The sequence below is a fragment of the Lysobacter gummosus genome (genome assembly GCF_001442805.1).
In the GTDB taxonomy this organism is placed as follows: Bacteria; Pseudomonadota; Gammaproteobacteria; order Xanthomonadales; family Xanthomonadaceae; genus Lysobacter; species Lysobacter gummosus.
This window is the reverse complement of the sequence record NZ_CP011131.1, coordinates 4,988,533-5,102,199: the sequence shown is the minus strand read 5'-3', so window position 1 is coordinate 5,102,199 and position 113,667 is coordinate 4,988,533. Positions and strand designations below refer to the sequence as shown.

96 protein-coding genes and 3 pseudogenes (2 of these 99 cut by a window edge) are annotated in these 113,667 nt (G+C 67.7%); 63 read left to right on the top strand and 36 right to left on the bottom strand.

What is annotated here, in order from left to right; all coding sequences use genetic code 11:
* From LG3211_RS20695 to LG3211_RS20655, 9 genes are all read left to right on the top strand, one after another.
* A protein-coding gene (locus LG3211_RS20695; protein WP_057944476.1) for a 4-hydroxyproline epimerase crosses the window boundary here: on the top strand, positions 1–862 show its 3' portion. 77 nt of this gene lie to the left of the window's left edge; only the last 862 of its 939 coding nucleotides appear in the window; its start codon lies beyond the left edge, outside the window; it ends in the stop codon at positions 860–862.
* Positions 863–879: 17 nt separating this feature from the next.
* On the top strand, positions 880–1,980 hold the full coding sequence (locus LG3211_RS20690; protein ID WP_057944475.1) for an NAD(P)/FAD-dependent oxidoreductase: 1,101 nt from the start codon (positions 880–882) through the stop codon (positions 1,978–1,980).
* The gene (locus LG3211_RS20685) at positions 1,977–2,225 is read left to right on the top strand and encodes a 2Fe-2S iron-sulfur cluster-binding protein (RefSeq protein WP_057944474.1); all 249 of its coding nucleotides are present in this window, start codon (positions 1,977–1,979) and stop codon (positions 2,223–2,225) included. Before LG3211_RS20690 ends, LG3211_RS20685 begins: the two co-directional genes overlap by 4 nt.
* On the top strand, positions 2,218–3,552 hold the full coding sequence (locus LG3211_RS20680; RefSeq protein WP_057944473.1) for an FAD-dependent oxidoreductase: 1,335 nt from the start codon (positions 2,218–2,220) through the stop codon (positions 3,550–3,552). Before LG3211_RS20685 ends, LG3211_RS20680 begins: the two co-directional genes overlap by 8 nt.
* Positions 3,553–3,629: 77 nt before the next feature.
* Positions 3,630–4,535 (top strand): dihydrodipicolinate synthase family protein, encoded by a 906-nt coding sequence (locus tag LG3211_RS20675; protein ID WP_057944472.1) that lies wholly within the window; start codon positions 3,630–3,632, stop codon positions 4,533–4,535.
* A gap of 1 nt (position 4,536) precedes the next feature.
* The gene (locus LG3211_RS20670) at positions 4,537–6,126 is read left to right on the top strand and encodes an aldehyde dehydrogenase family protein (RefSeq protein WP_057944471.1); all 1,590 of its coding nucleotides are present in this window, start codon (positions 4,537–4,539) and stop codon (positions 6,124–6,126) included.
* The gene (locus tag LG3211_RS20665) at positions 6,123–7,337 is read left to right on the top strand and encodes a M24 family metallopeptidase (protein ID WP_057944470.1); all 1,215 of its coding nucleotides are present in this window, start codon (positions 6,123–6,125) and stop codon (positions 7,335–7,337) included. Before LG3211_RS20670 ends, LG3211_RS20665 begins: the two co-directional genes overlap by 4 nt.
* A gap of 451 nt (positions 7,338–7,788) precedes the next feature.
* Entirely contained in the window at positions 7,789–8,970 is a 1,182-nt protein-coding gene (locus LG3211_RS20660) for an alpha/beta hydrolase family protein (protein WP_057944469.1), read from the top strand.
* Positions 8,971–9,130: 160 nt separating this feature from the next.
* Positions 9,131–10,963 (top strand): DUF885 domain-containing protein, encoded by a 1,833-nt coding sequence (locus LG3211_RS20655; RefSeq protein WP_057944468.1) that lies wholly within the window; start codon positions 9,131–9,133, stop codon positions 10,961–10,963.
* Between the two features lie 187 nt (positions 10,964–11,150).
* Here LG3211_RS20655 and LG3211_RS20650 read toward each other — a convergent pair whose 3' ends face one another.
* The 4 genes from LG3211_RS20650 to LG3211_RS20635 form a co-directional block, all read right to left on the bottom strand.
* Positions 11,151–11,894 (bottom strand): L,D-transpeptidase family protein, encoded by a 744-nt coding sequence (locus LG3211_RS20650; protein ID WP_083512935.1) that lies wholly within the window; start codon positions 11,892–11,894, stop codon positions 11,151–11,153.
* A gap of 248 nt (positions 11,895–12,142) precedes the next feature.
* The gene (locus tag LG3211_RS20645; protein ID WP_057944467.1) at positions 12,143–12,991 is read right to left on the bottom strand and encodes a MurR/RpiR family transcriptional regulator; all 849 of its coding nucleotides are present in this window, start codon (positions 12,989–12,991) and stop codon (positions 12,143–12,145) included.
* A 68-nt stretch (positions 12,992–13,059) separates the two neighbouring features.
* Positions 13,060–14,157 (bottom strand): dipeptide epimerase, encoded by a 1,098-nt coding sequence (locus tag LG3211_RS20640; protein ID WP_057944466.1) that lies wholly within the window; start codon positions 14,155–14,157, stop codon positions 13,060–13,062.
* A 160-nt stretch (positions 14,158–14,317) separates the two neighbouring features.
* Positions 14,318–15,592: a C40 family peptidase gene (locus tag LG3211_RS20635; protein ID WP_237049785.1), complete on the bottom strand. Its 1,275-nt coding sequence runs from the start codon at positions 15,590–15,592 to the stop codon at positions 14,318–14,320.
* A gap of 420 nt (positions 15,593–16,012) precedes the next feature.
* Between LG3211_RS20635 and LG3211_RS20630 the strand changes: the two genes are divergently transcribed.
* The 8 genes from LG3211_RS20630 to LG3211_RS20595 all read left to right on the top strand — a co-directional run bounded on the left by LG3211_RS20630 (position 16,013) and on the right by LG3211_RS20595 (position 26,736).
* The gene (locus LG3211_RS20630; RefSeq protein WP_237049784.1) at positions 16,013–17,566 is read left to right on the top strand and encodes a transglutaminase-like domain-containing protein; all 1,554 of its coding nucleotides are present in this window, start codon (positions 16,013–16,015) and stop codon (positions 17,564–17,566) included.
* 45 nt (positions 17,567–17,611) lie between these two features.
* Positions 17,612–20,584, top strand: a complete 2,973-nt coding sequence (locus LG3211_RS20625; RefSeq protein ID WP_057944464.1) for a TonB-dependent receptor — start codon at positions 17,612–17,614, stop codon at positions 20,582–20,584.
* 78 nt (positions 20,585–20,662) lie between these two features.
* Positions 20,663–22,249, top strand: coding sequence for a serine hydrolase domain-containing protein (locus LG3211_RS20620; RefSeq protein WP_083512713.1), 1,587 nt, complete (start codon positions 20,663–20,665; stop codon positions 22,247–22,249).
* Positions 22,188–22,985 carry a M15 family metallopeptidase gene (locus LG3211_RS20615; protein WP_083512712.1) on the top strand — a complete coding sequence of 266 codons (798 nt, stop codon included), beginning with the start codon at positions 22,188–22,190 and terminating at the stop codon, positions 22,983–22,985. The genes LG3211_RS20620 and LG3211_RS20615 overlap by 62 nt, the downstream gene beginning before the upstream one ends.
* A gap of 89 nt (positions 22,986–23,074) precedes the next feature.
* Positions 23,075–24,166 carry a serine hydrolase domain-containing protein gene (locus LG3211_RS20610; RefSeq protein WP_057944463.1) on the top strand — a complete coding sequence of 364 codons (1,092 nt, stop codon included), beginning with the start codon at positions 23,075–23,077 and terminating at the stop codon, positions 24,164–24,166.
* A gap of 578 nt (positions 24,167–24,744) precedes the next feature.
* On the top strand, positions 24,745–25,218 hold the full coding sequence (locus tag LG3211_RS20605) for a MarR family winged helix-turn-helix transcriptional regulator (protein WP_057944462.1): 474 nt from the start codon (positions 24,745–24,747) through the stop codon (positions 25,216–25,218).
* A 152-nt stretch (positions 25,219–25,370) separates the two neighbouring features.
* Positions 25,371–25,796: an organic hydroperoxide resistance protein gene (locus tag LG3211_RS20600; protein ID WP_057944461.1), complete on the top strand. Its 426-nt coding sequence runs from the start codon at positions 25,371–25,373 to the stop codon at positions 25,794–25,796.
* 472 nt (positions 25,797–26,268) lie between these two features.
* Positions 26,269–26,736, top strand: coding sequence for a hypothetical protein (locus LG3211_RS20595; protein WP_057944460.1), 468 nt, complete (start codon positions 26,269–26,271; stop codon positions 26,734–26,736).
* A 261-nt stretch (positions 26,737–26,997) separates the two neighbouring features.
* Here LG3211_RS20595 and LG3211_RS20590 read toward each other — a convergent pair whose 3' ends face one another.
* Entirely contained in the window at positions 26,998–28,374 is a 1,377-nt protein-coding gene (locus LG3211_RS20590) for a PepSY-associated TM helix domain-containing protein (RefSeq protein WP_057944459.1), read from the bottom strand.
* Positions 28,374–30,548 (bottom strand): TonB-dependent receptor, encoded by a 2,175-nt coding sequence (locus LG3211_RS20585; protein WP_057944458.1) that lies wholly within the window; start codon positions 30,546–30,548, stop codon positions 28,374–28,376. The genes LG3211_RS20590 and LG3211_RS20585 overlap by 1 nt, the downstream gene beginning before the upstream one ends.
* A gap of 269 nt (positions 30,549–30,817) precedes the next feature.
* On the opposite strand from LG3211_RS20585, the gene LG3211_RS20580 reads away from it, so the two are divergent.
* Both LG3211_RS20580 and LG3211_RS20575 read left to right on the top strand, forming a co-directional pair.
* The gene (locus tag LG3211_RS20580; protein WP_057944457.1) at positions 30,818–31,216 is read left to right on the top strand and encodes a DUF3224 domain-containing protein; all 399 of its coding nucleotides are present in this window, start codon (positions 30,818–30,820) and stop codon (positions 31,214–31,216) included.
* A 466-nt stretch (positions 31,217–31,682) separates the two neighbouring features.
* A complete protein-coding gene (locus LG3211_RS20575; RefSeq protein WP_057944456.1) occupies positions 31,683–32,747 on the top strand; it encodes a lipid A deacylase LpxR family protein in 1,065 nt (354 codons plus the stop codon).
* Here the strand turns inward: LG3211_RS20575 and LG3211_RS27560 are convergent.
* From LG3211_RS27560 to LG3211_RS20555, 6 genes are all read right to left on the bottom strand, one after another.
* Entirely contained in the window at positions 32,672–32,836 is a 165-nt protein-coding gene (locus LG3211_RS27560; RefSeq protein WP_222837530.1) for a DUF6053 domain-containing protein, read from the bottom strand. The genes LG3211_RS20575 and LG3211_RS27560 overlap by 76 nt on opposite strands.
* 84 nt (positions 32,837–32,920) lie before the next feature.
* Positions 32,921–34,042 (bottom strand): MvdC/MvdD family ATP grasp protein, encoded by a 1,122-nt coding sequence (locus tag LG3211_RS20570; protein WP_057944455.1) that lies wholly within the window; start codon positions 34,040–34,042, stop codon positions 32,921–32,923.
* Between the two features lie 146 nt (positions 34,043–34,188).
* The gene (locus LG3211_RS26560) at positions 34,189–34,359 is read right to left on the bottom strand and encodes a hypothetical protein (RefSeq protein ID WP_187313060.1); all 171 of its coding nucleotides are present in this window, start codon (positions 34,357–34,359) and stop codon (positions 34,189–34,191) included.
* Between the two features lie 80 nt (positions 34,360–34,439).
* Positions 34,440–36,593 carry a peptidase domain-containing ABC transporter gene (locus LG3211_RS20565; protein ID WP_083512711.1) on the bottom strand — a complete coding sequence of 718 codons (2,154 nt, stop codon included), beginning with the start codon at positions 36,591–36,593 and terminating at the stop codon, positions 34,440–34,442.
* A complete protein-coding gene (locus LG3211_RS20560) occupies positions 36,590–37,855 on the bottom strand; it encodes an HlyD family secretion protein (protein WP_057944454.1) in 1,266 nt (421 codons plus the stop codon). Before LG3211_RS20560 ends, LG3211_RS20565 begins: the two co-directional genes overlap by 4 nt.
* Positions 37,856–38,122: 267 nt before the next feature.
* Positions 38,123–39,328 carry a DUF418 domain-containing protein gene (locus tag LG3211_RS20555; RefSeq protein WP_057944453.1) on the bottom strand — a complete coding sequence of 402 codons (1,206 nt, stop codon included), beginning with the start codon at positions 39,326–39,328 and terminating at the stop codon, positions 38,123–38,125.
* A 132-nt stretch (positions 39,329–39,460) separates the two neighbouring features.
* Here LG3211_RS20555 and LG3211_RS20550 point away from each other — a divergent pair, with 132 nt between their 5' ends.
* The 4 genes from LG3211_RS20550 (at position 39,461) to LG3211_RS20535 (ending at position 46,160) form a co-directional block, all read left to right on the top strand.
* Positions 39,461–40,972: a sensor histidine kinase gene (locus tag LG3211_RS20550; RefSeq protein WP_057944452.1), complete on the top strand. Its 1,512-nt coding sequence runs from the start codon at positions 39,461–39,463 to the stop codon at positions 40,970–40,972.
* Positions 40,969–41,628 (top strand): response regulator, encoded by a 660-nt coding sequence (locus LG3211_RS20545; RefSeq protein ID WP_057944451.1) that lies wholly within the window; start codon positions 40,969–40,971, stop codon positions 41,626–41,628. The genes LG3211_RS20550 and LG3211_RS20545 overlap by 4 nt, the downstream gene beginning before the upstream one ends.
* Before the next feature lie 369 nt (positions 41,629–41,997).
* On the top strand, positions 41,998–45,153 hold the full coding sequence (locus LG3211_RS20540) for an autotransporter domain-containing protein (RefSeq protein WP_057944450.1): 3,156 nt from the start codon (positions 41,998–42,000) through the stop codon (positions 45,151–45,153).
* 377 nt (positions 45,154–45,530) lie between these two features.
* Positions 45,531–46,160 carry a LysE family translocator gene (locus LG3211_RS20535; protein WP_057945641.1) on the top strand — a complete coding sequence of 210 codons (630 nt, stop codon included), beginning with the start codon at positions 45,531–45,533 and terminating at the stop codon, positions 46,158–46,160.
* A gap of 19 nt (positions 46,161–46,179) precedes the next feature.
* Here the strand turns inward: LG3211_RS20535 and LG3211_RS20530 are convergent, their stop codons facing one another.
* Entirely contained in the window at positions 46,180–46,464 is a 285-nt protein-coding gene (locus LG3211_RS20530) for a DUF4031 domain-containing protein (RefSeq protein ID WP_057944449.1), read from the bottom strand.
* A gap of 155 nt (positions 46,465–46,619) precedes the next feature.
* Between LG3211_RS20530 and gloA2 the strand changes: the two genes are divergently transcribed.
* On the top strand, positions 46,620–47,009 hold the full coding sequence (gene gloA2, locus LG3211_RS20525) for an SMU1112c/YaeR family gloxylase I-like metalloprotein (protein WP_057944448.1): 390 nt from the start codon (positions 46,620–46,622) through the stop codon (positions 47,007–47,009).
* Between the two features lie 4 nt (positions 47,010–47,013).
* On the opposite strand, the gene LG3211_RS20520 is transcribed toward gloA2, so the two are convergent.
* Positions 47,014–48,015, bottom strand: a complete 1,002-nt coding sequence (locus tag LG3211_RS20520) for a rhodanese-like domain-containing protein (RefSeq protein ID WP_083512709.1) — start codon at positions 48,013–48,015, stop codon at positions 47,014–47,016.
* Positions 48,016–48,350: 335 nt separating this feature from the next.
* On the opposite strand from LG3211_RS20520, the gene LG3211_RS20515 reads away from it, so the two are divergent.
* A complete protein-coding gene (locus tag LG3211_RS20515; RefSeq protein WP_057944447.1) occupies positions 48,351–49,160 on the top strand; it encodes a class I SAM-dependent methyltransferase in 810 nt (269 codons plus the stop codon).
* 160 nt (positions 49,161–49,320) lie between these two features.
* Here the strand turns inward: LG3211_RS20515 and LG3211_RS20510 are convergent, their stop codons facing one another.
* Positions 49,321–49,767, bottom strand: coding sequence for a carboxymuconolactone decarboxylase family protein (locus LG3211_RS20510; RefSeq protein ID WP_057944446.1), 447 nt, complete (start codon positions 49,765–49,767; stop codon positions 49,321–49,323).
* 102 nt (positions 49,768–49,869) lie between these two features.
* Between LG3211_RS20510 and LG3211_RS20505 the strand changes: the two genes are divergently transcribed.
* Positions 49,870–50,802, top strand: a complete 933-nt coding sequence (locus LG3211_RS20505) for a LysR family transcriptional regulator (RefSeq protein WP_057944445.1) — start codon at positions 49,870–49,872, stop codon at positions 50,800–50,802.
* 300 nt (positions 50,803–51,102) lie between these two features.
* A complete protein-coding gene (locus tag LG3211_RS20500) occupies positions 51,103–51,318 on the top strand; it encodes a hypothetical protein (RefSeq protein WP_057944444.1) in 216 nt (71 codons plus the stop codon).
* 480 nt (positions 51,319–51,798) lie between these two features.
* Here LG3211_RS20500 and LG3211_RS20495 read toward each other — a convergent pair whose 3' ends face one another.
* Both LG3211_RS20495 and LG3211_RS20490 read right to left on the bottom strand, forming a co-directional pair.
* A complete protein-coding gene (locus LG3211_RS20495) occupies positions 51,799–52,404 on the bottom strand; it encodes a nucleotidyltransferase family protein (RefSeq protein ID WP_057944443.1) in 606 nt (201 codons plus the stop codon).
* A 3-nt stretch (positions 52,405–52,407) separates the two neighbouring features.
* On the bottom strand, positions 52,408–53,424 hold the full coding sequence (locus tag LG3211_RS20490; protein WP_237049783.1) for an XdhC family protein: 1,017 nt from the start codon (positions 53,422–53,424) through the stop codon (positions 52,408–52,410).
* Positions 53,425–53,772: 348 nt separating this feature from the next.
* Between LG3211_RS20490 and LG3211_RS20485 the strand changes: the two genes are divergently transcribed.
* From LG3211_RS20485 to LG3211_RS20475, 3 genes are all read left to right on the top strand, one after another.
* A complete protein-coding gene (locus tag LG3211_RS20485; protein WP_083512706.1) occupies positions 53,773–54,303 on the top strand; it encodes a (2Fe-2S)-binding protein in 531 nt (176 codons plus the stop codon).
* Between the two features lie 70 nt (positions 54,304–54,373).
* The gene (locus LG3211_RS20480) at positions 54,374–56,560 is read left to right on the top strand and encodes a xanthine dehydrogenase family protein molybdopterin-binding subunit (RefSeq protein WP_425479921.1); all 2,187 of its coding nucleotides are present in this window, start codon (positions 54,374–54,376) and stop codon (positions 56,558–56,560) included.
* Between the two features lie 10 nt (positions 56,561–56,570).
* Positions 56,571–57,158, top strand: coding sequence for a hypothetical protein (locus LG3211_RS20475; protein WP_148649043.1), 588 nt, complete (start codon positions 56,571–56,573; stop codon positions 57,156–57,158).
* 356 nt (positions 57,159–57,514) lie between these two features.
* Here LG3211_RS20475 and LG3211_RS20470 read toward each other — a convergent pair.
* From LG3211_RS20470 to LG3211_RS20450, 5 genes and pseudogenes are all read right to left on the bottom strand, one after another.
* Positions 57,515–58,414, bottom strand: a pseudogene (locus LG3211_RS20470) (cation diffusion facilitator family transporter); the annotation flags it as partial.
* 117 nt (positions 58,415–58,531) lie between these two features.
* Positions 58,532–61,750 carry an efflux RND transporter permease subunit gene (locus LG3211_RS20465; protein ID WP_057945638.1) on the bottom strand — a complete coding sequence of 1,073 codons (3,219 nt, stop codon included), beginning with the start codon at positions 61,748–61,750 and terminating at the stop codon, positions 58,532–58,534.
* Positions 61,751–61,790: 40 nt separating this feature from the next.
* Complete coding sequence (locus tag LG3211_RS20460) at positions 61,791–62,771, bottom strand: efflux RND transporter periplasmic adaptor subunit (protein ID WP_083512704.1); 981 nt, start codon at positions 62,769–62,771, stop codon at positions 61,791–61,793.
* Positions 62,768–64,108 carry a TolC family protein gene (locus tag LG3211_RS20455; RefSeq protein WP_083512703.1) on the bottom strand — a complete coding sequence of 447 codons (1,341 nt, stop codon included), beginning with the start codon at positions 64,106–64,108 and terminating at the stop codon, positions 62,768–62,770. Before LG3211_RS20455 ends, LG3211_RS20460 begins: the two co-directional genes overlap by 4 nt.
* 106 nt (positions 64,109–64,214) lie before the next feature.
* Complete coding sequence (locus LG3211_RS20450; protein ID WP_057944441.1) at positions 64,215–64,580, bottom strand: hypothetical protein; 366 nt, start codon at positions 64,578–64,580, stop codon at positions 64,215–64,217.
* Between the two features lie 264 nt (positions 64,581–64,844).
* Here LG3211_RS20450 and LG3211_RS26555 point away from each other — a divergent pair, with 264 nt between their 5' ends.
* The 5 genes from LG3211_RS26555 (at position 64,845) to hemC (ending at position 69,839) form a co-directional block, all read left to right on the top strand.
* Entirely contained in the window at positions 64,845–65,906 is a 1,062-nt protein-coding gene (locus tag LG3211_RS26555; protein ID WP_057944440.1) for an energy transducer TonB, read from the top strand.
* 100 nt (positions 65,907–66,006) lie between these two features.
* A complete protein-coding gene (locus LG3211_RS20440; protein ID WP_057944439.1) occupies positions 66,007–66,699 on the top strand; it encodes an alpha/beta hydrolase in 693 nt (230 codons plus the stop codon).
* Positions 66,700–66,860: 161 nt separating this feature from the next.
* On the top strand, positions 66,861–67,847 hold the full coding sequence (locus LG3211_RS20435) for a sensor histidine kinase (protein ID WP_235115228.1): 987 nt from the start codon (positions 66,861–66,863) through the stop codon (positions 67,845–67,847).
* A 17-nt stretch (positions 67,848–67,864) separates the two neighbouring features.
* Positions 67,865–68,599 carry a LytR/AlgR family response regulator transcription factor gene (locus LG3211_RS20430; protein ID WP_057944438.1) on the top strand — a complete coding sequence of 245 codons (735 nt, stop codon included), beginning with the start codon at positions 67,865–67,867 and terminating at the stop codon, positions 68,597–68,599.
* A 298-nt stretch (positions 68,600–68,897) separates the two neighbouring features.
* The gene (gene hemC / locus LG3211_RS20425; protein ID WP_057944437.1) at positions 68,898–69,839 is read left to right on the top strand and encodes a hydroxymethylbilane synthase; all 942 of its coding nucleotides are present in this window, start codon (positions 68,898–68,900) and stop codon (positions 69,837–69,839) included.
* Here the strand turns inward: hemC and LG3211_RS27550 are convergent.
* The 6 genes and pseudogenes from LG3211_RS27550 to LG3211_RS20400 all read right to left on the bottom strand — a co-directional run.
* A pseudogene (locus tag LG3211_RS27550) lies at positions 69,840–69,956 on the bottom strand (hypothetical protein); the annotation flags it as partial.
* 75 nt (positions 69,957–70,031) lie between these two features.
* On the bottom strand, positions 70,032–70,706 hold the full coding sequence (locus tag LG3211_RS20420) for a DUF481 domain-containing protein (RefSeq protein ID WP_057944436.1): 675 nt from the start codon (positions 70,704–70,706) through the stop codon (positions 70,032–70,034).
* Between the two features lie 217 nt (positions 70,707–70,923).
* Entirely contained in the window at positions 70,924–71,856 is a 933-nt protein-coding gene (locus LG3211_RS20415) for a dimethyl sulfoxide reductase anchor subunit family protein (protein WP_057944435.1), read from the bottom strand.
* A gap of 81 nt (positions 71,857–71,937) precedes the next feature.
* Positions 71,938–72,786, bottom strand: coding sequence for a 4Fe-4S dicluster domain-containing protein (locus tag LG3211_RS20410; RefSeq protein ID WP_057944434.1), 849 nt, complete (start codon positions 72,784–72,786; stop codon positions 71,938–71,940).
* A complete protein-coding gene (locus tag LG3211_RS20405; RefSeq protein WP_057944433.1) occupies positions 72,783–72,980 on the bottom strand; it encodes a hypothetical protein in 198 nt (65 codons plus the stop codon). The genes LG3211_RS20410 and LG3211_RS20405 overlap by 4 nt, the downstream gene beginning before the upstream one ends.
* A gap of 61 nt (positions 72,981–73,041) precedes the next feature.
* Positions 73,042–75,942 (bottom strand): molybdopterin oxidoreductase family protein, encoded by a 2,901-nt coding sequence (locus LG3211_RS20400; protein ID WP_057944432.1) that lies wholly within the window; start codon positions 75,940–75,942, stop codon positions 73,042–73,044.
* 109 nt (positions 75,943–76,051) lie between these two features.
* On the opposite strand from LG3211_RS20400, the gene LG3211_RS20395 reads away from it, so the two are divergent.
* A complete protein-coding gene (locus LG3211_RS20395; RefSeq protein ID WP_057944431.1) occupies positions 76,052–76,255 on the top strand; it encodes a hypothetical protein in 204 nt (67 codons plus the stop codon).
* 54 nt (positions 76,256–76,309) lie between these two features.
* On the opposite strand, the gene LG3211_RS20390 is transcribed toward LG3211_RS20395, so the two are convergent.
* Positions 76,310–76,894 carry a hypothetical protein gene (locus LG3211_RS20390; RefSeq protein ID WP_148649042.1) on the bottom strand — a complete coding sequence of 195 codons (585 nt, stop codon included), beginning with the start codon at positions 76,892–76,894 and terminating at the stop codon, positions 76,310–76,312.
* A gap of 89 nt (positions 76,895–76,983) precedes the next feature.
* On the opposite strand from LG3211_RS20390, the gene LG3211_RS20385 reads away from it, so the two are divergent.
* The 14 genes from LG3211_RS20385 (at position 76,984) to LG3211_RS20320 (ending at position 93,267) form a co-directional block, all read left to right on the top strand.
* A complete protein-coding gene (locus LG3211_RS20385; RefSeq protein WP_057944429.1) occupies positions 76,984–77,952 on the top strand; it encodes a helix-turn-helix transcriptional regulator in 969 nt (322 codons plus the stop codon).
* On the top strand, positions 77,952–78,890 hold the full coding sequence (locus LG3211_RS20380) for a patatin-like phospholipase family protein (RefSeq protein WP_057944428.1): 939 nt from the start codon (positions 77,952–77,954) through the stop codon (positions 78,888–78,890). The genes LG3211_RS20385 and LG3211_RS20380 overlap by 1 nt, the downstream gene beginning before the upstream one ends.
* 1,341 nt (positions 78,891–80,231) lie before the next feature.
* Positions 80,232–80,579: a hypothetical protein gene (locus LG3211_RS20375; RefSeq protein ID WP_425479920.1), complete on the top strand. Its 348-nt coding sequence runs from the start codon at positions 80,232–80,234 to the stop codon at positions 80,577–80,579.
* Between the two features lie 212 nt (positions 80,580–80,791).
* Positions 80,792–82,909: a prolyl oligopeptidase family serine peptidase gene (locus LG3211_RS20370; protein WP_057944427.1), complete on the top strand. Its 2,118-nt coding sequence runs from the start codon at positions 80,792–80,794 to the stop codon at positions 82,907–82,909.
* Positions 82,910–83,027: 118 nt separating this feature from the next.
* Positions 83,028–85,178 (top strand): S9 family peptidase, encoded by a 2,151-nt coding sequence (locus LG3211_RS20365; protein ID WP_057944426.1) that lies wholly within the window; start codon positions 83,028–83,030, stop codon positions 85,176–85,178.
* 318 nt (positions 85,179–85,496) lie between these two features.
* The gene (locus LG3211_RS20360; RefSeq protein WP_057944425.1) at positions 85,497–85,964 is read left to right on the top strand and encodes a YbaN family protein; all 468 of its coding nucleotides are present in this window, start codon (positions 85,497–85,499) and stop codon (positions 85,962–85,964) included.
* A 91-nt stretch (positions 85,965–86,055) separates the two neighbouring features.
* On the top strand, positions 86,056–86,427 hold the full coding sequence (lptM, locus tag LG3211_RS20355) for an LPS translocon maturation chaperone LptM (RefSeq protein WP_057944424.1): 372 nt from the start codon (positions 86,056–86,058) through the stop codon (positions 86,425–86,427).
* On the top strand, positions 86,420–87,280 hold the full coding sequence (gene dapF / locus LG3211_RS20350) for a diaminopimelate epimerase (protein WP_057944423.1): 861 nt from the start codon (positions 86,420–86,422) through the stop codon (positions 87,278–87,280). Before lptM ends, dapF begins: the two co-directional genes overlap by 8 nt.
* Complete coding sequence (locus tag LG3211_RS20345) at positions 87,268–87,960, top strand: DUF484 family protein (RefSeq protein ID WP_057944422.1); 693 nt, start codon at positions 87,268–87,270, stop codon at positions 87,958–87,960. The genes dapF and LG3211_RS20345 overlap by 13 nt, the downstream gene beginning before the upstream one ends.
* A gap of 86 nt (positions 87,961–88,046) precedes the next feature.
* Positions 88,047–88,931 carry a tyrosine recombinase XerC gene (gene xerC / locus LG3211_RS20340; RefSeq protein WP_057944421.1) on the top strand — a complete coding sequence of 295 codons (885 nt, stop codon included), beginning with the start codon at positions 88,047–88,049 and terminating at the stop codon, positions 88,929–88,931.
* A 140-nt stretch (positions 88,932–89,071) separates the two neighbouring features.
* The gene (hslV, locus tag LG3211_RS20335; RefSeq protein ID WP_057944420.1) at positions 89,072–89,623 is read left to right on the top strand and encodes an ATP-dependent protease subunit HslV; all 552 of its coding nucleotides are present in this window, start codon (positions 89,072–89,074) and stop codon (positions 89,621–89,623) included.
* Positions 89,624–89,733: 110 nt separating this feature from the next.
* Positions 89,734–91,107 carry an ATP-dependent protease ATPase subunit HslU gene (hslU, locus tag LG3211_RS20330; protein ID WP_235113616.1) on the top strand — a complete coding sequence of 458 codons (1,374 nt, stop codon included), beginning with the start codon at positions 89,734–89,736 and terminating at the stop codon, positions 91,105–91,107.
* A gap of 344 nt (positions 91,108–91,451) precedes the next feature.
* Complete coding sequence (locus LG3211_RS20325; RefSeq protein ID WP_057944419.1) at positions 91,452–92,786, top strand: DoxX-like family protein; 1,335 nt, start codon at positions 91,452–91,454, stop codon at positions 92,784–92,786.
* A 22-nt stretch (positions 92,787–92,808) separates the two neighbouring features.
* Positions 92,809–93,267 carry a DUF2269 family protein gene (locus LG3211_RS20320; RefSeq protein ID WP_237049782.1) on the top strand — a complete coding sequence of 153 codons (459 nt, stop codon included), beginning with the start codon at positions 92,809–92,811 and terminating at the stop codon, positions 93,265–93,267.
* A 118-nt stretch (positions 93,268–93,385) separates the two neighbouring features.
* On the opposite strand, the gene LG3211_RS20315 is transcribed toward LG3211_RS20320, so the two are convergent.
* The 3 genes from LG3211_RS20315 to LG3211_RS20305 all read right to left on the bottom strand — a co-directional run bounded on the left by LG3211_RS20315 (position 93,386) and on the right by LG3211_RS20305 (position 95,062).
* Complete coding sequence (locus tag LG3211_RS20315; protein ID WP_222837529.1) at positions 93,386–93,832, bottom strand: GNAT family N-acetyltransferase; 447 nt, start codon at positions 93,830–93,832, stop codon at positions 93,386–93,388.
* Positions 93,833–93,981: 149 nt separating this feature from the next.
* Positions 93,982–94,437 carry a nucleoside deaminase gene (locus LG3211_RS20310; protein ID WP_057944416.1) on the bottom strand — a complete coding sequence of 152 codons (456 nt, stop codon included), beginning with the start codon at positions 94,435–94,437 and terminating at the stop codon, positions 93,982–93,984.
* A 148-nt stretch (positions 94,438–94,585) separates the two neighbouring features.
* Positions 94,586–95,062, bottom strand: a complete 477-nt coding sequence (locus tag LG3211_RS20305; protein ID WP_057944415.1) for a GNAT family N-acetyltransferase — start codon at positions 95,060–95,062, stop codon at positions 94,586–94,588.
* A gap of 230 nt (positions 95,063–95,292) precedes the next feature.
* On the opposite strand from LG3211_RS20305, the gene ubiE reads away from it, so the two are divergent.
* Positions 95,293–96,057 (top strand): bifunctional demethylmenaquinone methyltransferase/2-methoxy-6-polyprenyl-1,4-benzoquinol methylase UbiE, encoded by a 765-nt coding sequence (ubiE, locus tag LG3211_RS20300; RefSeq protein ID WP_057944414.1) that lies wholly within the window; start codon positions 95,293–95,295, stop codon positions 96,055–96,057.
* Positions 96,058–96,335: 278 nt separating this feature from the next.
* Here ubiE and LG3211_RS20295 read toward each other — a convergent pair whose 3' ends face one another.
* Positions 96,336–97,079 carry an SDR family NAD(P)-dependent oxidoreductase gene (locus LG3211_RS20295; RefSeq protein ID WP_057944413.1) on the bottom strand — a complete coding sequence of 248 codons (744 nt, stop codon included), beginning with the start codon at positions 97,077–97,079 and terminating at the stop codon, positions 96,336–96,338.
* Positions 97,080–97,418: 339 nt separating this feature from the next.
* Between LG3211_RS20295 and LG3211_RS20290 the strand changes: the two genes are divergently transcribed.
* From LG3211_RS20290 to LG3211_RS20275, 4 genes are all read left to right on the top strand, one after another.
* On the top strand, positions 97,419–99,383 hold the full coding sequence (locus LG3211_RS20290) for a M1 family metallopeptidase (protein ID WP_057944412.1): 1,965 nt from the start codon (positions 97,419–97,421) through the stop codon (positions 99,381–99,383).
* 24 nt (positions 99,384–99,407) lie between these two features.
* Positions 99,408–100,385 (top strand): alpha/beta fold hydrolase, encoded by a 978-nt coding sequence (locus tag LG3211_RS20285; RefSeq protein WP_057944411.1) that lies wholly within the window; start codon positions 99,408–99,410, stop codon positions 100,383–100,385.
* Complete coding sequence (locus LG3211_RS20280; protein ID WP_057944410.1) at positions 100,382–101,113, top strand: hypothetical protein; 732 nt, start codon at positions 100,382–100,384, stop codon at positions 101,111–101,113. The genes LG3211_RS20285 and LG3211_RS20280 overlap by 4 nt, the downstream gene beginning before the upstream one ends.
* Positions 101,114–101,224: 111 nt before the next feature.
* A complete protein-coding gene (locus tag LG3211_RS20275) occupies positions 101,225–101,959 on the top strand; it encodes a glycoside hydrolase family 25 protein (RefSeq protein WP_057945633.1) in 735 nt (244 codons plus the stop codon).
* Positions 101,960–102,486: 527 nt separating this feature from the next.
* On the opposite strand, the gene LG3211_RS20270 is transcribed toward LG3211_RS20275, so the two are convergent.
* The gene (locus LG3211_RS20270; RefSeq protein ID WP_057944409.1) at positions 102,487–103,419 is read right to left on the bottom strand and encodes a carbohydrate kinase family protein; all 933 of its coding nucleotides are present in this window, start codon (positions 103,417–103,419) and stop codon (positions 102,487–102,489) included.
* Between the two features lie 451 nt (positions 103,420–103,870).
* On the opposite strand from LG3211_RS20270, the gene LG3211_RS20265 reads away from it, so the two are divergent.
* The 5 genes and pseudogenes from LG3211_RS20265 to rodA all read left to right on the top strand — a co-directional run bounded on the left by LG3211_RS20265 (position 103,871) and on the right by rodA (position 110,105).
* Positions 103,871–104,917, top strand: a complete 1,047-nt coding sequence (locus LG3211_RS20265) for a rod shape-determining protein (protein WP_057944408.1) — start codon at positions 103,871–103,873, stop codon at positions 104,915–104,917.
* A 170-nt stretch (positions 104,918–105,087) separates the two neighbouring features.
* Positions 105,088–106,257, top strand: a complete 1,170-nt coding sequence (gene mreC, locus LG3211_RS20260; RefSeq protein ID WP_057944407.1) for a rod shape-determining protein MreC — start codon at positions 105,088–105,090, stop codon at positions 106,255–106,257.
* Entirely contained in the window at positions 106,254–106,739 is a 486-nt protein-coding gene (gene mreD / locus LG3211_RS20255) for a rod shape-determining protein MreD (RefSeq protein WP_057944406.1), read from the top strand. Before mreC ends, mreD begins: the two co-directional genes overlap by 4 nt.
* A gap of 22 nt (positions 106,740–106,761) precedes the next feature.
* Positions 106,762–108,753 (top strand): annotated as a pseudogene (mrdA, locus tag LG3211_RS20250) (penicillin-binding protein 2); the annotation flags it as partial.
* A gap of 236 nt (positions 108,754–108,989) precedes the next feature.
* Positions 108,990–110,105, top strand: a complete 1,116-nt coding sequence (gene rodA / locus LG3211_RS20245) for a rod shape-determining protein RodA (protein ID WP_057944404.1) — start codon at positions 108,990–108,992, stop codon at positions 110,103–110,105.
* Between the two features lie 75 nt (positions 110,106–110,180).
* On the opposite strand, the gene LG3211_RS25970 is transcribed toward rodA, so the two are convergent.
* Entirely contained in the window at positions 110,181–110,621 is a 441-nt protein-coding gene (locus tag LG3211_RS25970; protein WP_148649041.1) for a hypothetical protein, read from the bottom strand.
* A 201-nt stretch (positions 110,622–110,822) separates the two neighbouring features.
* Between LG3211_RS25970 and LG3211_RS25965 the strand changes: the two genes are divergently transcribed.
* Positions 110,823–111,215, top strand: coding sequence for a hypothetical protein (locus tag LG3211_RS25965; protein WP_148649040.1), 393 nt, complete (start codon positions 110,823–110,825; stop codon positions 111,213–111,215).
* 186 nt (positions 111,216–111,401) lie between these two features.
* Positions 111,402–112,178 carry a DNA/RNA non-specific endonuclease gene (locus LG3211_RS20230; protein ID WP_237049781.1) on the top strand — a complete coding sequence of 259 codons (777 nt, stop codon included), beginning with the start codon at positions 111,402–111,404 and terminating at the stop codon, positions 112,176–112,178.
* A gap of 173 nt (positions 112,179–112,351) precedes the next feature.
* Here LG3211_RS20230 and LG3211_RS20225 read toward each other — a convergent pair whose 3' ends face one another.
* Positions 112,352–113,311 (bottom strand): MBL fold metallo-hydrolase, encoded by a 960-nt coding sequence (locus tag LG3211_RS20225; protein WP_057944401.1) that lies wholly within the window; start codon positions 113,309–113,311, stop codon positions 112,352–112,354.
* Positions 113,312–113,459: 148 nt separating this feature from the next.
* Here LG3211_RS20225 and LG3211_RS20220 point away from each other — a divergent pair, with 148 nt between their 5' ends.
* A protein-coding gene (locus LG3211_RS20220; RefSeq protein WP_148649039.1) for a hypothetical protein crosses the window boundary here: on the top strand, positions 113,460–113,667 show its 5' end (the start). Its footprint extends 560 nt past the window's final position; 208 of the gene's 768 nt are visible here — the first part of the coding sequence; the start codon lies at positions 113,460–113,462; the stop codon falls past the right edge of the window.

The window sequence follows — 113,667 nt, the reverse complement described above, 5'->3', positions numbered from 1 at the left end:
GGGCGCCGGCACCCTGGCCGAACAGCGCGACCGCTTCCGTGCCGAATTCGACCATTGGCGCAGCGCCATCGCCTGCGAGCCGCGCGGCTCGGACACGGTGGTCGGCGCGCTGCTGCTGCCGCCGCGATCGGCCGACGCCTGCGCCGGGGTGATCTTCTTCAACAACGTCGGCTACCTGGGCATGTGCGGCCACGGCACGATCGGGCTGGTGCGGACCTTGCAGCATCTGGGCCGGATCGGTCCCGGCCTGCATCGCATCGATACCCCGGTCGGCACCGTCGGCGCGCATCTGCACGAAGACGGCCGCGTGTCGATCGACAACGTCGAGAGCTGGCGCCATGCCGCGCAGGTGCGCATCCAGGTGCCGGGCTTTGGCGAGGTCCGCGGCGATGTCGCCTGGGGCGGCAACTGGTTCTTCATCGCCAAGACCGATCGCGAGATATCCCTGGCCCGTCAGCGCGAACTGACCGCGCATGCCGAAGCCATCCGCCATGCGCTGGAAGCGGCCGGCATCACCGGCGCCGACGGAGCGCAGATCGATCACATCGAACTGGAAACCAGCGCTGCAGCGGCCGACAACCACGGCCGCAACTTCGTGCTGTGTCCGGGGCTGGCCTACGACCGTTCGCCCTGCGGCACCGGCACCAGCGCGAAACTCGCCTGCCTGGCCGCCGACGGCAAGCTCGCGCCGGGCGCGCCGTGGCGGCAGGAAAGCGTGCTGGGCAGCGTGTTCGAAGGCTCCTACGTCCACGGCGAGCGCGGCGTGCTGCCCACCATCACCGGCAGCGCGCACATCACCGCTCAGGCGCGGCTGTTGATCGACGAACGCGATCCCTTCGCCTGGGGCATCGCGGCGCGCTGAGCGCGCGCGGCGTCTGCATGACCAGTTACGACCTCATCGTCATCGGCGCCGGCATCGTCGGCGCGGCCTGCGCCGAGTGCGCGGTGCGCGAAGGCCTGCGCGTGGCGGTGATCGAACCCGGCCCGGTCGGCGGCGGCGCGACCGCCGCGGCGATGGGCCATCTGGTGGCGATGGACGACGATCCGGCCGAACTGGCGTTGTCGAATTACTCGCTGCGCCTGTGGCAGCGCTTCGCCGATCTGCCGCAGGCCGAATTCAGCCGTTGCGGCACCTTGTGGGTGGCGCGCGAGCCGCGCGAACTCGACGGCGTCGCGGCCAAGGTCGCGCGCCTGGCCGCGGTCGGCGTGCGTGCGCAGCGCATCGAGGCCGACGAGCTGTATCGCCTGGAACCCGAACTCGTGCCCGGCCTGTGCGGCGGCATGCGGGTGCCGGACGAAGCGGTGGTGTATCCGCCGCGGGTCGCCACGCATCTGCTCGAACTGGCGCGCGGCGGCGGCGCCCATTGCTATCTCGGCCGCCGCGTCGTCGCCTTGACCGCGAACGGCGCGCGCCTGGACGACGGCAGCGAACTCAGCGGCCCGGTGCTGCTCGCCACCGGCTGCGCTCTGCCGCAGTTGCTGCCGCAGTTGCCGATGCGCGCGCGCAAAGGCCATCTGGTCATCACCGAACGCTATCCCGGGCGCGTGCGTCATCAACTGCTGGAGCTGGGTTACGCCGACAGCGCTCATGGCGATGCCGACAGCAGCGTTGCCTTCAACGTGCAGCCGCGGCCGACCGGGCAGATCCTGATCGGCTCATCGCGCGAGTTCGGTGTGGAAGACCGCGCGGTGTCGATGCCGATGCTGCAGCGCATGCTCGAACGCGCCTTCGCCTTTCTGCCGATGCTGCGCGAGCTGCAAGCCTTGCGGGTGTGGACCGGCTTTCGTCCGACCACCGCCGACGGACGGCCCTACATCGGCGCGGCGGCCGTGCGCGCCGACACCTGGGTCGCCGCCGGTCACGAAGGCCTGGGCGTGACCACCGCGCTGGCGACGGCGCAGGTGCTGATCGACCAGATCCTGCGGCGCGCTCCGGCGATCGATCCGGCGCCGTTCCTGCCCGAACGGGTATTGCGATGAAATCCGTGCCGGTGCGCTTGCTCATCGACGGCGTCGCGGTGGAAGTCCCCGCCGGCGCCAACGTCGCCGCGGCGGTGGCGCTGGCGTCGCTGCGCTTCCGGCGTTCGCGCGAAGGCGAGCCGCGCGCGCCGCTGTGCGGGATGGGCGTGTGTTTCGAATGCCGGGTCAGCATCGACGGCGTCGCCCACCAGCGCGCGTGCATGACGCCCGCCCGCGAAGGCATGCAGGTGCACTGCGATGACTGAGGTCTGCGATGTGCTGGTGATCGGCGCCGGCCCGGCCGGACTGGCGGCGGCGCGCGCGGCCGCTACGCACGGCGTGGACGTGGTGCTGGTGGATATGCAGGCGCGGGCCGGCGGCCAGGTCTGGCGCCAGGACGTGCGCAGGCCCGAAGCCTCGCCGGCGCGGAAGAAATTCCAGGCGCTGCAGGCGCGCGCCAACCTGCGCTGGCTCGGCCAGGCGCAAGTGGTCGCCGCATCCCCTGGACAGGTACTGATCGAAGAAGCCGGACTGGCGCGCGAGTTGAGTTATCGCGCCCTGGTGCTGGCGACCGGTGCGCGCGAACTGCTGTTGCCGTTTCCCGGCTGGACCTTGCCCGGCGTGACCGGCGCGGGCGGATTGCAGGCGCTGGTCAAGCAAGGCTGGCCGATCGCCGGCCAGCGCGTGTTGATCGCCGGCAGCGGGCCGTTGCTGCTGGCCGCGGCGGCGACCGCGCGCGCTCACGGCGCGAAAGTGGTCGGCATCCACGAGCAGGCGCCGGCCGCCGAACTGACGCGGTTCGCGGCGCGGCTGTGGCGCTGGCCGGACAAACTCGCGCAGGCCGCGGCGCTGCGCGCGCGGCTGGCCGGCGTGCCGTATCGCGGCGCCAGCTGGGTCTGCGCCGCGCACGGCGACGGTCGCGTGCGCGAAGTCGAACTGGAAACGCCGCGCGGCCGCCGTCGCATCGCCGTCGATCATCTGGCGGTCGGCTACGGGCTGGTGCCCAACACCGAACTGGCCGCGCAGCTGGGCTGCGCGCTCGATACCGGCAGTGCGCATGCGCGCGTGCGCGTCGATGACGATCTGGCCACCAGCGTCGCCGGCATCTACGCCGCCGGCGAAGCCTGCGGCATCGGCGGCGTGGATGCGGCGCGGATCGAAGGCGAAATGGCCGGCCACGCGGCGGCCGGCGCGCTCGACGCCGCACGCGCCTTGCGCGCGCGCCGCGAACATGCGCGCGCCTTCGCCGATCTGCTGCCGCGTCATTTCGCGCTGCGCGCGCAAGTGCGCCAGGCGGCGACGGCGCAGACCGTGATCTGCCGCTGCGAAGACGTGCGCCTGGGCCAGCTCGACGAACACGCCGACTGGCGCGCGGCCAAGCTCGCCACCCGCTGCGGCATGGGCAGTTGCCAGGGCCGCATCTGCGGCGCGGCGCTGACCGAGTTGCGCGGCTTCGCACCCAGTGCGGCAACGATTGCATCGACCCCGGCAGCGCCCGCGCACGGCGCGCGACCGCCGGTTTTCCCAACCCGGCTGGCCAGTCTGGCCGGGCTTTCTTATCCGGCGCAGGACGCGACGGCGCCACCGCGCTGAGCGCGGCCTTCCAATCCGAATCACACAGCTCCAATCCTCATCGCAACGCCCCAACACCGAACCCAAGGATCTGTCCCATGAGCAATGCTTCATTCTGGCGCGGCGTCGTTCCCGCCATCACCACGCCGTTCCACGCCGACGGATCGATCGATCACGAGTTCCTGGCCCGCCACGCCAACACCCTGATCGACGCCGGCTGCATCGGCATCGTCCCGCTCGGCTCGCTCGGCGAAGCGGCGACGCTGAGCTTCGAGGACAAGCTGGCGATCCTGCGCACGCTGGTCGCCGCGCTGAAAGGCCGCGCGCCGGTGATTCCGGGCATCGCCGCGCTGTCCACCGCCGAAGCGGTGCGTCTGGCCCAGGAAGCGGAAAAGATCGGCTGCGCCGGCCTGATGGTGCTGCCGCCGTACGTGTATTCCACCGACTGGCGCGAGATGAAGGCGCACGTGAGCGCGGTGATCGCCGCGACGTCGCTGCCGTGCATGCTCTACAACAACCCGGTGGCGTACAAGACCGACTTCGTGCCGGAACAGATCGCCGAACTCGCCGGCGAGCACGCCAATCTGCAGGCGGTCAAGGAATCCTCCGCCGACGTGCGCCGCTTCGCCGCGATCCGCGCCTTGCTCGGCGAGCGCCTGGACCTGCTGGTCGGCATGGACGACGCCATCGTCGAAGGCGTCGCGATGGGCGCCACCGGCTGGATCGCCGGACTGGTCAACGCCTATCCGGCCGAGTCGGTGCGTTTGTTCGAACTCGCCCGCGACGGCGGCGCGCCGGCCGCGGCCGAGCTGTACGCGTGGTTCCTGCCGCTGCTGCGCCTGGACACCGTGCCCAAGTTCGTGCAGCTGATCAAGCTGGTGCAGGCGCAGGTAGACCTGGGCAGCGAGCACGTGCGCGCGCCGCGCCTGACCTTGCAGGGCGGCGAGCGCGAAGCGGCGCTGGCGGTGATCGAACGCGCCAACGCGCAGCGTCCGGGCCGCTGACATGGGCGCGCGCGAACCGGTATTGATCGAAGGCCGCTGGCAGGCCTCGCGCGACTCGGGCGGCGAATTCCGCGCCTTCGATCCGACCCGCGCGGTCGCGTTCGGCCCGGCGTTTCCGATCAGCGGCGCGCGCGATGTCGAGGCCGCGCTGGCATCGGCCAGCGCGGCCGCCGATCAGTTGGCGGCGTGCGAACCCGAGCGCATCGCGGATTTCTTCGATGCCTATGCATTGGGCATCGAGCACGACGCGCCGGACCTGGTCGCGTTGGCGCATCTGGAAACCGCGCTCGCTATCGAGCCGCGATTGGCCAAGGTGGAGCTGCCGCGCACCACCGGCCAGTTGCGTCAGGCCGCGCGCGCGGTGCGCGAGCGCTCGTGGACGCAGCCGGTCATCGACACCGCCGCCGGCCTGCGTTCGCATCTGGCGCCGTTGCACAAACCGGTGCTGATCTTCGGACCGAACAATTTCCCGTTCGCCTTCAATGCGGTGGCCGGCAGCGACTTCGCCTCGGCGATCGCTGCGCGCAATCCGGTGATCGCCAAGGTCCATCCCTCGCATCCGGCGACCAGTCAGCGTCTGGCCGAACTGGCGCATCGCGCGCTAGTCGAAGCCGGTCTGCCGGCGACGGCGCTGCAGGTGCTGTATCACCTCGATCCCGCGCTCGGCCTGAGTCTGGCCGGCGATGCGCGGCTGGGCGCGCTGGCGTTCACCGGCAGCCGCAACGCCGGTCTGGCGCTGAAAGCGGCCGCCGATGCGGCGGGGGTGCCGGCGTATCTGGAACTGTCGAGCATCAACCCGGTGTTCATGCTCGACGGCGCCTTGCGCGAGCGCGGCGCGGCGCTCGCGCAGGAGTTCTTCGCCTCGTGCACGATGGGCGCCGGCCAGTTCTGCACCAACCCCGGCGTGGTAGTGGTGCCGCGCAGCGCGCACGGCGATGCCTTCGTCGAAGCGGCGGCGGCCTTGTTCGCGCAGGCGGGAGAGGGCGTGTTGTTCTCGCAAGGCGGACGCGATCACTATCAGGCCGCATCGGCGCGCTGGCGCGAAGCCGGCGCGACACTGATCGGCGGTGGCGAGGCGGCCAGCGGCGAAGGCTATCGGGTGCGGCCGACGCTGTGGTCGGTCGATGCGGAGCAGTTCATCGCCGACGCGCGCTTGCGCGGCGAAGTGTTCGGGCCGGCCAGCCTGATCGTGCGCACGCGCGACGACTACCACGACACGATCGCGATCGCGCGCGCGCTGGAAGGCAATCTGACCGCGACGATCTACGCCGCGGCCGACGACGCCTATGTGCAAGGCGCGCTGGCCGCGCAACTGCGACCGCGGGTCGGCCGCCTGATCGGCAACCGCATGCCGACCGGCGTGGCGGTGAGCGCGGCGATGAACCACGGCGGGCCGTACCCGAGCACCGGCCATCCGGGTTTCACTTCGGTCGGCCTGCCGGCGGCGATTCGCCGTTTCGCCGCGTTGCATTGTTACGATCAGATCGAAGAAAGTTTGCTGCCGGCGGAACTGCGCGACCGCAATCCCGGCGGAATCGCGCGTTGCATCGACGGGCGTTGGACGACAGACGATATCGGAGCGAAACCATGAACTATTCCACCCGCCAGATCGGCGGCTTGAGCCTGGAACAGGCGCGCGCGCAACTGGCGCCGTGGCACGAGCGTGCCGCCGCGATCGACGCGGCCGAGTACCAGCGCCGGATCGAACGCGCGCGCGAATGCATGCGCGCGGCCGGACGCGACGCGCTGCTGATCACCGCCGGCACGTCGCTGCGCTATTTCACCGGCGTGCCGTGGCGCGCGAGCGAGCGCCTGGTGGCGATGCTGCTGACCCTGGACGGCGACCCGGCGCTGATCTGCCCGGCGTTCGAGGCCGGTTCGCTGTCGCATGTAGTGAACATTCCCAGCCAAACGCGGCTGTGGGAGGAACACGAAGATCCCTGCGCATTGGTGATCGACACCCTGCGCGCGCGCGGCGCCAGCCGGCTGGCGCTGGACCCGGACGCGGCGTTCGCGATCTTCACCGGCCTGCGCGCGGCCGCGCCGGCGCTGGACCTGAGCGACGCCAGTGCGATCGTCGATGGCTGCCGCGCGCGCAAATCGGCGGCGGAGCTGGCGTTGATGAAGCAGGCCATGGCGATGACCTTGCACGTGCATCGTCTGGCCGCCGGGCTGGCCGAGGAGGGCGTCACCACCGGTGTGTTGCGCCGCTTCATCGATGAAGCCCATCGCGCGCTCGGCGCCGACAACGGCTCGACCTTTTGCATCGTCCAGTTCGGCGAGGCCACCGCGTATCCGCACGGCATTCCCGGCGAGCAGACGCTGCGCGAAGGCGAACTGGTGTTGGTCGACACCGGTTGCTCGGTGCAGGGCTATCAGTCCGACATCACCCGCACCTACATCTGCGGCCGCGCCAGCGACGCGCAGACGCGCATCTGGGACCTGGAACTGGCGGCGCAGAAAGCCGCGTTCGACGCGGTGCGTCCGGGCGTCAGCGGCGAAGCGGTCGATAGTGCCGCGCGCGAGGTGCTCGAACGCGGCGGGCTGGGGCCGGACTATCTGCTGCCCGGCTTGCCGCATCGCACCGGTCATGGCTGCGGCATGAGCGTGCACGAAGCGCCGTATCTGGTGCGCGGAAACCAGCTCGGATTGGACAGCGGCAATTGCTGCTCGAACGAGCCGATGATCGTGGTGCCGCAGCAGTTCGGCGTGCGCCTGGAGGATCATTTCTACGTCACCGACGGCGGCGCGGCGTGGTTCACGCCGCCGTCGGTGGCGATCGACCGGCCGTTCGCGGATTGAGTGCGTTGCGGTTGCGGTACTGACGCAACCTCGTAGGTAGAGAAAGCAGTGAAATCTGTTGTGGGAGGGGCTTCAGCCCCGATGCTTTTGTCTCAGATCGCGATGTCGGATCGAAAAACATCGGGGCTGAAGCTCCCTCCCACAACAAACCTGGCAACATCGGCTGTGATCCGGCGTCGCCTCGAAGCATCAGTTTGTGCATATGCGCGACCGATCAAGGTTTGCGTCGCGCATTCGTGTCGTTCGGCACGTGCCGGCGCCGTTGCCGCCTTGCCAGCATGACCACTCCGCCGCGCGGCCGGATGCCGCGCGCTCTCAGGAGGTTGGCATGATCGGATTCAGATCGTTACCCCGCCGTTGCGCAGATTTCAACGCAATACCGCTTGCCGCTACGGTCCGCGCAAGAGCGCGGCGGTTCGGGTTCGCCGTCCTGTGCCTGCTGTTGTCGGCCATGTTCGCCGGCATCGCATCGGCCGCGCCGCCGAAGTCCTTCGCGTTGCCGCCGACCACCGGGCCGTATCGCGTCGGGACGGTCGAGCTGCATCTGGTCGATCGCTCGCGCACCGATCCCTTCGTCGGCGGCAAGCGCGAATGGATGGTCACGGTGAGCTATCCGATCGCGCCGAACGCGCATGGCCCGCGTGCGCCGTGGATGGAACCGGCGTTGGCGGCGACCATGGACAGCTTCGCCGTGGAGCTGCTCGGGTTCGCGCCGGGCGTGGTGGACTGGGCCGGCGCGCAGCGACCGGCGACGCGGGGCGCCGCGCTCAAGCCGACGCCGGGCGGCTGGCCGGTGGTGCTGTTTTCGCCGGGCCTGCAGTATTTCCGCGAGATCTACAGCAGCAGCGTCGATGATCTGGCCAGCCACGGCTATGTGGTCGCGTCGATGACGCACACACACGAAGCCTTCTTCGCCGCCTTTCCCGGCGGCCGCATCGCCCCGGGCGTGAATCTGGTCGAGACCGTGGAATCGACGCAGATGTGGCTCGACACCCGCATCGCCGATGCGCGCTTCACCCTCGATGCGTTGAGCCAGATGAATTACGGCCGCAATCCCGATGCCGAGCAGCGGCCGTTGCCGCCGGGCTGGCGCGGCGGCCTGGATCTGTCGCGCGTGGGTTTCTATGGCCATTCCTACGGCGGCACCACCGCCGCCGAGACGATGTTCTTCGATCGCCGCTTCGACGCCGGCATGGATTTCGACGGACGCCTGTCGACCACCTACGGCCCGCCGCAGGATCTGCCCTACGGTCCGATCAAGGCCGCGCGCTATGGCCTGGACAAGCCGTTCGTGTTGATGGGCGCCGGCGGCCATTCGCATGTGCCGGTAGAAGGCCAGGACCGCTCGTGGATCGAGTTCTGGAGCAACCAGCGCGGCTGGAAGCGCGAGCTGCAGCTGCGGCTCGGCGCGCATTTCAGCTTCAGCGACTACCCGCCGATCCTGTCGCAACTGGGCGATGCGTTGCCGCCCGGTCTGTTGGAGGCGGCCAACGGCACGGTGCCGCCGGCCGAGTCGGTGGCGGGTACGCGCGCGTATGTGCGGGCGTTTTTCGATCTGCACCTCAAGCATCGGCCCACGCGCGCGTTCGACCGGCCGCATCCGGCCTATCCGAACTTCCAGCCGGTTCCCTGATCCGGCTTGGGCGCCTTTGCCGCGCCGCCGCGCGGCAAAGGCGGTTTGCGGCAAAGAACCGACCCGCGCGAAGCAGGCGGCAGACACTTCAGGCACATGGCCCGGCCCGGGGTTTGCCGCATGATGGCCGGCACCGTCCGCGACCCATCCGAGCCTTGCGATGATTTCGAACCGTTCCCTGTCCGTGCGCGCGCCCCTGGCCGCGCTGACCGCCGCGCTGTCGATCGGCCTGAGCCTGGCGCCGGCGTTCGCCGCCGAACCGGCCGCTGCCGCCATCAGTGCCAGCGCCGCGACCAACGCGACCGGCGAGCGCTTCAAGGCGCTGTACACCCGCGAATGGAAATGGCGCCAGGCGCAGTTCGCCGGCGGCGACGACGAAGACGTGCAGGGCCAGCCGGCCGCGCATCTGCCGCGGGTCGATCCGGCCAGCCAGGCCGCGCGCGAACGTTACTGGGCGCAGGTGATGACCGAGCTTGAGGCGATCGACAAGTCGCAGCTCAGCGGCGAAGACCCGGTCAACTACGAAGTCTTCCGCCAGCAGATCCAGAGCCTGCTGGCCAATCAGCGCGTGCGCCAGTGGGAAATGCCGTTCAACAGCGACAGCGCGTTCTGGACCAACCTGGGTTTCACCGCGCGCCGGCCGATCCGCGATGTCGTCGGCTATCAGCGCTATCTCGGCCAGCTGCGCGATATTCCGCGTTACTTCGACGAGCAGATCGGCAACATGCGCGCCGGCCTCAAGCGCGGTTTCAGCGTGCCGCGGGTGACGCTGACCGGGCGCGATGTGTCGATCAAGGAAGTGGCCGAGGCCAAGCTCGAAGACAATCTGCTGTACACGCCGTTCAAGCAGATGCCGGCGAACATTCCCGCCGCCGAGCAGGCGCGTCTGCGCGCCGAGGCGGCCAAGGCCATCGACGAATCGGTGCTGCCGGCGTATCGCAAGCTGCTGGCGTTCATGCAGAACGAATACATGAAGCAGGCGCGCACCACGCTGGCGGCCGAATCCATGCCCGGCGGCCAAGCGCTGTACCAGGCGAAGATCCGCGAGTTCACCACGCTGGACCTGACCCCTGCGCAGATCCATCAGATCGGCGTGGAGGAAGTGGCCAAGATCCGCGCGCAGATGGACGAGACCATCGTCAAGACCGGATTCAAGGGCAGCTTCCCCGAATTCCTGCATTACCTGCGCACCGATCCGAAGTTCTATCCCAAGACCGCGGACGAATTGATGATGCGCGCGTCGTGGCTGGCCAAGCGCGTGGACGGCGAGATCGGCAACTACATCGGCCTGCTGCCGCGCCAGCGTTTCGCGATCCGTCCGGTGCCGCCGGATCTGGCGCCGTTCTACACCGCCGGCCGCGGCGGGCGCGATGTGTATCTGCTCAACACCTATGATCTGCCTTCGCGTCCGTTGTTCAATCTGCCGGCGCTGACCTTGCACGAATCTTCGCCCGGCCATTCGCTGCAGGGTTCGCTCGCGGCCGAGCAGGAAGGGCTGCCGGATTTCCGTCGCTACACCTATATCTCGGCGTACGGCGAGGGTTGGGCCTTGTACTCGGAGAAGCTCGGCATCGAGATGGGGATGTACGACACGCCCTACGACTACTTCGGTTATCTGACTTATCAGATGTGGCGCGCGAGCCGGTTGGTGGTGGATACCGGTATCCACCACCTGGGCTGGACGCGCGAGCAGGCGCAGGCGTTCTTGCACGACAACACGGCGTTGAGCGATCACGAGATCGAAACCGAAGTCGATCGCTACATCGGCTGGCCGGGGCAGGCGTTGTCGTATTACCTGGGCGAGATGAGCATCGTGCGTTCGCGCGCGAAGGCCGAGCAGGCGCTGGGAGAGGATTTCGACATCCGCGCATTCCACGACGCGATCCTGGCGCTGGGCTCGGTGCCGCTGCCGGTGCTGGAGCAGCGGGTGGATCGGTTTATCGAGGAGAGTCGGGGTAAGGCGGCGGAGAAGAAGGCTAAGGCTAAGTCTTAGTGGGTTGCTTGGGCGGGTGAAGCAAAAGCGAATCCCCCCTGCCCCCCCCTTTTTCAAAGGGGGGAACCCATTCGGGTGGTTCGTGGAGGGTGGACGGTTGGGTCGCTTCGGATCGGTCAGCTTGCCGTCCCCGCTCATGCCTTTGCCGTTCCCCCCTTTGAAAAGGGGGGCAGGGGGGGATTTGCTTTTAGCGAGCACTCTCAGGCGCAGGCAACCCCCACTCGCGCCAAACCCGCGCGTACTGCGCCCGCGGCAACAGCACGAACACCGGCCGCGCCTGCGGCCGCAGCCACGCCAGCAGCTCGGCCATCGCAGCATCGTCCATCGCCGTGCAGCCCGCGGTGGTTTCCCCGGGCGCCTTCCACAGATGGGCGAAGATGCAACTGCCGGCGCCAGCGAGGCGGCCCGGATTGTGTTCGATCACGAAGCCCTGGCGATAACGCTGGTCGCCGCCGGCATGCAGATCGCGGCGCATCGGTTCGGTCGTGCCTTTCACCGCTTCGGGATCGGCCTTACGGGCATCGACGATCTGGTTGTACAGCGGCGAATCGCTGACGTCGATGCAGTAGTCCGAGGACGTCATCGCCGCATAGGGCAGGGCGGTGCTGGCGCGCTCGGCGTAACCGAAGGCGGTGCCGATGCCGAACATGCCCGCCGGCGCGCGGCCGTCGCCTTCGCGCTTGACCGGGCCGCCGTCGTCCGGCGCCGCGCGCAGGCCGCGGCCCCAGGCCGAGCCGTTGCGGCCGATGGTGACCTGGGCCGGATCGCCGACCGCCAGCCAGCGATGGCCGTCGAACAAATAACGCCGCAGTTGGCCCTGGGGCGCGTTCCAGTCGGCGGTGGTGACCAGCACCAGTTGCAACTGGGTGGCGCCGTCGCCAGCGCGATCGGCGCGGGTGCTGGCGCAGCCGGCCAGGGCGGTGGCGATCATGGCGAAGGCGGCCAAGCGCAGCGGCGCGGCGATCCGAGCGAACAGCGTCGCGGCTGAAGCCCCTCCCACAATAGATTTAGCTCGGCGCGGCAAACGCGCCGCTCTGCCGGCACAGGCGGCAGCACCGATGTCTTTTGTGGGAGGGGCTTCAGCCCCGACGCCTTCCGCCCAGACCGCATCGATTCCGCATCCCGCCACGTACTGCCCACCCATGTGCATCCCTCGCTGTCCATCCGATCCGCCGGGGCTCAAGTATCGAGCATGTCCTGGATGCGTTCGGCGTTGCTGTCGAGCTGGCTGAGCCGGCCCTGGCCGCGTTCGCACAGCAGAATGAAGATCAGGTCCAGCAGATGCTGCAGCGCCGACTGGTACAGCAGCGGCTCGACGTGCGCGCGTTCGTCGTGCGCCGACACCAGCAGCGAGAAATCGGCGTGCGCGCGCAGCGGATTGGGCGTGTGGCGGGTCACCGACACCACCTTGCCGCCGGTTTCGCGGAAGGTCCGCGCCAGATGGCACAGCGCGGTCTGCTTGCCTTGTTCGGAAAACACCAGCAGCACATCGTCCTGGGTCGCGGTGGCGGTGCTCGCGGCCATCAGCACCGGGTCGAAGTGGTGGACGCCGAGGATGCCGATCATCGCCAGCTTCATCGCCAGCGCGCGCGCCGGAATGCCGTCCTCGCCCAGGCCGATGATGAACACCCGGCGCGCGCCCTGGATGCATTCGGCGATCGCGTCGATGCGGTCGCGCGGATTGATCAGCCGGGTTTCTTCCTCGGCGCGGGCCTTGCCGTGCCACAGGCGGTCGGCCAGGGCGGCGTGCGGATCGGTGGGCGCGGCGACCGCGGCGGCGCCGTCGTCGTGGCCGTCGCCGCGCGCGACCGCCTCGCCGATCGAATACTTGAGGTCCGGATAGCCCTTGAAGCCGAGCTTCTGGCTGAACTTGACCACGCTGGACTGGCTGATCCCCAGCGCGTTGGCCAACTGCTGCGAGGAGTAGTCGCGCAGCAGGTGCGCGTTCTCCAGCAGATAGTCGGCGATGCGGCGTTCGATCGCCGACATCTGGTCGCGTTCCGAGCGGATCTTTAGCAGTGGCGACATCGGCAGGGGTCCAATCCCGGGCGCGGCGGATGGCTACAGCGTAGCCGGCTTCGCGGCCGGCCGCGCGTTCAGGCGTGCAACGGTTCCAGGCCGCGGATTTCGCGGATGCCCAGACCTGGGGCGTCGGTCACGGTGATTTCGGACTCGTTGAAGATCACCCCGCCGTCGACCGGATTGAACGCGCACAGCGACGGCCCGTCCAGATCGACCTTGGTGATGACGTTGGACTTGGCCACCGCCAGGTGCACCGCGGCGGCGACCGAGATGGAAGTCTCGATCATGCAGCCGATCATGCATTCGACCCCGTACATGGCGCAGATGTCGGCGATCTGGATGGCCTTGGACAGCCCGCCGGTCTTCATCAGCTTGATGTTGATGATGTCGGCCGCGCGCATGCGGATCAGGTCGATGACCTCGGCCGGGCCGAACACGCTTTCGTCGGCCATGATCGGGGTGTGGACGCGGTCGGTGACGTACTTCATGCCGTCCAGGTCCTGCGCCTTCACCGGCTGCTCGACCAGTTCCAGGCGCACGCCGGCGTCCTCCAGGGTCTGCAATGCGTACACCGCCTGTTTGGCGGTCCAGCCCTGGTTGGCGTCCAGGCGCAGCAGCGCGCGGCCTTCCACCGCGGCGTAGATGGCCTTGACGCGTTCGATATCGACGCCGATGTCCTTGCCGACCTTGATCTTCAGCGATTCGAAGCCGCGATCGACCGCGGCAATCGAGTCGGCGACCATCTTCTCGATGTAGTCCACGCTGATGGTGAGGTCGGTGGTGATGACCGGATCGCCGCCGCCGAGCATCTTGTACAGCGGCGCGCCGTAAAGCTGGCCCCACAAGTCGTAGACCGCGATCTCGACCGCGGCCTTGGCGCTGGAGTTCTTCTCGATCGCGCCCTGGATCAGGCCGGTGATGCGGTTGAGGTTGGCGATCTCCTGGCCGATCAGGCGCGGCGAGATGAACTTGCGGATCGCCTCGACGATCGAGCCGTGGGTGTCGCCGGTGATCACCGCGGTCGCAGGCGCCTCGCCGTAGCCGATGTGACCGGTGTCGGTGTGGACGGTGACGACAATGTCCTCGACCGTATCGACGGTGCGCAGCGCGGTCTTGAACGGGGTCTTGAGCGGTACCCGCAGCATGCCGAATCGGATGTCGGTGATCTTCATGTGGTCGTTGGCTTGGCTTGTTTCGTCGTGGTTCGAGGATGGGAGTGCGCGGGCCTGGGGAAGTTCATTCAGCTGGGAGCCGCGAAGTCTTTTGTGGGAGGGGCTGAAGGCCCTCCCACAAAAGACTTCGCGGCTCTTCCTGAGCGCACAGACCTTAGCCTCATGGACGTATACGTTGAATGCTGGTGATCCGGTCCACCGTCGGCTGTTCGCGGTTGAACAGCAGCGGCACCAGCGGCGTCACCGAGACCCCGTTGAGGTGCACGCGGGTCAGATCGCCGGTGCGGTCGCGGAAGGTGATGCCGGTGGTGTCGTGGATCACGTACGGCCAGCCGTCCTCATGCCCGACCACCATCATCACGTGGCCGGGGATGTAGATCAGGTCGCCCACTTCCAGGCTCTTGACGATCTTCAGCCGTTCTTCGTGGCTCAGGCCCTCGGCCAGATCGATGCGGTTGTAGGCCGGGCTGACCGCCTGGTCGCGGGTGTTGCGCGGCAACTGCACGCCGAAGCTGCGGTAGATTTCCGAGACGAAGCCGCTGCAATCGCGGGTGTTGTACGAGTGCCCCCAGCCGTAGCGCTCGCCGAAGAACTTGAAGCCCTGGCGCACCAGGTTGGCCTGCGTCAGCGGCAAGTAATCCGCGTTGGTGTCCGAGTTGCGCGGCAGCAACGCCGGAGAAAACTGCAAGCGCCCCTTGTCGTCGCGATACGGCAACTCGATCACATGCGAAGCATAGTGATGCTGCCCGTTGACCGGCTTGTCGCTGGGCCAGTCCGCCAGCAGCGGCACGCGCACGCCCATCTCCAACTGCACGTCCGACACCCCGGCCTGCTCGGGCGTGTGCACGGTGCGCGCGCTGGCGCCGGTCACGACCAGATACGGCGTCTTGCGGGTGTAGGCGAAGATCGGCGCCTTGGCGCCTTCGGCGATGCGGTCTTTCTCGACCCAGGCCGCGTATAGCGGGCTGACCACGAACCAGTACTTGCCGTCGCGGCTTTCGTGCACGATCGCCACCGGCGTGCCCGGGAACAGCGCGCTTTCCTGATAACGGTCGATGTCGGTGTCGCCGCGCGAGTTGAACACGCGCAGGCGGGTCGGAAAGGTGCGCAGATCGGCGCGGCGCACGACCATGCCGTAGCGGGTGTCCTGGCGTGCCGGGATTTTGTCCAGCGCCAGATCTTCGCTCAATGCAGTGAGCGTCGCCGCGGCGATCTCCTCGCCGCGTTCGTCGTACAAGGTTTCCTCGCGCGGCTGCGACATGGCCTCGATCCAGCCGCGCACCTGCGCCTGACTCAACTGCGCCGGCAGATGTTCGATGTCGTGCACCGAAGCGTCGAGTTCGTGCAGGCGCCGGTTCTGCGCGGCGATCGCCTTCGCATCCAGAATCGTCGCGTCGGGCCTGGCCTGCTGGCGGATCCAGTAGTCGGCGTTCAATTGCCTCTCCTCGATGCCAATCACTCCGGTTGACGGAACACCCGAGCGCGCGGCGTCGGCGGTGCGCGCCGCCACGGGCGTCGAACAGACCAAGGCGACGGCGAATAACGATGCTGCGATGCAGCGCGCCAACGCGGCGGCGGGCGCGCCACGAACTCGGGCGCGAGGGGCTGCTGCGCGGTGGCGGCGGTTAGCGGTTCGCATCGCATCTTGCTCCGGCACGCACGCGGGTTGGCCGCGCGAGGTCACAGGCCCGATGCCGGTCGTCCGGCACCGACCCGGCCACGCCGCGGCGCCGTCGGGTCGAACCGCAGAATACATACTTCCTTGAGAAAATAGATAGAGAATAATTTATTGACCGGGTACTCCACTCATGTTACACAGCCATGAACCGATGGCCCCGCGTGGGTGACACCAGGTATGGATCCCGTGACTGACCTGCTGTTTATCGCTCCCCGCGCGAGGGCCATCGTCTCCTCCGCGGCGCGCTGGCGAGTGCGCGCGCTGGCGTTGGGGATGATGTTCTCGATGCCGGCGCTGATGCTGGGCAACCTGCCGATGGGCCCGGCCTATGCGCAGGCCAAGCAGCGCACGCGCGAAGCCGGCGAACACTTGGCCGCGGTCGTGGCGATGATCGACAGCGGCCATTTCAAGCAGGCGCAGGCGCGCATCGCGCAAGCCCTGGCGCAGCCGGAGTTGAGCGAGAGCCAACGCCGCGACCTGCAATTCCAAAACGAACGCATGCGCCGTATCCGTTTGGACTTCACCCTCGACCGCGCCCAGGCCCAGGCCAAGCTGCGCGCGCAGATTCCGGACCTGCGCGAGGAAGAGTTCGACGACTGGGACCGGCGCGGCCTGCTCGAATCGATGACCATCGACGGCGACAAACGCTATTTCCAGCGCGCGCCGTCGAACCTGTTCCGGCTCGACGCCGACGCGCTCAAGCGCCGCCGCGCCGACGCCAAGCCGCTGAGCCAAGGGCCGATGGAGCGCTTCAACGCCCATCACGCGCAAGTGCGCGACGCAGCCCTCGCGAGCGGCTACGGCGCGCCGCGGCGCGTGCGCATCACCCAGTCGCTGACCGTCGCCGCCGACGCGGTGCCGGCCGGCAAGACCTTGCGCGCGTGGCTGCCGTATCCGCGCGAACTGCCGCATCAGCAGGAAGCCATTCGTTTCATCGCCAGCACGCCGGCCAATCACCGCATCGCGCCGGCATCGGCGATGCAGCGCACGGTCTACTTCGAGCAGAACGCGAAAGCCGGACAGGCGACCAAATTCGAAGTTAGCTATGAGCTGACCGTGTTCGGCCAGTACCGCAGGATCGATCCGGACAAGGTGGTGGCCGCGCCGGCCAACAGCGAAACCCGGCCGTACCTGGGCGAACGCCCGCCGCACATCGTCTACACCGACGACTTGCGCAAGTTCTCGCGCGAGGTAGTGGGCGATGAAACCAATCCCTACCGCATCGCGAAGAAGCTCTACGCCGCGGTCGACCGCATTCCCTGGGCCGGGGCGCGCGAGTATTCGACGATCACGAACATCTCCGACTACGCCCTGCACGCCGGCCACGCCGACTGCGGCCAGCAGACCTTGTTGTTGATGACGCTGCTGCGCCTCAACGGCATTCCGGCGCGCTGGCAGTCGGGCTGGGTATACGGCGACGACGGCTACACCAACATGCACGACTGGGCCTGGATGTATCTGGCCCCCTACGGCTGGATGCCGGTCGATGTCACCAGCGGGCGGCTGGATTCGCCCGATCCGCAACTGGCCGATTTCTATTTCAGCGGCCTGGACGCTTATCGCGTCGCGTACAACGACGACTACGGCCGCGACTTCGTTCCGGCCAAGCGTTTCGATCGCTCCGAGACCGTGGATTCGCAACGGGGCGAGGTCGAGTGGGAAGGGGGAAATCTCTACTTCGACCAATGGGACTACCACTACAGCGCGCAGGTGCAGGCGGCGAAGCAGTAAGCGCGCGCGACACCGCTCAACACTACTTTGGGGAGGATGTGCGGCATGAAAGGCAAGACCTTGCGTAAGTCCGGACTGTGCATGGCGATGGGGATCTGCCTTGCTTCGATGGTGATGCCGGCGTTGGCGGCCAATACCGACGGCTCGCTCGCCGGGCGGGTGGCCGCCGGCGCCGAAGTGACGGTGCGCAGCGCCGATACCGGCTTCACCCGCACCGTGAAAGCCGACGCCAACGGCAACTACCGTTTCCCGTTCCTGCCGATCGGCACCTATCAATTGCAGGCCAGCAAGGACGGCGCGGCGATCGGATCGCCGATCAATGTCGTGGTCAGCCTGGGCAACGAAGCCAACGTCAATCTCGGCGCCGGCGGCGCGACCGATCTGGCCGCGGTGCAGGTGATCGGCTCGCGCGTGATCACCCCGGTGGACGTGCGCTCGACCGAGTCGGCGACCAACGTCACCAAGGCCGAGCTGGAACGCGTGCCGGTCGGGCGCGACGCGCAATCGGTGGCCTTGCTGGCGCCGGGCGTGATCCAGGGCCAGTACGGCGGCGCCTCGTTCGGCGGTTCGTCGGTGTCGGAGAACGCGGTCTACATCAACGGCCTGAATGTCACCGACTTCTACAAGCGCGTGGGTTTCTCCTCGGTGCCGTTCGGGTTCTTCAAGGAATTCCAGGTCAAGACCGGCGGCTACTCGGTGGAATTCGGCCGCACCACGGGCGGTGTGATCAACGCGGTGACCCAGTCGGGCACGAACGAATTCAAGTACGGCGCCGAACTGGTGTGGGAGCCGTCGTCGCTGCAGTCCGACGGCAAGAACCACTACGACCGCAACGGCGATCCGTTCCGTATCTCCAGCAAGGACAAGTACGACCGCACCAACCTCAACGTCTACGCGTCCGGCCCGATCGTCAAGGACAAGCTGTTCTTCTACGCGATGTACGAGTTCCGCGACTACCGTCCGGAAAGCACCAACGACAGCGGCAGCACCTTCTTCAAGGGCAAGTCGGACAAGGGCTTCTGGGGTACCAAGCTGGACTGGCAGATCAACGACCAGCACCTGCTGGAGTTCCTGGCCTTCTCGGACAAGAACGACACCACCACCGACAATTACAAGTACGACCTCGATGCCGGCCGCCGCGGCGATCGCACCAACACGCAGTTCAGCGAGGCCGGCGGCACCAACTGGGCGCTGACCTACACCGGCTACCTCACCGAGAACTTCTCGATGAAGGCCCTGTACGGCCAGAACAAGCGCGACCGCATCAACAGCAGCCTCAACGACATCGCCTGCGACGCGGTCCAGGACCGGCGTGTCGCCGGCCTGCCGCAGATCGGTTGCGTGTCCTCGGCGCAGATCGAAAAAGGCCTGGACAAGCGCGAAGCCGCGCGCCTGGACTTCGAATGGCAGCTGGGCAACCACTTGCTGCGCTTCGGCCTGGACCGCGAGGTCAACACTTCCGACAACGAGAGCTTCTATCCGGGCCCGTCGCGCAAGTTCTACCAGATCTATCCGACCGTCCCCGGCTCGCAACTGGAGAACGGCGGCATCGTGCCGGCCGGCGTCAACGCCTACGTGCGCGCGCGCCAGCAGGAAGTCAGCGGCAGCTTCGAGTCGATCAACTCGGCCTACTACATCGAAGACAACTGGCAGATCACCCCGGACTTCATGCTCAACGCCGGTGTGCGCGTGGAAGGCTTCAACAACAAGAACGGCGAGGGCAACACGTATATCAAGATCGACGACATGGTCGCGCCTCGCCTGGGCTTCTCGTGGGATTTCCGCGGCGACGGGCGTTCGAAGATCTTCGGCAACATCGGCCGCTATTTCCTGCCGATCGTGAACCAGATCAACGTCAAGCAGGCCGGCGCCTTCCTCGATGAGCGCACCTACTACGTGTTCAACGGCCTGGAGCCGTTCGTCTACAACGGCCAGACCTATATGCGTCCGATCCTGGGGCCGCAGATCGGCCCGGTGGACAACAGCCAGGGCGACGGCAGCGTCGGCGATCTGCGCAGCGAAGTCGATGCCGACATCGATCCGGTGTACCAGGACGAGGCCATCCTGGGCTTCCAGAGCATGATCGACGAGACCTGGTCGTGGGGCGTGCGCGGCATCTACCGCCGCCTGCACAACGCCATCGACGACATGAACATCACCTCCAACGGCATCCTGTGCGGCGGAACGCCGGGCGAGATCGGCTATGTGATGGCCAACCCGGGCAAGAACGTCAAGCTGTACACCGACACCAACTGCGACGGCGTCAACGACGCCTACGTCAACATCGACACCTCGCGCGCCGGCTGGGCGATGTACGACGACGACGGCAACTACGTCGGCGAGCGCGGCTGGGTGAAGCCCAAGCGTACTTATCGCGCCCTGGAATTCATGCTCGACCGCGCCTGGGACGACAAGTGGGCGTTCAACGCTTCGTACACCTGGTCCAAGAGCGAGGGCAACGCCGAGGGCCCGTCGAATTCCGACTTCGGCTTCGACAACACCGGCCGCACCGAGTCCTTCGACGATCCGTTCGTCAACTTCAACGGCTACGGCCCGCTGCCGAACGACCGCCGCCATCAGATCAAGCTGCGTGGCGCGTATGCCTTCAACGACAGTTGGTCGGTCGGCGCGACCTTGAACGCGCAGTCGGGCCGCCCGGTCAACGCCTTCGGCAAGGGCAACCCGTTCGACAGCACCAACTACCACAGCTTCTACACCTGCGTGGCCAACTGCACCGGCGAGCCGTCGCAGCGCGTGTACGAACTGCGCCGTCGCGGTTCGGGCGGGCGCCTGCCGTGGATCTTCGACATCGGCGCCAGCGTGACCTATCAGCACAAGTTCACCGGCGCCGACCTGCGGGTCAAGCTCGCGGTCTACAACCTGCTCAATCAGCAGCGCAAGATGGAAGTGGACGACGAATACGAAACCGGCATCGGCGTGGTCAACGAGTTCTACGGCTACGGCACCGGCTACCAGACCCCGCGCTACGCCCAGCTGACCGTGTCCGTGGATTTCTGACCGCGACGTTTCCCTCGACCCCTTGGCGGCCCGACGACACGGGCCGCCCTTTCTCTACCTCGACAGGGCTTTCCACCGATGCGACACGACTCTCCGCGGTGGCCGGCCCTGCTTTTTTTCGCCGCCTTCGCGGCGATCGGCAATGCAGGCGCGCAGCAATCGCGCACGGCGGCGCTGGACCGGATCGTCGATGAAGTGCAGGCGCGTTATCGCTTGCCGGGTTTCGCGGTCGGCGTGGTCGAGAACGGCGAGGTGGTGTATCGACGTACCGAAGGCGAGCTGATCGCAGGCTCAGGCCGCAAGATCGGCGCCGACAGCCTGTTCAAGATCGCCTCCAACAGCAAATCCATGACCACCGCCGCGTTGGCGCGACTGGTCGATGCCGGCAAGCTGCGCTGGGACGACCCGGTGACGAAGTACCTGCCGGACTTTCGCATGCACGACGACTGGGTCACGCGGCAGATGCAGGTGCGCGATCTGCTGATCCACAACAGCGGCCTGCGCGCCGGCGCCGGCGACCTGATGCTGTGGCCGGAACCGAACACGTTCACCCGCGCCGACATCCTGCACGGGCTGCGTTATCTCAAGCCCGTGCACAGCTTCCGTTCGCGTTACGACTACGACAACCTGCTGTACATCGTCGCCGGCGAAGTGGCGGCCAAAGTCGGCGGCGCGCCTTACGAGGACGTGCTCAAGCGCGAAGTGTTCGCGCCGCTGGGCTTGTCGCGCTGCCAGATCGGCGCCTGGGACCGCGACGGGGTCGGCGACGTCGCCCAGCCGCACGCGCGCCGCGACGGCCGTTACCTGCCGGTGCGGCAGGACGAAGCGCGGATCGCCGCCAGCACCATGGACCCGGCCGGCGGCGTGCGTTGCAGCCTCAACGACATGACCACCTGGTTGCGCGCCTGGCTGACGCCCGACCGCCGCGGCGCCGACGGCAAGCCGTGGCTGTCGCGCGAGCAGCGCGAGGCGTTGTGGCGCGCGCAGATGCCGATGAACGTCTCGCCGCGGCAACGCGATTGGGCCAACACCCATTTCGCCGCCTATGGCTACGGCTGGCGGCTGACCGACGCCGACGGCGCGTTCAAGGTCTCGCACACCGGCACGCTGATGGGCATGTACTCGCTGGTCACGTTGTTGCCCGACCGCCGCAGCGGCTTCGTGGTGTTGATCAACGGCGATGCCGGCGACGCGCGCAGCGTGTTCGATCAGATGCTGACCCGGCAATTCACCGCGGCGCAACCCGAGCGCGACCGCGAGCGCGGGGTGGCGTGGTATGCCGATGCGCTCGCCGCCGAGGCGCAGGCGCCGGGCGCGGGGCGCGCGCCCGACACCCCGCGGAGCAAGGACGCAACGCCGGCCGAACTGCGCCCGCGACTGGGCGTGTATCGCGACCCGTGGTTCGGCGAGGTCAGCGTGTGCGCGCGCGGCCAATCGGTGCGGTTCGCTTCGCGCAAGTCGCCGTTGCTGACGGGTACCATCGTCCGGGTCGGCCCGCGCCTGCGGGTCGATTGGGACGCCGAGGAAGTCGATACGCCGGCCTGGATCGACTTCGCCGCCTCGGATCAGGCCGCTACCTTCGTCATGAGCAAGGTCGATCCCGATGCCGATTTCAGCTACGACTTCGAAGACCTGGCGTTCGCGCGCGTCGGCGATTGCGGTTGAGGCCTGCGCGCTGCTGGTATTGATCGGTTGCGTCGCCGCGGTGCGCTCGCCCGATGCGCAGGCGCCGGCCGCGGCCGCCGCGGACAAACCGGTGGCGCCGCAGGTGTCGAACGCCGCCGATGCGGCCTCGGCCGGAATGGTCGAGATCCGCTCGCTGGTGGCGGACATGTCGATGGACATCCGCTACGCCGGCAGCGACAACTTCGTCGGCCGCCCGGTGGACGGCTACCGCGCCGCCGGCTGCTATCTGCATCGCGACGTCGCCCAGGCCTTGGCGCGGGTGGAGCGCGAACTGCGGCCGCAGGGGCTGCGGCTGCATATCTACGATTGCTACCGCCCGGTGCGCGCGGTCCGCGATTTCGTGCGTTGGGCCGGCGATCTGAGCGATCAGAAGACCAAGTCGCGCTATTACCCGAAGCTGGACAAGCGCGTGCTGCTGGGCGATTACATCTCGCCGAGCTCGGGTCACAGCCGCGGCGCGACCTTGGACCTGGGACTGATGGAGTCGCAGGCCGGCGGCGACCGCATCGCCGACATGGGCACTGGCTTCGACTATTTCGACGAACGCGCGCATACCGATTCGCCCGGCATCACCGCGGCGCAGCGGGCCAATCGCCAGCGCCTGCGCGCGGCCATGCAGCGCGAAGGTTTCGAGAATTATCCGCTGGAGTGGTGGCACTACACCTACAAGCCCGAACCCACCCCGGCCACGGCGTTCGATTTCCCGGTCGAGTGAACCGCGACGCACGCGACCGGCCGCAGCATTCGACCCAGGAGCAGGCGATGACGACGATGGCCGGTAAGCGATCACCACGGCGGCGGACGATGGGCGTGTTCGTGCTGGCGGTGTCGATGGGGCTGAGCGGTTGCGCGAGCGCGCCGCCTTCCGCGCAGGCGCCGGCCGCCGGCGGCGAAGCGCGCGTGGACGCGCTGATGGCCGACTACCGGGGCAAAGTGCCCGGCGCCAGCGTGCTGGTGCTGCGCGACGGCCAGCCGTTGTTGCGCAAGGGCTACGGCCTGGCGGTGCTGGAAACCGGCGAGGCGGCGACGCCGCGGACCAATTACCGTCTGGCGTCGGTGACCAAACAGTTCACCGCCGCGGCGGTGCTGCTGCTGGCGCAGGACGGCAGGCTGAGCCTGGACGATCCGATCAAGCGCTGGCTGCCTTCGCTGCCCAAGTCGGCCGATGCGATCACGATCCGGCAGATTCTCAGCCACATGTCTGGGCTGATCGACTACGAAGACGTGATGGCGTCCAGCTTCGACGCCGACCAGCGGCAGATGCACGACCTGGATGTGCTGCGCGCGCTGGAAGGCCAGGATCGCGGCTATTTTGCCCCGGGACAGCGCTATCGCTACAGCAACAGCGGCTACGCGTTGCTGGCGCTGACGGTGCAGCGCGCCTCGGGGCGCCCGTTCGCCAGCTTCCTGCGCGAGCGCATCTTCCAGCCGTTGGGCATGCACGACACGGTCGCCTACGAGCGCGGCGTGTCGCAGGTGGCGCATCGCGCCTTCGGCTACAGCTACGAGAACGGGCGCTGGCTGCGCACCGATCAGAGTTCGACCAGCGCTGTGCTCGGCGATGGCGGTATCTATTCTTCGATCGAGGATCTGGCGAAGTGGGACGCGGCTTTGTACGACGATCGCTTGCTCAACGACGCCTCGCGCGAAGCGGCGTTCACCGCGCACACCGCCACCGATCTGGCCGATGTCGGCTATGGCTACGGTTGGCGCATCACCGGCGAGACCTTGTGGCATTCGGGCGAGACGATGGGCTTTCGCAACGTCATCGTGCGCTGGCCGCGACGGCATCTGACGGTGGTGATGCTGACCAATCGCAATGATCCTGAGCCCTATCGTAAGGCGTTGGAGATTGCCGAGGTGTATTTGCCGTCGAGTCCGGTGCGGGAGCGGTGAGGTAGTTGATCGCTTCAGCGCGGCGCCATCAGAACGTCATTCCCGCGTAGGCGGGGATCCAGAGACTTCAGCACCATCTTTCAAGAACGTCATTCCCGCGAACGCGGGAATCCAGAGCCTTCAGCGCCATCTCCCCAGTACGTCATTCCCGCGAAGGCGGGAATCCAGAGGCTTCAGGTGTTCTCGCCCGAAAGGCCCTGGATTCCCGCGTCGGCGGGAATGACGAGCAAAGGCCAAGGCCAAGGCCAAGGCCAAAGCGAAGGCGGGAATCCAGAGCCTTCAGCGCCATCTCCCCAGCACGTCATTCCCGCGAAGGCGTGAATCCAGAGCCTTCAGCGCCATCTCCCCAGGACGCCATTCCCGCGAAGGCGGGCTCCGCTTTACTTCGGCGTAGCCGAACATCCAGAGACTTCAGCACGAGCTTGGAGAGGGAAGGTGGGCGGGCGTGCGAAGCACGTGAGCAACCACGAGGCCTCCTCCAAGCCAAACGTTTCGCACCATAACTGGAACACTCCACCCCACCCCGGACCCACAAGCACCGCTTGCTATTAAATAGTACGCTATGTAAATTGAGCCCCATGAAGAAGCCAGCCGCCACCGCCAAGCCGCCGCAGCCGACCTTGCTGCTCGACGACCAATTGTGCTTCGCCCTGTATTCCACCGGGCTGGCCTTGAACAAGGTCTATCGCAAGCTGCTGACCCGCCTCGGCCTGACCTATCCGCAGTACCTGGTGATGATGGTGCTGTGGGAGCGCGACGGGGTGACCGTGTCGGAAATCGGCGAACGCCTGTTCCTGGATTCGGCCACGTTGACGCCGCTGCTCAAGCGTCTGGAAGCCGCCGGCCTGCTCACCCGTACCCGCGCCGCCAGCGATGAGCGCCAGGTCATCATCGAGTTGAGCAAGGCCGGGCGCGCGCTGAAAACCAAGGCGCAAGGCGTTCCGGTCGGGATGTCGTGCGCGGTGGAAGGCTGCACGATCGAGCAGCTGACCGTGCTCAAGGCGCAACTGGAATCGCTGCGAGAGAGCCTGATCCGCAACGCCGCCGGTTGAGTCCGCGTCACCCCCGTATTCGACCGCGAGCCGCTGTCCTCGCCCGGTCAAAGTTGTGCGCTATTGAATCGCTGACAATCCAAATACCGATCACGAACCCGCGGGCCACCGCGACCCATCCTGGCAATACCTCTCTCAATCGGAGCACCGACATGTCCATCGAAAAAGTCCTCTACACCGCCCACGCTCACGTCACCGGCGGCCGCGACGGCCGCGCCGTTTCGTCCGACAAGGCGCTCGACGCCAAGCTGACCACCCCGCGCGAACTCGGCGGCGCCGGCGGCGACGGCACCAATCCGGAGCAGTTGTTCGCCGCCGGCTACTCGGCGTGCTTCATCGGCGCGCTGAAGTTCGTCGCCGGCCGCGAGAAGATCGCTTTCCCGGCCGACGCCTCGGTGGACGGCAGCGTCGGCATCGGCCAGATCCCGACCGGTTTCGGCATCGAAGTCGAGCTGAAGATCTCGCTGCCGGGCCTGCCGCGCGAACAGGCGCAGGAACTGGTCGACAAGGCGCACGTGGTTTGCCCGTACTCCAATGCGACCCGCGGCAACATCGACGTGACGCTGACCCTGGTCTGATCCGATCGCGTCGCGGCGGCGTCGCCGCACGACGAATCGACTCCCGCGGCCCGGATGCGCAAGCATCCGGGCCGCGTCGTTCTGCGACATCGAACTGAACCCATTCACTTCCATCGCATTACTAAAATCCGGCCGCGCTCATGAGGCATCGTGAGTTTGCGTGAGTCTCATGCATCAATCTGGATCGGCTCAGGATCGAGTGAGCAAATGTGAGTTTTACATTCGTTTGGCGCGAATAAACTGCTAGGCGATTACTCAGACTTGAATGGGTGTTTCGTTCTCTTCTAATCACGAGCCGGCTCGCTTTCTAATACTGTCGAAATGATTTCGTCGCTGTCGGATTGACCGGGCCTCCCAATCGCCCGGTCACGTCGCTGGCACGGGCGCGAGGCGGCCAGACGCCGCCAAAGCCGAAGGTTCTCGTCCTTCGACCGTCCCGTTCGGGCCTGCATTGGCTTACGGAGGAGGGGTCATGCCCGCACGCAAGCAACCCCGTCGTTTTCGCTTTCATCCCCTGAGCATCGGCGTCGCGCAGGCGATTCCGCTGTTGATCGCGTTGCAGTTCTACAGCGGCGAGGCGGCCGCGGCCTGCACGCCGGCCGCGCCGACCGACGGCTCGACGGTGAGTTGCGCGGGTGTTCCGATTTTGCTTCCGCCCAATCCGAACTCCTTCCTCAGCAACGCGAACAATCTCGACGTGACCGTGCCGGCCGGCGCGATCATGAGCACGCTGCCCGGCGGCACCGCGATGAGCTTCGGCGGCAACGGCCCGACGCTCGATCGCCAAGGCCAGGGCGCGCGTTCGATGTCCAAGACCAGGCGTGTCGCCTCGCGCGGCACGGGTTCCAAGGCGACCAAGCGCCGTCCCGCGACGCGACTCGCCGCCGCCACACCGCGATCCGCCCCTCCGTCGGGCGCGGTGACCCAACCGCAGACCTAGTGCGACGAGGCTTCGGCCCGGACGCAATAACCGGGTCGGAGGAGCATCAGTGCGGCGGTCGGGTGGCGCTACTGGCTCCGGTACGCTGGACCGGAGCCAGTAGTCGCTTTTAATCGCAGACCGGGGAGTTCGCCCAAGCCGTCGCGGAATCGTTCCAGCCGCTTCATCCGCAGGGGACCCAGACATCGCCGCGTTTGCGGCGATGTTTTTTTTAGCGCGCTTTTGTGGAGGCCGCTTCCACAAAAGAATTGGTGGCTTGGCTCAGCGCACGATGGCCGCGAGTCGCGGCAGACGCGAGAGCAATATCCGATCGAGCACGAACACCAGCAGCAGCGATGCGCCCAGCAGCGGGAACAAGACGCCGCAGCCCAGGGTGATCAGCGCGATCGTGCGCAGGCGCATCTTTGATGGCAGGCTCGGTGCGCCGAGGCGGCCGCGCGGGCGGCGGCGCCACCACATCCATGCGCCGCTGCAGCACAGGGCGACGACGCCGAGGCAGGTCAGCAGCATCACGATCTGGTTGGCGCGACCGAAGTAGTTGCCCATGTGCAATTGCACGCCGAGTTCGACCGCCTTGGCGGCCCAGCCGTAGTCGGCGAAGCCGGTGTCGCCGGCGACGCGTGCGCTGTAGCGATCCACGTGCACGGTGCGCTGGCCCTGCGGCCGGTTCGGGTAGACCACGGCGGTGTAGACGCCGTCTTCGCCGCGCGGCAGCGACAGCCGGTAGTCGCCGCGCAGGCCGTGTGCGGCCAGCACGCGCGCGACCGCGTCGATGCCGATGTCGCGCGCGGGCGCCTCGTTCGCGGCGGCGTGCGGGTGGTGTGCGTGCTCGGAGGCAGGCATGGGCGCGTCGCGCATCGTCCACGGTGTTTCGCCGATCGCCTGCGCGAGGGTGACCGCATTCGGCGCGGCCGCGGCGGCGTGGTGGCGATGTTCGGACGGATAGCCGATGTCGAGTTGTTGCGTGCCCGCGCGCAGCAGATCGCCCCACACACCGGCCCAGGGCAGGCCGGTAAGGATGAGGAACACGATCAGCATCGCGGTCCAGGCGCCGATGCTGGAATGCAGGCTGCGCCAGAACGGGCGGCCGCGTTCGCGCCATCGCGGCCACAGCGCATGGCGCCAGCCGTGTTCGCGCGGCCACCACAGGTACGCGCCGGTGGCGATCAGCAGCAGCGCCCAGCAGGCGGCGAGTTCGACGATCGCGTCGCCGAAGCTCCCCAGCATCAGCGAGCCGTGCATGGTGTCGGCGAAGCCGACCAGGGTGCGGGTGTAGACGAAGGCGCCGTGCACGCGCGCGCTGCCGGGATCGACGAATACACGCAGCGGCTCGCCCTGGCGCGGGGTGATGAAGACTTGCGCGGTGCGCTGCGGGTCCGACGGCAGATCGATGCGGGTGACTTCGCCCGGATACGCCGTCTGCGCGGCGGCGAGCAGACGCGACAGCGGGAGGTCGGCTTGCCGCTGCGGGGCGAAATGCAGCGGCGCGTGCAGCGCGTCTTCGATCTCGTCGTTGAACAGATAGATCGAGCCGGTGATCGCCAGGATCAGCAGCAGCGGCGCGACGAACAGGCCGGCGTAGAAATGCCAGCGCCACACCGCGCGGTAGAGATGACGGTCGTGGCGGGACTGGCTCATCAGAACGACCGCGAGTAGCTCAGCTCGACGCTGCGCGGCGCGCCCAGATAGACCTGGCTCGGGCTGTAGCCCGACCAGTCGGCGTAGAAGGCGTCGGTGAGGTTGCGCACGCGCACAGTGTAGCGGCCGCCGGCGCCGTTCCAGTCCACCGCCGCGTCGGCGACGGTGTGCGCCCGCACCCGGGTGGAGTTGGCGTTGTCGGTGTAGAAATCGCCGACGTGGCGCAGGCCCAGGTTGAAGCTCAGCGGCAGGCCGTCGAGGCGGTACCACGCGTCCAGGCTGGCGGTGCGTTCGGGCACGTTGGACGGGCGATTGCCGCTGCGATCGGCGCCGCCGGCTTCGCGCAAGGTGTCGAAGCGCGCCGACAGCAGCGCCGCGCTGGCGTCGATGCGCAGCCGCGCGGTGGCCTGTGCGCTCAGCGACAGCTCCACGCCGCGCGAAGACTGGCGGCCGTTCTGCACGCTGATCTGCGGCTGCAGCGGATCGCGGGTGACGATGTCGTCCTGGCGCAGGCGATACACCGCCGCGTTCAAGCGCAGGCGCTGATCGAACAAAGCGCTGCGCAGGCCCAGTTCGACCGCGTCGCCGTGGCTTAGGTCGAAGGCATTGTTGCGCTGGTTGATGGTCAGAAACGAGCTCACCGGCAGCACCGCGCTGCTGTATTGCGCGTACAGCTGGCTGCCCGGACGCAGTTCGAACACGCTGCCCAGCCGCCATGAGGTCGGCGAGAACTCGCGGTTGAAGCGGCTGCGCGCGCCGCTGTCCAGATCCAGATTGCGTCGCTGCAGATCGATGCGCTCGTGGCGCAGCCCGCCGACCAGCAGCCAGCGCGGGGTGAGGTTCAAGGCATCTTCGACGAACAGCGCCGCGACCTTGACCCGGGTGCCGAAATCGCTGCGGCCGTTGTCGAAATTGGCCGCGGTATCGGTCGGGAACTCGCCGCGATCGAGCGCCAGCAGGTCCACCGGCGCGGCATGGCCGAAGCGGCGCAGGTTGAAGAAGTCCGTGTCGCTGTACTCCATGCCGGCGGCGAAGCTGTGGCGGCGCCCGGCCAGCCGACCGTCGTGCTTGAGCGTCAGGCGCTCGTTCCAGACGCGTTGATCGTGATGGATGCGCGCGCTGTCGCGATCGAACAGGCCGGTTGCGGTGTCGTAGCGGAAGTCTTCCGTGTTGTCCCAGCGGCGGCGCGCGTCGTAGACGCTGGCTTCCTGGCTCAGGTTCCAGTCCTCGCTGAGCCGGTAATCCAGGCGCGTGCGCAGCCACCACGAGCGCGAATCCATGCGCCCGTCGCGGACGTTGTAGTTGCGCGAACGCGCGGCCTTGTCGATGACCCAGCCGGCCGCGTTGTCGACCAGACCGCTGGGATCGGCCGCCGATTCGCGCGGCAGCAGCGGCGCGCCGAAATACGCGGTGTCGAAATCGTCGCGCTGATAGTCCAGGGCGACGCGGGCGCTCAGATCGTCGTCCGGCTGCCACAGCAGCGAGCCGCCGAAGGACTGCGCGTCGGAGGCGGTGTCGTCGATGTAGCCGTCGGAGCGATTGGCGCTGAGCACGCCGCGCACGGCCACGGTCGGGCTCAGCGGCACATTGGCGTCGAGCCCGAGCCGGGCGCTGTCGTGGCTGCCGTAGGCCAGCAGCAACTCGCCGTCGCGGCCGTCCAGGCTGGCGCTTTTGGGCACGAAGTTGATCGCGCCGGCCAGCACGCCTTCGCCGTACAGCACCGAGGCCGGACCCTTCAGCACTTCCACCCGTTCGAACTGGAAGCTGTCCCAGTTGCGCGAGGAAAACCCCGAGCTGGTCAGGCGCACGCCGTCGAACAGATACGACACCGCGCCGCTGGCGAAGCCGCGCATCGAGGCGACGCCGGGCTGGCCGGGCAGGTTGCCGGCCATCACCCCGGGCATGGCGCGCAGGACCTCGACGCTGTCGCGCAGGCCGCGCGCCTGGATGTCGTCGCGATCGAGCACGTCCAGGGTCGCGGGAATCTCCGCCGGGTCCAGGCCGAGGCGGCTGGCGGTGGCGACCGAAGCGGCGCGCGCATCGACGCGCTGGCCGTGCACGCGCACCGCGTCGAGATCGACGGCTTCCCCGGCGTGCGCGGCCGGCGCTGCGCAGGCCAACAGCGAACATGCCAATGCGGCCGGGCGAAAGGTGCGGAGATTGCGCTTGTGCATGCAGGAGATAACGGGCAAGGCGGCGCGCGGCGGCTGCCGCGCATCGCGGATGGGAAGAGTGCGGCCGCCGGGACGCGCGGCCGCCGCGCCGCCGGGCGGCGGACAAGCGCACGATGCTAGGCCGCGGGGGGGCGTTGGGGTGTGCGGCAAGTTGCCGCAGTGGCGTCGGCGTGGCGGTCGCGCGCCTGTGGGCGGATGCGCAACGAAGGTCTAATCTGCCCGAGCTTGAGCCTTTACGATCGTATCCGTCCCTCGCCAGGAGAGCCGCCATGCCGCACATAGAAGGTCCGTTCAACGTCACGCTGAGCCCGCAGCCGGTGCACGAGGCCGCCGAAGGCCAGTTCGGCCGCATGGCCCTGGACAAGCAATTCCATGGCGACCTGCAGGCCAGCAGCCGCGGCGAGATGCTGGCGGCGATGACCCAGACCAAGGGCTCGGCCGGTTACGTCGCGCTGGAGAAAGTCGAAGGCACGCTGGCCGGGCGCAGCGGCAGTTTCCTGATGGTGCATCGCGGTTTGATGGATCGCGGTCGCGCCGATCTGAGCGTGACCGTGGTGCCGGACTCGGGCACCGGCGAGTTGGTCGGGCTGAGCGGGCGTATGAGCATCGATGTGCGCGAGGGTGGGGCGCATTTCTATTTGTTCGATTACGAGTTGCCTGAGGGCTGAGGCAGGCTTCGCTTTAGTGGAGGACGGCGCCGCTCTTGTGGAGGGGCTTCAGCCCCGATGCTCTTCGCTCAGATAGCTTCGCCCTTACAAGCGCCAGGCATCGAGCATCACCGCGATCTGATCCGAAAGCATCGGGGCTGAAGCCTCTCCCACAACAACCGGCCCTTCCACAAAGGTGCTTCCCGCAAAAGCCGCCTGCCACAAAACCACGCAGGCCAGCCGGCTCATCCGGCAAAGACGCTGCCGGCCGTCTCAAGCACCATCGGCGGGACAATCCGTCGCGAGGCTGCGAACGCCGTCGCCGACGATCCGTGCGAACTTGTGCGCCGATCCGCAGCCACGCCGCCATTGCGACCCCGCGTCGCCCGACGGCCGCCACGGTGCCCGGCGCGGTTTGTCCCGCGTCGCTTCCCAATCGCCCGGCGCGCACCCGCGCAGCCGCGGCCCTGTATTGCCGAATCCTTCCATGCGCCCTAACGCACTGTTCTTCTCCGTCCTGCTCGCCGCGGCCGCCGTGCACGCGAACGACGCCGCCGCGCAAGGTCGGCAGGCCTGCACCAACGGTCACACCCGCCTGCCGCCCACGGTCAATCTGCGCCTGGACAACGATTTGTTCGGCGGCCAGGACCAGGGCTACAGCAACGGCATCCAGCTGACCCTGGTGTCGCCGAATCTGGCCGACTACACCGACGATCCCTGCATTCCGCGCCTGGCGCGCTGGGTCAATCGCCATCTCGATGCGCTACAGCCGGCGCAGGGTTTCGAGCAGCGCAACATGATCGCGACCTTCGCCCAGGGCATCTTCACCCCGACCGACTTCAGTCGCCGCGACCTGATCGAGGACGACCGGCCCTACGCCGCCGGCCTGCTGATGGGCCTGGGTTACAACGCGCGCACCGGCGACTACCTGCAGACCACGCAGTTGCAGTTCGGCATCGTCGGCCCGTCCGCGCTCGGCAAGCAGGTGCAGAACGCGGTGCACAAGGCGCTGGGCGATGAGACCTTCAAGGGTTGGGACAACCAGCTGCACGACGAGCCGGTGTTCCGCATCGTTCACGAGCGCATGCATCGCTATTCGGCCGGCGATGCCCACAACGGCACCTGGGGCTGGGATGCGATAAGTCATTACGGCGGCAGTTTCGGCAATCTGGCCACCTACGCCAACACCGGCGCCGAAGTGCGCTTCGGCCTGCGCCTGCCGGACGATTTCGGCAGCACGCCGCTGCGTCCGGCCGGCGAGAACACCGCGCCGACCCGGCACTACAACACCGGCGACCGTCCGTTCGGCGCGCATCTGTTCCTGACCTCGGACGTGCGCTGGGTGCTGCGCGACATCACCCTGGACGGCAATACCTTTCGCCACAGCCACAGCGTGGACAAGCGGCCGTTCGTGGGTGAAGTGGGTTATGGCATCGCGGTGATGCGCGGACGGTGGAAGTTCGCGCTGGCGCGTTATCACCGCACGCGCGAGTTCGATGGGCAAAAGCAGACGCCGGTGTTCGGCAGCTTCACGGTGAGCCGGGCGCTGTGAGTCGATCGCGGCGTAGCCATGTGGAAAGTTGTTTTTGTGGGAGGGGCTTCAGCCCCGATGCTTTTCGCTCCGGTCGCGGCGCATCCCAATCATCGAATCCCAATTCGATCTGATCGAAAAGCATCGGGGCTGAAGCCCCTCCCACAAGAGCCACCTGCCCCAGAAGCCCGTGATTACTCCAAGGTAATCCCCGAAGCCGCCGGACTGCGATCGCGCAACGTCTCGCTCGCCTGCGCCCACCACTCCCGATGCTCTTCGCTCGCGCAGTAGTCGGCATAGGACACCTGCGCGATCGTCGCCAGCGAATAATCCGGCCGGCCCTCGGCCAGCATCGCGCTCATCGCCCGCAGCAGCGGCAGCGACGGCAGCAGGTCTTCCACGAACAGGAACTGGCCGGCCTGATTGACCTCGAGAAAGTGCGCGTCGCCGTTCGCATCGATGGCCAGATCGATGCAGCCGAACACCAACCCCAGCTCGCGCATCAATGCCGCAAGCTTGGCCTGATCGGAGGCCGACAGCTCGCCGGGCTCGGCGCGCAAGCCCTGCACCGACTGCCGCACCCGCCAATCGACGAAGCCGTCGTCGTGCTGGGTGTGCAGGCGCGCGGCGAAATAGCGGTCGCCGATGGCGGTCACGCGCAGGTCGCAGCGTTTATCGACATAGACCTGATAGATGCCGGGGCAGTGCAGCAGGCTGGCGTCGTCCTCCAGCATCTCCGGCTCGACGATGCGCGCGTAGGTGCTGAACATGCGCCCGGTTTCGGCGTCCTTCCAGGTGTGGGTCATGAACGGCTTGTAGACCACGCGGCCATGGCGCTGGACGAACCGGCGGATTTCCTGCGGGTCGTGCGAGACCAGCGTCGGCGGAAAGCGCAGGCCGCAGCGGTGCGCGGCGCGCAGCTGCACGAGTTTGTTCTCGGCCATCGCGGCCGCGTTGGGGCGGTTGACCCACAGACGGTCCGCACCGTGATCGGTCAGGGCGTACACGTTCTTGAGAAAGCGGCCCCATTCGCCGCGCAGGAAGGCCTGATCGCCGTCGTGCGCGCGCGGAAAGGATTCGGGATTGCGCGCGCGCCGGTACCAGACCGCGCCGATGCTGTCGCCGTCGAGCGCGCCGCTCATGCGCAGGCCGGTGTCGGCATCGCAATGCAGCGACATCGGGCCGAGTTCGGATTGCGCCAGCGAGCCGGCCCAGACCGCGTCGATGCCGCTGGCGCGCAGCGCCCAGCGCACCGAGGAGGCGTGGATGTCGTGGGCCAGCGCGGAAAGAATCAGGGGGCGTCGGTAAGCGGTCATCGCGGTTCTGCGGGTGCGCGCAACACAGGTTGCGAAGATCGGCACGCCCTGCGAACAGGGCGTGCCGAGTGGTCAATGCCGATCGCCAGGTTTCCGCGCGCCTCGCTCGCGCGCGAGTCCGCCGTTACGATCCGCGTTAGACGCGATTACACCAGGTCCGGATCGCCCGGATCGTCGCCGCCGGGGCCGGTGGCGTGGGTGGTGTCGCCCTTGCCGCCGGAAATCGCCGCGATCTCTTCCAGCGACAGCTCGCGCGCGGCGACGCGGGCGAGCGGACGGACGGCTTCGTTCTGCGCTTGTACTTCTTGCTTGCTCATGAAGTTTTCTCCAGAGAAACGTAGTGCCGGAAAGAGTTGAAAGGCCGTTCCGGCGTCGGCACGTGCACCGATGCTAGCAACTACAAAACACGCGATTTGCCCAAGGCGATCGCAGTTTCGTCGTGTGCTCGCGAATGAATCGGGATTGCGTATTGATTGGTTGTGAACTGTTCACTGACGCCGTCGCGCAAGGACACGACGCGATCGGCGCTGCGTATCGTGTCGGGCCGATGGGCGATGACGATGCGGGTGATGCGCAACGCGGCGATCTCGCGATTGATCTCGTGCTCGCGCGCCACGTCCAGATGGCTGGTGGCTTCGTCCAGCAGCAGGATCGAAGGCCGCTGGTACAACGCTCGTGCCAGCACCACGCGTTGCTTCTGTCCGCCCGACAGCGATTGGCCCAGATCGCCGACCAAGGTCTCGTAACCCATCGCCATGGCGAGAATGTCGTCGTGAATGCGCGCGGCGCGCGCGGCCGCTTCGATCTGCTCCTGGCTCGCGGCCGGATCGAAGAAGGCGATGTTCTCCGCGATGGAACCGGCGAACAGCACGTCTTCCTGCATCACCGCGCCGAACAGCTCGCGATACGCCGCCAGCCCGTAGCGATGGATATCGACGCCGCCGATGCGAATCGTGCCGGCGCTCGGCCGCAGCAGGCCGAGCATCAATTTGGCGAGGGTGGTCTTGCCGCAACCCGAGGGACCGACGATGGCGACCGATTCGCCGGCTTCGATCGAAAAACTGCAGTCGCGCAGAATCCACGGCTCATCGTCGGCATAGCGGAAACTCACGCCTTCCAGTTCGATGCGCGGCGCCGGCGCGGGCCCGGCGTAGTCGCTGTGCACGTGCGCTTCCGGCGGTTCCAGGGCGATGTCGGCGATGCGCTGGGCGTGCAGGCCGAGCAGGCGCAGATCCACCAGTTTGTCGATCAGGCTGCCGGTGCGGGTCGCGAACAGATCGGCGTAGGCGACGAATACCACCATCATGCCGGCGGTGAAACGGCCCTGCAGGGTCATCCAGGCGCAGATCCAGATCAGCAGCACGCGCTGCGCGCCGAATACCAGCTTGGACAGCGCGGAGAACACCGCGGTGGTGCGGCTGATCGCGGCTTCGCGATTGGCGACCTCGACGCTGGCGTTGGCGATGCGCGCGCGGCGCTCGTCCTGTTTGTTGCCCAGCTTGATCGTCTGCACGCCCTGGATCGCTTCGATCAGCAGGCTCTGCTGTTGCGCGACCTGGATCAGTTGTTCTTCCTTGAGCCGGCGCAGACGCCGGAACGCGGCCCAGCGCAGTCCCGCGTACAGCGCGAACGCGGCCAGCACCAGCGCGGTCAGCGGCGGGCTGTAGAGCAGCAGCAACGCGAGCACCAGCACCACGGTGAAGCCGTCGAGCAGGCTTTCCACGAAGCTGCCGGTCAGGGTCTGCTGGATCGCCTGCACCGAGACGAAACGCGACATCACCCCGCCGACGTGGCGCTTCTCGAAGAAATCCAGCGGCAACCGCAGCAGATGGCCGAACAGATTGGCTAACCACTGCGAATTCAGCGCCGCGCCCAGGTCGGCGACCAGCCAGCCGCGCATCGCGGTGATCGCCGACTGGAACAGCACCACCGCGAGGAAGCCGATGCCGAGCAGGTGCAACAGTTCGACATCGGCCGATACCAGCACGCGGTCGATCACCCATTGCATCGCCATCGGCAGCAGCAGGGTGAACGCTTCCAGGCTTACCGCCAGGGCCAGGATCTGCAGTGCTGCGCGGCGCAATCCGACGATCTGCCCGGCCAGCGCGCGCAGGCTCAGCCGTTGCCGCTCGCGCATCGGCGCGAAATCCGGGCGCGGCGTCAGTTCCAGGGCGATGCCGGTGTAGTGGCGGCCGAATTCGGCCAGCGGCATCGTCACCGCGCCGCGCGCCGGGTCGTGGATCTCGGCGCGGCCACGGGCGATGCGCTTGAGCACGACGAAATGGTTGAGGTCCCAGTGCAGCACGCACGGCAGTTGCAGATCGGGCAGGTGCTCGATCTCCGCGCGCAGCGGCCGGGTGTCGAAGCCGAGCGCGCCGGCGGTCTTGATCAGGCGCGCCAGGGTGGCGCCGCGCGGCGATACCGGAAAGCGCCGGCGCAGGCTGGCCAGATCGATGTCGTGGCCGTGATGGATCGCGATCATCGCCAGGCAGGCCAGACCGCATTCGGCCAGTTCGTTCTGCTGGATCGCGGGCAGCGGCTTGCGGCTCATGGCGCGGCCCGCATCGTCTCGCGCGTTGCGGCCTGGGCCGACAGCGGCGCCAGCAGGTATTCGTACAGACGGCGGCGTTCGAGCAGCAGATCGGCATCCACGCGCATCTGCGCCGGCAGTGCGTGTGCGCCGATCGATTGCCGGTCCAGGGCGACGCCGACGCGCCACGCCGGCGCTGCGACCGACAAACCGGTGCGTACGCGGATTTCTTCCGGCGACAGCGCGCCGCGGGCGATGTCGAGCACGCGCCCGCGTTGCAGGCCGTAACGCTGATACGGAAAGCCGGCGTAGCGCAGCGCGACCGGCGTGCCCGGCGCGATCAGGCCGACGGCGCGGTCGGACACCCACAACTCGGCCTGCATCGGCGCGTGTTCGGGCAGCAGCGACAGCAATCGCTGGCCGGCGGCGACCGCCTGGCCTTCGACCCCGGCGAGCGCAGCGATGCGGCCGTCGCGGGGCGCTATCACGGCGATGCGGCGGCGGCCTTCGTTGCGCGCGTCGTCCTGGGCGATGCCGGCCAGCTCGCGTTCGATGCGGTTACGTTGCTCGCTCAATCGCTGCGGCAGTTGCTGCAGCGCCGATTGCGCGTCGGCCAGTTCGCGCGCGGCGCTCAAGCCGTCGCGCTGGGCGTCCTGGACCCGGGTCTGGGCTTCGATGCGGGTGGTTTCGTACTGCTGCCACTGCACGTCGCTGAGCAGTTTGTCGCCGCGCAGCGGCTGCACCTGCCGCGCCAATCGCTGCGCCTGCGCGGCCTGTTCGCGGCGCAGGCGCAATTGCGCCTCGGCCAGGGCGACGCGGTCGCGCGCGGCGGCGATGCGTTGGCGCAGTTGCGCTGAATTGTCCTGGCGCTCGCGTTCGAGCGCGTCGCGATCGGCCAGCAGGCGCGCGCGCTGCACCGCCAGTTCCGCGCCGACCGCTTGGCCGACGCCGGCGCGCAGGGCCGGGCTGTCGATCTCGGAGGAAATCTCCAGCAGGATCTGTCCGCGCGAAACGCGCTGGCCTTCGCGCACATGGCTGCGCAGCAGGCTGCCGGAGGCGGGCGCGCTGAGCGCGAGCAGACCGCCTTGCGGCACCAGCAGGCCGCTGGCGCGTTCGCTGCGGGTGTAACGGCCCAATCCCAGCAAGGCGATCAGCGCGATCAACGCGGCCAGGGCCAACGCCGCCATCGGCCAACCCATGCGCGAAACCGGCAGGCGAATGCTGCCGAGCCAGCGCTGTTTCCTGGCGTCGAGCATTTCGCGTCGGAACAGGTCGTCGCGCACGAGGACCGTCAGACGCGCGCGGCCGGCGCGAGGCGAGTATGTGGGCGGATGGCGATGATCACGGCGGCGCGCGCAGTCTCCTGGCGACGACGGTGGGCCATTGAGTCTCGTACATGTCCGCGTGACTGACTACGCCGCGATTGTCGAAGCCGGTCACGGTTCCGAGCACAGGTGACAGTGGTCATTCGGTGCGCAGTACGGCGGCGCCGCGTTCATCGTCGGCGCCGGACGGCGCGGACGATGCCTTCGAATCGATCGCCGTCGGGTTCAGCGCGACGGGTAAGCCGCCGCCTGCGCGCGCGGCCACGCGCCGATGGTGATCGCGCGCAGCAGCCATTCCACCGGGCCGTAGGCGTGGCGCCGCAGCCAGGCATCGCTCAGCCACAGTTGCGCGCCGAACAGCACCGCCACCACCGCGACACAGCCCAGCGGCGAAATCCGTCCCATCAGGCCCAGGCCGTAACCGGTGAACAGCAGCGACAGCACGAACGATTGCAGCAGATAGTTCGACAGCGCCATGCGTCCGGCCGGCGCCAGCGCCCGCGCGATGCGCGCGCCGCCGCGGCCGGCGAATACGCGCATGGCCACGGCCACGTAGGCCAGGCACAGCAGCGGCGCGGTCACGATCGACAGCGCCAGCGCGAACAATTCCAGTGCGCCGCCCGGCGCCCAGGTCTGCACGGCGGCGAACAACGCCGCCGCCGGCAGGCCGATGGCCAGGCCCCATCGCCGCACCGTGCGCAGCAGCGGCTGGTAGTGATCGACGCGGGCGAGGATCTGGCGCCGGCCGGCGATCATCCCGTACAGGAACATCGCCAGCGCGCACGGCGCTTGCAGGCCGGCGATCACCCACGCGCTCGACCACAGCGCATCGACGCGCGCGGACAGCACTTCGCCCGGATCGCCGCTGAAGCCGATCAGCGCGGCGCGGGCCTGCGGCGCCACCGCGGCGGCGTCGCCGGCCGGCGCGCCGTCGATCCACACCAGCACCGCGAATCCGGCCCAGGCCGCAGCGGTCAGCAGCAGCAAGCGGTTGGCGCGGCGCACGGCCAGCGCTTCGGGCGCCTGATGCATCGCCAGCAGCAGCGCGCCCATCAGCGCGTAGGTCGTGAGGATGTCGCCATGGAACAGCAGCAAGGCATGCGCCAGGCCGATCGCCCATAAGCCCAGCAGGCGCCGGCCCATGCGCGGCGCGAAAGCTTCGCCGGCGCGGCGGGCGGCGCTGAGCTGCAGGCTGAAGCTGTAGCCGAACAGGAACGAGAACAGCAGGTAGAACTTCATCTCGAACACCATCGCCACCAGCGCGTTGACCGCGCGGTCCAGCGGCGCGGCGAAGCCGGGATCGCTCGTGCCCAGGCCCCACCAGGGCGAAGCGAACACGCCGACGTTGACCATCGCGATGCCGAACAGCGCCAGCCCGCGTAGCGCGTCGAGGTGTTCGATCCGCGCCGGGGCGGTGGAGGCAGGGAGCATGATCGCGAAGCCGGAATCGGACAGTGGCGGCGATTGTGGGCGGCGGCGAGAGATCAGGCATCGGGCTGGCGGCCGGCACCGACCGGGACGTTTGGCGGATTCGCTGCGCGTGGAACCTGGAATACTTACGCCATGAGCGAAACCGCCGCACGTCCGACGTCTGCTGCACGCGCGCCGGTGCGGCGCTGGTGGAGCGGGCTGTTCTGGAAATGCCTGTTGTCGATGCTGATCGCCAGCTGGATCAGCACTGGCCTGCTGGCGATGCTGGGGCTGTACCTGACCCGCATCGAAGTGCGCGACAACATGGCGCCGCCGATGCTGGAAAGCCGGATGCGCCGCGAATTGCGGCAGATCGGCCCGATGCCCGGGCTGGCGAGGTTGCCGCGCAGCCAGTGCGAAGCGGTGCTGCAGGCGCTGGTGGTGCGCATCGTCGGCATGGACACGCCGAACTGGATGTCCAAGTACAGCTTCGCCGGCGGCACCCACAATCGCCGCATCGCGATCCGTTACCGCGATCGCGACGGCGGCGGCTGCCAGTATCCTGCGCAGCCCAGCCCGCCGCTGGCGCAGGCGCTGGAGGAAGCCGAGCACGAGGCCGGCGCCACCCACGCCGTGGCGCCGCGCCGCAACGAGCGCGACGGCGACTGGGTCAGCGTGGTGGCCTTGCCCCTGAGCGACACGCCCGGCGCGACCTTGAGCATGGGCCAGCACTCCGGCGGCTCGATGGCGACCTTCATGCGCGCCGATTCCGGCGACCTGGAAGGGCTGGTGATCTATCTGATGGTGATCAGCGCGATGTCGGCGGTGGCGGTGGCGACCTTGCTGACGCGCCGCATCCGTCACGCCGAGAACGCCGCCGACGCCTGGGCCGCGGGCGATCTGGTCGCGCGCATCCACGATCCCGGCCGCGACGAATTCGGCCGCTTGTCGCAGCGTTTCGATCGCATGGCCGACGCCTTGAGCGAAGTGATCCAGGTGCGCCAGGCGTTGGCGGTGTCGGAAGAACGCAACCGGCTGGCGCGCGATCTGCACGACACCGCCAAGCAGCGAAGCTTCGCCCTGGGGCTGCAGTTGAGCGTGCTGGATCATCTGCACGAGCGCGACGGCGGCGACGGCCGCGATCCGCGCCAGGGCGCGCTGATCAAGGCCGCGCTGGGCCTGACCGGGCAGTTGCAGCGCGATCTGGCCGACGTGATCCAGCGTTTCTCGGCGCCGACGGTGGCCGAGCAGGGCCTGCGCAAGGCGCTGGAAGATACGTTCTCGCATCTGCTCGGCGGCAGCGAAATCGAATGGCGCTTGCTGCTGGACGGCGTGGCCGAGCGCGGCCTGAGCGAATTTCCGCAACACGCGGGACAATTGCTGCTGATCGCCACCGAGGCCGCCGCCAACAGCCTGCGCCACAGCGGCGCGCGCAGGATCGAGGTGGTGCTCAACAATTCCGGCAACCGTTACGGCTGGACCATCCAGGACGACGGCTGCGGCTTCATGATCAGCGACCACGAGACCACCGGCATGGGCTTGGCCAACATGCGCCTGCGCGCGCGTACCCTGCCGGGCGGGCGTTTCCGCATCGCCAGCTCGTCCAGCGGCACGGTGGTCACGGTGTCGTTCACGCTGGAACCCACGCAAGGAGTATCGGCATGACCACCTCGGTGCTGTTGGTCGATGACCATGAAGTGGTGCGCAAGGGCATCCGCAGTCTGCTCAGCCTGACGGACGATTTCGAAGTGGTCGGCGAGGCCGCCGGCGGCGCCGAGGCGATCGAGCTGGCGCGCGATCTGGCTCCGGACCTGATCGTGATCGACCTGATGATGCCCGACGTGGACGGCGTGGAAGCGATCCGCGCGATCAAGAGCCTGAGCCCGCGCAGCGCGATCGCGGTGCTGACTTCCACCGACCAGGACGATCTGGCCTTCGCCGCGATCGAGGCCGGCGCGCAGTCGCTGCTGTTCAAGAGCATGCTCGGCGACGAACTGCTGGCGACCCTGCGCCGGATCGCCGCCGGCGAGGCGGTGATCCATCCCTTCGTCGCCCAGCGCATCCTCAAGGCGGTGCGGCGCAAGCGCGAGCCGCGCGAAGACCCCTTCGCCTGCCTGACCGAGCGCGAGCTCGACGTGCTGCGCAAGCTCGCCGAAGGCGGCAGCAACGCGCGCATCGCCGCCGCGCTCAACATCGGCGAGAAGACGGTGAAGTCGCACCTGGGCAATGTCCTGGCCAAGCTGCATCTGGCCGATCGCACCGAGGCGGTGGCGTTCGCGTGGCGGCGCGGGCTGATGTCGGGCGAGCAGAACGAGGGCTGATCCGGCGCGAGGCCGTATCGGCGGCGCGGATGGATCGACTGCCGCGCGCAGCATCCGTACTCACTTGAATCGATCGGCGCATCGTCGCGGCGATGCGTGCGTCCGCGCGTGCCCGGCGCGGTCGAAACGGCGCGCGAAGGGACGGTTTGGCTCATTCGGCAAAGTCGTTTTACGGCATCCGCAGCACGCGCACGTGTCGTTAGTCATGCCGATACAGCACAAAAAGTAGGTAGGGGGGCGCGGCCACGCGTGCGTTTGTTAATGCACGGGTCGCTCCGGCGATCACTTACTCGCGATGCGGTCCACGCATCCAGACGTTGCTGCTGCGCTCCCTCGGGCGCTTTCCACATGACAGGGGTTCATCCACAGATGCAAGGCATTACCAAGGCTTCGCGCCCGCAGTTTTCGCAACGCACGCATACCCGCTCCCTGCTTTCCATCGCGATCCTCGGCGGTCTGCTCGCCGTATCCAGCCTCGCCGCCGCGCAGAGCGGCAACGGTGAGATCGGCAATCCCGACAGCTGGCGCAACGACGAATTCAACGCCGACTGGGGCCTGGCCACGATCAACGCGCAGTACGCCTACGCGCGCGGCCTCACCGGCAAGGGCGTGCGCCTGGGCGTGTACGACAGCGGCACGGTGCTCGCGCACCCGGAGTTCGCCGGCAAGGACAATCGCGCCATCCAGATGGCCGATCTGCTCGACGACGGCACGTTCTGCACCAACACCAGCATCGTCAGCGGCCCGGGCGCGTGCTTCAGCTCGCGCGGCGATCAGGCGCAGGTGACCTATGTCGGCTTCAACGCCAACGTGCCGGACAACATCCGCCGCATCATCACCTCCGGCCCGTATGTGCAGCCGGGTTGGGAATACGGCAGCCACGGCACCCATGTCGGCGGCACCATCGCCGCCAATCGCGACGGCAACGGCATGCACGGCGTGTCGTTCGGTTCCGACCTCAGCGTGGCCAAGTGGGCGTTCAACAGCGCGCGCGAATGGCAGCGCGTCCCCACCGGCGGTTACAGCGTGGTCAGCCTGACCCGGGTCAGCGCCAACGACGACACCATCGCGCGCATGTACCAGGACATGAACGATCAGGGCGTGCGCGCGCTCAATCACAGCTGGGGTTTGGCGAACGAGCCGGGCACGCTGGCCGGTCTGGACGACATCCTCAACGATCCGGACAACGCCTCGTACTTCGACGTGTTCGCCAAGGGTTCGCTCGACAAGGGCTTGTTGCAGGTGTGGGCGGCGGGCAATCACAACGTCGCCGGCGTGACGCCGGAGACTTCGCCGCAAGCCGGTCTCTATGCCAGCCTGCCGCGCGCGCGTCCGGACCTGGAGCCGTACTGGCTGACGGTGGTCAACATCACCCCGGAGCTGACTCTCAGCAACCGTTCGATGCGCTGCGCGCAGACGGCGAACTGGTGCGTGGCCGCGCCGGGTTCGGTGATTCGTTCCACCGTGGTCGGCGGCAGCGACGCGCTCACCGGCGGACTGGTGAAGAATGCCGACGGCTCGATTTCCTTCAACGTCAACGCCGGCGCGCAGACCTACGAGTACGACGACATGAGCGGCACCTCGATGGCCGCGCCGCACGTCACCGGTTCGCTGGGCCTGTTGTTCGAACGCTTCCCGTACCTGGCCAGCACGCAAGTGCGCGACATCCTGCTGACCACCGCGACCGATCTGGGCGCGGCCGGCGTGGATGAGGTGTATGGCTGGGGTTTGATCAATCTGCAAAAAGCCATCGACGGCCCCGGCCAGATCCGCGTCGATACCGACGTGGTCATGGACCGCCCGGGCGGCGGCGCCAAGGTGTGGACCGGCAAGGCCTGGGACGATTGGCGCAACGACATCGGCGGCCCCGGCGTGCTGACCAAGTCGGGCATCGGCTGGTTGCGCCTGAGCGGCAACAACCGCTTCGGCGGTCTCAACGTCAAGGACGGCGTGCTGGAACTCACCGGCAACAACAGCTACGCGGCGCAGGTCGAAGGCGGCACGCTGGTGGTCAACGGCACCTTGACCAGCGCGCAGTTGCCGGTCCTCAAGGGCGGCGCGCTCGGCGGCAGCGGCCGCATCGTCGGCAACGTGCGCGTGGACGGCGCGGTGTCGCCGGGCAACTCGATCGGTACGCTGACGGTGCAGGGCGACTACACCCAGGCGGCCGGTTCGACCTATGTCGCCGAACTGTCGGCCGGCGGCCAGTCCGACCGCATCGACGTCACCGGCAAGGCCGCGCTGGAAGGCGGCAAGCTGGTGGTGCTGCATGCGCCGGGCCAGTACCTGCTGGGGCAGAACTTCAATCTGATCAGCGCCGCCGGCGGCGTCAGCGGCCAGTTCGCTGCGATCGACCAGACCTCGTTCTCGCCGTTCCTGAAGTTCGGCCTGGCGTATTCGGCCAATCAGGTCGGCGTGGAAGTCACCCGCGGCGCCGCGATCGCTTCGGCCGCGAAGACCGACAATCAGCGCGCCGCCGCGGGCGCGGCCGATCAGCTCGCCATCGCCCAGGGCCTGGCCCAGCCGCTGACGCAGCTGTTCCCGCAGCAGGCCTTGGCGGCGCTGGATTCGCTCAGCGGCGAAGGCCATGCCAGCCTGCGTTCGATCATGATCGACGACAGCCGCCACATCCGCGATGCGGCGCTGGTGCGCGCGCGCGCCGGCCGCGGCGAGTTCGCCGCCGACGGCGACGGCGCTTCGCAGGGCGCGTGGATTCAAGTGCTGAAGTCCGGCGGCACCCTCGACGGCGACGGCAATGCCGCGCGCAACGAGTACAACGGCTCGGCCACGCTGCTGGGCTACGACTACCGCTTCGACAGCGGCTGGCGCATCGGCGTGCTCGGCGGCAACGGCCGCACCGACAGCAATAACGATCGCCTCGACAAGGGCCGGATCAAGAGCACGCACCTGGGCGTGTACGGCGGCCAGAACTGGGGCAAGTTCAACCTCAGCGCCGGTTTCAGCTTCGCCCGCCAGGACGTCGATCTGGATCGCCGCATCGGCTTCAACGGTTTCGTCGATCGCACCCGCGCTTCCTACGATGCCGACAGCAAGCAGGGCTTCGTCGAGGGCGGCTATCGCTTCAACGCCGGCGCGTGGGAGTTCGAGCCCTACGCCCAGTTCGCCCAGGTGCGGGTGAGCACGGACGCGTTCCAGGAAAGCGGCGGCGCGGCCGCGCTGAGCGGCCGCAGCGCCGACAGCCGGGTCAATCTGTCCACCTTGGGGCTGCGCTTCAACGTCAACCTCAAGGGTTCGCAGCAGGACGACAGCTGGCTGAGCCTGCGCGGCGGCCTGGGCCGTCGCCACGCCAGCGGCGACCTGACCGCGGAGACGGCCGTGGCCTGGCGCGGCGGCAACGCCTTCACCGTCAGCGGCGCGCCGCTGGGCGAGGACGCGAATCTGGTCGAAGCCGGCATCGCCGCGCGCCTGAGCGCCAATGGTCTGCTGGAGCTCAGCTATAGCGGCCAGTTCGCCGATGAGGCGCACGACCACGGTATCAACGCACGCTACTCGCTGCGTTTCTAAGATCCCCTTCCCGAGAGGGGCAGCCCCGGAGCCGCGACGGTCTTGATCGTCGCGGCTCTTTTTTTTGGTGGGGTGGGGTGGAGCAAGAGCAAATCCCCCCCTGGCCCCCCTTTTTCAAAGGGGGGAACTGATTGTTGGGGGTGGGGGATGGCGTGGGCTGATCGTTGCGCGCACTTGCCGAAGCTGCGGCACACCGACGCTATCGCCTCCCATCGAAACCCGCGACTCAATTTCCCCCTTTGAAAAAGGGGGGTTAGGGGGGATTTGCTTTTGCTTTCGCCCCCACAGCGTTGCACCCACCACCCTCACCGCAGCCCCCGCCATGAGCGATGATGACGCTCCGGCGCCGAAGGCCGCGCCTATCTGGAGAGATGCGGATGTTCGAGCTGTCGTCGTTGCTGGCGTTCGCCGGCCTGGCTTTGGTGATGGTGCTGACTCCGGGACCGAACATGGTTTACTTGGTCTCCCGCTCGATCTGCCAAGGCCGCCGCGCCGGACTCGTCTCGCTGGCCGGCGTAGGCATCGGCTTCTTCTTCTATCTGTTCGCGGCCGCATTCGGCATCACCGCGCTGCTGTTCGCGGTGCCCTTCGCCTACGACGCCCTGCGCATCGGCGGCGCGGTGTACCTGCTGTGGATGGCCTGGCAGGCGCTCAGGCCCGGCGGGCGCTCGCCGTTCCAGGTGCGCGAACTGGCGCCCGACAGCCCGCGCCGCTTGTTCGTGATGGGCCTGCTGACCAGCCTGCTCAATCCCAAGGTCGCGATGTTCTACCTGGCCCTGCTGCCGCAGTTCATCGATCCGCACAAGAGCGTGATGATCCAGTCGCTGGCGCTGGGCAGCCTGCAGATATGCATCAGCGTCGGGGTCAATGCGCTGATCGTCGCCGGGGCCGGCGGCATCGCCAATTTCCTGTCCGGGCGGCCGCGCTGGGCGGCCGCGCAGCGTTGGGTCATGGGCGGCGTGCTGTCGGCGCTGGCCGTGCGCATGGCGGTGGACGCGCGCCGCTGAGCGCGCACCGCGCCCGCGCTCAGGGCGCGCGACCGCTGGCCTGATCGCGCGCGCGCTGGATGATGGCGCGCACTTGCGCGCGGTCGCGGTGGCGCGAGATCGCCACCGCGCCCAATTCGATCGCGCGCTCGCGCATCTGCGCGGTGACGTCGTAATGACAGCCGCTGAGCTTGTCCTGGAACGCCGCCCGCGGCTTGCCCAGTCGCTGGGCGAAGGCATGCAGCTCGTCGAGGGTGTCGGCCATCAGATGGGCCCAGCGCTCGCCGCGCCAGGGCCACACGGCGTCATCGACGTAGACGGTCATGCGTTACTCCACAAGGCAGGCGGCGCGGCGTGGGCACCGGGTCGGGTTTCAGCGTCACCGCGCGCGGGCAGTGGCATCGGCGCGGGACGCATCATTGGAGAATATCGGACAATCGATGCATCGCGAGCGAACCCCCGCCGCTCGCCGGAGCGGTTATGCGGCTGTCGTCCATCCATCACGTCGCGATCATCTGTTCCGACTACGCGCGCTCCAGGCATTTCTACACCCAGGTGCTGGGCCTGCGCGTGCTGGCCGAGGTCTATCGCCAGGCGCGGCGCTCGCACAAACTCGACCTGGCCCTGCCCGACGGCAGCCAGCTGGAACTGTTTTCCTTCCCCGATCCGCCGCCGCGACCGTCCTATCCGGAAGCCTGCGGCCTGCGTCACCTGGCCTTCGCCGTGGACGACATCGACGCCTGCGTGAGCGAGCTGCAAGCCCACGGCATCGCGGTCGAAGCGGTGCGCGTGGACGAATACACCGGCCGCCGCTACACCTTCTTCGCCGATCCCGACGATCTGCCGATCGAGTTCTACGAGCGCGGCTGAGCGCTTACGACTGGGCCACCGCATCGATCGGATCGACGCCGGCGAGCATCGCCGCGGCCTTCTCGCCCGTAGCCACCGAATAGCCCTGCGCGCGCCAGGCTTCGAAGCCGCCGGCCAGCGGACGCACGCGCTTGAAGCCGCGCCGCTTGAGTTCGCGGGCGAGGGTGGCGGCTGAGGCCTCGTTCGGGCAATCGCAATAGACGATGACTTCCTCGCGCCGCTCCGGCGGAATGCCGGTCAGGCTGTCGTCGCCCAGGGTCGCGACGAAGATCGCCCCGGGAATCCAGCCCGAGCTGTCGCGCTGCTGGTGCGAGCGCACGTCCAGGATGGTCGGGCCGTCGCCTTGTTCCAGCAGCTGGCCCAGCTCGGCCACCGAAATGCGCGCCATGCGCAGTTCGCGCAGGAACCACTGGCGCTTGAGCAGCTTGTAGCCAACCAGGCCCGCGATCAGCACCAGAATCAAGACCAGTCCGTACCGCCCCAGCGTCTCCAACCCATCCAGCAAATCGTTCACCGCGCGATGAAACACCGCGCCCAGCGCCACCGCCACGCCCGCCCACAGCAGCGCGCCCAGCCCGTCGTAGAACGCGAACCGCCGCGGGCTGGTGCCGGTTTCGCCGGCCAGGGTGGTCGCCACCGCGGCGAAGCCCGGCACGAATTTGGCCACCACCAGCGACGGCGCGCCCCAGCGCGCGTAGATGCCGCGGGTCATCAGCACGCACGAATCCGGCGACAGCGACAGCTTGCACATCAGCCGCAGCAAGGCCGCGCCGATCCGCCGTCCGCCCAGGTACCACAGGCTGTCGGCGAGCACGGCGGCGAGGGTGGCGGCCAGCAGGATCGGCACCAGCGCCAGCGCGAGGCTGGGCTGCTGATCCACCGCCACCGCCGCGGTCACGATGATCGGCGGATACGCCGGCACCGGCAGCCCGCCCTGATCGAGGAACACGCTGACGAAGACCACGAGCAGGCCGTAGGTCTGGATCAGATGCAGCAACGCGTCCATCGATGAGGTCCCGGACAATCGCGCCGGCGGCGCGCAAAGGCGATGGCCGGCAGTCTCTGCCCGCGCGCGGCGGCGCGCAATCGCAGCAGGGCGACGGATCGTTGCGGTGGTGAGGATCGAGGTCCGCGGCGGCAGGGCGAGGCCTGCGCGCCATGCGCAATGGGCGCGCAGGCCTGCGCGGGAGCCGCGCAACGCCGATCGGCCGGCGCGCGAACGGTGGGTGTGGCGCCGCCGGCCGCGGGTCTACGCTCCGGCGTCACATCGCCGGCCGCACAATGCGCGCACGCTGGCGCGGCGCTGGACCGCGTCATCCGTCGTCGCCACCGGAGTGTCCGATGCGCCTGGAAGGCAGTCAGGAAACCCTGCTGATCACGCTCTACGCCAAGGCCGTGGACAACCGCTCCACGCCGTCGATCCTGCACGATGCCCTGGCCGACGACCTGGTCCGCCGCATCGACTACAACTTCGAACGGTTCGGCCTGAGTCCCTACGACATCCGCGGTCTGGCGCTGCGCTCGCGCATCATCGACGGCTGGACCCGCGCCGCGCTGCAAGCGCGCACCGATACGCTGGTGCTGCATCTGGCCTGTGGCCTGGATTCGCGCATCTACCGGGTCGATCCGTCGCTGGAAGTGGATTGGATCGACATCGATTTCCCGCAGGTGATCCAGTTGCGCCGCGATCTGTTGCCGCAGCGCCTGGGCCGCTACCGCACCCTGGCCAGCAACGTGATGGAACCGGACTGGATCGCCAAGCTCGACAACGACCGGCCGGTGCTGGTGATCGCCGAAGGCCTGTTTCCGTACCTGGACGAAGATCGCGCGCGCGAGCTGATGCGGCGGCTGATCGAACACTTCCCGCAGGGCGGGCAGTTGCTGTGCGATGTCTACAGCCGCCTCGCGCTGCGCCTGCTGCGCAACGCGCAGATGATCCGCGTGACCCGGGCGCGCATCGGCGAATGGGGTCCGAACGGCGCCAACCAACTGGAAACCTGGCATCCGCGCCTGCAGTTCGTGGACGAGCCGCATTACGCGCAACTGCCGGAAATGGACGCGCTGCCGTTGCCGCAGCGCTGGCTGTTCAAACTTTACGACCGCTCGCGCTGGCTGCGCAGCCTGGGCCGCGTGGTGCGCTATCGGTTCTGATACGCGTGTTGTCGAACGCGCATTACTCGAATGAGATCGCTTCGAATACAACCAAGTCACCGCCGTTGCCCCCCTTTAGAAAAGGGGGCGGCGTCCGCGCAGCGGACGCGGGGGATTTGCGCTTTTGCCTTTCGAGCGGCGCCCACCCCCAACCCGCGAATCACCCCGCCAACGCCGGATCCGGCTTGCGGAACGCGATCCCCAGCCGATTCCAGGCATTCATCGAAATCGCCGCGAACGTCAGCGACACCAGATCCTGATCGCTGAAGTGCTCGCGCGTGCGCGCATAGACCTCATCGGACACCGGCCCCAGATTCACCGCGGTGATCGCCTCGGCCCACCCCAGCGCCGCGCGTTCGCGCTCGCTGAACGGACCTTCGGCCCAGACCCGCAGCAGATGCAGGCGGCGATGGGTTTCGCCGCGCTCCACCGCTTCCTCGGTGTGCAGGCGCAGGCAGTAGGCGCAGCCGTTGATCTGCGAGATGCGCACATTGATCAGATCGATCAACGCGCGTTCCAGACCGCTGTTTTCCACGTATGCGCTGAGCCCGGCCAGCGCGCGGCTGCCTTTCGGATCGACCTGGTTGTAATCCAGACGTGCGGACATCGGAGTCTTCCTCAATGGAGCGTCGTGCGACGCGATGGAGTCAGGCTAGGATGTTCATCGCTGAAATACATTCCGCCACAAATGCAAACTGGGTTTGCAGAAATGAACAACGAAAAATCCGCGCGGACCCTGGCCTGGGACGACTACCGCTTCATCCTCGCCGTCGGCCGCGCCGGCTCGCTCAACGGCGCGGCCAAGCGCCTGGCGGTCAGCCATCCCACCGTGTTCCGCCGCATCAACGCGATCGAACGCACCCTCGGCGCGCGCCTGTTCGAACGCGCGCGCGACGGCTACGCGCCCACGCCGACCGGCGAGGACGTGATCGCGGTCGCCGCCGAGATCGAAGCGCGGATCACCGCGACCGAACGCCGTCTGGCTGGGCTGGACGCGCGTCCGACCGGCAAGATCCGCCTGACCACGGTCGAGCCGCTGCTGTACTCGCTGCTGCCGCCGATACTGGCGCGGTTCCGCCGCGCCCATCCGGGCATCGTCCTGGAGGTGGTCGCCGACAACGCCTTGCACGACCTGGGCCGGCGCGAGGCCGATCTGGCCCTGCGCCCGGGCGGCCAGCCGCCGGACGGGCTGATCGGACGCAAGATCGCCCGGATCAAGGCCTCGGTGTACCGGCCGCGCTCGCTGCGGCTGCCGCGCGGGGCCGGCCCGGAGGACCTGCACGACCAGGACTGGCTGGTGCCGGACGGCAACCTGGCCAACATCCTTATCGCGCAATGGCTGCGCCGGCAGAACTACGACCGGCGCGCCGTGCTCAGCGCCAACAGCCTGCTGGCTCTGCGCGACGCCGCCGTGGCCGGCATGGGTCTGGTGCTGTTGCCGTGCTACCTCGGCGATCCCGAGCGGCGGCTGGTGCGGGTCGGTGAACCGCTGGAGGCGCTGAACACCGACCTGTGGCTGCTGAACCATCCGGACCTGCGCCGGACCGAGCGCATCCGCGTGTTCGCCGACGCCCTGCGCGAGGGCTTCGCGGCCTTGCAGCCCCGGTTGGACGGAGCATCCGGCGCGGCCCCGGCCCCGTAAATACCCAGGTCGGAACAGCGGGAAACCGGTTCGAATGACCTAGCGAGCACGGAATATTTCAACCGTGAAGCAGGTCCATATGAATAAACGGCATCACAAGTCCACCGTTACTTTTGAAACCTGTGACGGTTGGCACATCAGATTAGGAAAATTCCTACACGCTTACGAGCACTCTGGCGACGGTTTCCTGTTCACGCAACAAGCATCTTTTGATCGCTCCGACGGCACTACCGAGTCACAGGTTCGCTTAGGCGGACATCCCCCGGACCGGGCCGGCTGAACTTTCCACAAGGATGACCCATGTTTCGCGTCGAACTGAAGCAGCGTGATGGCAGCGACGACAGTGCGCTGGCTGTGGCGATTGCCGAGATCACGCAGGAGTACCGCAGCGCCGAAGCGGCGTTGAAGTCTGTGCTGCCGCAGGCCAGGAAATACGCCGCACATGCTCCCAAGGGGCTGTGGTTGCGTATTTACGATGCCGATTCGCAGCCCGTGTTTGGCACGCTGGTTCCCTAGGGCCGGCGTGCGGTTTGCGCCGCCCGGCTGACAGGGAGTCTGGCCGGGCGGCGCGGGCCAACCGCAGAGATGTACGAAAGCGTAGATCCCGAAGCCGAGAAAACCGGGCCGCTTTTCTCTCCACCGCCCGACGACTGCGAACGCCCGCCCATCGAAGGCCAGGACCCCGACAGTAGGGTCTGCGCATCCGCGCTCTTGCTCGTCATTCCCGCGAACGCGGGAATCCAGTGTCTTGCGGTGATCTGCACGAAAGTCGCTGGATGTTCGGCTCCGCCGAAGTAAAGCAGAGCCCGCATTCGCGGGAATGACGGTAGGAGGGAGTGGGCAGGTCTGGTTGTTTCGATAAGGGAATGCAGTGCCATCTTTCAGGCAGCGACTTCAGGCGTTCTCGCTCGAAAGGCCCTGGATTCCCGCGTTCGCGGGAATGACGATAGGAGAGAATGCACAGGCCTGAATTATTTCGACCAGGGGATTCAGGGCCTACGGCGAAACAGAATCAAGCCACCCCCGAGCAATAGCCACCTCAACGTCCCCGGGCGTATCCAGATCCTGCTCCAACTCCGGCGCCTGCAACCGCCAAACCGACCCGGCCGCCTGCCGCGCCAGCGCCGCACCGAAGCCTCGATCGCCTTGCAGATCAGTCGCCTCGCGCCACAACGCCGGCGCGATCAGCGCCGGCACGCCCAGCGCCTGCCGATGCAACGTAGCCGCGCACCCTGACGAAGCCCCCGCCGCGCCCGCGACCAAGGCCCGCAGATGCGCTGCCTCCAAGGCCGGCTGATCGCACCCCAGCACCAGCACCGACCCGTCGAACTCCGCCAAGGACCGCGCCGCCGCCTGCAGGCTGCTGACCATCCCCTGTTCCCAGTCGGCGTTGATCGACACCTTCACATCCAGGCCGACCAAGGCGGCCCGCATCGTTTCGTGCCGCGCCCCCAACACCACCAGCACCCGCGCGACGCCGCTGTCCAGCGCCAACCGCGCGGTGCGATGCAGCAAAGTCTCGCCCTCGCGGGTCAGCAGTTGCTTGGGCCGCCCCAGGCGGCGGCTGGCGCCGGCGGCGAGCACCACCGCGACGGGCGCCATCGCTCAGTGCCCGCCGTGCAGATGCTGCTGCAACTGCGAGGCGATGCTCAGCGCGATCGCCTCCGGGCCGTCGCCGCCCAGCGGCAGGCCGATCGGCGAATGCAGGCGCGGCAGCAGCGAGTCGCGCGCAGTCGCCGGCAACACTCGGAACAAGTCCTCGCGCCGCCGCGTCGGCCCCAGCAGGCCGACGAAACCGATGCCCTGGCCGCCGCTGGTTTCGGCCAGATGCTCCAGCGCCTCGCGATCGAGTTCGAAATGGTGGTGCATGACCAGCGCCGCCTCGTGCGCGCGCGCTGTCGCCAGCGCTTGCGCCGGGCTGCGCGCGAGCGCGTGATCGGCCAGCGCGCCCAGGCCGGACCAGCGCGGACGGCGTTCGACCAGGGTCGTCATCCAGCCCAGCGTGCGCAGCAGCGGCAACAGCGTCGGCGTTTCCGGGCCGCCGCCGAACACCACCACCGACGGCGGCGCGGCGACTTCCAGTTTCCATTCGCCCGGCGCGTCGGCCGGCCACGGCGGCGTGTTCACCGGCAGGGTCCAGCGCAGGCGTTCCTCGCCGACCGCGGCCGAGACCGCGCCGGAGCCGCGAATGTCCAGGCGCAGATCGCCGTGGCCGCGTTGCCATTCGTCGATCAGCGCCGGCCACCCGCGCAGCGCCGTCAGCGGCAGCAACGCCAGCCGCAGGCGGCCGCGGCAGCCGACCGCGGAACCGGCGAACAGGTCCTCGTCGCTGCGCGTGTCGATGTCCATCCACTCGATGCCCTGCGACTGCGCGGCCTCGGTAGCGCGCAGTTCGATGTCCGGCTCGATGCAGCCGCCGCTGAGCCAGCCGATCTGGCCCTCGCGCGCGCCGAACAGCGCCAGTGCGCCGGGACGCACATAGGTCGAGCCTTCGGTTTCCAGCACTACCGCCAGCGTGGCCGGGTCGCCGCGCGTGGCGGCGGCGGCGCTGGTTTCGATCACCGCGCGCATCCCGCCGGAGGCGAGGCGCGGTGCAGAGGAGGGTTCCGGCGAGTCGGCCATGTGCGGCGCCCATGCGCGGTGGATGGGCCGAGTCTAGAACGATCGCGGCCACCGCCGCACGCCTAGTTCGCATGCCGGGCCGGCGCGCTGCAGTTTTGGGCAAGCCTTCGCGACGGTCGCTGACGCGGCAAATGCCTGCAGGCAAGCGCGATCGACAAACCCCGCGGTCGCCGGTGCGCCGAGACGGTACCGATCCGGCCGCGCGCGCCAGGAGTTTTCGGCAAGCATCGCGCGCGGTGTACCGGGCGATCGCCGTCAAGCGCGCGGAAATCGCGACCTTCGCGTTATGGCGACGCGGCGTCGGCAAGAGTAGGCTCGAACCACCCCAGCCGTCGCCAGGGAATCCGCATGAAGCTCAACGTCAATGGCATCGAGCACGATATCGATGCGCCGCCCGACATGCCGCTGCTGTGGGCGCTGCGGGATCTGATCCATCTCACCGGAACCAAGTTCGGCTGCGGCATCGCCCAATGCGGCGCGTGCACCGTGCATGTCGATGGTTCGCCGCGACGCGCCTGCGTCACTCCGGTGTCCACGCTGGAAGGCAAGAAAATCCTCACCATCGAAGGCCTGTCCAAAGACGGCAGCCATCCGGTGCAGCGCGCCTGGGCCGAGATCGACGTGGTCCAGTGCGGCTACTGCCAGTCAGGACAGATCATGTCCGCGGCGGCGTTGCTGGCGAAGATTCCGGCGCCCAGCGATACCGATATCGATCAGGCCCTGTCCGGCAACATCTGCCGCTGCGGCACCTATCCGCGCATCCGCGCGGCGGTGAAGCGCGCGGCCGAACTCGGCGCCGGCCATGCGGTCGCCGCCGCGCCGTCGGATCTGCCCTCGATGCTGTTGCCGTCGGTGACCGTGCCGGCGCGGACGGCCTGATCGCGATACCCCATACGCCGGGCGGCGCGTCGATGCGCCGCGCCCGTCACGCGTTTGCAAGGAGATGTCCGTGAACACCCTTGACCTGGATGCGCCCTCGCGGCGTCGATTCATCAAAAACACCGCCTTGATCGGCGGCGGCCTGGTGATCGGTTTCGTCGTGCCCGGCGCGAAACGTTTCGCCGAAGCCGCGCCCGCGCAGGCCGCGGCGGTGTCGGCCGGCTTCGTGCCCAACGCGTTCTTGCGCGTGGGCGCCGACGACACCGTCACCGTGCTGTTGTCGCATTCGGAAATGGGCCAGGGCATCTGGACCGGTCTTGCGATGTTGATCGCGGAAGAACTGGACGCGGACTGGTCGAAGATCAAGGTCGAACACGCGCCGGCCGACGACGCGTATGCGCACACCATGTTCCATATGCAGATGACCGGCGGCTCGACCAGCACCTGGACCGAGTTCGACCGCTACCGACAGGCCGGCGCCACCGCGCGCGCGCTGCTGGTCGCGGCCGCGGCGCAGCGCTTCGGCGTGCCGGCCGATCAGGTGCGCACCGAGAAGGGCGTGGCCATCGCCGGCGATCAGCGCGCCAGTTACGGCGAGCTCGCCGCCGCCGCGGCCAAGCTGCCGGCGCCGGCCGCCGCGCCCGCGCTCAAGCAGGCCAAGGACTGGACGATCATCGGCAAGTCCACGCGCCGCCTGGACGGCCCGGAGAAGATCACCGGCCGCGCCAAGTTCGGCATGGACGTGCAGTTCGACGGCTTGATGACCGCGGTGGTGGCGCGCGCGCCGGTGTTCGGCGGCAGGGTCAAATCCTTCGATGCCGGCAAGGCCAAGGCCGTACCGGGCGTGCGCGATGTCGTGCAGGTGCCCAGCGGCGTGGCGGTGATCGCGGATCATTATTGGGCGGCCAAGCAGGGTCGCGATCTGTTGGTCATCGACTGGGATCTCGGCCCCAACGCGGGTCTGGACAGCGGCAAGCTGCGCGAAGAATTCCGTCGCCTCGCCGCCACCGAAGGCGCCGTCGCCAGTCAGGCCGGCGACGTCAAGGGCGCGCTCGGCAAGGCGGCGAAGACGCTGGAAGCCGAATACAACGTGCCGTACCTGGCGCACGCGCCGATGGAGCCGCTCAACTGCACGGTCAAGGTCGAAGGCGGCCGCTGCGAGATCTGGACCGGCACTCAGTTCCAGACCATGGATCAGAAGATCGCCGCGGAAATTCTCGGGATCAAGCCCGACAAGGTGAAGATCCACACCATGTTCCTCGGCGGCGGTTTCGGCCGGCGCGCGACGCCGACCTCCGACTTCGTGCGCGAGGCCGTGCACGTGGCCAAGGCCGCGGGCAAGCCGGTCAAGACCGTGTGGTCGCGCGAGGACGATGTGCGCGGCGGCTACTACCGGCCGATGTACCTGCAGCAAGCGCGCATCGGTGTCGACGCCCAAGGCATTCCGGTGGCGTGGCAGCACGTGCTGGTCGGCCAGTCGATCATCGGCGGCACGCCGTTCGAATCGGCGATGGTCAAGAACGGTATCGATGCGACCTCGGTCGAAGGCGTGGCCGATTCGCCGTACATCAAGGGCCTGAAGGATCATCGCGTCGATCTGCATTCGCCCAGGACCGGCATTCCGGTGCTGTGGTGGCGTTCGGTCGGCCATAGCTACAACGCGTTCGTGATGGAGAGCCTGATCGATGAACTCGCGCACGCGGCCGGCCAAGACCCGGTGGCGTATCGGCGCACCCTGCTGAAAGACCATCCGCGCCATCTGGCGGCGTTGAACCTGGTGGCGGAGAAATCCGGCTGGGGCACCAAACTGCCCAAAGGCCGCGCGCGCGGCGTGGCGGTGCACGAGTCGTTCAAGAGCTACATCGCCCAGGTCGCCGAAGTGTCGCTGATCGATCTGCCCGGCGGCGGCCACGGCATCCGCGTGGACCGTTTCGTCTGCGCGATCGACTGCGGCCTTGCGGTGAATCCCGACGGCGTGCGCGCGCAGATGGAATCGGGCATCAACTTCGGCCTGGGCGCGGCGTTGTACAGCGCGGTGACCTTCAAGGACGGGCGCGTGCAGGAATCCAATTACCACGACTACCGCGTGCTGCGTCTGGACGAGGCGCCGAAGATCGAGGTGCACATCGTGACCAGCGCCGGGGAAATGGGCGGTGCCGGCGAACCGGGCACCGCGCCGGTCGCCGCCGCGGTCGCCAATGCGGTGTTTGCGCTGACCCAGCAGCGGCTGCGCGAACTGCCGCTGCGGCTGGCCTGAGGAGACGACGATGCGAGCATTAGCTTTTGCCCTGCCGGCGCTGGCCCTGATTCCGATCCTGGCGGTGTTCAACGCCGGCTCCAAGCCGGCCCCGCCGACCGATGCGCGCGCGGTCGCCGCGTTCGCCACGGTGCAGAAAGTGTTTCAGCACCCGCGCTGCCAGAACTGCCACATCCCCGGCGACAGCCCGTTGCAGTTCGACGCCGGACTGCCGCATGCGATGGGCGTGGTGCGCGGGCCCGAAGGCAAGGGCGCGGCCGGCCTGCCGTGTTCGACCTGCCACGGCGAAGCCAATCTTCCGGCCAGCTACGGCGCCAACGCGCCGCCGGGCGCGCCGCATTGGCAACTGCCGCCGCCGCAGCACAAGATGGCCTGGATCGGTCTGCCGGCGCCGAAGCTGTGCGCGATGATCAAGGACAAGAGCAGCAACGGCGGCCGCGATTTCGCCGCGCTGATCAAGCACGTCAGCGAAGACAAGCTGGTGCTGTGGGGCTGGGCGCCGGGCGGGGCGCGCGAACCGGTGCCGGTGCCGCATCCGCAGTTCGTGGAGGCGTTCAAGACTTGGGCGGATGCGGGTGGGCCTTGTCCCAGGCAGTGAGGCTGCGGTGGCTGAGGACATCCCGCGATAAAGCCACTCTCCCGCTGGCGGGAGAGGGGTTAGGGTGAGGGTGGCGTGCAAGGAGCAAAAGCATTCGCGCCTTTGGCGCTCATTGCCCTCACCCTAGCCCTCTCCCGCCAGTGGGAGAGGGAATCAAGCGTGGCCAGTTCCCACTTTCGCGGACGAAAGCCCCTCTCCCGCTTGCGGGAGAGGGGTTGGGGTGAGGGTGACGCGCAAGGAGCAAAAGCATTCGCGCCTTCGGCGCTCATTGCCCTCACCCTAGCCCTCTCCCGCAAGCGGGAGAGGGAATCTATCGGAGCTCAGTCCCCGCTTTCGCAGGCGGGAAGCGCGAATCACGGATGCGGACTGTCGCAAGCCTCATCCCCGCAAGCCGCCGCCTCGATCTGCAGCGTGCAATGCCCGATCCCATAGCGCTCATCTAGCAACTTCGCCAACTCCCGCCGCAACGCCTCGCCATCCACGCCTGGTTCGACCACCAGATGCGCCGTCATCGCCGGCGTGCTCGATCCCAGCGACCACACATGCAGATCGTGCACGTCGCTGACGCCCTCGGCCGAGGACAACAGCGCACGCACTGCATCCAGGTCGATGCCGCGCGGCACGCCTTCCATCAGCACGTTGCCGGCTTCGCGCAGCAGCGTCCATGTGCGCGGCAGCACCCACAGGCCGATCAGCACGGCCAGGATCGGATCGACCACGGTCCAGCCGGTGAAACGGATCACGATCGCGCCGGCGATCACCGCCACCGAGCCGAGCATGTCGCTCCACACTTCCAGATACGCGCCTTTCATATTCAGGCTCTCGCCGCTGCCGGCACTGAGCAGGCGCATCGCGATCAGATTGATCGCAAGGCCCAGGGATGCGATCACCAGCATGCCGGTGGTGGCGATCTGCGGCGGCTGGCTGAAGCGTCCGACCGCTTCCCACAAGATGTACGCGGCCACCGCGAACAGCATCAGGCCGTTGGCCATCGCGCCCATCGCTTCCATGCGCACGTAGCCGAAACTGCGCTTGGCGTCGGCGGGTTTGCGGCTCAGTCGCACCGCGGTCAAGGCGATCATCAGGGCCAGGGTGTCGGTGCCCATGTGCGCGGCGTCCGACAACAGCGCCAGGCTGTTGGTGAGGAAGGCGCCGATGACTTCGGCGATCAGGAAGCCGCCGGTCAGGCCCAGCGCCCACCACAGTGGGCGTTCGTGACGGATCGCGGTGGTGCCGTGGTCGTGTCCACTGCCCATGTCGATTCTCCCGGTTGCGGGCCGCCACGACAGCGGCGGCCCATTGGAACGCAGCGCGCGTGAGCGGCGCGCTTTCGCGATGAAGGACCGCCGTTGCCGGCGGTCCGTGAAGCGCCGTCAGTGCGCGGGCGCGGCCTGGGGCGGCGATTGCGGCGCCGATTCGCGCTCGCGTTCTTGCGCGTCGTTGCGATGCAGCCAGCGGTACAGCACCGGCAGCACCAGCAAGGTCAGCAAGGTCGAAGACACGATGCCGCCGATCACCACCGTCGCCAGCGGCCGCTGCACTTCCGAGCCGGCGCCGACGTTGAAGGCCATCGGGATGAAGCCCAGGGACGCCACCAGCGCGGTCATCAGCACCGGCCGCAGACGGCCGAGCGCGCCATCGACGATGGCGTTGTCGAGCGGGTCGCCTTGTTCGCGCAATTTGCGGATGAAAGCGATCATCACCAAGCCATTGAGCACGGCCACCCCCGACAGGGCGATAAAGCCGACGCCGGCGGAGATCGACAACGGAATCCCGCGCAAGGCCAGCGCGATCACCCCGCCGGTCAAGGCCAGCGGTACGCCGCTGAACACGATCGCCGCGTCCTTGGCCGAACCGAAGGCCATGAACAACAAGGCGAAGATCAGCACCAGGGTCACCGGCACCACGATCGCCAGACGCTGGCTGGCCGAGATCAATTGCTCGAAGGTGCCGCCGTAGCCGATCCAGTAGCCTTCCGGCAGTTTCACTTCGGCATCGATGCGCTGGCGCAACTCGCCGACAAAGCCGCCCAGATCGCGATCGCGCACGTTCGCCGTCACCACGATGCGGCGCTTGCCGTTTTCGCGATTGATCTGGTTCGGGCCGAGCACGGACTTGATCTTGGCGACCTCGCGCAGCGGCACCGTGCGCGGCGCGCCGGCGAGCCAGGTGGCGTCGCGGCTGGATTCGTCGCGATCGCCGCTGGCGGCCGGCAACGGAATCGGCAGATCGGCGAGCGCGGCCGGGTCCTGGCGCAGGCCTTCGGGCAGGCGCACCACCAAGTCGAAACGGCGGTCGCCTTCGAACAACTGCCCGGCGACCTCGCCGCCGACCGCGGTCGCCACCGCGTCCTGCACCGCGACCGGGTTGAGGCCGTACACCGCCAGCGCGCGCGGATCGGGCTCGATGCTCAGCATCGGCAGACCGGTGACCTGCTCGGTCTTGATGTCGGCCGCGCCGGGCACGCGCTTGGCCACCGCCTCGATGCGCTGCGCGAGTTTGAGCAACTGCTGCAGATCGTCGCCGTAGACCTTGACCGCGACATCGGCGCGCACGCCGGAGATCAACTCGTTGGTGCGCATCTGGATCGGCTGGGTGAACTCGAAGTTGCTGCCGGGCAGGGTGCCGGCGATGGCCTGGATTTCTTCCATCAGCGCCGCCTTGGGCTTGCCCGGATTGGGCCAGCGCTCGCGCGGCTTGAGCATCAGGAAGGTATCGGCCACCGACGGCGGCATCGGGTCGCTGGCGACTTCGGAGGTGCCGATCTTGCTGAAGACGCGTTCGACTTCCGGCATGGCCATGAAGGCCTGCTCCATCGTCTTCTGCATCGTCACCGACTGGGTCAGGCTGGTGCCGGGGATGCGCATGGCCTGCACCGCGACATCGCCTTCGTCCAGGCTCGGGACGAACTCGGTGCCCATGCGCGTGGCCAGAAAACCGCTGACGATCACCAGCGCGGCGGTGCCGGCGACCACGATCGCGCGGCTGCGCAGCGCCCAGGCCAGCGCCGGCTCATAGCGGCGCTTGATCCAGGCCATGGCGCGGTTCTCCTTCTCGGCCACCTTGCCGCCGAGGAAGATCGCCACCGCCGCCGGCACGAAGGTCAGCGACAACAGCATCGCCCCGGTCAAGGCCAGCACCACGGTGATCGCCATCGGATGGAACATTTTTCCTTCGATGCCGCTGAGCGCGAAGATCGGCAGATACACCGCGGTGATGATGCCCAGGCCGAACAGGCTGGGGCGGATCACTTCGGCGGTGGCCGAGGCGGTGAGGTCGTGGCGTTCTTCATCGCTCATCTGCCGGCCGAGCAGATGCTGTTGCTCGCCGAAGCGGCGCAGGCAGTTCTCGATGATGATCACCGCGCCATCGACGATCAGGCCGAAGTCCAGCGCGCCCAGGCTCATCAGATTGCCCGACACGCCGCCGCGGACCATGCCGGTGATGGTGAACAGCATCGCCAGCGGAATCACCAGCGCGGTGATCAGCGCGGCGCGGAAGTTGCCCAGCAGCAGGAACAGCACCGCCACCACCAGCAAGGCGCCTTCGACCAGGTTCTTCGACACCGTGGCGATGGTGCGATCGACCAGCGAGGTGCGGTCGTAGACGGCGTTGGCGCTCACGCCCTTGGGCAGGCTGGCGTTGGCCGCTTCCAGTTTGCTTGCGGCCGCCTGCGAGACGTCGCGGCTGTTGGAACCGACCAGCATGAAGACGGTGCCCAGCACGACTTCGTGGCCGTTCTGGGTTGCCGCGCCGCTGCGCAGTTCCGGGCCTTCGCCGACCTGGGCCACGTCGCGCACGCGGATCGGCACGCCGTCGCGACGGTCGAGCACGATCTCGCCGATGGCTTCGGTCTTGGCGATCTGTCCCGGCACGCGCACCAGGAACTGCTCGCCGTTGCGTTCGATGTAACCGGCGCCGACGTTCTGGTTGTTGGCCGCGAGCGCGGCGACCACGTCGCGCTGGGTCAGGTTCAACGCGCGCAATCGCGCCGGGTCGGGCGTGATGTGGATCTGCCGCGCGTAGCCGCCGATGGTGTTGACCTCGGTGACGCCGGGCGTGTTGCGCAACTGCGGGCGGATCACCCAGTCCTGCAGCGTGCGCAGATCGGTCGCGGTGTAGGCCGAGCCGTCGGGCTTGCGCGCCTTGGGGTCGGCATCGACCGTGTACATGAAGATCTCGCCCAGTCCGGTCGCGGTCGGGCCGAGTTCGGGTTCAAGGCCGGCCGGAATCTGCGACTTCACCTGCTGCAGGCGCTCGGCGACCTGTTGCCGGGCGAAGTACAGGTCGGTGCCGTCCTTGAACACCACGGTGACCTGCGAAAGACCGTAGCGCGAGAGCGAGCGCGTGTAATCGAGTTTGGGCAGGCCCGCCAGCGCGGTCTCGATCGGAAAGGTCACCCGCTGTTCGGACTCCAGCGGCGAATAGCCGGGCGCCTGGGTGTTGATCTGCACCTGCACGTTGGTGATGTCGGGGGTGGCGTCGATCGGCAGCTTGCCGAAGCTCCACACGCCCACGGCGATCAGCGCCAGGGTCAGCGCGAGCATCAGCCAGCGATGACGTATGGCGAAGCGCAGGATGCGTTCGAGCACGCCGGGGCTGGCATCGGCGGCGGATGGGTTGGCGCGGGGCTCAGTGTTCATGCGAAGCCCCGGCTTTTTCGATGTCGGCCTTGATCAGGAAGCTTTGTTCGACCACGACCTGTTCGCCGGCTTTCAAGCCCGAGAGCACTTCCACGCGTTTGGCATCGCGACGGCCCAGCTTCACCGGCCGCGCGCTGTAGCGCTCGCCTTCGCGCACGAACACGACCTCAAAGTCGTCCATGCGCTGCAACGCCGTCAGCGGAACCGCCAGCGCCACCGGCTGTTGTTCCACGGTGACCCGCGCGCGCACCGCCGAGCCCGGACGCCACAGGCCGTCGGCGTTCTTGATCGAGGCGCGCGCGACCGTGCTCTGGCTGGCGGTGGCGGTGCCGGGCAGGATGCGATCGAGCGTGGTGTCCACGCCGTTGTCCTCGCCCATGCGCATCACCGTGACCGGCAGGCCCGGGCGCAGGTGTGAGGCGTCGGCGCCGAACACGTGCAGATCGACCCACAGCGTGGACAGGTCGGCGATTTCGAACAGCGCCGTGCCTTCCACCGCGACCTCGCCGACCGAGGCGTTGCGCGCCAGCACCACGCCGGAGATCGGCGCGGCGATGCTGTAGGTGGTCAGGCTCAGATTGCTGTCGATGGTGGCCAGCGTCTGCCCGGCGCTGACGCGGTCGCCGACGTTGGCGCGCAGCGAGCGCACCGGCCCTGGATAGCGCGCGGTGATGCGCGCGACATGGCCTTCCAGCGGCGTGATCAGGCCTTGCACTTCGTGCTCGTCGGCGACTGTGCCGGGGCCGGCGGGCGCCACGCTGATGCCGGAGCGACGCGCGATCTCATTGCGGATCACCGTGCTTTCGGCTTTCTCTTCCTCGCCTTCGCCGTGTTCGCCGCCTTGTTCGGCGTGGTCGCCTTCGATCTTCTTCGCGGCCGCTTCGGTTTGTTGCGGTGTCTTGTCCGCGCCGCCGCAGGCGCTAAGACTCAGGGCCAGCAGGCCCGCGGCGATCAACAATTCGGGCTTCATGGGCGGGCTCCTGCGGGAATGGGCGATGCGGCGAGAAACGACTCGCCGGTGAGACGCTGGATTTCGATCAGCGCCAGTTGCGCGTCGAGCGCGGTGTCCAGACGCTGTTTGCGCACGGCCACGCTTTCGGCCTGCAGCAAGGCCAGTTCCAGATAGCTGATGGCGCCGGCGCGGTAGGCGTATTCGGCGGCTTTCTCCGCGCGTTCCAGGCGCGGCAGCACGTCGTCCTTGAGCCGCGCGACTTCCAGCGCGCCGACCCGGTAGCGGCCGTGCGCTTCGACCAGGGTCGAGTACAGCGACATGCCCTTGGCTTCGCGTTCGGTCTCCAGCACCGCCAGTTCCGCCTGCGCGCCGCGGATGCCGGGCTCGGCGCGGTCGCGCGCGCCCAGCGGCATGGCGACGCTGCCGATCAGGGCCATGTCGCTGCCGTCCTGCAGGCGGCGCACGCCGAGTTGCCAGCTCAGATCGGGCGTGGCCTGGCTCTGGGCCAGACGCACGCGCGCCTCGCCGATTCGGCGCGCGTCGTTGAAGCGCGCCAACTCCGGCGTGCGTTCGAGCAGGCTCGCCAGCGCGGCGGTGTCCTGGATCGGCGCCAGCGCATACGGATCGCCGGCCACCGTGGCGAAGCCCGGATCGCGTTCGCCCCACAGCGCCGCCAGATGCTGGCGCGCGGCCAGCAGCGATTGCTCGGCGCGGCTGCGTTCGAGCTCGGCGCGCGCCTGCGCGGCCTGCGCGGTCAGCAACCCGGATTCCGGCGAGGCGCCGGCTTCCAGGCGCTGGCGCGCGGCGGCGACGCTGCGCTTGCGCTGGGCGATGTCGAACTGGGCCAGCTCGATACGGCGCTGCGCGGCGACGATGGCCAGATAGCGGCGCGCGGTTTCGGCCAGCAAGTCCAGGCGCCGGCCTTCGCGATCGACCGCGAGCGCATCGATGCGGCTTTGCGCGAACGCGCGGCGCGCGTCGAGCTTGCCGCCGCGTTCGAACACCGAGGCCAGGCTCAAGGTGATTTCCGCGCCGCCGATGCCGCTGACCGCGCCGGTGCCGAGCACGTTGTCCACCGCAAGGCCGGCGACGAGGGCCGGCTTCTGCGCGGCGATGTCGCGCTCGGCCTGCAGCACCGAGCGTTGATCGCCGAACAGACGCAGGTCCGGATGGCTGTCGCCGATGCGCGCATAGGCATCGTCGAGGGTGAACACCGAGCCGGCGCGCGGCGCGGCGGGCGCGTTCGCCGCAGCGAGCGTGCCGGGTGGAGAAGCTGAAGCAAGGGGCGGCCGCGCCTGTGCCGAAAAGCACAGCGCAGCCGTCAGGGCGGCCAAAGCCGCCGGACGCAAACGCATGGGGTATCTCCTGGATCGCTGAAGACGCCGGCGCGGTCGCAAAGCGACGGCACGCGCACGGCGAGGACGGGCGTCAGCCCGGGCCGGCCCGGGGGCCGGCAGCGGATCAGGCGGAGATGGGTGGGCGGAACGGCACCACGGTCGGGGTCGGCACGAACGCGGTGGAATGCGCCGGCAGCGCCTGCGCGGTGGCGGGGGCGAGCAGGCCCAGGTCGATGCGCGGCAACAACGCGGCCTGCATCGCGCAGCAATGGCTCAGGTGCCAGCGCGAGTCGCCGCAGCCGTCGGGATCGTGCTGCGGTTGGCCGTCGGCGTGGCGATCGCTGTCGTGCTGCAGCGCCGTGGCCGCGCTCGGCGTCAGTTCGCCGGCCTCGCTGGCGAACGCCAGCACCGGCTTGACCAGCATCACCGCGATCAACACGGCGAAGACCAGATAGCGCGAGGCAGTGGCGAGGGCGGACGGACCGGGCATGCGGCGATGATAGGAGCCGCGACCGCCGCAATACAATTTCAGCCCTGCCGGCATCGTTCAGGTGCCCCCCACGCATCGATCGGCCGGATTGCGCATCGCGCCGACGCGCCGCTGCCGCCATAATCCGCGCCGCGCGGCAGGACGCTCAGCAGATGGACGCGGTTTCGTCCACCAGGATAGGCAAGGGCGATGCAGTACCCGCGTCACATCCTGTGCCTAATCTGCGCGCGGATTACGCAGTTTCGCGGTACAGGGGGTTTAGCAGTGAAGGTTGTGACCAAGCCGGCGCGCATCGTCGCCGCTGGCCTGTGGGCGTGCGGCGGCATGACGATCCGCGCATCCGCTCGCGTCGTGTTCGGCGCGAGTGTGGGTTTGAGCGTGTTGCTGGCCGGATGCGGTTCCGGCGAATCGTCCAAGGCGCAGCCGGCCGCGTCGGCGCAGGCCGAAGCGGCGGAAGCGGCCGCGCCGTTGCCGCCGGCCTTGACCGAATTCGACGCCGACGGCCTGCGCGCCCGCGCCGCGCAGGCCTTGCGCGAACAGCGCATCCACACCCCGGCCGGCGACAGCGCGGTCGATTACTACCTGGCGCTGCGCGACAAAGAGGCGGGCCAGATCGACGTCATCAGCGCGCTCAGCGAATTGCAGCCGTATGTGGTGATCGCCGGCGAGCAGGCCCTGCTCGACGACGATCTGGCCGAATCCAGGCGCCTGCAGGATCTGCTCGCGCGCATGGACCCGCAGGCGCCGGCCTTGCCGCGCCTGCGCGAAGGCCTGCGCGCAGCCGGCGCCGCGCGCGAACGCAAGGCTCGCGAGGAAACCGAGCGTCTGATGGCCGAACGCAGCGACGCCAGCGCCGCGCGCGCCGTGTCGGCGCAACGCGAGCGCACCGCCGCGGCCAGTACCGCGATGAAGGCCGCCGCCGCGGCCAGCGCCCAGGCCGCCGACGAGGCCGCGGCCCAGGCCAGCACCCCGGCCAGCACCCCGGCCGCGCCGGTGCCGGCCCCGGCGGTCGCCGCCCCGCCCCCGGTGGCGGCCAGCGCCAGCGCGCGTTCGGCGCCCGCGGCCAAGCCGATGCCGCGCCTGATCGCCGACGCCAGCCCGCGCTATCCCTTGTCCGCGCTCAACCGGCGCATCGAGGGCAGTGTCGAGATCAGCTTCACCATCCAGCCCGACGGCCGCACCAGCGCGCCCAGGCTGGTGTCCTCGCAGCCGGCCGGCGTATTCGACGAAGCCGCGCTGGCGGCGGTGTCGCGGCTGCGGTTCGAGGCCAGCGGGCAGGCGCATGCGGCGCGGCGGACCTTGAACTTCAAGCTGCCGTCGCGTTGATGCGGCGGGTGGGGCAGGGCGGTTGTCGCCCGCAAGCCCCTGCGCAGGTTTCCGCCGCGGCCGCTTGGCGCGGCGCGCATCCAGCCGCCACAATGCGGCGATGGATACCGTCGCCCCCGCTTTGCTGGAAACCGTAGAACTCGAAACCCGTCCCCTGCCGAGCTGGAGCGTGCTGTGGCTGCACGGCCTGGGCGCGGACGGCAACGACTTCGCCCCGATCGTGCCCGAACTGGTCCGCAAGGACTGGCCGGCCCTGCGCTTCGTGTTCCCGCACGCGCCGGTGCGGGCGGTCACGATCAACAACGGCCTGCGCATGCGCGCCTGGTACGACATCCGCGACTTCCAGGACCTGGCCAACCGCGCCGACGAGACCGGCGTGGACGAATCGGTGCAGCAGGTCGAGGCGTTGATCGCGCGCGAAGCCGAGCGCGGCATTCCGGCCGAACGCGTGCTGCTGGCGGGCTTTTCCCAGGGCGGCGCGATCACCCTGGCGACCGCGCTGCGGCGCAAGCAGGCCCTGGGCGGCCTGATCGCGCTGTCCACCTACCTGCCCATGGCCGACCGGCTGATGCGCGAAGCGGCCGCGGTCGCCCACACCCAACCCTTGTTCATGGCCCACGGCCAGCACGACCCGGTCGTGCCCTACCGCGGCGGCGAGATGGCGGCTGCGCGCCTGCGCACCCTGGGCTTCAAGATCGACTGGCACGCCTATCCGATGGCGCATCAGGTCTGCGCGGAGGAAATCGCCGCGCTCGGCGATTGGATGTCGCAACGGTTCGCAGCGAAGACCTGAGTCCCGCGCCCATGGCCGCGCCGCCGTCGCAGACCGGCAAGCATTCGAACAAAGGGCCGGCCAAGCCGCCTGCCAAGCCGCCGAGCGGGCGCCTGAGCGGGCATTCGGACGAAGTCGAGCCCTGGCTGCCGGACCTGTGCCGGCTGCCGCGGCTGGTGGTGATGCTGAGCATGGCCGAGCTGATCGTGATCGTGCTGGCCCTGGCGCCGGACGGCAGCGACTGGGACCTGGGCCGGTTCGTGTCCTCCAGTGCCTTCGCCCTGTGGCTGGCGCTGGCGATCTCGGTGCTGCTGTGCGTGTCGCGCAAGCAGCTCTCGCGCCTGCCGCCGGGCGTGGGCGGCTTCATCGCCACCGCCACCGCGGCCGCGATCGCCGCCGCGGTGGCCGGAGTCACCCACAGCATCGACACGGTGACCGGGGTCGGCCTGGTCCCGGCCGGCACCTCGTTCTGGCGTTTCGTCACCGGCACCGCCGCCATCGCGATCCTGGCCGTGGGCGTGGTGCTGCGCTATCTGTACGTCAACGACAGCTGGAAAGCCCAGGTCCGGGCCAACGCCCGCGCCGAGGTCGATGCGCTGCAGGCGCGGATCAAGCCGCATTTCCTCTTCAACAGCATGAATACCATCGCAGGGTTAGTGCGCAGCGACCCGGAGGTGGCCGAGCGCGCGGTGCTGGATCTGTCCGACCTGTTCCGCGCCGCGCTGGGCGCGTCCAAGAGCGATTCCAGCCTGGCCGAGGAGGTCGAGCTGGCCGAGCGCTACCTGGCGATCGAGCAACTGCGCCTGCGCGAGCGGCTGCGGGTGGTGTGGCGCAAACGCGAGCCGCTGCCGTGGAAAATGCCGCTGCCGCGCCTGGTACTGCAGCCTTTGGTGGAGAACGCGGTGCTGCACGGGATATCCCGGCTGCAGGGCGGCGGCGAGATCGAGATCGAGCTGACCCAGCTCAGCGACCACCTTTTGTTGCGTATCCGCAACCCCGCCCCGGCCCCGGCCGACGGCCGCGCCGGCTCCCGCCATGCCCAGCACAGCATCGGCCAACGCCTGCGATATGCCTATGGACCTACGGCGCGGATGACCGCAGGCTGGAACGGGGGCTACTATCTGTGCGAACTGCACGTGCCGACCGGGGTGGAGGCGCAGAGCCGATGAAGGGTGCGAGGTTGGCCATGAGAGTGGTGATCGCTGACGACGAGCCGTTAGCCCGCGAGCGTTTGCGCGGATTGCTGGCACTGCGCCCGGACGTCGAGGTCGTCGCCGAGGCGGTCGATGGCCAACACGCGTTGCATGCCTGCGCCGAGCACCGGCCCGATCTGGTCCTGCTCGACATCGCCATGCCCGGCATCGACGGCCTGGAGGCGGCGCGCCATCTGGCCGCGTTCGACCCGCGCCCGGCGGTGGTGTTCTGCACCGCTTACGACGCGCATGCATTGTCGGCCTTCGACGCGGAGGCCATCGACTATCTGGTCAAGCCGGTACGCGCCGAGCGCCTGGACGCCGCGCTCGAACGCGTGCGCACCTTCGCCGCCGGCCGCGAGCGCCACGAAGGCGGCGAAACCGCGCCCGGCCAGGTTCGCAGCCACCTGTGCGCGCGTCTGCGCGGCAGCTTGCGCCTGATTCCGATCGAGGACGTGCATTACCTGCACGCCGAAGAGAAGTACGTGATCGTGCATCACGCGCGCGGCGAGGACCTGATCGAAGAATCCTTGAAGTCGCTGGAAGACGAATTCGGCGAACGCTTCGTGCGCATCCACCGCAACTGCCTGGTGGCGCGGCACGAGATCGTCGAACTCAAGCGCAACGCCGAAGGCCACGTGCAGGCGGTGCTGCGGCACGGCAAGCAGCCGCTGGAAGTGAGCCGGCGCTGCGTTGCGGCGTTGCGGGAGACGCTTAAGCATCTTTGAATCTTTCGGGATTCGGGATTCGGGATAGCGGCGACGCAACCCACCTACCGTCATTCCCGCGAATGCGGGAATCCAAAGACTTCAGCGCCATCCCACCAGTCCGTCATTCCCGCGAAAGCGGGAATCCAGTGACTTCAAGCGGTTCTCGCACGAAAGGCCCTGGATTCCCGCCTTCGCGGGAATGACGAGCAAGAGCGAGGCGGATGCATCACACCTGAGCCCGGTCCAAACGACTCATCTCCGCCTCGCTTTCCTCCCGCCTTTGTCCCGCGGCATCCCCACCGGCGATAATGCCGCCATGAAGACCCTGCGCATCGCCACCCGTAAGAGCCCGCTCGCCCTGTGGCAGAGCGAGCATGTCGCCGACCGCCTGCGTGCCGCGCACCCCGGGCTGGCGGTGGAACTGGTGCCGATGAGCACCCGCGGCGACGAGGTCCTGGACCGCTCGCTGGCGGCGATCGGCGGCAAGGGCCTGTTCCTCAAGGAATTGGAGCTGGCGATGCAGCGCGGCGAAGCCGACTGCGCCGTGCATTCGCTCAAGGACGTGCCGATGCAACTGGAGCCCGGCTTCGCCTTGCCGGCGATCCTGGAACGCGCCGACTACGCCGACGGCTTCGTCAGCAACCGCTTTGACAGCATCGACGCGCTGCCGACCGGCGCGCGCGTGGGCACGTCCTCGCTGCGCCGGCAGGCGCAGTTGCGCGCGCTGCGCCCGGACCTCGAACTGCTGGACCTGCGCGGCAACGTCAACACCCGCCTCGGCCGCCTGGATGCGGGCGAGTACGACGCGATCATCCTGGCCTGCGCCGGCCTGCAGCGGCTGGGCCTGGACGCGCGCATCCGCAAACGCCTGGAATCGCCGTACTGGCTGCCGGCGCCGGCGCAGGGCGCGATCGCGATCGAATCGCGCGAGGACGACATCGCCACGCGCGAGCTGTGCGCCGCGCTCGACCACGCCTCAACCCGCACCTGCGTGGAAGCCGAGCGGGCGATGAATCGCGCCCTGCACGGCAGCTGCCACGTGCCGGTGGCCGCGCACGCCTGGCTGGACGGCGAACATCTGCGCCTGGACGGGCAGGTCGGCTCGGCCCGCGACGGCCGCGCCGTGCGCGCTCACGGCGAAGGCCGCGGCGACGCGCCCGAATGCCTGGGCATCGAGGTCGCGCAGAAACTGCTGGAGCAAGGCGCGGGCGAGTTCATCGCCGATTCGCTGCAAGCGCCGCACGACGACGCCGACTGATTAGCCGAGCGCGCTTAGGAAGGAGGGGGTTGAGCTCCGGCGCGCTTGTCCAATCGGTCGAGGCTGTTTTTTTGTCGGAGGGGCTTCAGCCCCGATGCTTTTGTTTCCGACCGCGGTGATCTTGAACAAAAGCATCGGGGCTGAAGCCCCTCCCACAATTGCTTGCGCCGCGGGTGCGTTGCTCTGCGCGAATCAAAACCGCCGGATCAGCTCGATCGAACTTTCCGCGCTCTCGCTGCCGCCGCCGCCGCGATTGTCGTGGCGGATGGCGAAGTCGGTTTCCAGTTTCCAGTTCTGCCACACGTCCACGTCCAGCCGCACCGACTGCTTGACGAAAGTGTCGCCGCGGCCGCTTTCGATCTGCACGCGCTGAGTCCAGCGGGCGCGATCGCTGATGCGCTGGCCCAGGTTGAGTTCGCCGCGGAACACCGCGCCGGGGCGGTTGATGCCGTCGTCGGCCAGCGGCGCCAGGCGATAGCCGGCGCCGAAACTCAGGCCGATCTGGGTCGGACCGTCGCGCAGCGCCTGCACGCCGTAACGGGTGCCGACGCGGTAGTCGTTGGAGTACAGGGCGCGGCTCTCGCGCGAAGTCGCCGGCGCGCTGACGCCGCCGATCACGCGCTGCTGGCCGGGCAGGGCCACCTTGCGCAGCGGCGGCAGGTCGGCCGGGTCGATCACCGGGTCGCGCCGGGTCGGCGCCATCGCCGCTTTCCATTCCTCGTCGCCGCAGCGGGTGGAGAAACAGTGCAGGCGCAGTTGCACCGGATCGCTGGCGATGGCGATCAGGATCGGGTCGCCGCCGAAGGCGGGCGTCGGCAATGTGATCAGTGGCGCGCCGAGCAGGGCGAGCCCGATGGCACCGAGCATCGTCTGGATTGGGCTGTAAGGACGATTGAGGATAATGCCATGAAACCGATTACAGACCTGCGACGCGGCGCACGCCGGATAGGTTGGATTAATCCGCTCGGGGCATCAGATTTGTGCAATGGCTGCGTGTAAGTGTCTGGTTCTATTGCGCTTTAACGCATCCGAAGGCCAAACGCACAGCCGTCTAAAGTCGTCTAATGCCGCAACCATCGGCCGCTCAGTAGTACAGCGTCACCACATGCTTGGCCTGGGCGAAGAACAGCCAGCGCTCGACCACCGCGCCGGTCAGCACGCACAGCGCCGCCAGCGCCATCGCCGGCCAGGACAGCGCCGGCACAGCCAGAGCCAGCAGGGCCAGAGCCAGCGGCGCGGCGGCGAACATCGTCAGGGCGAGCAGGCGCAGCTTGCGCGCGTGCTTGCGCGCGAGCACGTAGCCCATCTCGCGGGTGAGGTAGTTGTCTTCCGTGTGCGGGCGTTCGAACACCGACAACTCGCGATCGGGCAGGCCGACCGCGTCGCCGCGGCTCACCGGCAGCGGTGTGCGATCGATGGCGCGCCAGTAGGCGAGCTTCAGAGCGGCGGTCAGCGGCGCGAGCACGATCACCGCGACGATGCCGACCGACCCGCCAAAGCGGACGCTGGCCAACACCGGCAACAAGGCCGCGCCGCTGAGCAGGGCGAAGCTCAGATACGCCGGCACCACCAACCGATGACGCCAGGCGGGGATCGGCTTGAGCGAGGCGTAGATCATCGCGGTGCATACCACGGTGATCAGCGCACACACCGACACCCCCGCCGACAGCAGCATCGGCATCGCCGCGCCGCTTTCGCGCACTGCACCCAGCAGCAGGCCGAGTGCGGGCACGTAGGTAACGATGGCCATCACGCCCTCGCGCGACAGCCACGAGCTGCGCCATTGCGAGAACGCGCGCCACGCGCGCAGCGGCTTGCCCAGGTGCAAAGTCGAAGCGAACAGGCCGACGCTGACCAGAGCCAGCGCGGCCAACATCGCGAACGCGAACACACGCATGGGCTCGATCGGTGAACCCTCGGCGTACCGGCAAAACGCGATCGCCCCGATCCAGGCCATCAGGCCGTAACCCGCGCCCGACAGCGTGGTGAAGAAAATGACCGAAAATGCCGGATGCATGTCAGCCCGCCTGTGTCGGCGCAGTAGCCGTGATGCCCTGCCGCGCGCGAACGCGCGAGCGCAGCGAACAAACCGCACACCTCATCGCGACAACACCTTGTCGAGCCAGCGCAGCACCGGCGGCAAGGCCTTGCTGTCCAGCGTTTCCGCGGCCGGAGCGTTGTCGCCATCGCCGTTGCCGCCGCCATCGCGGCGCGGCCGCGGCGGCAGGTACTTGTTGGTCGGCTGATAGCCCAGCGACGCCATCAGGTCCACGCCGCCGCGTTCGGCGACCAGCTTGGACACCGCCGATTCGGGATCGCCCAGATCGCCGAAGTGGCGCGCGCGGGTCGGACACGCCTGCACGCAGGCCGGCTGGCGTTCGGACTCTTCCAGATTCTCGTTGTAGATACGGTCGATGCACAGCGTGCATTTCTTCATCACCCCTTCGACCGGGCTGTACTCGCGCGCGCCGTAGGGGCATGCCCAGGAACACAGCTTGCAGCCGATGCACTTGTCCTCATCGACCAGGACGATGCCGTCCTCTGCGCGCTTGTAGCTGGCGCCGGTCGGACACACGGTCACGCAGGCCGGCTGTTCGCAGTGCAGGCACGAGCGCGGGAAGTGCAAGGTCATCGCCGGTTGCGGCGCGGCGTTGGCGCTGCCGCATGCGGGCGCGGCGGCGGACGCGGTGCCGCAGCTGCGTACCGGATCGGCCATCGGCAGGCTTTCCACCGGCGCGGCTTGCGCGGCGACCTCGTAACTGTGCACGCGGTTGAACCACACGCCCGACGGCTCCTTGCCGTAGGGCTGCTCATCGGTCAGCGGCGCGGCGAAACCGCCCGCGTTCCACTCCTTGCAGCTCACCGCGCAGGCGTGACAGCCCACGCAGGTGTCCAGGTCGATCACCAACCCGAGTTTCTTCTTCGACGGCGGCGGCAGGCCGGTCACGTTTTCTTGAGTCCGGTGTAGACCATCCACACGCCGGCCGCGAGCACGGTCAGGCCGACCGCCACGCCGGGCATCAGCGAGATCGCGGCCGGTGCGCCGGTGCCGTTGCCCAGGCCCACCATCGCCAGCAGCGCCGACAGCGACAGGCCCAGCACGATGCACACGACGCCTGCGATCACGCGTACCGTCTTCATGCAGCCCCTCGCGCGCATGCGCCGGACGCAGCGATGGATGCGGACATTGTTGTGCGGGTAGTCATCGGTTCTTCCTGAACTGTGCGCCGTAGCGAAGCGGGCGATTATCGGCCGGCTCGAACGCGAGCGGCGCGAATTGCGGTTGCGACTGCGTCTGCGCGCGCTCCGACGCCGTACTTTCGTCCGGCTCGGCCTTGCGCAGCGTCACCCGCAGGTCGAACCACGCCGCCTGCCCGGTGACCGGATCGGCATTGGCGTAGTCGCCCTTGGGCGTGATGTCGGAAATCAGATGGTTGAGCAGGAACCCCTTGCTCGCTTCCGGCGCGTCCTTGGACAGGCGCCATGCGCCGCGGCGCTTGCCGATCGCGTTCCAGGTCCAGACCGTGTCGGGCTGGACGTTGGCGGCGAACCTGGCCTGGACGACGATGCGGCCGTGATGCGACTCCACCGCGATCCAGTCGGCATCAATCAGTCCGAAGCGCGCGCCGGTGTCCGGATGCAGATACAGATAATTGCGCGTGGTGATCTGCCGCAGCCAGGCGTTCTGCGAACCCCAGGCGTGGTACATGAACATCGGCCGCTGGGTGACCGCGCTGAGCGGGAAACGCGTCGCCGAATCTTCGACCTGCGCGCCTTCGAACGGCTCGTACCAGATCGGCAGCGGATCGAAATACGTCGCCACGCGCTGGCGGTGCTCGTCCGGTGGCTGGCGCGGGCCGTGGCCTTGCGCGGCGAGGCGGAATTTCTGCAAGGTCTCCGAATACAGCTGCAGCGTGATCGCTTCGGCGTGGCCGAGAAATCCCATCTTCTGCGCCCAGTCCAGATAGGCGCGATTGGCCATCTTGTAATAGCGCGCCGCCTCCGGCACATGGCTGCGCCAGAAACCGCCGTGCTCGATGTAGCGCTGCAGTTGCTCGGGATTGGGCGGGCCCTTGGCTTCCAGTTCGCCGTGCTCGCCGCGCCAGCCGGCGAGCAGGCCGACGCCGGGCGCGCGTTCGTGGCGGACGATGTAGTCGGCGTAGTCGCGGTAGCGCGGGCTGCCGTCTTCCAGGACCATGCCGGGAAGGCCCAGGCGGGCGCCTATGTCCAGCAGGACGGATTGGAAGCCGCGGACGTCTCTTGGTTTCTGGTCGTTGCCCAGGCGCTGACTCGCTGCATCTACGATTGGATGCCGGATCGCATCGCAGGCCGAATCGGCGTCGGAGATCGGCCGGTCGAGCAGGCTGATGGCGTCGAAGCGTTCCAGATAAGTGGTATCGGGCAACACCAGGTCGGCATAGGCGGTCATCTCCGATGCGTAGGCGTCGGCGTAGATGATGCGCGGAATGCGGTATTCGCCGTCGCTGCCGCGATCGGTGAGCCAGCCGATGGTCTGGGCGGTGTTCATCGCCGAATTCCAGCTCATGTTGGCCATGAACATCATCAGCGTGTCGATCTTGTACGGATCGCCGGCCCAGGCGTTGCGGATCACGGTGTGCATCATGCCGTGCGCGGACAGCGGATAGGCCCACGAGAACGCGTGGTCGATGCGGCGCGGCCGGCCGTGTTCGTCCACGACCAGATCCTCCGGTCCGTGCACGAAACCGAGCGGTGCCGCGTCCAGCGCGCCGTTGGCCTGGCGTTGTTTGCCGGGACGGTTCGGCGGCGGCAGCGGCTTCGGGAATGGCGGTTGATAGCGGAACGAACCCGGCGTATCCACCGCGCCCAGCAGCAGTTGCAGCAGGTGTAGCGCGCGGCATGTGTGGAAGCCGTTGCTGTGCGCGCTGATGCCGCGCATGGCATGCATGCTGACGGGGCGACCGATCATCTCGCTGTGTTCGCGGCCGTGCGCGTCCACCCAGGCGATCGGCAGCTTTACCGGGTTGTCGAATGCGGCTTGCGCGAGTTCGCGCGCGATGCGGCGAATGGTGTCGGCGGGGATGCCGCAGCGTTCGCTCACCGCGTCGGGCGAGAACTGCGGATCGAGATAGCGTTCGGCCAGCAGATGGAACACCGGAACCACGCGGCGGCCGTCGGGCAGGGTGTATTCGCCTACGACGGCGGGGGAGATGTCGATGGCGTCGGCGAGGTGAGGGCCGGGGTGAGGGCCGCGCACCCAGCACAAGGCGCGTCCTTCCTCATCGCGCGCGAACAAGCCATCGTCCGCGCCACCCGGATTGCGAATCACCAGCCAATGCGCATTCGCATAGCGCACCAGAAATTCCAGGTCGATCCGGTCGGCCTTCAACAACTCGTGGATCAACGCGAACGCGAACAAGCCATCGGTGCCGGGCCGGATCCCGATCCACTCATCGGCGATCGCGCCATAGCCGCTGCGCACCGGGTTGACCGCGACGATCTTCGCCCCGCGCGCCTTCAACTTGCCCAGGCCGAGCTTGATCGGATTGGAGTCGTGATCCTCCGCCACGCCCCACAGCATCAGATAGCGCGAATGCTCCCAGTCGGGCTCGCCGAATTCCCAGAACGAACCGCCCAGGGTGTACAAACCGCCAGCGGCCATGTTGACCGAGCAGAACCCGCCGTGGGCGGCGTAGTTGACCGTGCCGAACTGCTGCGCCCACCAGCCGGTCAGCGCCTGCGACTGATCGCGGCCGGTGAAGAACGCCAGCTCGTCGGGATTGCGTTCGCGGATCGGCGCCAGCCAGCCGGCGGCGATCTCCAGCGCCTGCTCCCATTCGATCTCGCGGAACTCGCCCGCGCCGCGTTCGCCCACGCGCAGCAGCGGCTTGCTCAGCCGCGCCGGCGAGTAGTGCTGCATGATCCCGGCCGAACCCTTCGCGCACAGCACGCCCTGGTTGACCGGGTGATCGGGATTGCCCTGGATGTAACGGATGTTGCCGTCGGCGAGCCAGACCTTGATGCCGCAACGACACGCGCACATGTAACAGGTCGTGGTCTTGACCTCGTCCCCGGGCGAAGGCGACAGGTCGATGGCTGGCTCGGTGGGAGCGTGCTCTCGCATCGGGGCATTGTGCCTATCGCGCCGCGATCAGGCGAGCGCGGCGGCGGCGCTTGTCATCGCCGCGCAAGGCCGGGGATACTGCGACGTTGCGCCCAGGGAGCGGTAACGCATGATGCTTTTGCTGGCGTTCGCCTATTACGGCGGACCGATCTGGGTGGCGGGGCTGCTGGCCTGGGTCGGCTATGCACAACGCGCGCGCCGTCCGGGATTCAATCGCTGGTACGCGGCCGCCGTCGCATGTGCGGTATTGGGTGCCGCGGCCTTGTGCTTCTGGCACCTGTGGGCCGGAGCGATGCGCGGGGTGGGCGGCTGAATGCGCGGGACGCCCGCGCGGTCGCAGCCACTGCGACCGCGCAGGTGTCTAATGTCACTTCACCGCCGGCGCTTCGATCTTGATACTGGGATCGTTGAAGCGCGAGTACTTCAACGTCGAGGTGTACGTCTTGCCGGACACTTCGGCGACGTTCACCGCCTGCACCGGATAACCGTTGGCCGCGACCCAGAAGGTCGAGGAGGACTTGGGTTGGCTGTTCTCGACTTTGTACTTCTTGGTGGCCACCCCGCCGATGGTCTCGGCGCCCAGCGCCGTCACCTTCAGGGTCTGCTGATTGCCGAGGATCTTGTCGCGGCTGCGCGTGGCCGCCACGCCGCCGCCGGGCGAGGGTTGCTTGCGGGTCTTGCCCTGTATCGTCAGATACGCGGTGTCGCCGATCATGATCTGTTCGCCCATCGCGCCCATCTTGATGCGGATGCGGTCGGGAGCGACGAAGTCGGTTTCGGTGCCCGGGCCGGGGCCCATGCTCATGCTGGCGTGGTAGGTCTTCGCGGCGAGGAATTTATCGACCGCGGCGACGACCTCTTCTTTCGGGCCGGCCCAGGCCAGGCCGGACGCGCACAGGCCGAGCAGCAGCACCGCGGGGGTCAGTGTTGCGGATAATGAGGTCTTGATCACGTAGGATCCTTAAGTTCGATGGTGGCGGCCGGACAGCGGCCGGTGCCATGCTAGTTGTGTCCCCACCGCCTCGACCAGACCCCGCCGACATGGAACGTATCGAACGCATCCACGCGTTGCACCGGATTCTCACTGCGGCCAGGTATCCGGTCACAGTTCAGCGCCTCCAGGAAGACCTGGAATGCTCGCGCGCGACCGTCTATCGGGATCTGGCCTACCTGCGCGACTACCTGATGGCACCGGTGGTCGGCAACGGCGAGGCCGGGTTTCGCTACGACACCAGCGAAGGCGACCGTTTCGAGCTGCCCGGCCTGTGGCTGAGCTCGGAAGAGCTGCACTCGTTGCTGGCCGCGCAGCAGTTGCTGATGCGCAGCGGCGGCGGCGTGCTGTCCAATGCGCTGGCGCCGTTGCAGCAGCGCATCGAAAAACTTCTCGACGAGCACGCCGGCGGCCGCCGCCTGCCGGTGGAGCGGGTGCGGGTGATTCCGCATCGCACCCGGCGCCTGGACGAAACCGCGTTCCGCTGCGTCGCCACCGCGGTGCTCGATCGCAAGCAACTCACGTTCGAATACCGCGCCCGTTCCACCGACGAGCGCACGCGCCGCAGCGTATCGCCGCAGCGGCTGACCCATTACCGCGAAAACTGGTACCTCGACGCCTGGGACAACGAGCGCGATGCGCTGCGCAGTTTCTCGGTCGATCGAATCAGCGCGGCCAAGGTCGGCGAGGCCATCGCCCGCGATGTCGCCGACGAAGAACTCGATCAGCACCTGGCCTCCAGCTACGGCATTTTCTCCGGCGCGCCCAAGGGCTGGGCGACCATCGTCTTCAGCGCCAAGGCCGCGCGCTGGGTCGCCGACGAGCACTGGCATTCGCAGCAGCAAGGGCGCTTCCTGCCCGACGGCCGCTATGAGCTCAAGGTGCCCTACAGCGCCGGGCGCGAGTTGTTGATGGACGTGATGCATTACGGCAGCGACGCCGAGATCGTCGAGCCGGTGGTGCTGCGCGAGCAGGCCAAGTCGATGCTGGAACTGGCGCTGAGCAACTACGGTCACTGATGGCCGGAGCCGACGCCCCGCACATCCAAAGCGGCGAACCGGTCGCGCTGGTTCTGGGCGCGGGCGGCGCGCGCGGGCTGGCGCAGATCGGCGTGATCGAAGCGCTGCAGGAGCGCGGGCTGCGCATCGTCGCGGTTGCCGGTTCTTCCAGCGGCGCGCTGGTCGGCGGCTTGTTCGCCGCCGGCAAGATGGACATCTATCGCGACTGGCTCTACAGCATGAGCCGCACCGACATGCTGCGGCTGCTCGACCCGGTGTTCGGCCAGCCGGCGCTGTTCCGCGGCGAGCGCTTGATGCACGCGCTGCGCGAACTCGCCGGCGAGCCGCGCATCGAAGACCTGGCGGTGGATTTCACCGCGGTCGCGGTCGATCTGGTGCGCCAGCGCGAGGTATGGCTGCGCGAAGGCGACCTGTGGGATGCGGTGCGCGCTTCGATCGCGATCCCCGGCGTGTTCACCCCTTACGAGTTGCACGGCCGCGAACTGGTCGATGGCGGCCTGCTGGCGCCGTTGCCGATCACCGCCACACGCCTGTCCGATGCGCAGCGCCTGATCGCGGTGGACATGCACGGCTGGCCCGACCAGCCGCCCGGCGGGCTGGCGCATCACAACGGCGCCGACAAGGCGCAGGCCTTGCAGGTGGCGTCGATCAAGCCGCCGTCGCTGTTGGCGCGCTGGTTCCGCCGCAGCTATCAGCCCGAGGCCAGCGCCCCGGGCGAGGAAGCGCCGCACGAGTTGAGTTTCAGCGAGTTGATGGCGCGTTCCTTGGACATGATGCAGGCGCAGATCGCGCGCGTGCAGTTGGCGTTGGACCCGCCGGAGCTGGTGATCCGGATTCCGCGCGATGCGTGTCAGTTCTATGAGTTCTGGCGGGCGAAGGAATTGATCGCGTTGGGGCGGGAAGAGGCGGATAAGGCCTTGGACAAGGCGGGGTACTGAGGGCGCGTTCGGGGCCTTTGGGATCTGGTGTTCGGCGTGTGGGTATTCGCGCTTGGGGATGCAGCTTTTGCGGCTGTTAGCCCTTGAAAGATGGTTCCATCTTTCGGTTGCCATTTCGGATAAACGACACTTGAAGTTGCAAGCTTGCGCTGCGGCTGTTGCTGCCACGGCTGCGGTTGCCTACGGCTGTTGCCAGCGCTGTTGCTGTTGTTGTTGCAGTTGTAGTGGTGGTTGCCGTTGCCGAGATTTTGTTTTGGCTTGGTTCCACTTTTGCAGTGTTTCGGCTTCGCCTTTGTTTTTGCCGTTGCCGTTGCCGTTGCTGGGCGCCGCCTGTAACTCGCGAGACCGAAGGACACCCGAAGGGCGGCGCACATGGACGTGCGCCGGGTGCCACCTTGGGCAGGATGCCCAATGTGGCACCTGCCTGCGCAAGCACCGCACTCGTGGCTTTTGACTCGAAACAGCCCAAAGCGTTTTCTTTGGTTACTTTCTTTGTCGCTTTGGACAAAGAAAGTGACCCGCCGCTCCATGGCGGAAGCTTTAGGCGTTTGATCTTGTTTTCGCTCTCGCTCTCGCTCTGGCTCTGGCTCTTGCTTGAGACTTCTTTTGCTCGTCATTCCCGCGAAGGCGGGAATCCAGTGCCTTTCGTGCGAGAACGCTTGAAGTCGCTGGATTCCCGCGTTCGCGGGAATGACGGTAGGAGGGAGTGCGCAGGTCTGGTTGTTTCGATCAGGGGCTGTCAGGTTCCTTAGAAGCTCTAAACAAGATCAAACGCAACAAGCAGGATCAAACGCTAAACGCTTCCGCCATAAAGCGGCGGGTCACTTTCTTTGTCCAAAGCCACAAAGAAAGTAACCAAAGAAAGGGCTTTGGCTGTTTCGAATCAAGAGCCACGAGTGCGATGCCTGCGCGGGCAGGTCCCACATTGGGCATCCTGCCCAAGGTGGGACCCGGCGCACGTCCATGTGCGCCGCCCTCCGGGTGTCCCAGGTCTCGCGAGTAACAAGCTGCGCCCAGCAACAGCAACAGCAACAGCAACAGCAACAAAAGCAAAGCCGAAGCTGAAGCCGAAGCAGGGCACGGCAAAGCGGAGCCGAGGCAAAGCAAAATCTTGGCAACGGCAACGGCAACGGCAACGGCAACGGCAACGGCAACGGCAACGGCAACGGCAACGGCAACGGCGCGAGCCGCCGCGCCGCAGCGGCTACGAGTGCAACGGCCAGCCAAGCAGCCAAGCCCCATCCCGATCAACGGTCCTGAACATCGCAGCCTCTGAGACGCAGCCCCCGGAAGGTGGAATCCCGACAGCCCACCCCTCAAGCACCGTTCCGGAGTCAGGTCATGACCGCTACCGCGCCCACCGCCCGTTCCGCCGCCGATGAGGCCGGCTCCCTCCACGCTGACCTGGACACCGCGCTCGGGTATGCGGTCGCCATCGGCTGCCTGCTGGTGCTGATGCTGCCCGGCGCGCGCGGCAGTCATGCCGTCATCGGCTGGCTGCCGCTGTGGCTGGTGGCGATGCCGGCGCTGGCGTGGTGGGCGCTGCATCGGTTCCGGTTGCCGTCGTGGCGGCAGAACCCGGCCAGTCCGGCCGAACCGGCGCTGCGCCGCCGCCGCCGCGGATTGGTGCAGGCGCGGCGCCGCCTGCGGCCGGCGGTCACGGCGCGTCCGCTGCCGCGGGTGGCTTGATCGATACGGCCGCCGGCGCGCCGACTGTGCGGAATGTGGCGGCGCGCCGGCCGCGAATGCGGCGCCGAACCCACTCCTGGCGGCACCCCGGCAGCGCGCGGGCAACGCGCCAAACCGGGCAACTCCCTACATGACCTTGGACAGGGCGGAGCCCCTCCCGCCCTGTGCTAGCGTGGCGGCCTTCCTTTTGCACCGGATGAGCCATGCCCACGATGTCGCAGACCTGTCAGTCCTTGTTGTTCGCGGCCGGTCTGGCCGCGGCTTCGGCCTCCGGCGCCGTATACGCCCAGGAGGCGCCCGTGACCGACGATCCCTATGCCTGGCTCGAAGACGTCGAGGGCAAGCGCGCGCTGGACTGGGTCCACGCCCGCAACGCCAAGACCGAAGCCGAGCTGGCGGCGACGCCGCAGTTCAAGCAGCTCGAAAGCAGCATCCTCGCCATCCTGGATTCCAACGCCAAGATCCCCGGCGTGGAGAAGATCGGCGCCTACTACTACAACTTCTGGAAGGACGCGCAGCATCAGCGCGGCCTGTGGCGCCGCACCACGCTGGAGGAGTACCGCAAGGACCAGCCGAAGTGGGAGACGGTGATCGACCTGGACGCGCTCAACGCGCAGGAAAACGAGCAGTGGGTCTGGCACGGCGCCGAATGCCTGCGGCCTGAATATCAGCGCTGCCTGATCGCGCTGTCGCGCGGCGGCTCCGATGCCGACGTCACCCGCGAGTTCGACCTCACCAGCAAGACCTGGATCAAGGACGGCTTCTTCCGCCCCGAAGCCAAAGGCAACCTGAGCTGGATCGATCGCGACCACGTCTATGTCGCCACCGATTTCGGCAAGGGCACGATGACGACCTCGGGCTACGCGCGCACCGTGCGCCTGTGGAAGCGCGGCACGCCGATGGCCGAGGCCACGCCGGTGTACGAGGGCAAGGACAGCGACATGTCGGTGGCGGCCTGGCACGACCCGACCGAGGGCTTCGAACGCGATTTCGTCCAGCGCGCGCTGGCGTTCTACAACGACGAGCTGTACCTGCGCGGCCAGGACGGCAAGCTGACCAAGATCGATCTGCCCAACTCGGCCAACAAATACGTGCACCGCGAATGGCTGATCGCCGAGTTGCGCGACCCGTATGAAGCCGGCGGCAAGAAGTACGCCTCCGGCAGCCTGATCGCGATCAAGTTCGACGACTTCCTCAAGGGCAAGCGCGGCTTCACCACCTTGTTCGCTCCGACCGACACCACTTCGCTGGCGAGCGCGGTGTGGACGCGCCATCACCTTGTGGTCAACGTGCTCGACGACGTCAAGTACAAGCTCAGTGTGCTGACGCCGCCGGCCGATGCCGGCGCGGGCGAATGGACGCGCAGCGCCTTCGTCGGCGCGCCGGCGTTCGGCACCGTGTCGGTGGGCGCGGTGGACAGCGACGACAGCGACGCGGTGTGGCTGAGCGCGTCGGACTACGTCACCCCGACCACGCTGGCGCTGGCCGACATCGGCAAGCCGCCGCAGACGCTCAAGACCAATCCGACCTTCTTCGATTCCTCCAAGGACACGATCGAACAACACTTCGCCAAGAGCGAGGACGGCACCCGCGTGCCGTATTTCGTGGTGCGGCCGAAGGATCTGAAGTTCGACGGCAAGGCGCCGACGCTGCTGTACGGCTACGGCGGTTTCGAAATCTCGCTGACCCCGGCCTATTCCGGCGGCATCGGCAAGGGCTGGCTGGAGAAGGGCGGCGTGTACGCGGTCGCCAACATCCGCGGCGGCGGCGAGTACGGCCCGCGCTGGCACCAGGCCGCGCTCAAGGCCAATCGCCACAAGGCCTATGAGGATTTCGCCGCGGTCGGCCGCGACCTGATCGCGCGCAAGATCACCAGCACCCCGCACCTGGGCGTGCAGGGCGGCAGCAACGGCGGCCTGCTCACCGGCAACATGCTGACCCAGTACCCGGAGCTGTTCGGCGCGGTGGTGGTGCAGGTGCCGCTGCTGGACATGAAGCGCTACAACCACTTGCTGGCCGGCGCTTCGTGGATGGCCGAGTACGGCAATCCGGACACCGCCGACTGGTCGTTCATCAAGACCTTCTCGCCGTACCACCTGTTCGACGCCAAGCGCGAATACCCGCCGGTGATCTTCATGACCTCGACCAAGGACGACCGCGTCCATCCGGGCCATGCGCGCAAGATGGCGGCGAAGATGCTCGACGCCGGCAAGAACGTCACCTACTACGAAAACGTCGAAGGCGGCCACGGCGGCGCGGCCAACAACGCCCAGCAGGCGCACATGAACGCCCTGGCCTACACCTTCCTGTGGGAACAACTGGCGAAGTGACCGGCGCGGCCGGCTCGCGCGGATCGGCCATCCAACGGGCGCCTTCGGGCGCCCGTTCGCGCGTTGCGGCCCCGCTGTCGCGGGCCGCGCCATTGCGTATCACGTAATCGGACCCTATATGAAACCGACTCTATTCACGTTAGCGGCCACGTTCCTGATGACCACGACCCTCTCCGTCTCCGCCGCCGGCCTGCCCACGCCGCCCGACGCCGCCAAGAAGCCGCATGAAGTCAAGGCGCCGCACGGCGCCCAGCGCAGCGACGAGTACTACTGGCTGCGCGACGACAAGCGCAAGAACCCGCAGATGCTGGCGTACCTCAACGCCGAGAACGCCTACGCCGACGCGTTCATGAAGCCGCTCAAGCCGCTGGAAGACAAGCTGTACGACGAGATCGTCGGCCGCATCAAGCAGGACGACAGCTCGGTGCCGTACCGCGAACGCGGCTACTGGTACTACACCCGCTTCGAAACCGGCCAGGACTACCCGATCCACGCGCGCCGCAAGGGCAGCATGGACGAGGCCGAGCAGATCCTGCTCGACGTCAACGCCATGGCCAAGGGCAAGGATTACTTCAACGTCGGCGGCATGGAAATCACCCAGGACAACACCATCCTGGCCTGGGTCGACGACGCCGTCGGCCGCCGCCAGTACAAGATCCGTTTCAAGAATCTGGCGACCGGCGAGATCTATCCGGAGGTCATCGATAACGCCTCCACCGACCTGGTCTGGGCCGACGACAACAAGACCCTGTTCTACGTCGAGAACGATCCGGAAACGCTGCTGACCGTGCGGGTCAAGAAGCACGTGCTCGGCACCCCGGCGGCCAGCGACACGCTGGTCTACGAGGAAAAGGACGACAGCTTCTACATGGGCATCGGCCGCACCCGCGACGACGCCTACCTGTGCATCAGCGTGCACAGCACGGTGTCGAGCGAGACCCGCTGCGCGCCGGCCGCCGATCCGAAGCAGTTCGTGGTGCTGGCGCCGCGCGAGCGCGATGTCGAATACGACGCCGACCGCCTCGACGGTCGCTGGGTGATCCGCACCAACGCCCCCGGCGCCGACGGCAAGCCGGCGCCGAACTTCAAGCTGGTCACCGCGCCCGACGGCGCGCAATCGCGCAAGGAGTGGAAGGACTGGATCGCCCACCGCGACGACGTGTTCATCGAAGGCTTCGAGCTGTTCGACGGCTTCACCGCGGTGGCCGAGCGCTCGAACGCGCTCGAACGCCTGCGCCTGATCGGCAAGGACGGCAAGGAAGAGTTCGTCAAGGCCGATGAGCCGGCGTTCTCGATGGGCCTGTCGACCAATTCCGAACACGACACGCCGTGGCTGCGCTACACCTACACCTCGCTGACCACGCCGGCGACCACCTACGAGCTCAATACGCAGACCGGCGAGCGCAAGCTGCTCAAGCGCCAGCCGGTGATCGGCTTCGACGCGGACAAGTACGTGACCGAGCGCTTCTGGGCGACCGCGCGCGACGGCGTCAAGGTGCCGGTGTCGCTGGTGTACAAGAAGGGCTTCGAGAAGAACGGCAAGGCGGCGATGCTGCAGTACGCCTACGGCAGCTATGGCTTGTCGATGGACCCGGCCTTCAACAGCACCATCGTGAGCCTGCTCGATCGCGGCATGGTCTACGCCATCGCCCACATCCGCGGCGGCCAGGAAATGGGCCGCAAGTGGTACGACGACGGCAAGCTGTTCCACAAGAAGAACACTTTCAACGACTTCATCGACGTCACCGAAGACCTGGTCAAGGCCGGTTACGCCGCACCCGACCGCGTCGCCGCGTATGGCGGCAGCGCCGGCGGCCTGTTGATGGGCGCGATCAGCAACATGGCGCCGGACAAATACCGCGTGGTGCTGTCGCAGGTGCCGTTCGTGGACGTGGTCACCACCATGCTCGATGCCAGCATTCCGCTGACCACGAACGAGTACGACGAATGGGGTAATCCGGAGAAGAAGGATTACTACGACTACATGCTCACCTATTCGCCCTACGACAACCTGAAGAAGCAGGCCTATCCGGCGATGTTCGTCGGCACCGGCCTGTGGGATTCGCAGGTGCAGTACTGGGAGCCGGCCAAGTACGTGGCGCGTCTGCGCGACCTGGACACCGGCGCGCAGCCGGTACTGTTCCGCACCAACATGGACGCCGGCCACGGCGGCAAGTCCGGCCGCTTCCGCAAGTACCGCGAACAGTCGGAGATGTATGCCTTCATGATCGATCAGATGCAGGTCAGCGCGGATATTTCGATCAAGTAAGCGCCGTGCCGCGGCCTTCGGGCCGGTGATGATCCGACGAACCCGGCGTATGCCGGGTTCGTTGTTTCTGGTGCTGAGGTTGGGGGCGTGTGTGGTGGAAGCTGCGTCGTTGCTGAGCGAAAGGCATCGGGGCTGAAGCTCCTCCCACAAGAGCGGTCGCGGCTTCGGTGACTTTTGTGGGAGGGGCTTCAGCCCCGATGCTTTCCGCTCAAATCGCCGGACAGCCCCACCTTCAATGCCCCGCGCTTGAAACCCCCGCGATCCCCGCCATCTCTCCCGCATCCCGACAACAACAGCGCCCAGCCGCATACTTCCGGCATGCCCGTTCCGCCCACTTCCGCCGACCCCCAGCCCGGGCAGGACGCCGAGCGCATCGACGCCGCGCCGGCCCCCGAACCCGCGCCCCCGCAAGCCCGCAGCCGCTTCCGCTGGGCCTGGTGGCTGCTGGCCTACACCAGCCTGGGCCTGGGCATCGTCGGCATCGTCGTGCCGGGCCTGCCGACGGTGCCGTTCGTGCTGCTGTCGGCGTTCGCCGCCGCGCGCGGCTCCGAGCGCCTGCACGCGCGCCTGCACGCGCACCGCCAGTTCGGGCCGATGATCCGCGACTGGCAGGCGCACGGCGCGGTCAGCCGCCGGGCCAAGCGCCTGGCGGTGTCGATGATGGCGGTGTGCGCGGTGATCATGATCCTGACCTCGCCCAAGTGGTGGATGTGGGCGAGCGGCATCGCGATCATGACCGCGGTCGCGATCTGGCTGTGGCGCCGGCCGGAACCGCCGCGCGGCTGAGCGCTCAGCCTGAACCGGCGCAACCCCGCCGCGCGCCCCGGCGCGCCGGCCGGGTTCGTTTCGGCCGGCCTCGCGGGCTACACTTCGGCCCATGAATGCACGCCATGCCACGTCCCCGATTTCGACCGCGCTGATCGCGAGCGCACTGACCCTGGTCCTGAGCGCTTGCGGCAACAAGGGCCCGCTGGTCCTGCCGACCCAGCCCGCGCCGCAGCAGGCGCCGCGTGCCAAGCCCGGCGAAGTGCCGGTGACTATCTCCAACGCCAACGACCCGCCGGTCGCCACCGATCCGAACGTGGGCAAGAAGTCCACCCTGCCGGCGCCGCCGCTGCAGTCGGTGCTGCCGCCTCCGGCCGGTACCAAGGACGCCGAGGGCAAGGACAAGACCCAGGACGGCGAAACGCCGCCCGATCCGCCGGTCGAGCCCACTCCCGCCTCCTCCGGCGGCCAGGGCGATGGCTGAGTCCGCGATCGCCGCGGCCGCGCCGCAACGTTTCAGCAAGATGCACGGCGCCGGCAACGACTTCGTCGTGCTGGATCTGCGCGGCGGCCAGCCGCAACCCGACGCCGCGCTGTGCCGCCACTTCGCCGACCGCCACCTCGGCGTGGGCTGCGATCAGATCCTCACCATCGAAGACCCGCTCAGCGAGGGCGCGGTCGCCTCCTACCGGATCTGGAATTCCGACGGCTCGGCCTCGCAGCAATGCGGCAACGGCGCGCGCTGCATCGCCGCCTGGCTGGTCCGCGACGGCGCCGCCGGCGAGAGCAGCTTCGCGGTGGACAGCCCGGCCGGACGCCACGCGGTGTGGCCGCTCGGCGAGGGCTACTACCGCATCGACATGGGCCGGCCCGAGTTCGATCCCGCGCGCATCCCGCTGCGCGGCTATTCGACCCGCCAGGACCAGTACGTTCTCGACGTCCACGACACCGTGATCGGTTTCGGCGCGGTGTCGATGGGCAATCCGCACGCGGTGATCGAAGTGGACGACGTCGATGCCGCGCCGGTGGAGACCATCGGGCCGATGCTGCAATCCAGCGCGGAGTTTCCCGAATCGGCCAACGTCGGTTTCGCGCAAGTCATCGCGCCCGACCGCATCCGCCTGCGCGTGTACGAGCGCGGCGTCGGCGAAACCCTGGCCTGCGGCAGCGGCGCCTGCGCCGCCGCGGCGGTGCTGATGCAGCGCGGCCGCATCCAGCGCGAGGTCGCCGTGCAATTGCCCGGCGGCGAGTTGCGCATCGTCTGGCCCGACGACGACAGCACCTTGTCGATGTCCGGGCCGACCGCATTCGTATTCGAAGGAGAATGGAACCGATGAGCGACAGATCCGGCGACAAGCCGGCCGAGCCCGGCGCGCACGAAATCGCCGCATGGCTGCGCCGTCATCCGCGTTTCCTGCAGCAGTTCCCCGACCTGTCGATGAGCCTGGTGGTGCCGCGCGAGGAAGGCTCGGCCGCCTCGCTGGCGAGCTACCAGCTGGAAGTGCTGCGCGACAAGAACCGCGAACTGTCGCGGCGCCTGCACGAATTGTTCGGCAACGCGCAGGAAAACGAGCGCCTGGCCGTGCGCACCCATCAGCTGACCCTGGCGCTGATGCGCCAGACCAACGCCGCCGACACGCTGCGCGCGATGGCCGCCAGCCTGGCGGAAGATTTCAACGGCGATCTGGTCCGCCTGATCGTGTTCCGCCGATACGACACGCTGGCCGACAGCGAATGGCTTCAGGTCATCGAAGAAACCGACCCGCGCCTGCAGCCGTTCCGCGATGTGCTCAACGACGGCGAACCGCTGTGCGGCCGCCTGCAGCCGGAAAAACACGCCGTGCTGTATGGCGAGCGCGCCGGCGACGTGCAATCCACCGCCTTGCTGGCGCTGCCCGGCACCGGCCTGATCGCGGTCGGCAGCCGCGACGCCAACCGTTTCTTTCCCGGCATGGGCACTTTGTTCCTGCGCATGATGGGCGAATCGCTGGCGGTGGCGTTGCGGCGTTACGACTGACCCATCGCCGCCGCGCAACGCTTGCGCGCGCCGCGGGTTGGCGCGGATGCATGCCGCCCGCGGTCGAAGCGCGTAGGATCGCCTGAATGAGCGCCGTCGCCGACTTCCTCGACCATCTGCGCGTGGAAAAGCGCATGTCCGCGCATACGCTGGACGCCTACCAGCGCGATCTGGGCGCGTTGACGCAATGGTGCGAACACGACGGCCGCGGCGACGTGCTCGCCTTGCAGGTCGAGGACGTGCGCGCCTTCATCGCCGCCGAACACCGGCGCGGGCTCACCGCCAAGAGCCTGCAACGGCGCTTGTCTGCCTGCCGCAGCTTCTACGCCTGGCAGGTCAAGCAGGGTACGTTGCCGGCCAGCCCGGCCGCGCCGATCCGCGCGCCCAAGGCGCCGCGCAAGCTGCCGCAAGTGCTCGATCCCGACGAAGCCAAGGCGCTGGTCGAAGTGCCGACCGACGCGCCGCTGGGCCTGCGCGATCGCGCCTTGCTGGAGTTGTTCTATTCCTCCGGCATCCGCCTGAGCGAGTTGTGCGCGCTGCGCTGGCGCGACCTGGATCTCGACGACGCGCTGGTGACGGTGCTGGGCAAGGGCAGCAAGCAACGCATCGTGCCGCTGGGCTCGCACGCGCGCCAGGCGCTGGCGCAATGGCGCGCGTCCACCGGCGCCGGCAGCGACGCGCAAGTGTTTCCCGGCCGCGGCGGCGGGCCGATCACGCCGCGCGCGGTGCAACTGCGCATTCGCCAGCTGGCCCAGCGCCAGGGCTTGTTCAAGCGCGTGCATCCGCATCTGCTGCGGCATTCCTTCGCCAGCCACATCCTGGAATCCTCCGGCGATCTGCGCGGCGTGCAGGAACTGCTCGGGCATGCCGACATCGCCACCACCCAGATCTACACGCACCTGGATTTCCAGCATCTGGCGAAGGTGTACGACGCGGCGCATCCGCGCGCCAAACGGAAGAAGCAGGAGTGAGTCGAGAGGAGTGAGGAAAGAGTGGGGCGGCGCCGGCTCTTACTCGTTTCTCACTCCTCTCGACTCGTTCCTGGCCCCAACGGGCCCTTGACAAGCGTTCCGGCGACCCCATCCAGGGTTACAGCATCCTGGAGGTCGCAATGGACCCGAGTCAGAATCCCAATGTGTTTCACGCAACGACCATCGTCTCGGTACGCCGCGACGGGCGCGTCGCCGTGGCCGGCGACGGCCAGGTGACGCTGGGTCACACCGTCATGAAATCCAACGCGCGCAAAGTGCGGCGCCTGGGCCGCGACGGCCAGGTCCTGGCCGGTTTCGCCGGCGCCGCCGCCGATGCGTTCACCTTGTTCGAATTGTTCGAAGCCAAGCTGGAAAAGCACGGCCAGTTGACCCGTGCCGCGGTCGAGCTGGCCAAAGACTGGCGCACCGAACGGCGCCTGGGGAAACTCGAAGCGCTGCTCGCGGTGGCCGATAAGGAAACGTCCTTGATCATCAGCGGCACCGGCGACGTCATCGAACCGGAAGACGGCATCATCGCCATCGGCTCCGGCGGCATGTACGCCTTGTCCGCGGCGCGCGCGCTGATCGCCCACACCCAGCTGGACGCGCGCACCATCGCCACCGAATCGATCGGCATCGCCGGCGATGTGTGCATCTATACGAATCGCAATGTCGTGGTGGAGGAGCTGTAGCAGTGAGCGCAGAGAAGTGAGGAATGAGCGAAAGCTTCGTCCCCACTGCCCACCGCGCCGTTGCTCTACTCATTCCTCACTCTTCTCAACTAATTTCTGTCTTCCGGCCTATGAAACCCGACAACAGCCACGCCACCATGACCCCGCGCGAAATCGTGCAGGAGCTGGACCGACACATCGTCGGCCAGCACGCCGCCAAGCGCGCGGTCGCCATCGCGCTGCGTAACCGCTGGCGCCGCATGCAGCTCGACGACGATCTGCGCAACGAAGTCATGCCCAAGAACATCCTCATGATCGGCCCGACCGGCGTGGGCAAGACCGAGATCGCGCGGCGCCTGGCGACCTTGGCCAACGCGCCGTTCGTCAAGGTCGAAGCCACCCGCTTCACCGAGGTCGGCTACGTCGGCAAGGACGTGGAGCAGATCGTGCGCGATCTGGCCGACACCGCGGTCAAGCTGTATCGCGAGCAGGCCAAGATCCGCGTGCGCACCCAGGCCGAAGACCGTGCCGAGGACCGCATCCTCGACGCGCTGCTGCCCAAGCGCGTACCCGGCGGCTTCGGCTTCGGCTCGGAAACGCCTGCCGCCGACTTGAGCGCGCCCGACAACGACACTCGCGCCAAGCTGCGCAAGCAACTGCGCAGCGGCGAGCTGGACGAGCGCGAGATCGAGATCGAAACCGCGGTCAACGTCGGTGTCGACATCATGGCGCCGCCGGGCATGGAAGAAATGGGCCAGCAGCTGCGGCAGATGTTCTCGCAGGTATCGGGCGGCAAGACCAACAAGAAGCATTTGTCGATCAAGGCCGCGCGGCCGCAGTTGATCGAGGAAGAAGCGGCCAAGCTGGTCAACGAAGACGATATCCGCCAGGCCGCGATCGAGGCTTGCGAACAGCACGGCATCGTCTTCATCGACGAGATCGACAAGGTCGCCAAGCGCGGCGAATCGGGCATGAGCGGCGGCGATGTCAGCCGCGAAGGCGTGCAGCGCGATCTGCTGCCGCTGGTGGAAGGCTCGACCGTCAGCACCAAGTACGGCGCGGTGAAGACCGACCACATCCTGTTCATCGCTTCGGGCGCGTTCCATCTGGCCAAGCCCAGCGATCTGATTCCGGAGCTGCAGGGCCGTTTTCCGATCCGCGTGGAACTCACCGCGCTGAGCAAGGACGATTTCGTCCGCATCCTGACCGAACCGAAGGCGGCGTTGACGACGCAGTATGTCGAGCTGCTCAAGACCGAGGGGGTGAATCTCACGTTCAGCGCCGACGCGGTGGACCGGTTGGCCGAGATCGCAGCGCAAGTCAACGAGCGCCAGGAAAACATCGGCGCGCGGCGTCTGCATACGGTGCTGGAGCGTCTGCTCGATACCTTGAGCTATGAAGCGCCCGATCGCGATGGCCAGGCGGTGACGATCGATCGCGCGTATGTCGATCAGCATCTGGGCGAGTTGGTGCAGGATCCGGATTTGAGTCGGTACATTCTGTAATCGCAGGAGCTTTCGCCGCGATATACAACAAGCGCAAAAAAGCCCCTCTCCCGCTTGCGGGAGAGGGGTTGGGGTGAGGGGAGCGAGCGCCGCAGGCGTGAGCTGCTTTGCCTTTCTCCGTAACGTCAGAAAAGCAAAAGCTCCCCTAACCCTCCCCGGCCCGAACGCATAGCGTTCGGGCGTTCACTGACGCGCGAGCCAATGGCTCGCAAGCCGCGTCCGCTCACCCCGCGCCCCGAAGGAAGTCACCTTGGGTGGCAAGCGGGAGAGCGAACTCTTCAGCCGGGCGGGAGAGGGCGTAGTTGCCGCGCCATCTCCCATCCCCTCTGCTACCGTGTCGCCCCATGGACGACACTGCTCTCGCGCCGCGGAACGACGCGCGCACCGACAGCCCCGCAGCACGCACCGCGCTGGTCATCGGCGCCAACGGCTTCCTCGCCGGTTACCTCATCGCCGCCCTGCAACGCCACGGCTGGCGCATCCTGCGTGGCGTGCGCGACAGCGGCCGCGAGTTGCGCGCGGACCAGCGCGTGGCCGATCTGGCCCGCATGACCGCGCCGCGGGACTGGCACGACACCCTGCGCGGCGTGAACGCGGTGATCAACGTCGCCGGCATCCTGCGCGAGAGCGGCGAACAAACCTTCCAGACCATCCACATCGACGGGCCGCTGGCGCTGGCGCAGGCCTGCCTCGACACCGGCGTGCAACGGTTCGTGCAGATATCGGCCCTGGGCGAACCCGCCGACGGCGGCTTCATCGCCAGCAAGCACCGCTTCGACGACGCGCTGCTGGCTCTGCCGTTGCGGGCGGTCGTGCTGCGCCCCTCGGTGGTCTACGCCGCGTCGGGCTCGTACGGCGGCACCTCGCTGCTGCGCGCGCTGGCGGCGTTTCCCGGCCGCCATCTGCTGCCCGGCGACGGCCGCTGGCCGTTGCAGCCGGTCGCGGCGGAGGACCTGGGCGAGATCGCCGCGCGCGCGGCCGGCGGCGATCAGAGCGGCATCTATCAGATCGGCAGTCCGCGGCCGATGTCGCTGCGCGAATATCAGCTGGCGTGGCGGCGTTGGTTGCGCATCGACGGCAGCGGCGCGGTGGCGTTTCCCGAATCGCTGGTGAGCCTGCAGGTCGCGATCAGCGAGCGCCTGGGCCGCGGCCCGGTCGGCGAAACCATGTGGCGCATGCTCCGCCGCGGCAACGTGACCGCGCCGGACGCGCACGCGCGCCTGCAGTCCGACTTCGGCTACGCGACGCGCGATCTGGCTGCAGCGCTCGCGGCGACGCCGAGCCAGGTGCAGGACCGCTGGCAGGCGCAGTTGTATTTTCTTGCGCCGACGCTGCGTTTGGCGATCGTCGCGCTGTGGCTGATCTCGGCCGTCGCCGGCTGGCTCACGCCGGCGACGACGATCGAAGCGATGGCCGCGCATTCGCCGATGGCGTCGCTGCAGCCGGTGCTGCTCGCGCGCGCCACCGCGGGCCTGGACGCGGCGCTCGCGCTGGGGCTGCTGTTCGGTTGGCGCGTGCGCTGGATGCTCGGTTTGATGGGGATCAGTGTGCTGGCCTACACGCTCGCGTTCGGTGTGTTGCTGCCGGCGCAATGGCTGGACCCGCTGGGCGGGCTGGCGAAGAATCTGGTGGTGCCGCCCGCGCTCGCGGTGGCCTGGGTGTTGGCGGATCGGAGATAAGGCGGCGATGGATTATCTGTGGGTGAAATGGATTCACATCCTGTCCTCGACCCTGCTGTTCGGCACGGGCCTGGGCATCGCGTTCTTCTTCTGGATCGCGCACAAGCGCGGCGATCCGAAAGTCATCGCCGAAACCGCGCGCACGGTGGTGATCGCCGATGCCTGTTTCACCGCGCCGGCGGTAATCGTGCAGTTCGCCACCGGCGTGTGGCTGATGCTGCACCTGGGCGTTCCGGCCTCGGTGTTCTGGCTTAAGACCGCGCTGCTGCTGTTCTTCGTGGTCGGCGCGTGCTGGCTGCCGGTGCTGTGGCTGCAGGCGCGCGCGCGGCGATTGGCGGCGCAGGCCGCGGTCGCAGGCGAGCCGTTGCCGGCCGCCTATCACCGCACCATGCGCTGGTGGTTCTGGCTGGGATGGCCGGCGTTTTCCAGCGTGATGGTGATTTTCTGGCTGATGGTGGTGAAGCCAACCGGAGCGACGTAGCCCCGCCGTCTGTACCCAAGCCCCGAATCCCCAAGCCCCCAAGCCCCCAAGCCCAAAATCCTCACCCTCCATTCGCCGTTTCGTCGCGAATGCCATCACCCCACCCCAACCGCAGCGCTCAGCGCCGCCGCTCCAGAATCACCCCCATCGTCGGAAACTCATCGCTGTCCGCCAGCCGCCCGGGCCGGCGTTCGATTTCGACGAAGCCTTCCGAGCGATACAGACTCAGCGCCGGCTCGTTGCCGTCCAGCGCCTGGGTGCGGAACAGCGGGCCGGAAAACGCGATCGCATGACGCAGCAGGCTGCGGCCGATGCCGCGCCGATAGCCGTCGGGGTGCACGTACAGCCAGTTCAAGGAACTGCGCCGATAAGCGACGAAGCCTTGCACGATGCCGTCGATCTCGGCGACGTCCAGCCGGTCCAGAAACAGGCCCTCGCTGTGCGCGGTGCGCGCCAGACTGCGGAACGCGGCGACGTCGGCGCTGAGCCGCAATTCGTCCAGGCGCGCGCGATCGTGGATTTCGCACAAGCGCGGCCAGTCGCTGAGCAGGTAGGGACGAATCAACGGGGGCGGGAGCGACGGCGCGCGCATCGGCAAGAATTCTGCACCCGCGCGCGGGCGCTTGCACAGCGCTGCGCGGCGGCCGTCACAACTTCGCCGACACGCGCTGGCTGGGCGGGTTGGCGGCGAATGCGGATGCCGGCCGGCACCGGTCAATCCTCGCCGATGTCCTCGTTCCAGACATCCGGATTGGCCGCGATGTAGCCGCCGAGCAGCTCGATGCATTCCTGATCGGCCAGATCGATCACGTTGACGCCGCTCTCGCGCAGCCAGTCCACGCCGCCGCTGAAGTTGACCGATTCGCCGACCACCACGGTGCCGATGTTGAACTGACGCACCAGGCCGCTGCAGTACCAGCACGGCGCCAGCGTGGTGACCATGATCGTGTCGCGGTAGCGGCGCTGGCGGCCGGCCTTGCGGAAGGCATCGGTTTCGCCGTGCACGGACGGGTCGCCTTCCTGGATGCGGCGGTTATGGCCGCAGCCGAGCAGGCGGCCGTCGTTGTGGTACAGCGCCGCGCCGATCGGGATGCCGCCTTCGGCCAGGCCCTGGCGGGCTTCGGCGACGGCGGTGGCGAGCAGGGCGCGGTAGTCGGGGGTGGCGATCATGCGGGACTCCTTAGCGATGGCGTCCAGTCTGGCGCGGCGGCGCGGTTGGGTCGAGTAGGTTGTCGCCGGAATTGATCGCGCGCATCGCGCCGAGCCTGCGCAACCGCGCAACCGCGGTCGCACGGTGGAAGACGAGGCGGCGTTTCGCTCAGCCCGTGCCGCGTCCGCGCCGCAACAGATCGATATGCGGGATGCCGTCCTCGACATAGGGCTCGGACGACGGCTGGAAGCCGTAGCGGCCGTAGTAGGCCTGCAGATGCGCCTGAGCGCCGATCTGGATGTCGGCGCCGGGCCAGCGCCGCTCGATCTCGATCAAGGCCGCTTCCAGCATCGGCCCGCCCAGGCCCAGGCCGCGATGCGAGGCGGCGGTGAGCACCCGGCCGAAGCTGACTTGCGGATAGCTCAGCCCGGCCGGCAGGATGCGCAGGTAGGCGACGAGGCGGCCGTCGGCGTCGCGGCCGCACAGGTGCACGGCCTCGGGGTGGCGGTCTTTGTCGTCCGGGTCCAGGTAAACGCAGTTCTGCTCGATCACGAACACCTGCGAGCGCAGGCGCAGCAGCTCGTAGAGTTCGTCCAGGCTCAGATCGGCGTAGGCCTTGGCCTGCCAGGTCACGTTCGCGGTCATGCGGCCATCATGCCACCGCTGGACAGGGGTATGGCTTTTGCGGGCGGTGTATCTGGCTTCTGTGGGAGGGAGCTTCAGCCCCGATGCTTTTCGCTCCGGCGCGGCGAACCTGACCGAAAGGCACCGGGGCTGAAGCCGCCTCCCACAAAAGCCGCCGAGTCGGCCGCAGCGGCTCTGCGCGGCAACCCGCCTCACCCGCCGCGCCGGGTGGGCCGTGCGATAATCCGCGCATGAGCGAATCCACCCCCAAATCCGACGACACCACCCATTTCGGCTTCCGCGACGTGCCGCGCGAACAAAAGCGCAAGCTGGTCGGCGAGGTGTTCTCCTCGGTCGCAGGCAACTACGACCTGATGAACGACCTGATGAGCATGGGCATCCATCGGGTCTGGAAGCGTTATTTCACCGCCACCGCGCAGGTCCGGCGCGGCGACCGCGTGCTCGATCTGGCCGGAGGCACCGGCGATATCGCCGCGCTGCTGCGCGACCGGGTCGGCGAGCGCGGGGTGATCGTGCTGGGCGACATCAATCACGACATGCTGCGCGTCGGCCGCGACCGCATGACCGACCGCGGCCAGGTGTCGGGCTTCGAGTACGTGCAGTGCAATGCCGAGTCGCTGCCGTTCCCGGACGCCAGCTTCGACCTGGTCACCATCGCCTTCGGCCTGCGCAACGTTACCGACAAGGACGCGGCGCTGCGCGAGATGCTGCGCGTGCTCAAGGTCGGCGGCCAGGCGCGGGTGCTGGAGTTTTCCGAAGTGAAGGCCGAGTGGTTCAAGCCGATCTACGACTTCCACTCCTTCAACGTGCTGCCGCGCCTGGGCAAGTTGTTCGCCGGCGACAGCGAGAGCTACCGTTATCTGGCCGAGAGCATCCGCAAGCATCCGCCGCAGGACGAACTCAAACGGATGATGAGCGAGGCCGGTTTCGCGCGGGTGGATTACAAGAACCTCAGCGCGGGGATCTGCGCGATCCATACCGGGTACAAGGTCTGATGCCGCCAGCGTAGGCGGGCATCGTTGTGCGGGAATGAAACGCCGGGGTCAGCCCCGGCGTTTTTATTTCGCGGCTTCCGACCTTTGCCGCGCATTACCCGTGAAGCCGGGAGTTGCCGCGACACGGCTGCTACGCAGACATCGCCAGCGACCAAGCACGCGGGTCTCGCGCTGTCCCGAATCTTTCAGGCCGTCATCCCCGCGAACGCGGGGATCCAGCGACTTTCGCGACGTCGCGGTTGAAGCTGCCGGTATCCAATCGCCGCGGCCGCTATGGCTCAGGCCGAAAACCCACCATCCACCGAAAGCTGCGTACCGGTAACGAACGCAGCGCCCGGCCCGGCCAGGTACGCCACCGCCGCGGCGATGTCCTCGGCCTTGCCGAACTCGCCCAGCGGCAGACCCGCGCGCTGATGATCGGCGGCTTCGCCGTCGGCCGGATTCATGTCGGTGTCGATCGGGCCGGGCTGGACCGTGTTGACGGTGATGCCGCGCTTGCCCAGGTCCTGCGCCAGGCCCTTGCTCAGGCCGACCACCGCCGCCTTGCTCAGCGAGTACAAGGCCATGCCCGGCGCGCCGACGCGCTCGCCCAGGCAGCTGCCGATGGTGATGATGCGTCCGCCGCGCGGCAGATGCCTGGACGCCGCCTGCGCCGCCACGAACGGCGCGCGCACGTGGATCGCCATCACCCGCTCGTAGTTCTCCGCGGTTTCCTCCTCGAACGGGCCGTAGGCGAACACGCCGGCGTTGTTGACCACGATATCGATGCGGCCGAACTCGGCGACCGTGCGTTCCACCGCCGCGATCACCGCCTGCGGATCGGCGCTGTCGGCCGCCAGCGCCAGCGCGCGGCGCCCGCCGGCCTGGATCTGCGCGGCCACGGCCTGGGCCTGGTCGGCGGCGCGGGCGTAGGTGAGCACCACGTCGGCGCCGTCGGCGCCCAGGCGGCGTGCGATCGCCGCGCCGATGCCGCGGCTGCCGCCGGTGACCAAAGCTACTTTTCCTGCGAGGGGAAGCGACATGTCTAAAGTTCCGAATTATGGAAGTAGGCGGGCAAGGTATCGCGATCGCGCGGCGTTGCGTAGCCCGGCCGGATAGGACGATGCGTATCGCCGAGGCGGATTCGGTAAGGCTACGAGGATTTTTGTTGGAGGTCTTTTGTGGGAGGGGCTTCAGCCCCGATGCCTTTCGTTCAAATCACCGCGGCGGATCGAAAAGCATCGGGGCTGAAGCCCTCCCACAAAAGACATCGAGGCCGCACCCCGTAACCCGCGTCCCCCCGACAACCTGCCAACATGCACAAGCCCCGCCGCGGAGCGAGGCGCTACACTCGGGACTTCACCGCTGCCGTGGTTCGTCCCATGCGTTCTTCGATTCTCACCGTCTGTCTTGTCGCGGCCCTGACCGCCGCCGCCGGTTGCTCGCGCGATGCCGCGACGCCCGCCGCCGACACCGCCAAACCCGCCGCGACGCCGGAGGCCAAAGTGAGCGACACCGCCGTAGCCGCGGCCAACCGCGACGAACATTCCTACGCCCAGCCCGACCTGGTGCGCATCGACGATCTGGCCCTGCAGCTGGCGGTGGATTTCGCCTCCAAGACCCTGACCGGCAGCGCCACCTACACCCTGGAGTGGACCGATCCCAAGGCCACCGAACTGGCGCTGGACACGCGCGATCTGAAGATCGAGAAAGTCCTCGGCGAGCGCAGCGACGGCAAGTGGAGCGATCTCACCTTCGCCCTGGCCACGCCCGACAAGACCCTGGGCAGCAAGCTCACGATCCAGTCGCCGGAACGCAACAAGCGCATCCGCGTCAGCTACGTCACCTCGCCCGGCGCGTCCGGCCTGCAGTGGCTGGAGCCGTCGATGACGCAGGGCAAGAAGACGCCCTTCATGTTCAGCCAGTCGCAGCAGATCCACGCGCGTTCGTGGGTGCCGCTGCAGGACACGCCGGCGGTGCGCTTCACCTACACCGCGCACATCACCGGGCCGAAGGACGCGATGGTGCTGATGAGCGCCGACAACGATCCCAAGGCCGCGCGCGACGGCGACTACAGCTTCAAGATGCCGCAGAAGATTCCCTCCTACCTGCTCGCCATCGCGGCCGGCGATCTGGTGTTCCAGCCGATCTCCAACCGCAGCGGCGTGTGGGCGGAGCCGGCGATGGCGAAGAAAGCCGCGAGCGAATTCGCCGATACCGAAAAGATGATGGAAACCACCGAGCAGTTGTACGGCCCCTACCGCTGGGAGCGCTACGACATCCTGGTGCTGCCGCCGTCGTTCCCGTACGGCGGCATGGAGAATCCGCGCCTGACCTTCGCCACGCCGACGGTGATCGTCGGCGACAAGTCGTTGGTGTCGCTGGTCGCGCATGAACTCGCGCACAGTTGGTCGGGCAACCTGGTGACCTTCAGCAGCAGCAAGGACGCCTGGCTCAACGAAGGCTTCACCAGCTACGTCGAGAACCGCATCGTCGAAGCGCTGTACGGCAAGGAGCGCTCCGACATGGAGAGCGTGATCGGCCGCAACGAACTCGCCGCCGAGTTCAAGACCATCGATCCCAAGCTGCAGGCGCTGGCGCTGAAGCCGGGCACGCTCAAGGACCCCGACGAGGCCAGCAGCGCGACCGTCTACACCAAGGGCGCGTGGTTCCTGCAGTTCCTGGAACAGCGCTACGGCCGCGACGTGTTCGACCCGTTCCTGCGCGGCTACTTCGACCACTTCGCGTTCCAGAGCATCTCCACCGCGCAGTTCGTCGATTACGCCAAGGCCAATCTGCTGGCGAAGCATCCCGGCAAGGTCAGCGAGGCCGAACTGGACGAATGGATCTACGGGCCCGGCGTTCCGAAGTCGGCGCCGGCCACGATGTCGCCGCGCTTCGACGCGGTCGATGCCGCGCGCAAGGCCTGGATCGACGCCGGCACGCTGCCGGACAAGGCGCTGACCGCGAAGTGGAGCACGCAGGAATGGGTGCACTTCATCGAAGGCATGCCTTCGACGCTCAGCGTCGATCAGCTCAAGGCGCTGGACGGCGCGTACAAGTTCACCGGCACGCCCAACGGCGAGATCGCCCAGCGCTGGTATCCGCTGGCGGTGCGCAGCGGCTATCACCAGGCCGACGAGGCCATCGCCGCGTTCCTGTCCACCATCGGCCGGCGCAAGCTGATCATGCCGACCTACGGTGAACTGGTGAAAACGCCGGAAGGTTTGAAGCTGGCCGAGGATACCTTCGCCAAGGCCAGGCCGGGCTATCACCCGATCACCACCGGTTCGGTCGAGGCGGTCATCGCCAAGGCCAAGAACCCCGCCGCGACCGGCGCGCAGTAAGCCGGTCGCCCGGAGCGCACGCGCATGAGCCTGCGTCGGATCATCAAAACGGTCGCCCTGGTGGCGGCCGTTTTGCTGTCTGGCTTGTTGGTCTGGCTGTGGCCGGATCCCTATCGGATCGTGCGTGCCGATTTTGATCGGCAGCGATGGATGGCGGGACTCAAAGAGCGTCGAGCTTTGATTGATGGTGATCGTTGGGTCTACGCATACAACGAAGACGCGCCGGACGATGCTCCTTCTGTAGTCATGATCCACGGCTTCACCGGCAGCAAAGAAAACTGGTATCCGCTTGCGCGGCGCCTTCGCGGTCGTTACCGGCTCTACATTCCGGATTTGCCCGGATGGGGCGAAAGCAGCCGCAAAGAGGGGGCCGATTACGGGTTCGTCGCTCAAAGTCATCGTGTCGCGGCTTTCGCTGAGCACATAGCACATCGACGCGGTAGAGAAGTCGTATTGCTGGGCCATTCCATGGGGGGAGGCATAGTAGCCTTGACTGCCGCGCGATACCCTTTCGACATTCATCGCGTTGGACTGTTCGACGCAGCGGGTGTGCGGTTCAAAGACAATGCATTCGGCGAAGCGGTATTGGCGGGTAAGAATCCTTTTGCTGTCAACGATCGGGCGTCACTTCGGCGTTATATCGATACCGTGTTCTACGACCCTTCGACGAAACCTATGATCCCCTGGCCAATCGATGGAATTTATATCGATCGGCGCAGGCGCGATGCCGCATTCGAACAAGCCGTGCTGAGCAGGATAGGTCGCAGCGAGGAACGCTTCATGCCTGGTGAAGAGGCAGCGAATATAGATCAGCCCACCTTGCTGCTATGGTGCAGACAAGACGCGGTGATCGACGACAGCGCGCTGGATCTGTACGCAGCGAAACTGCCGCAAGCGCAGCGCGTACTGCTCGACGGTTGCGGGCATATGTCCGTCGTCGAACGGCCGGATCAATCTGCGGACGCGGTGGACCAACTGATAGCCAAAGGGCAAGCACGATGAACACTCGCCAAGCCACCTTGCTGCTCGCCGCCGCGATGATCCTCGCCGGTTGCGAGAAGCCCGACCCGAAGATCGCCGAAGCCGCCAAGGCCGCGCAGCAGGAACAGGCCGCGGCCGCCGCGGCGAAAGACTTCGACGCCGCCTACGCCCAGAAGAACTGGGAAATGGCCTCGGCCCACGGCGAAATCGTGACCTCGAAATATCCCGGCACGCCGACCGCCGACCGCGTGCGGCCGCTGTACGAGGAGTCGCACACCAAGGCCAAGGCCGCGCGCGAACAGCGCCGGGTGGAATCGCTGTGGTCGTACATGAGCACGCCGGTCAAGCTGGCCAAGGGCAAGAGCGGCACCCAACTGTCGGCGTCGATCTACGCCCGCGCCAACGTGGAAACCGACGGCAGCATTCCGCGCCCGGTGCAGCTGATCTTCCGCGATCATCCCGACTGGGGCCGCAGCAGTTACCTGGTGCTGCAAACCGGCGACTTCGATTGCTACGGCGGTTGCAAGCTCAAGGTGACGGTGGACGGCAAGAGCAAGACCATGCCCGGCAGCCGGCCGAAAACCGACGAAGCCATCGCGATGTTCATCGAGGACGAACGCGGCCTGTGGCGCATGATCGGCGAGGCGAAGGAGTTGTCGATCGAGTTCCCGGTCAAGGCCGGCGGCAAGCGCACGGCGAGCTTCGAAGTCGGCGGTTTGAATCAGGGCAAGCTGCCGGGCTGGCGATGAGGCATGGGCGCGGCGTTGCGTTGAACGCGGAAGGCGCGTGGACTGCGCCGGCATATGCCGGCGTTCGCGCGCTGGTTGAATTTCGCGAAGACTGACCGGAACGCGCATCGCATGAAACGTCCGCTGCGCATCGCCGCCTGGACCTTGGCCGTGGCGCTGCTGGCGCTGGCCTCGGCGACCGCCGCGCGTTTCTGGTTCCTGCACTGGCAGCCCGATCGCGAGCGATATCCGCTGCGCGGCATCGACGTTTCGCACCATCAGGGCGCCATCGATTGGCGCGCCGTCGCCGCCGACGATGTCGCCTTCGTCTATCTGAAAGTCAGCGAAGGCGGCGATCACCGCGATCGCCGCTTCGCCGACAACTGGCGCCAAGCGCGCGCGGCCGGGCTGGCGGTCGGCGCCTATCACTTCTTCACTTTCTGCCGCCCCGGCGCCGAGCAGGCGCGCAATTTCATCGACGCGGTGCCGGTCGAGGCCGATGCATTGCCGCCGGCGGTCGATCTGGAATTCGGCGGCAATTGCGGGCTGCGCCCGGACGCGGCAAGGATGCGCGCGCAACTCGACGCGTTTCTGGCGGCCACCGAAGCGACATACGGAAAGCCCGCCTTGTTGTACGTGACCCCGGAGTTCTTCGACGCCTACCGCGAGGCCTTGCCGGCGCGCGCGCTGTGGCGGCGATCGATCCTGCATGCGCCGGACGCGCGCGCGCCGTGGGCGGTGTGGCAATACCACAACCGCGCCCGGGTCGCGGGCATCGTCGGGCCGGTGGATCTGAACGTCTACGCCGGCGATGCGGCCGCGCTGGAGCGCTGGCGCGGCGGCGCGCGGGCCGTAGGCGCGCGATGAGCGAACTGCGATGGGCGAGGGCGCGAACGATTCCGTCGCGCGCATTCGTGGATAAGATCGAAGCCATCGCACCGAGCGCAGGGTGCTGCATGTCTCGTTCCTCCGATTCGGTCGCCTGCTCACTCCGCTGCGTCGCCGACAATGCGGGCAGGGCGGCATGAGCGCCGCGCTGCCGCCGGTACGGATCGGCTTGCTGGCCGATCACACCGACGCCTTGCCGGTCTTGCAACGAATGTTCGAAGCCGAATGGCCGGACTGCTACGGCGCGCACGGCCCCGGCGACGCTGCCGGCGATCTGGCCGCGTACTGCGGCCCCTCCCACAAAAACCTCGCGGCTCTTCAATTGCTGTCAGGCGCGAAGTCTGTTGCGGGAGGGCTTCAGCCCCGATGTTTTCCGCTCACCTGCGACAACCGAGCCCGGCCAAAAAAATCCCGGCCGAAGCCGGGATTTTTCACATCTAGCCTGTCGATCCGAATCCAAGAATCCGCTTCAGCGAATCCCGAATCCCCACTATCGAATCCCGGCCTTAAAGCGCATACCCGAACTGCTGACGGAACTGCTCGGCGAATTCTTCGTAATCGAAACGCTGGTTCTGCGTGCCCGGATGCTCGACCTTCAGCGCGCCCATCAGATTGCTCATGCGGCCGATGGTCAGCCAGTCGAAGCCCTTCTCGATGCCGAAGATCAAGCCGGCGCGGAACGCGTCGCCGCAACCGGTCGGATCGGTCACGCGGCGCTCGTGCGCCGGCGGGATGTCGTAGGTCTTTTCCGGCGTGTGGATCTGCGAGCCGTGCGGGCCGCGCGTGGTGATGTAGGCCTTGACCCGCTTGACGATGTCGTTCTCGCTCCAGCCGGTGCGCTCTTGCAGCAGGTTGGACTCGTAATCGTTGACGGTGACGTAGTCGGCCTGGTCGATGAAATGACGCAGCTCTTCGCCGTTGAACAACGGCATCGCCTGGCCCGGATCGAAGATGAAGGGAATCCCCGCCTCGGCGAATTCGGTCGCGTTCTGGATCATGCCTTCGCGGCCGTCGGGACTGACGATGCCGAAGGTCACGCCCTTCACGTCGCGCACGTGGTTCTCGTAGGAACGCATCATCGCGCCGGGATGGAACGCGGTGATCTGGTTGTTGTCGTGATCGGTGGTGATGAACGCCTGCGGCGTGAACAGTTCCGGGATTTCCTTGACGCACTCAAGGCGGATCTTCTGCTCTTCGAACCATTCGCGGTACGGGCCGAAATCCTGCCCGACGGTGGCCATCGGAATCGGATCGCCGCCGAGCAGCTTGAGGTTGTAGGCGATGTTGCCGGCGCAACCGCCGAACTCGCGACGCATGCGCGGGACCAGGAACGACACATTCAAGATGTGCACCTTGTCCGGCAGGATGTGGTTCTTGAACTGGTCCGGAAACACCATGATGGTGTCGTAGGCCAGCGAGCCGCAGATCAGCGCAGACATTGGTTCACCCCGAAAGATTTTTATTGGAATCGTCGTGTCGCGCGCGCACCGGCGGCGAACACAAAAGCGGGCGGTGTGTGACCGCCCGGCGGCGTAGGGTAGCCGCTGGGCGCGCGGGCGGCCAGTTTTTTGCGTCACCGGCGCGAGGATGCCGGGCGATGGGGGAACTTGCGAGGCCCCCGCGACCCCTTCCGGCCCCGGCCTGGGGCGCCGCCGACGGCCGGATCGGGCCGATCCGGGTCCGGGCGCGGACCCGCCGGGGCGGTCGCCGCCCCGGACCCGGCGAGCGGCCGCCCGGCCCGGACTTATCCCCAGGCCCCCGGGGCGCCGCGCCGCTTGCTTGCTGAATGGAGGAATCGCTTCGAAACCGTTGATTTTCCTTGCTCGCAGGGGGGGCGGTTGCTAGGCTAATGCCCCCGCCTCGCCCTACTTTTAACGGCCCAATCCCCCGATGTTCAAGAAGTTTCGCGGCATGTTCTCCAATGACCTGTCCATCGATCTGGGCACGGCCAACACACTCATTTATGTGCGTGGGCAAGGGATTGTCCTGAACGAGCCGTCCGTGGTCGCAGTGCGCCAGGACCGGCTGATCGGCGGCAATCGGACCGTGGCGGCGGTCGGCGGCGAGGCCAAGCAGATGCTCGGCCGCACCCCCGGCCACATCACCACGATCCGGCCGATGAAGGACGGCGTCATCGCCGACTTCACCTACACCGAGGAAATGCTCAAGCATTTCATCCGCAAGGTGCACAAATCGCGTTTCCTGCGCCCGAGCCCGCGCGTGCTGGTGTGCGTGCCCTGCGGCTCGACCCAGGTCGAGCGCCGCGCCATCAAGGAATCGGCGGAAGAAGCCGGCGCGCGCGAGGTCTATCTGATCGAAGAACCGATGGCCGCGGCGATCGGTGCCGGCATGCCGGTGACCGAGGCGCGCGGCTCGATGGTCGTGGACGTCGGCGGCGGCACCACCGAGGTCGCGGTGATCGCGCTCAACGGCATCGTCTACTCGGCCTCGGTGCGCATCGGCGGCGACCGCTTCGACGAAGCCATCATCAACTACGTGCGCCGCACCTACGGCACCCTGATCGGCGAAGCCACGGCCGAGCGCATCAAGCTCGAAATCGGCTGCGCCTACCCGCAGGAACGCGCCGCCACCATCGAGATCTCCGGCCGTAACCTCGCTGAGGGCGTGCCGAAGATGGTGCAGATCAACTCCAACGAAGTGCTCGAAGCGCTGCGCGAGCCGCTGGCCGGCATCGTCGCGGCGATCAAGCTGGCGCTGGAGCAGACCCCGCCGGAACTGTGCGCCGACGTCGCCGAGCGCGGCATCGTCCTCACCGGCGGCGGCGCGCTGCTGCGCGACCTGGACCGTCTGATCAGCGAGGAAACCGGCTTGCACGTGCAGGTCGCCGACGATCCGCTGACCTGCGTGGCACGCGGCGGCGGCCGCGCGCTGGAGCTGGTGGACATGCACGGCAACGAGTTTTTCGCACCCGAGTAACCGGGAATGGGGAATCGGGAGTCGGGAATCGTGAAAGCCTTCCCGTCGCATCTGGTTCCCCACGCTTTCAGACGTTAATGTCAGCAGTTACTTGGTAGGCGAGCGCAGCGACCGATCGCTGCGTTCGCGCTTTTACGACTCCCGATTCCCACCCCGATCCCCGGCCCTTAATGCCTCCCTACGCCGGTCCCTCCACCGCAGCCCGTAGCGGCGAAGTCGCCGATACGTTGCGCCTGATGGCGTATCTGGCACTCGCGCTGGTACTGATCGTGCTCGATCATCGCGGCGGTTGGCTCAATCAAGCGCGCAAGCAGACGGCGACCATCGTCGCGCCGCTGTGGGCGATCGCCGGCTGGCCCGGACGTCTGGTCGAGCGCGTCAGCGACGATGCCGGCACCTTGAGCCAGCTCACGGAAGAAAACCGCCGCCTGCGCAACGAGGCTTTGATCAATCAGGCGCGGATGGCGCGACTGCAATCGGTGGCCGCTGACAACCTGCGCCTGCGCGGGCTGCTGGAAGCGGCCGAGCGCGGCAATCTGGACGTGGTGCTGGCGCCGATCCTGGATATCGACCTCGACCCGACGCGGCAGCGGTTGGTGCTCGACGCCGGCAGCCGCGACAAGGTGCGGGTCGGCCAGAGCGTGATCGACGCCGGCGGCCTGCTCGGTCAGATCACCGGGATCACCCCGCTGCACGCCAGCGTGCTGCTGATCACCGATCCCTCGCACGCGGTGCCGGTCGCGGTCGCGCGCAACGGCGTGCGGCTGGTGGTCTACGGCGAAGGCCGCAGCGACAGCCTGATGCTGCGCAGCGTGCCGCTGTCCAGCGATGTGCGCGTCGGCGACGTGCTGGTCACCTCGGGCCTGGGCGGGCGTTTTCCGCCGGGCTTCCCGGTCGGCACCATCACCGCGCTGCGGCCCGACGACAGCCGCGCCTTCCTGGTCGGCGAAGTGAAGCCGGCCGCGCAACTCGACCGCGGCCGCGAAGTGCTGGTGCTGCTGTCGATCCCGCCGCCGCCGGCCGACACGAATCAATTCGACACCCAGCCGGCGATGCCGGAAGGTCCGTCGGCGTCCTCGCCGGCCGCGCAGGCCGCGGCCGAGAACGCCGCCAGCGCCGCCGCCGCGGCGAAGAAGCCCAAGCCGCATTCCAATACCCGGCCCGACGACGCACCGGCGCCGGCCTCGCGCGCCTTCGTCAGCACCGCCGGCAACGACGGCGACACCGGCGACACCGGCGACAGCGCCGCTTCGCGCGCCGCCGCAGCCAGGCCCGCGCGCACTGCGCCCGCGGCGCCGCAGCAAAAACCGGCCGCCACCACCGACGGGAGCCGCCGATGACCCGCGCCCGCCACCATTGGGTGCTGCCGGCCAGTCTGCTCGCCGCGCTGGCCCTGAGCCTGTTGCCGGTGCCGCAACTGCTGCTGGCGCTGCGGCCGTACTGGCTCGGGCTGGTGCTGGCGTATTGGGTGATCGAAGACCCGGACCGGGTCGGCCTGGGCTTCGCCTTCATCGTCGGCCTGGCCGGCGATCTGGTCTCCGACGGTTTGCTGGGCGAACAAGCGCTGCGGCTGGTGGTGATGGCCTTCATCCTGCAGCGCTTCCGCGCGCGGCTGCGATTCTTCCCGCTGTCGCAGCAGGCGTTGGCGGTGGGTGGCCTGATGCTCAACGACCGCATCGTCACCGCCGCCATCCACATGGTGCTGCGCGAACCGCCGCTGCCGTCGCTGTTCTGGCTGTCGCCGCTGACCGGCATGGCCTTGTGGCCGGTGATCTTCCTGTTGCTCGATGCGCTGCGTCTGGGCAGCTGGCGCAGGCGCTGACATGGGCCCGCGCCGCAAACTGCTGCAAAGCAAACGGGTGTTGAAGAACACCGCGGGCGAAGCCGAGCAATTCCGCATACGCGCGGCCATCGCCTTCGCCTGCGTGCTGGCCGGCGTGCTGGGCCTGGGCTTCTGGTACTTCCGCCTGCAGGTGTGGCAACACGACGACTACGCGATGCGCTCGGAAGCCAACCGGGTCAAGCTGCGCCCGGTCGTGCCCGGACGCGGCCTGATCTACGACCGCCAGGGCCGCATCCTGGCCGACAACGTGCCGGCCTTCCGCATCGAGGTCACGCCCAGCGAAGCAGGCGACAGCGAGAAGTGGCTGCCGCAGCTGGCCAAGGTCGTCGCGCTGACGCCGGAAGACATCGCCCGTTTCGAAGGTGAGCGCAAAGCCACTCGCGGCTTCAAGCCGATCGTGCTGAAGCTGCGCGTCAGCGACGCCGAAGTCGCCGCCTTCGCGGTCGATCGCTGGCGCTTCCCCGGCGTCGAGCTGGTCTCCTACCTCAACCGCCGCTATCCCTACGGCGAGTTGTTCGCGCACGTGCTGGGCTACGTCGGCCGCATCGATACCAAGGACCAGGAGACGATGGGCCGCAACGGCGTGCTCACCCACACCGGCAAGACCGGTCTGGAGCGCTCCTACGAAGAACAGCTGCGCGGCCAGATCGGTTACGAGCAGATCGAAACCAACGTGGACGGCCGCCCGATCCGCCAGGTCGGCCACGTCCCGGCCAAGCCCGGGGCCGACCTGCGCCTGAGCATCGACCTCGATCTGCAGCGCGCCATGGTCACCGCCTTCGGCGACATGGACGGCTCGGCGGTGGCGGTGGACCCGCGCACCGGCGAAGTGCTGGGCATGGTCAGCCTGCCCAGCTACGACAGCAATCTGTTCGTCAACGGCATTTCCAACGTCGACTACAAGACGCTCAACGACGATCCCTCGCGCCCGCAGTTCAACCGCAACGTGCTCGGCGGCGGCCCGCCGGGTTCGACGATGAAGCCGTTCATGGCCCTGGCCGGGCTCGACAGCGGATTCCGCCGGCCCGAAGACCGCATCCTGTCCACGGGCGAATTCCACATCCCCGGACAGAAGCGCGGCTATCGCGACTCGCACGGCGGCGGCCACGGCTGGGTGGACCTGCGCGAATCCATCGCCCAGTCGGTCAACACCTACTACTACAAGCTCGCGCTGGACATGGGCATCGACCGCGTCGATCAGTACATGACCCGCTACGGCTTCGGGCAGAAGACCGGCATCGACCTGCTCGGCGAAAACATCGGCATCCTGCCGTCGCCGGCGTGGAAGGCCAAGCGCAACAAGAAAGAAGGCTGGTACCCGGGCGAGACCGTGATCGCCGGCATCGGCCAGGGTTATTGGGTAGTGACCGCATTGCAGCTGGCGCGCGGCACCGCCGCCATCGCCAACGGCGGCACCTTGCATCAATTGCATCTGGTGCGCGAAATCCGCACCGGCTACGAATCGCCGTGGGTGCCCAAGGTGCTGCAGCCGGCGAGCCGGATCACCGACAACCCCGCGCATCTGCAGGCCGTGCACGAAGGCATGGAAGGCACCATCCACGGCTCGCGCGGCACCGCGCAGATGATGGCGCGCGGCGCGCCCTATCGCATGGCCGGCAAGACCGGCACCGCGCAGAAGGTCAGCCGCAAGGGCAACGTCAGCATGAATCCGCATTCGCTGCCGTTCCACCTGCGCCATCAGGCCTTGTTCGTCGGCTACGCGCCGGCCGACAACCCGACCATCGCGGTGGCGGTGGTGGTCGAGCACGGCGGCTACGGCGGCAGCACCGCCGCACCGATCGCGCGCAAGATCTTCGACGCCTGGCTGCTCGGCAAGATGCCCGAGCCCGATCCGGCCAAGGACAAAGGCGCGCCGCCGGTGGCGCCGCTCGCCGGCGCCGCGCATCCCGCGGGCACGCCGGCCGCGGGCGCGACCGCCGCCGCCGGCAGCACCGTGGCCGGCGAAGAACCCAAGCTAGTGCCGGTGCCGGTCAACGGCGCCTGGGCCGCGGCGGTGGCCGTGGCCAACGCGCGCGTCGCCGCGCAGCCGGGGCACACACCGCAGATTCTGCAGCGCCCGGAAATGCTGCGTCCCCACCTGCCGCCGGGTTCGGCATTGCCGGAAGAACCGGCGAGCGAAGCGCCGGTGCGCAGCGACGACGCGCTGATCGAACCCGACGTGGACCCCGAAGACGACGCCGTGGCGCCGCCGAGCACCGGGCCGCAGCGATGAGAGTGATCCTGCGCTACCTGTGGGACATGAGCCTGCGCTTCACCCGCACGCTCGACCTGCTGATGCTCGGCGCTTTGCTGGCGCTGATGGTGATCGGACTGGCGGTGCTGTACAGCGCCGGCGAACATTCCACCCGCATGGTGTTCGCGCAGGGCTCACGCTTCGCTATCGGCCTGGCTGCTATGTGGGGCTTGTCGCGCATGTCGATGCCGCAACTGCGCAACTGGACCCCGGTGATCTACGCCGTATCGATGGTGCCGCTGCTGCTGGTGCTGGTGGTCGGCACCGGCAAGCACGGCCGCCACTGGATCGACCTGAAAGTCTTCTACTTCCAGCCCGCCGAGCTGCTGAAACTGAGTCTACCGATGATGGTGGCCTGGTACCTCAACCGCCAACCGTTGCCGCCGAAATTCTTCAACGTCATCGTCGCCGCCGTGTTGATCGGCGTGCCGACCATCCTGATCCTGCTGCAGCCCGACTTCGGCACCGCGATGCTGGTCGGCATCAGCGGCGCGTTCGCTTTGTACCTGGCCGGCCTGTCGTGGTGGTGGTTCGTGGCCGCCTTCAGCGGCGTCGCCGCGATCGCCCCGGTCGCCTGGTTCTGGCTGCTGCGCCCGTACCAGAAAGACCGAATCCTGACCTTCCTCAACCCCGAGACCGACCCGCTGGGCACCGGCTGGAACATCATCCAGTCCAAGATCGCCATCGGCGCCGGCGGCATGACCGGCAAAGGCTGGCTGCAAGGCTCGCAGTCGCATCTGAACTACCTGCCCGAACACACCACCGACTTCATCTTCGCCGTGCTGAGCGAAGAGTTCGGATGGGTCGGGGTGATCACCGTGCTGGCGCTGTACCTGTTCGTGGTCGGGCGGTGCTTGTGGATCGCCGCCGATGCGCGCGACGGCTACTCGCGGTTGATTGCCGGCGCGTTGGGGCTGGCGTTCTTCGTGTACGTGATCGTCAACGGCGGGATGATTTCCGGGTTGTTGCCGGTGGTGGGCGTGCCGATGCCGCTACTGAGCTACGGCGGCACCTCCGCCGTCTCGCTGCTGGCCGGCCTGGGTGTTGTCATGGCCGTGCGGGCGCACAAACCTGTGCATGGTGGGCGTTGAGCGGGCAACTCGCGCCGTAACTTCCGAAGCAGCCGGCAGGAAGCAGCACAAGCCGCGACCGCGAATCCTTGCCGTTTACCTGGCCGAATGCACCCGCACACGCGCGCGTGCCTTCGTACCATTGCCTGATGCGTCGCTCATCGGGTCAGCGCCTTCCAATTGCGCCTCTCCCACCAACTGCCGCGCTAACTCCGGTCGCTCCAAGCAGAACCGCGCATTGGCCGCCAATTCGCCCCAGCGCTGGGCCGCCGCCAACTCTTCGTCCGCTCGCTCAAGCAAACGGCGTTGGTGTGTTGGAGAGATGTGGAATTCCAACGACTCCAATGCGATATCGAGCAAGTCACGCGCTTCGCCGACGGCGCGGTGATGGAGGTCGGAGGCTTTGGTGCGGAGGTAGTCGAGCGCTGCCGGATCGAGGCGCGAGAGGTGCGCGGTTGGCTCCGGTTTTTCGGGGGGAGATTGCAGCAGATGCAGTAGTAAACCGATGGAAGATGTTGCCGGATTTGGATGAGGCATGACGGCGTTCCTTGCTGGCCGCGCTTTGGCGGGGGAACACCACAGTAATACTTGATCTTGGATATCTAAAAAGCCGATATTCGTATCCGCCAGGCGCCGATGGCCGTAGCGGCGGCAGTAGCGACGGCGCTGCTTGAGGCTTCATTTTGGTCGTGCAGAGTTCAAGAAATTCCCTCCGTTTCAGATCGGCAAAGGAATGTTATGGGGACTCGATTGATCCTGTCGTGCGCGCTGCTGGCGTTGACCGCCTGCGCATCGTTCCCGAACGCTCCAGTCGCAAAACAGGATGTCGTCGGCTCGTACTATTCGGGTAACGGCCTTGGCAAAGCTGTAAGCCTGGATCTGAAGGCCGATGGCAGTTATGCAGGTTCTTGGGACAGTTGCATGGGCGTTTTCGGCAGTGCGCACGGCCGCTGGCGGCTGGTCGGCGATGTCGTCGAATTCACATCGTTGGGCGAAGACGGCGAATTCACCAACTATCTAAGCCAGGCGCGTACTCTGCGCCACGACGGCAAAGTGGGATTCGCACGCCGTGAGGACCTGCAAGGCGAGCGGGTCGCCTGGGATAATGTTTTTCTAAAGTCCAAGCCTTGAACGCTGTTTTGGTGTCGTGGCCTTGCTATCCGATCTGACGCTTCCGACCGCCGTTTTGACCGTAATGTCGGCGCGTTCCGTGCGTGCGAGTCTGGCTTGCCGTAGTTTATAAGCAACAAATACGTCATCCGCGTGCACAAAACATTAGCGACGCTTCCAGGCCTAGTCGGTTGATCTGGAGTCGTCATGGCACGCAATACGTTGGCACTAGTCGCGATGCTGGGTCTGTGCGGCGCAGTCGGTTCGGCCGGCGCGGCCACCTGTACGACGACGCATGACGAGCAGTACCAGGGCGGCAAGAAGCCGGTGCTCAGCAATACCGAGTTGACCCAGGGGGCCATTTCGGTCTGCTACAAGGAATACAACCTGTACGCCTCGAAGATCACCGGCGGCAGCCTGTGGTCCGCCGAGCATCTGACCAAGGCGAAGGTCGCGGGCGCTGATTCGATCACCCGCATCGATTCCAACTTCTTCAGCGAGCCGGGTCTGGCCACCACCCACGCCAGCTACACCAACAGCGGCTACGACCGCGGCCACATGATGCCGGCCGGGGACGCTTCGACCACGACGGCGCAGAAGGAAACCTTCTCGGTCGGCAACATCGTGCCGCAGACCGGCAAGTTGAATCGCGGGATCTGGGCGCGGATCGAGAACACGGTGCGCATCGTCGCCAGCAGTTACGACGATGCCTATGTGGTGACCGGCCCGGATTTCGAGAACATGAGCACCACCATCGCCAGCGGCAAGGTGGTGGTGCCCACGCAAACCTGGAAGGCGGTGTACGTGCCGCAGGCCGGCGTCGCCGGCGCGTACTGGTGCGAGAACGATCTGGCGCCGGTGTGCAAGGTGATTTCGATCGACGAACTCAAGCGCACCGCGTTCGTCGATGCGTTCCCCGGCCTGCCGGCAGCGCTGCGCAGCCAGACCCCGGCCGATTGGAGCGAAGTATTGGTGCTGCCGTAAGCGGACGCGGTCCGCTACGAATCGATGATGCCGGCAGCGCCGGCAGACGTGTCGTCGGGACGGCAGGTTGGCGAGGTCGCGTTCGCGCCAACCGCACCGTGTAACCTCCGACGAACAAGCGCTCTTCGCCTTCCCGCACGAAGAGCGCCGGCTCGAACCAGAGCCTTGCCGTCTTAGCGCTCAGCCACCCAGACGAAGCTGTCGCCCTTAGCCTCGACACGTCCCAGCCCCGGGAACGGGAAGTGCACCGCGTACACGCGCATTTTCCCGTCGGCCGCGCGCTGCAGCAGAGCGCGGCGCTGCTTCTGCGCCTCCGGCGCGTTTTCGTCGTACTGCACCGTCCATTCCGGACGCTCCACCGAAATCACGTGGTGATGCGCGGTGTCGCCGATGTAGAGCAGGCGATCGTCGCCGGTGCCGATTTCATACGCGCTGTGGCCCGGGGTGTGGCCGGCGTCGGCGACGGCGGTGACCACGCCGGGGACGATCTGCGCGCCGGGTTCGAAGGGCTGCACTTTCGGGCCGATCGCCGCGGCGAGTTTGGTTTCGTCCTTGTTGGCCTTGATGCCGTTCCATTCCGGCGCGGACAGATGCACGGCGGCGTTGGGGAAGGCGAGGGTGCCGTCGCGGGTCAGCAGGCCGCCGACGTGATCGGCGTGATGGTGGGTGATGAAGACGTCGGTGACCTGGGCGGGCTCGACGCCGGCCGCGCGCAGCGAGGCGGGCAGGCGACCGGCGCGCGCGAACGAGGCGTCGGCGGCGCCGGTGTCGAACAGCAGCACGCGTTCGCCGGCGCGCACCAGCAGCGGCTGGATGCTCAGGTGCAGCATGTCGGTGGGCTGGCCGGCTGCGGTCAGCAGGGCGTCCACGTCGGCCTTGGGCTGGCCGATGGCGAAGGTCGTGCCGTCGTTGGGGGCGTCGATGTCGCCGTCCTTCAACGCGGCCGCATCGAGGGCGCCGATCTTGAAGCGGAACACGTCGGCGTTTTCGGCCGGCTTGGGCGCGGCCTCGGCGGCCGGCGCGGTGGCCGCCGGTGCGGTGGCGGCGGGCGGCGCCGGTTGCTGCGAACACCCGGCAAGCAAGGCGCCGGTCAGCGCGGCGGCCATCGTCAGGAAAAGCGGGGTGCGGGTCATGAGTATCTCGGCTGGGGGTGGAAGGCGAGGATAGAGCGCGGCGGCGGGGCTTCGGAAGCGGAGGAAATGGAACGCTGCGGGTGGGCGGCGGTACCCGGCGAAAATCGCGTGGTTCCCGAGGCGGGACGATCCGCGCTGCGAAGCGGCAATGTCCTGGTTCACAGGCAGATTTCGCCGCGATCGCTTTTGCCGGCGGCGCGCTGCCGAGCGAACGGGCAACACACGATCGGCGCCGATCGCTTCCGTATCGCTGCCTGAATCGGCGCAAATGAATCGCACGCAGGCACATCGCGCCGCCGCGCAGGTCACCCGCCGAACGGTGGGCATCGCCCCAAAGATGCATTACCCGACCGAAG

Excerpts from the sequence above, each read along its gene's own strand:
- LG3211_RS20690 (WP_057944475.1), top strand. The coding sequence starts at position 880 with ATGACCAGTTACGACCTCATCGTCATCGGCGCCGGCATCGTCGGCGCG.
- LG3211_RS20685 (WP_057944474.1), top strand. The coding sequence starts at position 1,977 with ATGAAATCCGTGCCGGTGCGCTTGCTCATCGACGGCGTCGCGGTGGAA.
- LG3211_RS20680 (WP_057944473.1), top strand. The coding sequence starts at position 2,218 with ATGACTGAGGTCTGCGATGTGCTGGTGATCGGCGCCGGCCCGGCCGGA.
- LG3211_RS20675 (WP_057944472.1), top strand. The coding sequence starts at position 3,630 with ATGAGCAATGCTTCATTCTGGCGCGGCGTCGTTCCCGCCATCACCACG.
- LG3211_RS20670 (WP_057944471.1), top strand. The coding sequence starts at position 4,537 with ATGGGCGCGCGCGAACCGGTATTGATCGAAGGCCGCTGGCAGGCCTCG.
- LG3211_RS20665 (WP_057944470.1), top strand. The coding sequence starts at position 6,123 with ATGAACTATTCCACCCGCCAGATCGGCGGCTTGAGCCTGGAACAGGCG.
- LG3211_RS20660 (WP_057944469.1), top strand. The coding sequence starts at position 7,789 with ATGTTCGCCGGCATCGCATCGGCCGCGCCGCCGAAGTCCTTCGCGTTG.
- LG3211_RS20655 (WP_057944468.1), top strand. The coding sequence starts at position 9,131 with ATGATTTCGAACCGTTCCCTGTCCGTGCGCGCGCCCCTGGCCGCGCTG.
- LG3211_RS20650 (WP_083512935.1), bottom strand. The coding sequence starts at position 11,894 with ATGATCGCCACCGCCCTGGCCGGCTGCGCCAGCACCCGCGCCGATCGC.
- LG3211_RS20645 (WP_057944467.1), bottom strand. The coding sequence starts at position 12,991 with ATGTCGCCACTGCTAAAGATCCGCTCGGAACGCGACCAGATGTCGGCG.
- LG3211_RS20640 (WP_057944466.1), bottom strand. The coding sequence starts at position 14,157 with ATGAAGATCACCGACATCCGATTCGGCATGCTGCGGGTACCGCTCAAG.
- LG3211_RS20630 (WP_237049784.1), top strand. The coding sequence starts at position 16,013 with ATGGATCCCGTGACTGACCTGCTGTTTATCGCTCCCCGCGCGAGGGCC.
- LG3211_RS20625 (WP_057944464.1), top strand. The coding sequence starts at position 17,612 with ATGAAAGGCAAGACCTTGCGTAAGTCCGGACTGTGCATGGCGATGGGG.
- LG3211_RS20620 (WP_083512713.1), top strand. The coding sequence starts at position 20,663 with ATGCGACACGACTCTCCGCGGTGGCCGGCCCTGCTTTTTTTCGCCGCC.
- LG3211_RS20615 (WP_083512712.1), top strand. The coding sequence starts at position 22,188 with ATGCCGATTTCAGCTACGACTTCGAAGACCTGGCGTTCGCGCGCGTCG.
- LG3211_RS20610 (WP_057944463.1), top strand. The coding sequence starts at position 23,075 with ATGGGCGTGTTCGTGCTGGCGGTGTCGATGGGGCTGAGCGGTTGCGCG.
- LG3211_RS20605 (WP_057944462.1), top strand. The coding sequence starts at position 24,745 with ATGAAGAAGCCAGCCGCCACCGCCAAGCCGCCGCAGCCGACCTTGCTG.
- LG3211_RS20600 (WP_057944461.1), top strand. The coding sequence starts at position 25,371 with ATGTCCATCGAAAAAGTCCTCTACACCGCCCACGCTCACGTCACCGGC.
- LG3211_RS20595 (WP_057944460.1), top strand. The coding sequence starts at position 26,269 with ATGCCCGCACGCAAGCAACCCCGTCGTTTTCGCTTTCATCCCCTGAGC.
- LG3211_RS20590 (WP_057944459.1), bottom strand. The coding sequence starts at position 28,374 with ATGAGCCAGTCCCGCCACGACCGTCATCTCTACCGCGCGGTGTGGCGC.
- LG3211_RS20585 (WP_057944458.1), bottom strand. The coding sequence starts at position 30,548 with ATGCACAAGCGCAATCTCCGCACCTTTCGCCCGGCCGCATTGGCATGT.
- LG3211_RS20580 (WP_057944457.1), top strand. The coding sequence starts at position 30,818 with ATGCCGCACATAGAAGGTCCGTTCAACGTCACGCTGAGCCCGCAGCCG.
- LG3211_RS20575 (WP_057944456.1), top strand. The coding sequence starts at position 31,683 with ATGCGCCCTAACGCACTGTTCTTCTCCGTCCTGCTCGCCGCGGCCGCC.
- LG3211_RS20570 (WP_057944455.1), bottom strand. The coding sequence starts at position 34,042 with ATGACCGCTTACCGACGCCCCCTGATTCTTTCCGCGCTGGCCCACGAC.
- LG3211_RS26560 (WP_187313060.1), bottom strand. The coding sequence starts at position 34,359 with ATGAGCAAGCAAGAAGTACAAGCGCAGAACGAAGCCGTCCGTCCGCTC.
- LG3211_RS20565 (WP_083512711.1), bottom strand. The coding sequence starts at position 36,593 with ATGAGCCGCAAGCCGCTGCCCGCGATCCAGCAGAACGAACTGGCCGAA.
- LG3211_RS20555 (WP_057944453.1), bottom strand. The coding sequence starts at position 39,328 with ATGCTCCCTGCCTCCACCGCCCCGGCGCGGATCGAACACCTCGACGCG.
- LG3211_RS20550 (WP_057944452.1), top strand. The coding sequence starts at position 39,461 with ATGAGCGAAACCGCCGCACGTCCGACGTCTGCTGCACGCGCGCCGGTG.
- LG3211_RS20545 (WP_057944451.1), top strand. The coding sequence starts at position 40,969 with ATGACCACCTCGGTGCTGTTGGTCGATGACCATGAAGTGGTGCGCAAG.
- LG3211_RS20540 (WP_057944450.1), top strand. The coding sequence starts at position 41,998 with ATGCAAGGCATTACCAAGGCTTCGCGCCCGCAGTTTTCGCAACGCACG.
- LG3211_RS20535 (WP_057945641.1), top strand. The coding sequence starts at position 45,531 with ATGTTCGAGCTGTCGTCGTTGCTGGCGTTCGCCGGCCTGGCTTTGGTG.
- LG3211_RS20530 (WP_057944449.1), bottom strand. The coding sequence starts at position 46,464 with ATGACCGTCTACGTCGATGACGCCGTGTGGCCCTGGCGCGGCGAGCGC.
- gloA2 (WP_057944448.1), top strand. The coding sequence starts at position 46,620 with ATGCGGCTGTCGTCCATCCATCACGTCGCGATCATCTGTTCCGACTAC.
- LG3211_RS20520 (WP_083512709.1), bottom strand. The coding sequence starts at position 48,015 with ATGGACGCGTTGCTGCATCTGATCCAGACCTACGGCCTGCTCGTGGTC.
- LG3211_RS20515 (WP_057944447.1), top strand. The coding sequence starts at position 48,351 with ATGCGCCTGGAAGGCAGTCAGGAAACCCTGCTGATCACGCTCTACGCC.
- LG3211_RS20510 (WP_057944446.1), bottom strand. The coding sequence starts at position 49,767 with ATGTCCGCACGTCTGGATTACAACCAGGTCGATCCGAAAGGCAGCCGC.
- LG3211_RS20505 (WP_057944445.1), top strand. The coding sequence starts at position 49,870 with ATGAACAACGAAAAATCCGCGCGGACCCTGGCCTGGGACGACTACCGC.
- LG3211_RS20500 (WP_057944444.1), top strand. The coding sequence starts at position 51,103 with ATGTTTCGCGTCGAACTGAAGCAGCGTGATGGCAGCGACGACAGTGCG.
- LG3211_RS20495 (WP_057944443.1), bottom strand. The coding sequence starts at position 52,404 with ATGGCGCCCGTCGCGGTGGTGCTCGCCGCCGGCGCCAGCCGCCGCCTG.
- LG3211_RS20490 (WP_237049783.1), bottom strand. The coding sequence starts at position 53,424 with ATGGCCGACTCGCCGGAACCCTCCTCTGCACCGCGCCTCGCCTCCGGC.
- LG3211_RS20485 (WP_083512706.1), top strand. The coding sequence starts at position 53,773 with ATGAAGCTCAACGTCAATGGCATCGAGCACGATATCGATGCGCCGCCC.
- LG3211_RS20475 (WP_148649043.1), top strand. The coding sequence starts at position 56,571 with ATGCGAGCATTAGCTTTTGCCCTGCCGGCGCTGGCCCTGATTCCGATC.
- LG3211_RS20460 (WP_083512704.1), bottom strand. The coding sequence starts at position 62,771 with ATGAAGCCCGAATTGTTGATCGCCGCGGGCCTGCTGGCCCTGAGTCTT.
- LG3211_RS20455 (WP_083512703.1), bottom strand. The coding sequence starts at position 64,108 with ATGCGTTTGCGTCCGGCGGCTTTGGCCGCCCTGACGGCTGCGCTGTGC.
- LG3211_RS20450 (WP_057944441.1), bottom strand. The coding sequence starts at position 64,580 with ATGCCCGGTCCGTCCGCCCTCGCCACTGCCTCGCGCTATCTGGTCTTC.
- LG3211_RS20440 (WP_057944439.1), top strand. The coding sequence starts at position 66,007 with ATGGATACCGTCGCCCCCGCTTTGCTGGAAACCGTAGAACTCGAAACC.
- LG3211_RS20435 (WP_235115228.1), top strand. The coding sequence starts at position 66,861 with ATGCTGAGCATGGCCGAGCTGATCGTGATCGTGCTGGCCCTGGCGCCG.
- LG3211_RS20430 (WP_057944438.1), top strand. The coding sequence starts at position 67,865 with ATGAGAGTGGTGATCGCTGACGACGAGCCGTTAGCCCGCGAGCGTTTG.
- hemC (WP_057944437.1), top strand. The coding sequence starts at position 68,898 with ATGAAGACCCTGCGCATCGCCACCCGTAAGAGCCCGCTCGCCCTGTGG.
- LG3211_RS20420 (WP_057944436.1), bottom strand. The coding sequence starts at position 70,706 with ATGCTCGGTGCCATCGGGCTCGCCCTGCTCGGCGCGCCACTGATCACA.
- LG3211_RS20415 (WP_057944435.1), bottom strand. The coding sequence starts at position 71,856 with ATGCATCCGGCATTTTCGGTCATTTTCTTCACCACGCTGTCGGGCGCG.
- LG3211_RS20405 (WP_057944433.1), bottom strand. The coding sequence starts at position 72,980 with ATGAAGACGGTACGCGTGATCGCAGGCGTCGTGTGCATCGTGCTGGGC.
- LG3211_RS20400 (WP_057944432.1), bottom strand. The coding sequence starts at position 75,942 with ATGCGAGAGCACGCTCCCACCGAGCCAGCCATCGACCTGTCGCCTTCG.
- LG3211_RS20395 (WP_057944431.1), top strand. The coding sequence starts at position 76,052 with ATGATGCTTTTGCTGGCGTTCGCCTATTACGGCGGACCGATCTGGGTG.
- LG3211_RS20385 (WP_057944429.1), top strand. The coding sequence starts at position 76,984 with ATGGAACGTATCGAACGCATCCACGCGTTGCACCGGATTCTCACTGCG.
- LG3211_RS20380 (WP_057944428.1), top strand. The coding sequence starts at position 77,952 with ATGGCCGGAGCCGACGCCCCGCACATCCAAAGCGGCGAACCGGTCGCG.
- LG3211_RS20375 (WP_425479920.1), top strand. The coding sequence starts at position 80,232 with ATGACCGCTACCGCGCCCACCGCCCGTTCCGCCGCCGATGAGGCCGGC.
- LG3211_RS20370 (WP_057944427.1), top strand. The coding sequence starts at position 80,792 with ATGTCGCAGACCTGTCAGTCCTTGTTGTTCGCGGCCGGTCTGGCCGCG.
- LG3211_RS20365 (WP_057944426.1), top strand. The coding sequence starts at position 83,028 with ATGAAACCGACTCTATTCACGTTAGCGGCCACGTTCCTGATGACCACG.
- LG3211_RS20360 (WP_057944425.1), top strand. The coding sequence starts at position 85,497 with ATGCCCGTTCCGCCCACTTCCGCCGACCCCCAGCCCGGGCAGGACGCC.
- lptM (WP_057944424.1), top strand. The coding sequence starts at position 86,056 with ATGAATGCACGCCATGCCACGTCCCCGATTTCGACCGCGCTGATCGCG.
- dapF (WP_057944423.1), top strand. The coding sequence starts at position 86,420 with ATGGCTGAGTCCGCGATCGCCGCGGCCGCGCCGCAACGTTTCAGCAAG.
- LG3211_RS20345 (WP_057944422.1), top strand. The coding sequence starts at position 87,268 with ATGGAACCGATGAGCGACAGATCCGGCGACAAGCCGGCCGAGCCCGGC.
- xerC (WP_057944421.1), top strand. The coding sequence starts at position 88,047 with ATGAGCGCCGTCGCCGACTTCCTCGACCATCTGCGCGTGGAAAAGCGC.
- hslV (WP_057944420.1), top strand. The coding sequence starts at position 89,072 with ATGGACCCGAGTCAGAATCCCAATGTGTTTCACGCAACGACCATCGTC.
- hslU (WP_235113616.1), top strand. The coding sequence starts at position 89,734 with ATGAAACCCGACAACAGCCACGCCACCATGACCCCGCGCGAAATCGTG.
- LG3211_RS20325 (WP_057944419.1), top strand. The coding sequence starts at position 91,452 with ATGGACGACACTGCTCTCGCGCCGCGGAACGACGCGCGCACCGACAGC.
- LG3211_RS20310 (WP_057944416.1), bottom strand. The coding sequence starts at position 94,437 with ATGATCGCCACCCCCGACTACCGCGCCCTGCTCGCCACCGCCGTCGCC.
- LG3211_RS20305 (WP_057944415.1), bottom strand. The coding sequence starts at position 95,062 with ATGACCGCGAACGTGACCTGGCAGGCCAAGGCCTACGCCGATCTGAGC.
- ubiE (WP_057944414.1), top strand. The coding sequence starts at position 95,293 with ATGAGCGAATCCACCCCCAAATCCGACGACACCACCCATTTCGGCTTC.
- LG3211_RS20295 (WP_057944413.1), bottom strand. The coding sequence starts at position 97,079 with ATGTCGCTTCCCCTCGCAGGAAAAGTAGCTTTGGTCACCGGCGGCAGC.
- LG3211_RS20290 (WP_057944412.1), top strand. The coding sequence starts at position 97,419 with ATGCGTTCTTCGATTCTCACCGTCTGTCTTGTCGCGGCCCTGACCGCC.
- LG3211_RS20285 (WP_057944411.1), top strand. The coding sequence starts at position 99,408 with ATGAGCCTGCGTCGGATCATCAAAACGGTCGCCCTGGTGGCGGCCGTT.
- LG3211_RS20280 (WP_057944410.1), top strand. The coding sequence starts at position 100,382 with ATGAACACTCGCCAAGCCACCTTGCTGCTCGCCGCCGCGATGATCCTC.
- LG3211_RS20275 (WP_057945633.1), top strand. The coding sequence starts at position 101,225 with ATGAAACGTCCGCTGCGCATCGCCGCCTGGACCTTGGCCGTGGCGCTG.
- LG3211_RS20270 (WP_057944409.1), bottom strand. The coding sequence starts at position 103,419 with ATGTCTGCGCTGATCTGCGGCTCGCTGGCCTACGACACCATCATGGTG.
- LG3211_RS20265 (WP_057944408.1), top strand. The coding sequence starts at position 103,871 with ATGTTCAAGAAGTTTCGCGGCATGTTCTCCAATGACCTGTCCATCGAT.
- mreC (WP_057944407.1), top strand. The coding sequence starts at position 105,088 with ATGCCTCCCTACGCCGGTCCCTCCACCGCAGCCCGTAGCGGCGAAGTC.
- mreD (WP_057944406.1), top strand. The coding sequence starts at position 106,254 with ATGACCCGCGCCCGCCACCATTGGGTGCTGCCGGCCAGTCTGCTCGCC.
- rodA (WP_057944404.1), top strand. The coding sequence starts at position 108,990 with ATGAGAGTGATCCTGCGCTACCTGTGGGACATGAGCCTGCGCTTCACC.
- LG3211_RS25970 (WP_148649041.1), bottom strand. The coding sequence starts at position 110,621 with ATGCCTCATCCAAATCCGGCAACATCTTCCATCGGTTTACTACTGCAT.
- LG3211_RS25965 (WP_148649040.1), top strand. The coding sequence starts at position 110,823 with ATGGGGACTCGATTGATCCTGTCGTGCGCGCTGCTGGCGTTGACCGCC.
- LG3211_RS20230 (WP_237049781.1), top strand. The coding sequence starts at position 111,402 with ATGGCACGCAATACGTTGGCACTAGTCGCGATGCTGGGTCTGTGCGGC.
- LG3211_RS20225 (WP_057944401.1), bottom strand. The coding sequence starts at position 113,311 with ATGACCCGCACCCCGCTTTTCCTGACGATGGCCGCCGCGCTGACCGGC.